90 protein-coding genes and 14 tRNA genes (2 of these 104 cut by a window edge) are annotated in these 115,343 nt (G+C 40.3%); 70 read left to right on the plus strand and 34 right to left on the minus strand.

All coding sequences use genetic code 11. From position 1 onward, the window contains the following. The 14 genes from ACN6MT_RS07350 to ACN6MT_RS07415 all read left to right on the plus strand — a co-directional run. Window positions 1-69: transfer RNA gene (locus ACN6MT_RS07350), tRNA-Lys, on the plus strand; it begins 7 nt to the left of the window's first position. A gap of 86 nt (window positions 70-155) precedes the next feature. Then, a tRNA-Leu gene (locus ACN6MT_RS07355) sits at window positions 156-237 on the plus strand. Window positions 238-273: 36 nt separating this feature from the next. Next, window positions 274-350: transfer RNA gene (locus ACN6MT_RS07360), tRNA-Arg, on the plus strand. A 7-nt stretch (window positions 351-357) separates the two neighbouring features. Continuing rightward, window positions 358-434: transfer RNA gene (locus ACN6MT_RS07365), tRNA-Pro, on the plus strand. 22 nt (window positions 435-456) lie between these two features. Continuing rightward, a tRNA-Ala gene (locus tag ACN6MT_RS07370) sits at window positions 457-529 on the plus strand. A 7-nt stretch (window positions 530-536) separates the two neighbouring features. Continuing rightward, window positions 537-629 (plus strand) — tRNA-Ser (locus ACN6MT_RS07375). A gap of 28 nt (window positions 630-657) precedes the next feature. Then, window positions 658-734 (plus strand) — tRNA-Asp (locus ACN6MT_RS07380). A 49-nt stretch (window positions 735-783) separates the two neighbouring features. After that, a tRNA-Phe gene (locus tag ACN6MT_RS07385) sits at window positions 784-856 on the plus strand. Between the two features lie 17 nt (window positions 857-873). After that, window positions 874-958 (plus strand) — tRNA-Tyr (locus tag ACN6MT_RS07390). A gap of 83 nt (window positions 959-1,041) precedes the next feature. Further along, window positions 1,042-1,117: transfer RNA gene (locus ACN6MT_RS07395), tRNA-His, on the plus strand. A gap of 34 nt (window positions 1,118-1,151) precedes the next feature. Further along, a tRNA-Cys gene (locus tag ACN6MT_RS07400) sits at window positions 1,152-1,225 on the plus strand. An 11-nt stretch (window positions 1,226-1,236) separates the two neighbouring features. Then, window positions 1,237-1,310 (plus strand) — tRNA-Gly (locus ACN6MT_RS07405). Between the two features lie 5 nt (window positions 1,311-1,315). After that, window positions 1,316-1,392: transfer RNA gene (locus ACN6MT_RS07410), tRNA-Ile, on the plus strand. 107 nt (window positions 1,393-1,499) lie between these two features. Beyond that, a tRNA-Asn gene (locus ACN6MT_RS07415) sits at window positions 1,500-1,574 on the plus strand. 483 nt (window positions 1,575-2,057) lie between these two features. Here ACN6MT_RS07415 and ACN6MT_RS07420 read toward each other — a convergent pair. The 4 genes from ACN6MT_RS07420 to ahpC all read right to left on the minus strand — a co-directional run bounded on the left by ACN6MT_RS07420 (window position 2,058) and on the right by ahpC (window position 6,667). After that, window positions 2,058-3,584, minus strand: a complete 1,527-nt coding sequence (locus ACN6MT_RS07420; protein WP_419955340.1) for a glycine betaine uptake BCCT transporter — start codon at window positions 3,582-3,584, stop codon at window positions 2,058-2,060. A 47-nt stretch (window positions 3,585-3,631) separates the two neighbouring features. Continuing rightward, window positions 3,632-4,297 (minus strand): hypothetical protein, encoded by a 666-nt coding sequence (locus tag ACN6MT_RS07425; protein ID WP_419955341.1) that lies wholly within the window; start codon window positions 4,295-4,297, stop codon window positions 3,632-3,634. Between the two features lie 264 nt (window positions 4,298-4,561). Beyond that, window positions 4,562-6,091, minus strand: coding sequence for an alkyl hydroperoxide reductase subunit F (gene ahpF, locus ACN6MT_RS07430; RefSeq protein ID WP_419955342.1), 1,530 nt, complete (start codon window positions 6,089-6,091; stop codon window positions 4,562-4,564). 12 nt (window positions 6,092-6,103) lie between these two features. Continuing rightward, window positions 6,104-6,667 carry an alkyl hydroperoxide reductase subunit C gene (ahpC, locus tag ACN6MT_RS07435; RefSeq protein ID WP_034673780.1) on the minus strand — a complete coding sequence of 188 codons (564 nt, stop codon included), beginning with the start codon at window positions 6,665-6,667 and terminating at the stop codon, window positions 6,104-6,106. 330 nt (window positions 6,668-6,997) lie between these two features. Between ahpC and ACN6MT_RS07440 the strand changes: the two genes are divergently transcribed. The 3 genes from ACN6MT_RS07440 (at window position 6,998) to ACN6MT_RS07450 (ending at window position 10,672) form a co-directional block, all read left to right on the plus strand. Then, entirely contained in the window at window positions 6,998-8,119 is a 1,122-nt protein-coding gene (locus ACN6MT_RS07440) for a sugar diacid recognition domain-containing protein (protein WP_419955343.1), read from the plus strand. A 120-nt stretch (window positions 8,120-8,239) separates the two neighbouring features. Beyond that, window positions 8,240-9,514: a GntP family permease gene (locus ACN6MT_RS07445; protein WP_419955344.1), complete on the plus strand. Its 1,275-nt coding sequence runs from the start codon at window positions 8,240-8,242 to the stop codon at window positions 9,512-9,514. A 27-nt stretch (window positions 9,515-9,541) separates the two neighbouring features. Further along, window positions 9,542-10,672, plus strand: a complete 1,131-nt coding sequence (locus tag ACN6MT_RS07450) for a glycerate kinase (protein WP_419955345.1) — start codon at window positions 9,542-9,544, stop codon at window positions 10,670-10,672. A gap of 171 nt (window positions 10,673-10,843) precedes the next feature. On the opposite strand, the gene ACN6MT_RS07455 is transcribed toward ACN6MT_RS07450, so the two are convergent. From ACN6MT_RS07455 to ACN6MT_RS07470, 4 genes are all read right to left on the minus strand, one after another. Beyond that, window positions 10,844-11,041 (minus strand): DUF2535 family protein, encoded by a 198-nt coding sequence (locus tag ACN6MT_RS07455; protein ID WP_419956404.1) that lies wholly within the window; start codon window positions 11,039-11,041, stop codon window positions 10,844-10,846. Window positions 11,042-11,507: 466 nt separating this feature from the next. Further along, window positions 11,508-12,635, minus strand: a complete 1,128-nt coding sequence (gene nspC, locus ACN6MT_RS07460; RefSeq protein WP_419955346.1) for a carboxynorspermidine decarboxylase — start codon at window positions 12,633-12,635, stop codon at window positions 11,508-11,510. A 1-nt stretch (window position 12,636) separates the two neighbouring features. Beyond that, a complete protein-coding gene (locus tag ACN6MT_RS07465) occupies window positions 12,637-13,875 on the minus strand; it encodes a saccharopine dehydrogenase C-terminal domain-containing protein (protein ID WP_419955347.1) in 1,239 nt (412 codons plus the stop codon). 659 nt (window positions 13,876-14,534) lie between these two features. Then, window positions 14,535-15,350: a LysM peptidoglycan-binding domain-containing protein gene (locus ACN6MT_RS07470; protein ID WP_419955348.1), complete on the minus strand. Its 816-nt coding sequence runs from the start codon at window positions 15,348-15,350 to the stop codon at window positions 14,535-14,537. 385 nt (window positions 15,351-15,735) lie between these two features. Between ACN6MT_RS07470 and ACN6MT_RS07475 the strand changes: the two genes are divergently transcribed. From ACN6MT_RS07475 to ACN6MT_RS07485, 3 genes are all read left to right on the plus strand, one after another. Then, entirely contained in the window at window positions 15,736-16,506 is a 771-nt protein-coding gene (locus ACN6MT_RS07475) for a transporter substrate-binding domain-containing protein (RefSeq protein ID WP_419955349.1), read from the plus strand. A 61-nt stretch (window positions 16,507-16,567) separates the two neighbouring features. Then, the gene (locus ACN6MT_RS07480; RefSeq protein ID WP_419955350.1) at window positions 16,568-17,212 is read left to right on the plus strand and encodes an amino acid ABC transporter permease; all 645 of its coding nucleotides are present in this window, start codon (window positions 16,568-16,570) and stop codon (window positions 17,210-17,212) included. After that, a complete protein-coding gene (locus ACN6MT_RS07485; protein ID WP_419955351.1) occupies window positions 17,209-17,937 on the plus strand; it encodes an amino acid ABC transporter ATP-binding protein in 729 nt (242 codons plus the stop codon). Before ACN6MT_RS07480 ends, ACN6MT_RS07485 begins: the two co-directional genes overlap by 4 nt. Before the next feature lie 304 nt (window positions 17,938-18,241). Here the strand turns inward: ACN6MT_RS07485 and ACN6MT_RS07490 are convergent, their stop codons facing one another. From ACN6MT_RS07490 to ACN6MT_RS07505, 4 genes are all read right to left on the minus strand, one after another. After that, window positions 18,242-18,664, minus strand: coding sequence for an HIT family protein (locus ACN6MT_RS07490; protein WP_419955352.1), 423 nt, complete (start codon window positions 18,662-18,664; stop codon window positions 18,242-18,244). Between the two features lie 315 nt (window positions 18,665-18,979). Next, a complete protein-coding gene (locus tag ACN6MT_RS07495; protein ID WP_419955353.1) occupies window positions 18,980-19,924 on the minus strand; it encodes an aldo/keto reductase family protein in 945 nt (314 codons plus the stop codon). A gap of 217 nt (window positions 19,925-20,141) precedes the next feature. Continuing rightward, on the minus strand, window positions 20,142-21,299 hold the full coding sequence (locus tag ACN6MT_RS07500; RefSeq protein ID WP_419955354.1) for a pyridoxal-phosphate-dependent aminotransferase family protein: 1,158 nt from the start codon (window positions 21,297-21,299) through the stop codon (window positions 20,142-20,144). Between the two features lie 175 nt (window positions 21,300-21,474). Continuing rightward, on the minus strand, window positions 21,475-23,172 hold the full coding sequence (locus tag ACN6MT_RS07505) for a DUF2207 domain-containing protein (protein WP_419955355.1): 1,698 nt from the start codon (window positions 23,170-23,172) through the stop codon (window positions 21,475-21,477). Between the two features lie 451 nt (window positions 23,173-23,623). Between ACN6MT_RS07505 and ACN6MT_RS07510 the strand changes: the two genes are divergently transcribed. Beyond that, complete coding sequence (locus tag ACN6MT_RS07510; protein WP_034673745.1) at window positions 23,624-24,190, plus strand: TIGR00730 family Rossman fold protein; 567 nt, start codon at window positions 23,624-23,626, stop codon at window positions 24,188-24,190. A 28-nt stretch (window positions 24,191-24,218) separates the two neighbouring features. Here the strand turns inward: ACN6MT_RS07510 and ACN6MT_RS07515 are convergent, their stop codons facing one another. Further along, a complete protein-coding gene (locus tag ACN6MT_RS07515) occupies window positions 24,219-24,467 on the minus strand; it encodes a hypothetical protein (protein ID WP_419955356.1) in 249 nt (82 codons plus the stop codon). Window positions 24,468-24,655: 188 nt separating this feature from the next. Here ACN6MT_RS07515 and ACN6MT_RS07520 point away from each other — a divergent pair, with 188 nt between their 5' ends. The 3 genes from ACN6MT_RS07520 to ACN6MT_RS07530 all read left to right on the plus strand — a co-directional run bounded on the left by ACN6MT_RS07520 (window position 24,656) and on the right by ACN6MT_RS07530 (window position 29,953). Continuing rightward, on the plus strand, window positions 24,656-26,995 hold the full coding sequence (locus tag ACN6MT_RS07520; RefSeq protein WP_419955357.1) for a helix-turn-helix domain-containing protein: 2,340 nt from the start codon (window positions 24,656-24,658) through the stop codon (window positions 26,993-26,995). Between the two features lie 289 nt (window positions 26,996-27,284). After that, window positions 27,285-28,724, plus strand: coding sequence for an MFS transporter (locus ACN6MT_RS07525; protein ID WP_419956405.1), 1,440 nt, complete (start codon window positions 27,285-27,287; stop codon window positions 28,722-28,724). Between the two features lie 41 nt (window positions 28,725-28,765). Further along, a complete protein-coding gene (locus ACN6MT_RS07530) occupies window positions 28,766-29,953 on the plus strand; it encodes an amidohydrolase (protein WP_419956406.1) in 1,188 nt (395 codons plus the stop codon). Between the two features lie 469 nt (window positions 29,954-30,422). On the opposite strand, the gene hxlB is transcribed toward ACN6MT_RS07530, so the two are convergent. The 7 genes from hxlB to ACN6MT_RS07565 form a co-directional block, all read right to left on the minus strand. Beyond that, the gene (gene hxlB / locus ACN6MT_RS07535; RefSeq protein ID WP_419955358.1) at window positions 30,423-30,971 is read right to left on the minus strand and encodes a 6-phospho-3-hexuloisomerase; all 549 of its coding nucleotides are present in this window, start codon (window positions 30,969-30,971) and stop codon (window positions 30,423-30,425) included. A 3-nt stretch (window positions 30,972-30,974) separates the two neighbouring features. Then, complete coding sequence (hxlA, locus tag ACN6MT_RS07540; RefSeq protein ID WP_419955359.1) at window positions 30,975-31,604, minus strand: 3-hexulose-6-phosphate synthase; 630 nt, start codon at window positions 31,602-31,604, stop codon at window positions 30,975-30,977. Between the two features lie 190 nt (window positions 31,605-31,794). Further along, a complete protein-coding gene (locus ACN6MT_RS07545; RefSeq protein WP_419955360.1) occupies window positions 31,795-32,772 on the minus strand; it encodes a LacI family DNA-binding transcriptional regulator in 978 nt (325 codons plus the stop codon). A gap of 507 nt (window positions 32,773-33,279) precedes the next feature. Next, entirely contained in the window at window positions 33,280-33,918 is a 639-nt protein-coding gene (locus ACN6MT_RS07550) for a bifunctional 4-hydroxy-2-oxoglutarate aldolase/2-dehydro-3-deoxy-phosphogluconate aldolase (RefSeq protein WP_419955361.1), read from the minus strand. 63 nt (window positions 33,919-33,981) lie between these two features. After that, window positions 33,982-35,265 (minus strand): MFS transporter, encoded by a 1,284-nt coding sequence (locus ACN6MT_RS07555; RefSeq protein ID WP_419955362.1) that lies wholly within the window; start codon window positions 35,263-35,265, stop codon window positions 33,982-33,984. A 1-nt stretch (window position 35,266) separates the two neighbouring features. Then, window positions 35,267-36,226 (minus strand): sugar kinase, encoded by a 960-nt coding sequence (locus ACN6MT_RS07560; RefSeq protein WP_419955363.1) that lies wholly within the window; start codon window positions 36,224-36,226, stop codon window positions 35,267-35,269. Beyond that, the gene (locus tag ACN6MT_RS07565) at window positions 36,223-36,981 is read right to left on the minus strand and encodes a sugar phosphate isomerase/epimerase family protein (protein WP_419955364.1); all 759 of its coding nucleotides are present in this window, start codon (window positions 36,979-36,981) and stop codon (window positions 36,223-36,225) included. Before ACN6MT_RS07565 ends, ACN6MT_RS07560 begins: the two co-directional genes overlap by 4 nt. A 221-nt stretch (window positions 36,982-37,202) precedes the next feature. On the opposite strand from ACN6MT_RS07565, the gene ACN6MT_RS07570 reads away from it, so the two are divergent. The 5 genes from ACN6MT_RS07570 (at window position 37,203) to ACN6MT_RS07590 (ending at window position 48,609) form a co-directional block, all read left to right on the plus strand. Then, window positions 37,203-38,198, plus strand: a complete 996-nt coding sequence (locus tag ACN6MT_RS07570; RefSeq protein ID WP_419955365.1) for a DUF3231 family protein — start codon at window positions 37,203-37,205, stop codon at window positions 38,196-38,198. 294 nt (window positions 38,199-38,492) lie between these two features. Beyond that, window positions 38,493-43,226, plus strand: coding sequence for a 5'-nucleotidase C-terminal domain-containing protein (locus ACN6MT_RS07575; RefSeq protein WP_419955366.1), 4,734 nt, complete (start codon window positions 38,493-38,495; stop codon window positions 43,224-43,226). Window positions 43,227-43,317: 91 nt separating this feature from the next. Beyond that, window positions 43,318-47,127, plus strand: a complete 3,810-nt coding sequence (locus ACN6MT_RS07580) for a chitobiase/beta-hexosaminidase C-terminal domain-containing protein (RefSeq protein WP_419955367.1) — start codon at window positions 43,318-43,320, stop codon at window positions 47,125-47,127. Between the two features lies 1 nt (window position 47,128). Beyond that, on the plus strand, window positions 47,129-47,818 hold the full coding sequence (locus ACN6MT_RS07585; protein WP_419955368.1) for an endonuclease I family protein: 690 nt from the start codon (window positions 47,129-47,131) through the stop codon (window positions 47,816-47,818). Window positions 47,819-47,982: 164 nt separating this feature from the next. Further along, entirely contained in the window at window positions 47,983-48,609 is a 627-nt protein-coding gene (locus tag ACN6MT_RS07590; RefSeq protein ID WP_419955369.1) for a ThuA domain-containing protein, read from the plus strand. A gap of 254 nt (window positions 48,610-48,863) precedes the next feature. Here ACN6MT_RS07590 and ACN6MT_RS07595 read toward each other — a convergent pair whose 3' ends face one another. The 4 genes from ACN6MT_RS07595 to ACN6MT_RS07610 all read right to left on the minus strand — a co-directional run bounded on the left by ACN6MT_RS07595 (window position 48,864) and on the right by ACN6MT_RS07610 (window position 49,925). Continuing rightward, on the minus strand, window positions 48,864-49,001 hold the full coding sequence (locus tag ACN6MT_RS07595; RefSeq protein ID WP_419955370.1) for a YvrJ family protein: 138 nt from the start codon (window positions 48,999-49,001) through the stop codon (window positions 48,864-48,866). 65 nt (window positions 49,002-49,066) lie between these two features. Then, entirely contained in the window at window positions 49,067-49,285 is a 219-nt protein-coding gene (locus tag ACN6MT_RS07600; RefSeq protein ID WP_419955371.1) for a DUF2922 domain-containing protein, read from the minus strand. A gap of 33 nt (window positions 49,286-49,318) precedes the next feature. After that, the gene (locus tag ACN6MT_RS07605) at window positions 49,319-49,537 is read right to left on the minus strand and encodes a DUF1659 domain-containing protein (RefSeq protein WP_419955372.1); all 219 of its coding nucleotides are present in this window, start codon (window positions 49,535-49,537) and stop codon (window positions 49,319-49,321) included. A gap of 199 nt (window positions 49,538-49,736) precedes the next feature. After that, window positions 49,737-49,925 carry a hypothetical protein gene (locus ACN6MT_RS07610; RefSeq protein WP_419955373.1) on the minus strand — a complete coding sequence of 63 codons (189 nt, stop codon included), beginning with the start codon at window positions 49,923-49,925 and terminating at the stop codon, window positions 49,737-49,739. Between the two features lie 582 nt (window positions 49,926-50,507). On the opposite strand from ACN6MT_RS07610, the gene ACN6MT_RS07615 reads away from it, so the two are divergent. Next, entirely contained in the window at window positions 50,508-51,011 is a 504-nt protein-coding gene (locus ACN6MT_RS07615; protein WP_419955374.1) for a DoxX family membrane protein, read from the plus strand. A 480-nt stretch (window positions 51,012-51,491) separates the two neighbouring features. Here ACN6MT_RS07615 and ACN6MT_RS07620 read toward each other — a convergent pair whose 3' ends face one another. Continuing rightward, complete coding sequence (locus ACN6MT_RS07620) at window positions 51,492-52,175, minus strand: response regulator (protein WP_419955375.1); 684 nt, start codon at window positions 52,173-52,175, stop codon at window positions 51,492-51,494. A 39-nt stretch (window positions 52,176-52,214) separates the two neighbouring features. Beyond that, complete coding sequence (locus tag ACN6MT_RS07625) at window positions 52,215-53,717, minus strand: sensor histidine kinase (RefSeq protein ID WP_419955376.1); 1,503 nt, start codon at window positions 53,715-53,717, stop codon at window positions 52,215-52,217. Window positions 53,718-53,830: 113 nt separating this feature from the next. Between ACN6MT_RS07625 and ACN6MT_RS07630 the strand changes: the two genes are divergently transcribed. The 10 genes from ACN6MT_RS07630 to ACN6MT_RS07675 all read left to right on the plus strand — a co-directional run bounded on the left by ACN6MT_RS07630 (window position 53,831) and on the right by ACN6MT_RS07675 (window position 72,650). After that, on the plus strand, window positions 53,831-55,132 hold the full coding sequence (locus ACN6MT_RS07630) for an ABC transporter substrate-binding protein (protein ID WP_419955377.1): 1,302 nt from the start codon (window positions 53,831-53,833) through the stop codon (window positions 55,130-55,132). 74 nt (window positions 55,133-55,206) lie between these two features. Further along, complete coding sequence (locus ACN6MT_RS07635) at window positions 55,207-56,106, plus strand: carbohydrate ABC transporter permease (RefSeq protein ID WP_063254361.1); 900 nt, start codon at window positions 55,207-55,209, stop codon at window positions 56,104-56,106. A 44-nt stretch (window positions 56,107-56,150) separates the two neighbouring features. Continuing rightward, window positions 56,151-57,032, plus strand: a complete 882-nt coding sequence (locus tag ACN6MT_RS07640; protein WP_419955378.1) for a carbohydrate ABC transporter permease — start codon at window positions 56,151-56,153, stop codon at window positions 57,030-57,032. Window positions 57,033-57,052: 20 nt separating this feature from the next. Next, a complete protein-coding gene (locus ACN6MT_RS07645) occupies window positions 57,053-60,463 on the plus strand; it encodes a polysaccharide lyase family 8 super-sandwich domain-containing protein (RefSeq protein ID WP_419955379.1) in 3,411 nt (1,136 codons plus the stop codon). Between the two features lie 15 nt (window positions 60,464-60,478). After that, window positions 60,479-61,894 (plus strand): sulfatase, encoded by a 1,416-nt coding sequence (locus ACN6MT_RS07650; RefSeq protein ID WP_419955380.1) that lies wholly within the window; start codon window positions 60,479-60,481, stop codon window positions 61,892-61,894. Between the two features lie 599 nt (window positions 61,895-62,493). Beyond that, window positions 62,494-63,693, plus strand: coding sequence for a glycoside hydrolase family 88 protein (locus tag ACN6MT_RS07655; RefSeq protein WP_419955381.1), 1,200 nt, complete (start codon window positions 62,494-62,496; stop codon window positions 63,691-63,693). A gap of 22 nt (window positions 63,694-63,715) precedes the next feature. Further along, a complete protein-coding gene (locus tag ACN6MT_RS07660) occupies window positions 63,716-64,312 on the plus strand; it encodes a YesL family protein (RefSeq protein WP_419955382.1) in 597 nt (198 codons plus the stop codon). 12 nt (window positions 64,313-64,324) lie between these two features. Continuing rightward, window positions 64,325-66,955 carry a polysaccharide lyase 8 family protein gene (locus ACN6MT_RS07665; protein ID WP_419955383.1) on the plus strand — a complete coding sequence of 877 codons (2,631 nt, stop codon included), beginning with the start codon at window positions 64,325-64,327 and terminating at the stop codon, window positions 66,953-66,955. A gap of 69 nt (window positions 66,956-67,024) precedes the next feature. Next, a complete protein-coding gene (locus tag ACN6MT_RS07670) occupies window positions 67,025-68,536 on the plus strand; it encodes a sulfatase (protein ID WP_419955384.1) in 1,512 nt (503 codons plus the stop codon). Window positions 68,537-68,780: 244 nt separating this feature from the next. Further along, window positions 68,781-72,650: an endo-alpha-N-acetylgalactosaminidase family protein gene (locus tag ACN6MT_RS07675; protein ID WP_419955385.1), complete on the plus strand. Its 3,870-nt coding sequence runs from the start codon at window positions 68,781-68,783 to the stop codon at window positions 72,648-72,650. Between the two features lie 71 nt (window positions 72,651-72,721). Here ACN6MT_RS07675 and ACN6MT_RS07680 read toward each other — a convergent pair whose 3' ends face one another. Continuing rightward, entirely contained in the window at window positions 72,722-73,588 is an 867-nt protein-coding gene (locus tag ACN6MT_RS07680) for a helix-turn-helix domain-containing protein (RefSeq protein WP_063254353.1), read from the minus strand. A gap of 170 nt (window positions 73,589-73,758) precedes the next feature. Here ACN6MT_RS07680 and ACN6MT_RS07685 point away from each other — a divergent pair, with 170 nt between their 5' ends. The 17 genes from ACN6MT_RS07685 to lacD all read left to right on the plus strand — a co-directional run bounded on the left by ACN6MT_RS07685 (window position 73,759) and on the right by lacD (window position 93,702). Further along, window positions 73,759-75,096: a carbohydrate ABC transporter substrate-binding protein gene (locus ACN6MT_RS07685; RefSeq protein ID WP_419955386.1), complete on the plus strand. Its 1,338-nt coding sequence runs from the start codon at window positions 73,759-73,761 to the stop codon at window positions 75,094-75,096. 77 nt (window positions 75,097-75,173) lie between these two features. Next, entirely contained in the window at window positions 75,174-76,064 is an 891-nt protein-coding gene (locus tag ACN6MT_RS07690) for a carbohydrate ABC transporter permease (RefSeq protein WP_419955387.1), read from the plus strand. 14 nt (window positions 76,065-76,078) lie between these two features. After that, on the plus strand, window positions 76,079-76,960 hold the full coding sequence (locus tag ACN6MT_RS07695) for a carbohydrate ABC transporter permease (RefSeq protein WP_063254350.1): 882 nt from the start codon (window positions 76,079-76,081) through the stop codon (window positions 76,958-76,960). 37 nt (window positions 76,961-76,997) lie between these two features. Beyond that, window positions 76,998-77,165 (plus strand): DUF6903 family protein, encoded by a 168-nt coding sequence (locus ACN6MT_RS07700; protein WP_169803725.1) that lies wholly within the window; start codon window positions 76,998-77,000, stop codon window positions 77,163-77,165. Window positions 77,166-77,203: 38 nt separating this feature from the next. Next, window positions 77,204-79,747, plus strand: a complete 2,544-nt coding sequence (locus ACN6MT_RS07705) for a beta-galactosidase (protein WP_419955388.1) — start codon at window positions 77,204-77,206, stop codon at window positions 79,745-79,747. A 112-nt stretch (window positions 79,748-79,859) separates the two neighbouring features. Next, window positions 79,860-80,591: a GntR family transcriptional regulator gene (locus tag ACN6MT_RS07710; protein WP_419955389.1), complete on the plus strand. Its 732-nt coding sequence runs from the start codon at window positions 79,860-79,862 to the stop codon at window positions 80,589-80,591. A gap of 315 nt (window positions 80,592-80,906) precedes the next feature. After that, a complete protein-coding gene (locus ACN6MT_RS07715) occupies window positions 80,907-81,953 on the plus strand; it encodes a LacI family DNA-binding transcriptional regulator (protein WP_419955390.1) in 1,047 nt (348 codons plus the stop codon). An 86-nt stretch (window positions 81,954-82,039) separates the two neighbouring features. Then, a complete protein-coding gene (locus ACN6MT_RS07720; RefSeq protein WP_419955391.1) occupies window positions 82,040-83,314 on the plus strand; it encodes a Gfo/Idh/MocA family protein in 1,275 nt (424 codons plus the stop codon). Between the two features lie 224 nt (window positions 83,315-83,538). Further along, window positions 83,539-84,795 carry an ABC transporter substrate-binding protein gene (locus tag ACN6MT_RS07725; RefSeq protein WP_419955392.1) on the plus strand — a complete coding sequence of 419 codons (1,257 nt, stop codon included), beginning with the start codon at window positions 83,539-83,541 and terminating at the stop codon, window positions 84,793-84,795. Between the two features lie 60 nt (window positions 84,796-84,855). After that, window positions 84,856-85,803, plus strand: coding sequence for a carbohydrate ABC transporter permease (locus ACN6MT_RS07730; RefSeq protein ID WP_063254345.1), 948 nt, complete (start codon window positions 84,856-84,858; stop codon window positions 85,801-85,803). Window positions 85,804-85,892: 89 nt separating this feature from the next. Further along, on the plus strand, window positions 85,893-86,651 hold the full coding sequence (locus ACN6MT_RS07735) for a carbohydrate ABC transporter permease (protein ID WP_235847186.1): 759 nt from the start codon (window positions 85,893-85,895) through the stop codon (window positions 86,649-86,651). 586 nt (window positions 86,652-87,237) lie between these two features. Continuing rightward, complete coding sequence (locus ACN6MT_RS07740; protein WP_419955393.1) at window positions 87,238-88,482, plus strand: anaerobic sulfatase maturase; 1,245 nt, start codon at window positions 87,238-87,240, stop codon at window positions 88,480-88,482. A 27-nt stretch (window positions 88,483-88,509) separates the two neighbouring features. Beyond that, entirely contained in the window at window positions 88,510-89,379 is an 870-nt protein-coding gene (locus ACN6MT_RS07745; RefSeq protein ID WP_419955394.1) for an ROK family protein, read from the plus strand. 16 nt (window positions 89,380-89,395) lie between these two features. Then, entirely contained in the window at window positions 89,396-90,562 is a 1,167-nt protein-coding gene (locus ACN6MT_RS07750; protein WP_419955395.1) for an SIS domain-containing protein, read from the plus strand. A gap of 19 nt (window positions 90,563-90,581) precedes the next feature. After that, window positions 90,582-91,748, plus strand: coding sequence for an N-acetylglucosamine-6-phosphate deacetylase (gene nagA, locus ACN6MT_RS07755; protein ID WP_419955396.1), 1,167 nt, complete (start codon window positions 90,582-90,584; stop codon window positions 91,746-91,748). Next, window positions 91,745-92,680, plus strand: coding sequence for a tagatose-6-phosphate kinase (lacC, locus tag ACN6MT_RS07760; protein WP_419955397.1), 936 nt, complete (start codon window positions 91,745-91,747; stop codon window positions 92,678-92,680). The genes nagA and lacC overlap by 4 nt, the downstream gene beginning before the upstream one ends. Window positions 92,681-92,694: 14 nt before the next feature. Next, window positions 92,695-93,702, plus strand: coding sequence for a tagatose-bisphosphate aldolase (gene lacD, locus ACN6MT_RS07765; RefSeq protein ID WP_419955398.1), 1,008 nt, complete (start codon window positions 92,695-92,697; stop codon window positions 93,700-93,702). Window positions 93,703-93,750: 48 nt separating this feature from the next. On the opposite strand, the gene ACN6MT_RS07770 is transcribed toward lacD, so the two are convergent. Further along, window positions 93,751-94,224, minus strand: coding sequence for a chromate transporter (locus ACN6MT_RS07770; RefSeq protein ID WP_419955399.1), 474 nt, complete (start codon window positions 94,222-94,224; stop codon window positions 93,751-93,753). Between the two features lie 87 nt (window positions 94,225-94,311). Beyond that, window positions 94,312-94,923, minus strand: coding sequence for a chromate transporter (locus ACN6MT_RS07775; RefSeq protein WP_419955400.1), 612 nt, complete (start codon window positions 94,921-94,923; stop codon window positions 94,312-94,314). 148 nt (window positions 94,924-95,071) lie between these two features. Between ACN6MT_RS07775 and ACN6MT_RS07780 the strand changes: the two genes are divergently transcribed. From ACN6MT_RS07780 to ACN6MT_RS07800, 5 genes are all read left to right on the plus strand, one after another. Then, window positions 95,072-95,965 carry a LysR family transcriptional regulator gene (locus tag ACN6MT_RS07780; RefSeq protein WP_419955401.1) on the plus strand — a complete coding sequence of 298 codons (894 nt, stop codon included), beginning with the start codon at window positions 95,072-95,074 and terminating at the stop codon, window positions 95,963-95,965. Between the two features lie 704 nt (window positions 95,966-96,669). Beyond that, window positions 96,670-97,179: a DoxX family membrane protein gene (locus ACN6MT_RS07785; RefSeq protein ID WP_419955402.1), complete on the plus strand. Its 510-nt coding sequence runs from the start codon at window positions 96,670-96,672 to the stop codon at window positions 97,177-97,179. Window positions 97,180-97,361: 182 nt separating this feature from the next. Further along, window positions 97,362-98,204: a hypothetical protein gene (locus ACN6MT_RS07790; RefSeq protein WP_419955403.1), complete on the plus strand. Its 843-nt coding sequence runs from the start codon at window positions 97,362-97,364 to the stop codon at window positions 98,202-98,204. A 40-nt stretch (window positions 98,205-98,244) separates the two neighbouring features. Next, window positions 98,245-100,320, plus strand: coding sequence for a hypothetical protein (locus ACN6MT_RS07795; RefSeq protein ID WP_419955404.1), 2,076 nt, complete (start codon window positions 98,245-98,247; stop codon window positions 100,318-100,320). Window positions 100,321-100,624: 304 nt separating this feature from the next. Further along, entirely contained in the window at window positions 100,625-100,918 is a 294-nt protein-coding gene (locus tag ACN6MT_RS07800) for a hypothetical protein (RefSeq protein ID WP_419955405.1), read from the plus strand. A gap of 38 nt (window positions 100,919-100,956) precedes the next feature. On the opposite strand, the gene ACN6MT_RS07805 is transcribed toward ACN6MT_RS07800, so the two are convergent. Then, window positions 100,957-102,159: a CynX/NimT family MFS transporter gene (locus ACN6MT_RS07805; RefSeq protein WP_419955406.1), complete on the minus strand. Its 1,203-nt coding sequence runs from the start codon at window positions 102,157-102,159 to the stop codon at window positions 100,957-100,959. Between the two features lie 184 nt (window positions 102,160-102,343). Then, window positions 102,344-102,883 (minus strand): hypothetical protein, encoded by a 540-nt coding sequence (locus ACN6MT_RS07810; protein ID WP_419955407.1) that lies wholly within the window; start codon window positions 102,881-102,883, stop codon window positions 102,344-102,346. A gap of 245 nt (window positions 102,884-103,128) precedes the next feature. On the opposite strand from ACN6MT_RS07810, the gene ACN6MT_RS07815 reads away from it, so the two are divergent. Further along, on the plus strand, window positions 103,129-103,590 hold the full coding sequence (locus ACN6MT_RS07815; RefSeq protein ID WP_419955408.1) for an NUDIX hydrolase: 462 nt from the start codon (window positions 103,129-103,131) through the stop codon (window positions 103,588-103,590). A 131-nt stretch (window positions 103,591-103,721) separates the two neighbouring features. Continuing rightward, the gene (locus ACN6MT_RS07820; RefSeq protein WP_419955409.1) at window positions 103,722-104,219 is read left to right on the plus strand and encodes a DoxX family membrane protein; all 498 of its coding nucleotides are present in this window, start codon (window positions 103,722-103,724) and stop codon (window positions 104,217-104,219) included. 55 nt (window positions 104,220-104,274) lie between these two features. On the opposite strand, the gene ACN6MT_RS07825 is transcribed toward ACN6MT_RS07820, so the two are convergent. The 3 genes from ACN6MT_RS07825 to ACN6MT_RS07835 all read right to left on the minus strand — a co-directional run bounded on the left by ACN6MT_RS07825 (window position 104,275) and on the right by ACN6MT_RS07835 (window position 108,224). Next, window positions 104,275-105,597 (minus strand): (Fe-S)-binding protein, encoded by a 1,323-nt coding sequence (locus tag ACN6MT_RS07825; RefSeq protein ID WP_419955410.1) that lies wholly within the window; start codon window positions 105,595-105,597, stop codon window positions 104,275-104,277. Next, window positions 105,594-107,006 carry a glycolate oxidase subunit GlcD gene (gene glcD, locus ACN6MT_RS07830; RefSeq protein ID WP_419955411.1) on the minus strand — a complete coding sequence of 471 codons (1,413 nt, stop codon included), beginning with the start codon at window positions 107,004-107,006 and terminating at the stop codon, window positions 105,594-105,596. The genes ACN6MT_RS07825 and glcD overlap by 4 nt, the downstream gene beginning before the upstream one ends. A 114-nt stretch (window positions 107,007-107,120) precedes the next feature. Next, window positions 107,121-108,224: a CdaR family transcriptional regulator gene (locus ACN6MT_RS07835; RefSeq protein WP_419955412.1), complete on the minus strand. Its 1,104-nt coding sequence runs from the start codon at window positions 108,222-108,224 to the stop codon at window positions 107,121-107,123. A gap of 86 nt (window positions 108,225-108,310) precedes the next feature. On the opposite strand from ACN6MT_RS07835, the gene ACN6MT_RS07840 reads away from it, so the two are divergent. The 6 genes from ACN6MT_RS07840 to ACN6MT_RS07865 form a co-directional block, all read left to right on the plus strand. Beyond that, window positions 108,311-109,174: a Cof-type HAD-IIB family hydrolase gene (locus ACN6MT_RS07840; RefSeq protein WP_419955413.1), complete on the plus strand. Its 864-nt coding sequence runs from the start codon at window positions 108,311-108,313 to the stop codon at window positions 109,172-109,174. An 837-nt stretch (window positions 109,175-110,011) separates the two neighbouring features. After that, entirely contained in the window at window positions 110,012-110,917 is a 906-nt protein-coding gene (gene murQ, locus ACN6MT_RS07845) for an N-acetylmuramic acid 6-phosphate etherase (RefSeq protein WP_063254180.1), read from the plus strand. A gap of 23 nt (window positions 110,918-110,940) precedes the next feature. Next, complete coding sequence (locus ACN6MT_RS07850; protein ID WP_419955414.1) at window positions 110,941-111,798, plus strand: MurR/RpiR family transcriptional regulator; 858 nt, start codon at window positions 110,941-110,943, stop codon at window positions 111,796-111,798. A gap of 100 nt (window positions 111,799-111,898) precedes the next feature. Next, window positions 111,899-113,260 (plus strand): PTS transporter subunit EIIC, encoded by a 1,362-nt coding sequence (locus ACN6MT_RS07855; RefSeq protein ID WP_419955415.1) that lies wholly within the window; start codon window positions 111,899-111,901, stop codon window positions 113,258-113,260. Then, window positions 113,257-114,264 (plus strand): MupG family TIM beta-alpha barrel fold protein, encoded by a 1,008-nt coding sequence (locus ACN6MT_RS07860; protein ID WP_419955416.1) that lies wholly within the window; start codon window positions 113,257-113,259, stop codon window positions 114,262-114,264. Before ACN6MT_RS07855 ends, ACN6MT_RS07860 begins: the two co-directional genes overlap by 4 nt. A 435-nt stretch (window positions 114,265-114,699) precedes the next feature. Beyond that, a protein-coding gene (locus tag ACN6MT_RS07865) for a beta-N-acetylglucosaminidase domain-containing protein (protein WP_419955417.1) crosses the window boundary here: on the plus strand, window positions 114,700-115,343 show its 5' portion. It continues 1,669 nt past the right edge of the window; the window shows 644 of its 2,313 coding nt (coding positions 1-644); it begins with the start codon at window positions 114,700-114,702; its stop codon lies off the right edge, out of view.

The raw sequence follows: 115,343 nt of genomic DNA on the forward strand, positions 1-115,343 counted from the left end.
TAGCTCAGTTGGTAGAGCATCTGACTTTTAATCAGAGGGTCGAAGGTTCGAGTCCTTCATGGCTCACCAAGTTTTTTTGCACTAGCAAAATAATCTTCCTTTTCGCGATAGGGAAAGTAACTTTCCATTTGCGCTAGCAAAATATTTTCAATAATGCGGGTGTGGCGGAATTGGCAGACGCACCAGACTTAGGATCTGGCGCCGCAAGGCGTGGGGGTTCGACTCCCTTCACCCGCACTTACTTTTTTTGAAAGCAAAATGTATTTAAATAATGCGCCCGTAGCTCAATTGGATAGAGTGTCTGACTACGGATCAGAAGGTTATGGGTTCGACTCCTTTCGGGCGCGCCATATTTTGCGGGAAGTAGCTCAGCTTGGTAGAGCACTTGGTTTGGGACCAAGGGGTCGCAGGTTCGAATCCTGTCTTCCCGACCATTCTAGGAAATTAAATAGATATGGGGCCTTAGCTCAGCTGGGAGAGCGCCTGCTTTGCACGCAGGAGGTCAGCGGTTCGATCCCGCTAGGCTCCACTTATTCGGAGGAATACCCAAGTCCGGCTGAAGGGATCGGTCTTGAAAACCGACAGGCGGGTTAAACCGCGCGGGGGTTCGAATCCCTCTTCCTCCGCCATTCATGTAAGTTATTTAGTAAAAACATTGGTCCGGTAGTTCAGTTGGTTAGAATGCCTGCCTGTCACGCAGGAGGTCGCGGGTTCGAGTCCCGTCCGGACCGCCATTTTTATATCAGTAGGTAACTCTACTGTTGATATAGATATAGATTGTATGGCTCAGTAGCTCAGTCGGTAGAGCAAAGGACTGAAAATCCTTGTGTCGGCGGTTCGATTCCGTCCTGAGCCATCGCTTTTTTTTTATATGGAGGGGTAGCGAAGTGGCTAAACGCGGCGGACTGTAAATCCGCTCCCTCAGGGTTCGGCGGTTCGAATCCGTCCCCCTCCACCAAAGATTTTTGCGAAGCAAATAACCAAGTTATTTTCGTTAGAAAGTCACCAAAGTTTTTTTGCGAAGGTAAAAATAACATCATGGCGGTTGTGGCGAAGTGGTTAACGCACCTGATTGTGGTTCAGGCATTCGTGGGTTCGATTCCCATCAGCCGCCCCATTTTTTTAGAATTAGGAAAGCTCTTTAATAGTTAGGCAGCATAGCCAAGTGGTAAGGCAGAGGTCTGCAAAACCTTTATCCCCGGTTCAAATCCGGGTGTTGCCTCCAAATTTTTATATGCGGGTGTAGTTTAGTGGTAAAACCTCAGCCTTCCAAGCTGATGTTGTGAGTTCGATTCTCATCACCCGCTCCAACTTAGGGCCTATAGCTCAGCTGGTTAGAGCGCACGCCTGATAAGCGTGAGGTCGATGGTTCGAGTCCATTTAGGCCCACCAGAATTTTTTACTAAGCAAAATGATTAAACTTTTTATAGCATAATAATTCAACTTTTGCGAAGAGTAATAATTAGAGTTGTTACAACAGAAAAATAACTTCCTATTATTCCGCAGTAGCTCAGTGGTAGAGCTATCGGCTGTTAACCGATCGGTCGTAGGTTCGAGTCCTACCTGCGGAGCCATCTTTAAAGCTAAGGACGGTTTATAGCCGGGTCCTTTTTATCTATATTTCTACATACATACAACCACCTTTAAGGAAATAACCATTTTCTTAAAGGTGGTTTTTCTATGTAGAAATACCACCTTGGTTGTAGTTTAAACAAGAGCTTAAAAAGTAAAACGACGCTCATTAGAAGCGTCGTCAGGCTGTCGAGAAAGTCTCGACAGCTCTTATTTTGATTATGAATGAACAGGGACTAGTACATTTATCTTCAAGAGCCTGTGTTGAGGACAAATCCTTACTTGGTGCTCATGCAATTTGTCCTTAAGCCCCTGTATTGAGGACAATCCTTTCCTGGTGCACAGCCGATTTGTCCTCAAAGCACATAAAAGTAAAAAATTGCCGAGAAAGATACCTTTCTCGACAATTTGAGACGACGCTCATTGGAAGCGTCTTTTTGTACTAAAAATTTTTCAAACTCAAAAATATATATTTGATAACTCCTTCAGGAATGGTGCACGCTTCTTTTATTGCCCCTTTGTACCTCGACTTCACTTTTTAAACCTTTCACTAAGGAGAAGCACATGACGATCAGGATGATCGCAAAAGGCAGGGCAGCTGCAATGGAAGCTGTTTGCAAAACATTTAAACCGCCAGCTAAAAGCAATACTGCAGCCAATGCGGATTGAATGACACCCCAAGTCATTTTTATTTTATTAGAAGGATTTAATGTTCCGCCTTCACTTAACATCCCCAAAACAAAAGTGGCTGTATCAGCGACCGTTATATAATAAATAGCTACAACTGCAAATCCCAATATACTTAACACTGAACTTAATGGCAGATAATCAAAAAAGGTAAAGATAGCTAATGAAACATTTTCAGTAATATTTTTTGCCAGGTCATGGTTTCCTGTGTTTTGGACAAGCTCAAGCGCAGCGCCTCCAAAGATCGACATCCAGAGACATGTTCCAAGAGTAGGAACAACCAGTACGCCAATAACAAATTCTCTTACTGTTCTTCCTTTTGAAACCCTGGCAATAAACATACCAACAAATGGGGCCCAGGCAATCCACCATGCCCAATAAAATAGTGTCCATGACGCGATCCATTCCCCTTCTCCAAAGGGCTTTAATCTTAAACTCATATGTATAAAGTCACTAATATAAAGACCCGTTGTATTAAAAAATACTTTAATGATAGTCACCGTTGGACCAACAATCAAAATCAGTAGCATAATCGCAAAAGATAGGATCATTGCGGCATTGGATAAGTACTGGATACCTCTTTCTAATCCTGTATTGATGGAAATTATAAAAATAACTGTCGCGACAACAATCACAATCATTTGAACATATAACTGATTGGGAACACCGAATAGGTCATGCATTCCGGCGGTTACCTGCATAGCACCAAGTCCTAAAGAGGTTGCGATTCCAAAGACTGTTGCAAAGATAGACAGAATATCAATTGTTTTTCCAATCGGTCCGTATATTCTATCTCCTAAAATCGGATGGAATGCCGAACTTATGGCAGCCGGCAGCCTTTTGTTATATTGAAAAAAGGCAAGGGCTAAACCGATCACTGTGTAAATGGCCCATGGGTCCAGACCCCAATGAAAAAAGGTATATTTCATAGCGGTATTGGCGGCGTCAATTGTATAACCTTTTCCATAGGGAGGGGAAGTGTAGTGCGTGACAGGCTCGGCGACACTCCAGTATACAATTCCGATTCCCATCCCAGCACCGAATAACATCGCAAGCCAAGAAGCGGTGTTAAAATCCGGTCGGTCTGTTTTCTTGCCCAGCCGAATATCACCATATTTAGAGAACAATAAATAGATGGAAAAGATCACAAAGAAGAGGGTAGCACCAAGATACACCCACCCTAGGTAATCAATTGAACCATTATAGATTATATCGGTAACTTTGGAGAGATTATCAGTAAAAAAGACTCCCCAAACAATAAAAATGAGTGTAAGTAATAATGAAATAATAAAAACACTGTTTCCTGCGTTCTTTTTGCTGTCCATAGAAACCTCCTAGTAAAGCTTGGTATCAGGTAGTATATTGTAGTACATCACTTATCAAGCAGGTTATATAGAAATTCCCACTTTTCTGTGTTCATCAACTCTTCTTGGGTAATCTCTAATCCTCCACCAAGGAAAACGGTTTGGTCTTTGATTCCGACTACCATTGCTTCAAATAATGAGTTCTTGTCTTTCTTTTTATAGATGTCTCCTAACGATGGCAGTAGATCACTACTGAGCACCCCTAGGGTTCCGATATCCTCTAGGCTCTCTTCCTCAGTATTTTCCTTGTCTTTATAATCGATAGGGCTGCTGTTAGCACCACGCCCAGGTACCATCAATAAATATTCATTATGCTTAACTCCGTGAGAATTACTCGTGATTACCCCTTTATTATCCGCCGTTTCAACCAATTCAATTTCATTTAATGTATAGGTATCAAGAGAATCAGGCATTGGATTGTGAATTAAAATATAATCTCCTGCTTCTGCATTTCGGTCTTTTCTGAGCGTATATGCCTTATGGTTAAAAATAAAACTGTCAGATTCCTTAGGTTTGTATCTTTCTACACTCGCCGCATTGGTTATATGTTGTGTTAAATCCCTAAGCTTAATAAGGTGCACGGACAGTTTATACATCGGTTTTACACCATAAACCTTATGCAACTCATTGTTAAAATAAACAAATTGTCCCTTTCTTACTTGATAAAGTTTCACGGACCAATCTCCCTTCACCAACAATAGTTAATCACTTGAAGAATATTTAATGCTAATATTATAGGTTGTCTTATAATGGAAATTACTATTCTGATTAGAAGGGGAGGACAGGAAGAGAATGTGGAAAGAGAAATCTGGAAGTGTCTGAATGTCAGACTTATTCTGCCTAAGCAAACAAAAAAAGCCGCTGCACTATCTAAATCAATAGTACTGCGACTTTCTATAGTTGAGGTACAGTGTAAAACTTTTATAAAGGAATGTTCATTAATTTCGAATAAGATAATCAAATGCACCTAATGCAGCAGTCGCACCTGATCCCATCGAAATGATGATTTGCTTATAAGCACTATCGGTACAGTCGCCTGCGGCAAAAACGCCAGGGATGTTTGTAGCACCATGCCTATCAACAACGATTTCGCCAAAGCGGGTGCGTTCAAGCGTATCGCCTAACCAATCAGTGTTTGGTACAAGTCCGATTTGAACAAAGATACCCTGCAATTCAATATGCTTCTCTGCTCCAGTTTCACGGTTAATGTAGGTAATACCATTTACTTTGTCAGTACCGGTAATTTCCTTTGTTTGAGCATTCGTAATAACCGTTACATTAGGCAGGCTGTTAAGACGATCTTGCAGGACAGAATCAGCCTTTAGCTCTGGAGCAAACTCAAGAACTGTGACATGATTTACAATACCTGCCAGGTCAATGGCTGCTTCAATACCGGAATTACCGCCGCCGATTACAGCTACGTCTTTTCCTGCAAACAATGGACCGTCACAGTGTGGGCAGTAGGCTACACCTTTGTTCTTGAACTCAGCTTCACCCGGGACACCAACATTACGCCAGCGGGCACCTGTTGAAAGGATGACAGCTTTGCTTTTTAGAATCGCGCCATTTTCAAGTTCGATTTCAACTAAATCTTTCTTTTCTAAACGCTTTGCACGCTGTAAATTCATCACATCAACATTGTATTCTTTGACATGTTCTTCAAGGCTAGCAGCGACTTTTGGACCTTCTGTATATTTCGTACCGATAAGGTTCTCAATTCCCATCGTGTCCATCACTTGACCGCCGAAGCGTTCAGCCACAAGACCTGTGCGAATGCCTTTTCGTGCCGCATAGATCGCTGCACTAGCACCAGCTGGTCCTCCACCGATTACAAGCACGTCGAATGGTTCCTTATCAGATAGTTCGGATGCGTCTACACCAGAACCCATCTTTGCAAGGATTTCATCCACCGTCATCCGGCCGCCGCCAAAGTTTTCTCCATTTAAGAAAACAGTTGGAACAGCCATGATGTTTTTGCCTTCAACCTCTTCTTTATAAGCTGCTCCGTCAATCATGGTATGAGTAATACCAGGGTTGAGAAGGCTCATTAAGTTAAGGGCTTGGACCACATCAGGACAGTTGTGACAAGTCAAGCTGATGTAGGATTCAAAGTGATATTCACCTTTAATCGCTTTAATTTGATCAATGACTTTTTGTTCTACTTTAGGGGCTCTTCCGCTAACTTGCAAGAGAGCCAAAACCAATGAAGTGAATTCGTGTCCTAGAGGGATACCAGCAAAAGTTATGCCAGTATCTTCGCCGATACGATTTACACTAAAGCTTGGTGTTCTTTCTAATACTGTGTTCTCAACCTTAATGTTGGTGGACATGGCAGCTAATTCGTCTACTAACAGCAACATGTCGCGCGATACATCGTCGGATCCTGCGCTGACTTTTAGAAGGACTTCGCCTTCCATCAAATTAAGATATTGGGATAACTGAGCTTTAATATCTGCATCTAGTAACATGAAATCTACTCCTTAAATTTTTCCTACTAGGTCAAGGCTTGGCTTAAGTGTTTCAGAACCTTCTTGCCATTTAGCTGGGCAAACTTCACCTGGATTGTTGCGAACATATTGTGCTGCTTTAATTTTGTTAACAAGTGTGCTTGCGTCACGGCCGATACCGTCTGCGTTGATTTCCATCGCTTGTACTACGCCGTCTGGATCGATGATGAATGTACCACGTTGTGCAAGACCTTCTTCTTCATCAAGTACATCAAATGCGCGAGTAAGTTTTTGAGATGGGTCACCAATCATAGTATATTGAATTTTGCTGATAGCAGGTGAGTGATCGTGCCATGCTTTGTGTGTGAAGTGAGTATCAGTTGATACAGAATAAACTTCAACACCAAGGTCTTTTAATGTTGCATATTCATTTTGCAGATCTTCTAATTCAGTAGGGCAAACGAATGTAAAGTCTGCTGGGTAGAAGCAAACTACACTCCATTGACCTTTAAAGTTTGCATCTGAAACAGTGATAAAATCTCCATTTTTGTACGCGTTAGCTGTGAATGCTTGTACTTCTTTACCGATTAATGACATATTGATTTCCTCCTGAAATGTTTTTTGAGAATTGTTAACATCAAATACTAATAACTAAATTAGAATAATTCTAATACAATGTTTATTATTATATAAAAGAGCCTACTTGTCAACCAATATGTTTTATTTTTTCCATGCATTGTTTCAAGGGTATTCTATGTCATGCAATCGCCTCCAATTTCATCAGCAAATTCTCAAATAAGACTGTTTTTCTCATTAAATAGATAATTAGATGATAATATGGGAGGTGAATTAGTATTACTTCTTATAAAAATGATATATTTATAGCAGCTCTTTAGTAGCATAGATAGATTGAAAAGAGGGGTCTATATGAGATTTTTAGATCAATCCTTGGCTCAGGAAATTGTGAATCGAACAATGGATATTATAAAGCGAAATATTAATGTCATGAATGAGAAGGGTGTAATTATTGGTTCAGGCGATAAAAAAAGGATTGATTCTATTCATGAAGGAGCCATTAAGGTAATAGAAAGCCAATCGGGTTTTGAAATTAATGAATTTGAAGCGCAACAACTTCACGGGGTTAAAGAGGGGATTAACCTGCCGATTAACTTTCATGATAAAGTTGTGGGAGTCATTGGGATTACAGGGAAACCCGAGGAGATTCGAAACTACGGAGAATTGGTTAAAATGGCGGCAGAAATGATTCTTCAGCAAGCTGTTCTTATCGATGAAATGCAGTGGGATGAACGCTTAAAAGAAGAATTAACCAGCCAGTTACTACAAGGAACGGAGAAATTAAATTCATTATATTTTGAAAGGATGAAACGACTCGGAATTAACTTAGATATTCCACGAGTTGCTATTATTCTAACGGTTGAAAACCAACCAAACGGGTATAAATGGATTCGCGATAAACTGGAAAAAGACGACTTATATGTCATGCACCCGGACCATATCGTTCTATTAAAAAAAGTGGGGATGACGGAAACAGAATGGGATTATTCCCAAACTGTAAATCAAATGGAAAAATGGGCTGCTGGATTAGAAAAATATCAACGGATACATTGCAAAATAGCAATAGGAAGCTGGCACCCTGCTTTAGAAGGGCTTTCTGAGTCTTATCGAGATGCAGTCTATACGTTGAATGCGGGTGAGAAACTTGACCCTCATAAAACCATTTATTTTTTTGATGAATATAAATTGCCCATTTTTCTTGCACGAGCTAATCAACTTGGGATTGGGGGAGAGATTGGTCCATATTATCAAAAATTAAAGAAACAAGATAAAAAAGGGGAATTGTTGGAAACATTGATGGTGTATGTTGAGGAAAATGGAGATGTCAATAAAGTGGCGGGAAGGCTCTTTATTCACCGGAACACCCTTAGATACCGGTTGGAACGGATATCTGAATTGACAAACAAGGACCCGCGTAATATTAAGGATTTACTTGAGCTCTATCTTTCTATTTTGCAAAACAAAATTAAATAAATTTGTGCAAATGCACAAAAAGGCTTAGTTCTTCTAAGCCTTTTTTTAATAGACTGAACAATGTAATTAAGTAGGGAAACGCTTACAATGAATGTACATCAATTAAGGAGGGACTCACACATGGATCCACAAATTCAAGTAAGCGCTTTAGGTGCAGTAATTGCACTTGTTGTTGCCATTGTACTAATTTTAAAGAAAGTATCTCCTGCCTATGGAATGATTGCCGGTGCGTTGGTCGGTGGTCTTGTCGGAGGAGTCGATATAACCAATACAGTAACATTAATGATGGAAGGTGCTAAAGGAATTATTCCAGCTGTATTACGTATTTTAGCTGCAGGTGTTTTAGCTGGAGTTCTGATTGAATCAGGTGCTGCGGCCGTAATTGCTGAAACGATTGTAAAAAAATTAGGAGAAACAAGAGCATTACTTGCTCTAGCTATCGCAACGATGATTTTAACAGCAGTTGGTGTTTTCATCGACGTTGCTGTTATTACAGTGTCACCAATTGCTCTAGCAATAGCTAAGAGAGCAGGAATTTCAAAAACGGCTATTTTACTAGCAATGATAGGCGGCGGTAAAGCGGGTAACATTATGTCACCAAACCCAAATGCCATTGCTGCTTCCGATGCTTTTCATGTTCCATTAACATCCATTATGGCCGCAGGTATTATTCCAGCCATTTTCGGACTTGTCGTAACGTATATGATTGCTAAAAAACTTGTGAAAAAAGGCTCGCCTGTTCAAATGCAAGAGATTCAAACTCATAATGGCGGGGCGCTTCCGTCCTTCTTAGCAGCCCTAATTGCCCCGATTGTAACGATTATATTGTTAGCCTTAAGACCATTGTTCGATATTAATATCGACCCATTGATTGCCTTACCTGTTGGTGGTATTTTGGGGGCAATTGTAATGGGAAGAGGAAGAAAGATAAACGACTATGCTATTTCAGGCTTAGGAAAAATGTCTGGTGTGGCGATTATGCTTCTTGGGACAGGTACACTAGCTGGAATTATTGCTAATTCTGGATTAAAAGATGTTTTAATCGAAGGATTAAATGCAATTGGACTTCCAGGTTATGTGCTTGCGCCAGTATCTGGTATTTTCATGTCTGCTGCAACGGCTTCTACAACTGCGGGTACAGCTGTAGCCAGCCAGGTATTTAGTTCAACGATTTTAGGTATGGGTGTTTCTGCTATTGCGGGTGCTGCTATGATTCATGCGGGTGCAACGGTTCTAGACCACTTGCCACACGGAAGTTTCTTCCATGCAACAGGTGGAAGTGTCAATATGGAAATTAAAGAACGTCTAAAAGTGCTTCCATACGAAACACTCGTAGGTTTAACGTTAGCAATCATTTCTACTTTAATTTATGGTGTATTTCATATATTTGGATAACATCCAATAGATAGGAGAGGGAAGAAGATGAAGATTGTCATTGCGCCAGATTCCTTTAAAGAAAGTTTATCAGCACTAGAGGTCGCGGAATCAATTGAAAAGGGCTTTAAAAGGGTAATTCCTGATGCTGAATATATAAAGGTTCCAATGGCTGATGGCGGCGAAGGTACAGTACAGTCCCTAGTCGACGCCACCAATGGTAAAATCATTTCAAAAACAGTAACAGGGCCCCTAGGCGAACCAGTCGATGCTTTCTTTGGAATTCTTGGAAATAAAACGACAGCTGTAATCGAGATGGCCGCTGCCTCAGGTTTACACCTTGTACCTAGAGAGAAGCGAAATCCCCTCATCACTACAACTAGAGGGACAGGCGAATTAATTGCTGCCGCTCTCGATTACGGTGTTAACCATATCATTATTGGTGTAGGCGGCAGTGCAACAAATGACGGCGGTGCAGGAATGGCGAAAGCACTTGGGGCACTTTTACTTGATGAGAATGGAATAGAAATCGGTGAAGGAGGCGGCTCTCTTTGTGATTTAGCCTCTATCGACCTCTCAGGATTTGACCCGCGGTTAGCAACTATTAAAATCGAAGTTGCATGTGATGTTGATAATCCGCTGACGGGGGATAAAGGAGCAGCTGCTATCTTTGGACCTCAAAAAGGGGCTACTGCTGAAATGGTAGCACTATTGGATCTGAATCTTGGTCATTATGCATCGATTATTGAGCGAGATCTTGGTGAAAAAATAAAAGATGTACCTGGGGCCGGTGCTGCAGGTGGTCTTGGGGGAGGTTTACTAGCCTTTTTGCCCTCCGAATTGAAGCGAGGAGTCGAAATTGTCATTGAAGCTACTGGCCTATCTCAAATCGTAGAGGAAGCAGATTTAGTCATAACTGGAGAAGGTAAGATTGACGGCCAAACCATCTTTGGCAAAACTCCAATTGGTGTTGCTAGAACGGCTAAAAAATATGGAGTCCCTGTTATTGGAATTGCTGGAAACGTATCAAAGGATAGTGAAGTTGTTCATGAACATGGCATTGATGCCATCTTCAGTATCGTCCCTGGTGTCATTTTATTAGAAGATGCGTTTAAACATGCAGAAGAATACGTAGAGAGAACTTCTGCTAATATAGCTGCTGTTTGGAAAATGAAATAAACAGGTTAAGGAGTCTCGTAACTAAATTTAAAAGGCGGCCTTTTACTGAAACTATAAAAAAGACCCAATCAAAAGTGTTTCATTACTTTTGATTGGGTCTTTTTTACTTTTAATTATTCGCTGACTACTTCAAAAACGCCAGTTTAAAGCTATACTGCAGCCAAAGCGAGGTTACGCGTTATTTTTAAAATCTTGTATACTATATACTTCCTTAAATTCCATCCAGTTCATTTTTCGTTTCAAATGTTCACGAAAAGAATGGGTGCACCTATCTTGAGAATGATAATAGAGCAATGAAATATAACTTTGCAGTCGAACGTCTACCTTAAAATAGTATTGATGGTTTTTTGTTAATACAGGGATATCCATGACTTTGATTTTCTGTCCAAAACTATTTTTGAACTCAAGGCTTTTACATAACAAACTATCATCTTCTTTTTCCAATTTCTTTCTATTATACCTTATTAACGGGATAAAGCGTCAAAAGATTGTTGCTATTTAATGGAGATATTTTTTAGGTAAGCTCTGTTATGATGCTTGTTTATGGTAGGAGGATTCATAGGCGGAGAATTTCCGCTTAATATATATAGAGGCAGTTTAGAAGAAGATATAAGCGGAGATATTTCGGTTAACTGCTCTAAATAAGACAAAATCCAAAGATTTGGATCAAATAACCGGAAAAGCTTCCCTTATTTTAACGAAATATGGGTATTTCTCAATTTAAACGGAAATTCTCCGCTTATTTTCCAAATATAGTGAAATCAACATCAGACGTTCAACAAAGCTTTTATATAAAAAACCAGATTCATTTTCAGAATCTGGTTTCACTAACGATTTATGCTAGTCTCATTTTAAAATCTTGATAGCCGAATTCCCGAACGATACGACAGTCGCCGTCTTTATCTTGAACCGCTATTGCTGGTAAAGGCATACCATTAAAGGTTGTGTTTTTTACCATTGTATAGATGGCCATATCACCGAAAACTAAACGATCGCCGCTTTTTAAGGGCTGGTCAAAAGAATAATCGCCGATAACATCGCCTGTCAAACAGGTTTGTCCGCCAAGACGATATGTATATGGCTTTTCGCCTGCTTCTCCTGATCCAAACAATGGAGGACGATAAGGCATTTCTAATACGTCAGGCATATGACAAGTTGCTGAAGTGTCAAGAATCGCAATATCGATTCCGTTACGATGTAAATCAAGGACAGAAGTGATTAAATATCCTGCATTAAGCGCAATGGCTTCACCTGGCTCAAGATATACCTCTAATCCGTATTTCTCCTGCATTCTTCTGATACAGTTTTCCAGTCTAGGAATATCGTAATCTTCTCTAGTGATATGGTGTCCGCCGCCAAAGTTAATCCATTCCATTTGCGGAAGCCATTGTCCAAATCTTTCTTCGACTGCATTTAAAGTTGTCTCTAAATCATCAGAGTTTTGCTGACAAAGGGTATGGAAGTGCAATCCAGAAACACCTTCTAGCAAATCAGGACGGAAATCTTCTTGTTTTACACCGAATCTAGAACCGGTTGAACATGGATCATAGATTTCATGTCCCACTTGCGTAGAACATTCAGGATTGATACGCAGCCCTACTTTTCTGCCAGCTGCAAGTGCTTTATCTTTAAACTTTTCCAGCTGTGAAAAGGAATTAAAAATAATATGATCACAAATGGAGATAATTTCATCTATTTCATCCGCACGGTAGGCAGGGGCAAAGACATGATTCTCTTTGCCCATTTCTTCGTAACCAAGACGTGCCTCATATAATCCGCTTGCTGTCGTTCCGCTTAAATACTTTCCAATGAGGGGATACATTGTTGTCATAGAAAATGCTTTTTGTGCTAAAACAATTTTAGCTCCTGTACGTTCCATGACGCCGTTCAGGATTTTTAGGTTCTTCTCTAGAAGACCCTCATCCACTACATAACATGGTGTTGGTAATTCTTCGAACCGCATCTTATCGAGATAACTCCAACTCTTTTTCTTTCACTGGCTCATCAACTAGAACCGGATTGAAGTCCTCTACCCATGGAAGTCCCCATTTGTTTAACTCTTCCATGAATGGATCTGGATCAAACTCTTCGATGTTAAATACGCCTGGTTTATTCCACTTGCCAGTCATTACCATTGCAGCACCGATCATCGCTGGTACACCTGTTGTATAAGAGATCGCTTGAGAACCTACTTCTCTGTAGCACTCTTGGTGGTCACATACGTTGTAAACATAATATGTTACAGGCTTTCCGTCTTTTTTACCTTGGAAGATACAGCCAATATTTGTTTTACCAACTGTACGTGGTCCAAGAGAAGCTGGATCTGGTAAAACAGCTTTCAAGAACTGAAGCGGAATAATTTGCTTTCCTTCGAATTCGATTGGCTCGATTGAAGTCATTCCTACATTTTCAAGCGCTTTAAGGTGTGTAATATAGCTTTGGCCAAATGTCATGAAGAAACGGATACGCTTAAGGCCAGGCATGTTTTTTGCAAGAGATTCAAGTTCTTCATGGTAAAGCAGGTACATATCTTTTTGGCCAACTTCAGCGAAGTTATATTCGCGTTTGATTTCCATTGGCTCCGTTTCAACCCATTCACCGTTTTCCCAGTAACGGCCGTTAGCAGATACTTCACGGATATTGATTTCAGGGTTGAAGTTTGTTGCGAACGGATAGCCATGGTCGCCGCCGTTGCAGTCAAGAATATCGATATATTCGATTTCATCGAAATAATGTTTTAATGCATATGCAGAGAATACTCCCGTTACACCTGGGTCAAAGCCGCTGCCTAAAAGAGCTGTAATTCCAGCTTTTTCAAAGCGCTCTTTGTAATCCCATTGCCATTTGTATTCAAATTTTGCTGTATCTTCTGGCTCGTAGTTAGCTGTATCCATGTAGTGAGTCTTTGTTGCAAGACAAGCATCCATGATTGTTAAGTCTTGATATGGTAATGCTAAGTTCATCACGATATCTGGTTTTACTTCGTTGATTAACGCAATTAACTCTTCAACATTATCTGCATCTACTTGAGCAGTAGTAATTTTCGTCTTAGTTGTGCCATCTAATTTTGCTTTTAATTCATCGCATTTTGATTTTGTACGACTTGCAATACAAATCTCTTCAAATACGTCACTGTTTTGAACACATTTATGAACTGCAACTGAAGCCACGCCGCCGGCGCCAATAATAAGTGCTTTTCCCATTCTCCTATCTCCCAACTAAATAGATTTTTTCCAAACAAAAAAACAAGTGCAAAAAACGCGTATGAGGCGCACAACACTTGTTTCGATAATCTAATCAATATTAATAAGCACAGTAATCCGCAACACACGGATACCCTCGCATAAAAGTCATAGGACATTATGAAAGAAAGCTCCTTAATATTCAAGATATATCTATAGGATCAGAGTCTATATAGCAAATAATTACTTTTACTACTCTTATTGACCGTTTCACAAGTTGTGTGCATCGCGCACTGGTTGTAAAGTAACCAACTTATAAAATTTGAGCTTTTAACTCAATCAATAAGGCAACTAAAGTTGCCAATCGGCATTTGACCCGGCTGTCCGTATGGCCTTAACTTTCAGAGAAAGTGGTCAAAAATTATCTGCTGGAAAGACTCAAGATATATTGAATAATAGCTTTCCAATAACGCTATTTCATATTAGCAGAATATAAATAGCGCCGCAATAGAGAATTTAAATTTTTTTTTAGGATATTTCTTCCTCATTTTGCTAGTATTATTTTATCCTCAGTCTACAGATACTTTAATAAGAGCTTAAGCCTTATTCAGCAAGGCATCCTTGAGTTCAAAAAACACTACAACTCCTTCGGCGAGGAAGGTTTTGCAGTGTTTATATGGTTAGTTTATTATCGTTACCTTTACTTGTTTTCTTCCAAAATCAATTGCTTCTTGTTTCGAAGGGATAAAGATATCGATTTTATTTCCTTTAATCGCGCCGCCCGTATCTCCGGCGATTGCTTCACCGTAGCCTTCCACATAAACTTTACTGCCGAGCGGTATAACACTAGGGTCAACGGAGATGACCTTTTGATTCGGGTTAGCTAAAAGGTTAATTCCAGTAGCCGTAATACCGGAACAGCCTTCACAAGTGGCTGTATAGGCGGTCGCTTCTACTGTAATTTCCTTCCCGCTTGGTGCAGCAGCTTCTGTTGCAGGTACACTTTCAACCGGTGCTGGCGCTGGTGTTTCTACCTCAGGTGCGCTTTCAGTGGAAACTTCCACAGCTGGTGCAGTTTCCGGTTGCGGTTGTGCTTCGGTCTGTTGTGGTTGTTCTGTTAAAACGATATTCGTAGTTTTTATACCTTCAAAGATTACTAGATTTAAACCAGGATGAATTAAATCCGTATGTAATTGGTTCCATTCTTTAATTTGCGAAACGCTTACCTGGTGATCGATGGCTATATCCCATAATGTGTCGCCTTTTATAACCGTATAGTGTTTTTCCGGTGCGACAGTTAGTACATCCCCTGGATGAATAAGGTCTGTGGTAAGTTTATTTAACTTTTGGAGATTTTCTAGTGACATGTTATTTGTACGTGATAGAGCCCAAAGCGTATCTCCCTTTTGTACGGTGATACTCTCAGCATGTACATTAGCACTTACAGTTACTGAGAGTACAGCAACTGCTAAAATTGATACAAATTTCTTAAGCATTCTTTTACCCTCCATGTTCTTTGGTTGCTAATTTTTTACCATCGTAACATAGAATTTTCTGAGAAAAAGAACAGGGAGGTGTTAGTTCGGTTACATCTGTCTCAATTCTATTGCAATAATATTTCTGTCATTTTGTAATTAGAATGTAACGGTGTGAAGTCATTTAAGAAACGAGTTCTTTAGGTTAAAATTCAAATTGTTTATTTTTAACTATATAGCTTTTAATTTTTCGATTGATTCATTTAATAGGAAGAGTGTTGTCTATTTTTCTCTTAATTCGTTATATTCCAATAATTAGTACTATCCAATCTTTCTGAATTTATGATATATTAGAAAAGTCATTTTATAAACTAGAGCAATCAACTTAATATGGGGAGTGTAGAAAATGAAAAAATTGAGCTTATTTGCGTTGTTTTTGGTTCTAACTCTTTTTATCGCGGCATGCGGGACCGATAAAACGGCGAGTGAAAGTGGTAAAAGTGAAAAAGTATATAAAGTTGGTGTAGATACAACCTATCCTCCGTTTGAATTTAAAGAAGGAGACGAGTATAAGGGTATCGATATCGAATTGATTAATGCGATAGCAGAAAACCAAGGGTTTGAAATCGAACTTTCGCCAATGGACTTTGGTGGAATTATTCCAGCTATGCAAGCTAACCAGCTTGACGTGGCGATTGCTGGAATGAGTATTACAGAAGATAGAAAAAAGATCGTAGATTTCTCTTCACCGTATTTTGACGCAGGATTAATCGTCGTTGTTAAAGATGATAATTCAACGATTAAATCCGTTGATGACCTTAAAGGGAAAAAAGTCGCTGTTAAAAAAGGTACGTCAGGTGCGAAATATGCAGTTGATAATGCTTCAAAATTAGGAATTGAAATTGTTCAATTTAACGATAGTCCTGCGATGTTCCAAGAAGTATCGAATGGAAATGCAGACGCCCTAATTGAAGATTACCCTGTTATCTCTTATGCCATTGCCCAGAAGGATCTAGGATTAAAACTTGTGGGAGATCGTTTAAATGGAGATCAATACGGAATTGCTGTATTGAAAGGTGAAAATAAGGATTTATTAGAGAAAATTAACAACGGACTTGAAGAGCTTAAAAAAGATGGAACGTATGATAAAATTTTAAAAACGTATCTTGGTGAATAAAATTATAGGATAAGGCGTGCTTAAAGCAAGCGCGTCTTCTTTTTGAAAGGGGATGATTGGAATGGATATTATTTCTGCAGCTTTGCCGATGTTACTAAAAGGACTTCAAGTAACACTATATATATTTGTGATCGCTATTATCATAGGTTTTTTAGTTGGTTTAGTAATCGCCTTATTCCGATTGGCACCAATTAAGATCCTGAATTGGATTGCAAAAATCTATGTGGATGCCATTCGAGGAACGCCATTTATTGTGCAATTGTTTTTTATCTACTTTGGTTTAAATTCACTCCAGATTATTTCCTTAAACAGTACGACAGCCGGTATTATAACAGTTGCCATTAATGCAGGGGCCTATTTTGCTGAAATTATAAGGGCTGGTATCCAATCGATTGATAAGGGACAAACGGAAGCGGCAAGATCGATTGGCTTTACTGGTGCCCAAACCATGCGTTTTATCATTCTTCCACAGGCTTTTAGAAGAATGCTCCCAACCATCACGAATCAATCCATCATCAGTTTAAAAGATACTTCGCTTTTATCGGTCATTGGTATTGCCGATTTAACACAGCAGGGTCAAATTCAAGCCTCGGCTACATTTGAAGCTTTTAAGATTTGGCTGGCTGTAGGTGTCATTTACTTCATCATCATTTACTTGTTAACACTTCTTGCTAATTTTGTTGAGAGGAGGTTCCAACTTCGATGAGTATGATCACGGTAAAAAACTTGAGAAAATCATTTGGTAAGCTAGAGGTTTTAAAGGACATTAATGCCGAAGTGAAGGAAAAAGAAGTTATTTGTGTTATCGGACCTTCTGGTTCAGGTAAGAGTACTTTCCTACGCTGCTTAAATCGCTTGGAGGAGATAACTGGCGGTCAGGTAGTGATTAATGGACATGATATAACGGACAAAAAGGTCGATCTTAACAAGGTTAGACAAGAGGTTGGAATGGTATTTCAACAATTTAATCTATTCCCACATAAAACCGTTTTAGAAAACATCACATTGGGACCTATTAAGATTCATGGTTCAGAGAAAACAGCAGCGGAAAAATTAGCACTTGAGTTACTAGATAAAGTAGGTCTTAGAGAAAAAGCCAATAGCTACCCGGGCGAGCTATCTGGGGGACAAAAGCAGCGTGTTGCGATTGCTAGGGCTCTAGCTATGAATCCGAAGATTATGCTTTTTGACGAGCCGACTTCTGCACTTGATCCGGAAATGGTCGGTGATGTATTAGAAGTTATGAAACAGCTTGCGAAAGAGGGGATGACAATGGTGGTTGTTACCCATGAAATGGGCTTTGCACGAGAAGTGGGAGACCGTGTTATTTTCATGGATGGCGGCTATATTGTCGAAGAAAATGAACCGAATGCTTTATTCGGCAACCCTCAGCATGAACGAACGAAAGCATTCTTGAGTAAGGTGCTATAGTTTCTATATGAAAAGGATGGTGCAGTTTTGCACCATCCTTTTTATGTTGTGGTACAGTAGTGAAAAATGTCGATCAAGGACAAATCAGGATAGTTTACGTTAAGATTAGTCCTTCATAAGCGTGATGAAAGACAAAACAGGAGAGTTCCTAGTAAGATTAGTCCTTCATAAGCGCGATGAAAGACAAAACAGGAGAGTTCCTAGTAAAATTAGTCTTTCATAAGGTCGATGAAGGACAAAGCAGGATAGTTCCCGAAAAAATTAGTCCTTCATAAAGATTTTCGAGTAAAAAGCGAAGGAAACATTAGAGAGATTCTTTAATTTTCTCAATCATTTCCTTATATTCTTCGTCTGTTAAATATATTTTCTCCGGATTCATTACAAAAGTTGAACCCCAATCTGCTTTACCCTCGTATTTCGGCACAATGTGCATATGTAGGTGATGCATTTTATCGCCATAAGCCCCATAATTTATTTTTCCAGGTTGGAAAGCTTTGTCCACAGCGGCTGCAACTTTCTTCACATCGTTCATATAAGCAGCTAACTCTTGGCTATCTAGTTCATATAGTTCTTTTACATGATCTTTATATACGACATTACATCTGCCTGTATACGTTTGTTCTTTAAAAAGAAAAACTGTAGAAACCTCGAGCTCGCAGATTTCAATCATAATGTCGTCCCGTCTTTCATCCTTCATGCAATACATGCAATCTTTGTTTAACTCCATCTTTTTCATCCTTATCTGTTTATGAATTTGATTCTACCTTTATTCTACCCCTAACAAGATTAAAAGTAATTGTCTCAAAGTGTCGACTTTCATGAGCAAGGGGAAATGATTGCAGAAAATTAGGGGAAATCACAGCCTTTTCTCGACAAAAATTTCCTAGGAAACAATCCAAGGTTTGTTTTCCAAAAGGGCTGGCATTCATTTTAATCAATCGTTTGTTTAGCGGAAGAGGAAAGCGGATGGAGGAGAAAGATGTCTAATCGTTGTTTTCTAATAACAAATGGATACCGCCTTATGACGGTATCCATGGTGAGATTAATTCGTTAAGATTCCATTGATTTTTTCTAACGTATCACTTGATAGTTTGACTCCAGACGCTTTTATCGTTTCTTGCAGCTGTTCTGGCCGGCTTGCACCTACTAGGGCACTAGCTACATTAGGTTGACGCAGAATCCATGCGATAGCAAGCTGAGCTAATGTTAGGTCTTCCTCATAGGCTACAGTTCTTAATTGTTCCACTTTATCTAGATTTTGCTCTGTGAGAATATGGGACATGTTTGTGTTCACTTGCGCGGCACGGCTTCCTTCTGGGACGTTTTCGCCCTTTTTGTATTTTCCTGTCAGCACACCTTGTGCAAGCGGGGAGAAGACAACTTGACCAATCCCGTGTTTTTCGCTGACAGGGATAATTTCTTTTTCAATATAGCGCTGCAGCATGCTGTAATTTGGTTGATTCACGACAATACGGTCTAGTAGTTTCTTATCCGCAAGGTGAACGGCTTCGGTGATTTGTTCTGCTGTCCACTCGCTAACGCCAACATATAGAACCTTTCCTTGCCGGACCAAATCATCCAATGCCCTTAGCGTTTCGTGTAAGGGTGTTTCTGGGTGGTAACGGTGGCAGTAGTATATGTCGATATAATCCATTCCAAGACGCTTAAGACTCGCATCACATTGCTCGATTATATGTTTACGTGATAAGCCCTGATCATTTGGACCGTCACCCATTTGGCCAAAAACCTTTGTTGCTAGTACATAGGAGCTCCTTGGATATTTGCTTAATGCCTTGCCGACGACCTTTTCCGCTTCGCCGCGTATATAAACATTGGCAGTATCAAAAAAGTTTATCCCTGATTCGTATGCAAGATCAATAGAGGATACGGCATTTTGTTCTTCAACATACCCGCCATATGTAAGCCAGCTTCCTAAACTAATTTCACTAACCTTTAAACCGGTATTGCCTAGACGACGATATTGCATGTACTAATTCCCCCCGTCAATTTGATTACTTAATATTGGTACTATACCATAAAATGGGTTTTTATGGGTGGCCGAGTACTTATTTAAAATGGATAGAGGCTGAAGTGACCGAAAGGCATATAGAAAAAGCATTTGGGTCAAAGCAGGAAGTCTGGAGTGACCGAAAGAAAAAGAGGCACAGTCCATTAAGACCATGCCTCTACATCTACACTAAATATTACTTCCGCAGCGAAGACAAGAAAACGTTTTGTGCTGCAACAACACCCGCCCCGGGCTCAAATACATAGGAGAAGTCCTGTAAAGCTGCTTCGATCAGAGAAACGGCTTGAAGGATGTCACTTGGGAAGCAGTAGCCCATATGCCCGAACCGGAATATTTTGCCTTGGAGGTGACCAAGTCCGCCGGCAAAATCAAGGTGATATTTCTCCTTTAAATGACTAATAAACGAGGGCAAATCGATTCCTTCAGGACCGTATATCGCGGTAATGGTTGGAGACGCATACTCATCAGATGTTAATAGTCCGATAGAAAGGGCCTTCATCGCCTCACGAACCATATTCTTCATGAGTTCATGCCTTGCAACAGTTTGTGAAAATCCACCTTCCTCATCAATCAAGTCACAAACAGCCGACAGTCCCATAATCAATGAGATGGCAGGAGTGTTAGGCGTCATTCCTTTTGCAGCCCACTCGCGATAACTGAGTAAATCTAAGTAATAGGCAGGTTTAATCGTTTCCTCTATCACTTTCCATGCCCTTTCACTTACGCTTAAAAGTGCAAGACCAGGAGGAAGCATCATCGCTTTTTGTGAACCGGTTACAAGAATATCGATTCCCCATTGGTCCATTTCTGCAGGAGCTCCGCCAATGCAGCTGACTCCATCAACAATAAATAGAGCGTCGGTATGCGTACGAACAACCTCTGCTAATTTTTCAACGGGGTTAAGGATTCCTGTTGAGGTTTCGTTATAGGTGGCAAAAACCGCCTTTATATTCGATAAAGGTTTAAGAAACTTAGTAAGATCCTCCGCGGTACAAGCTTCACCCCAACTTTTTTCGAGTTTATGTACTTTAAACCCGTATTTCTCACAAATAGATACGAAATAATTGCCAAAGGCACCAACGGTGATCACCACGACTTCTTCCCCAGGGGAAACGGTATTTACGGCTGCTGCTTCTAAGGCTGCTGTACCGCCCGATGGGAGAAGTAGGATATCTTGTTGTGTTCCGAAAATCGGTTTCACACGGTTGGTTGTTTCTTGATATAACTGTACAAACTCTCCTGTGCGATGGCTAATCATGTCCTGGTTCATAGCAAGCTGCACCTTTTTAGGTATTGGAGTCGGTCCTGGATGTCTTAAAATATTTGGATACATACTTTTCCCTCCATTTTATCGGTAGTTTGTAAAACTTGAGGACTGTATTTTGTGTAATCCATTTAACGTATGGAATTTCATGGATATCTCTCACTCTATGATAGTATAAGTTCAACCTTAACCGCAACGATTGGAAGAAACAGAAAAAAGCTTGAGGAAAGGCCTCAAGCTTTTATTAGAAAGCACCAGAACCGCCTCCGCCTCCGCTTGTTCCCCCTCCATTACCTCCTCCAGAATCGGATCCCCCGCTGCTTCTGGTTGAAGACTGATAAGCGGAGTGGAAACTTGAAGAAGTATATGGACCGATATAGAGGATGGAGTAAAAGCTGCTATCGTCAACATAATCGCTGCCTGTTGGAATGAGAGCCTCAATGAGTGCATCATTTTTACGATCGATTTCTTTGCTGCTGATTCCAAGACCGTAAATATAGGCTCTCATGCGATCATCTTCGGACCACTTTTCCCACTCGGTTTGTGGTAAATCTTTAAAGCGCGCTTTAAATTGCTTCCACTCGTAGGCAATTCGAGCACCTTCTCGTGTTTTTGACCGATAGACACTCGCGTAGATGATGACAGTTATCACTAATAGTAGTGTCACCATAAAGGAAACAATAAGACCATAGAGTAGGAAGAAGAAAAGAAACGGCAGTAAAAGGATACTTGAAAAACCAATGAGTAATCGATAGGTTGTTTTGTTTTCGAAAAGGGAGTGATTGTCTACCTCTTGTTTAACTGCTTGCTTCCACTCCTGTTGGTAAGAGTTGTATTTTACTTGGTTTTTCGTGTTTTTTGTATAAGTTGTTAAGTCATCAAGACTAAAAATCTGGTTTGCCCCAATTTTATCAAAAAGCAGCTCCATCAAAATATTTTCATGTTTGAATGGGCTTTTTGAACGGATTCTTTGAAACTGATCATCTGCTGTTTTGATTACATACCCTTGGCGGACCAAATCCAGTAACGCGGCCGCCATGGCCTGAGGCTGAAGATAGTTGTTGTTCGTAAAATAGATGGTAGCCGGTAAACTCATGATTTGCTTGGGTACAGAAGTAAATGTTATTCCTTCACGCATGAAATCATTTCGCAGTGTGCGTGTTCTTAACCAATCTCGCATCATGAAAAGTAGTAGAATAATCGTAAAGGAAGGGAGACCGATCATACTGATAGTTGAGAGTGTTTCCTTTGTTTTTGCGTCGGCAGCTGCCTGCTCGATGAGTTTTTGCTTTGCTTGAAGGATTTCCTCTTTCATTGGTTTGTCTGCCGTTTTGGTGGCCGTTGGAAAAAGTGCAGCAGGGTAGGCTACACGGATATCTCCGTTCATGCCGCTAGGAACATAACCCATTTGATAAAGGATGGTCCCGTCCTCCTGAATCGTTTCGGTGTTAGAAGCCTCTCCATATCCGAAAGCAATTACATCATCTGTTGCTGCAGGTGGATGAATGGTAATCGTCAAATTTTCGTAAGAAGATTCGTTTCTTTCATCAAAGAAGGGCCAATAAAATTGAGCCGCATCCCGATAGATTTCCATCCCGTTTTCAATCGTATAGTTGAGAGTTATGGTAATGGTTTCATCCATCCCTTTACGGTGCACTTTGTAAAGATCATCTTCTTTTTCGATTCGTAAGGCATGCCCGTTTTCCGCCGCCGTAAATTGACTGATGGCAGCTCCCTCTTTCGGAACCACCTCACGGGTAATTCCGTTAAATTCACCTTCAAATTCATATGTATGGGTTTCTTCTACTTTCACATCTCCGCTAGTTTGCAAGTATGCGTCCATTTTTACATTGGTAATAGAAAACTCCACAGCCAAACCTTGGTGTGGGAAAATGAATAATAAAGCCAGTACTAGTAAGCTAGTAAACCACCTTTTCAACATGTGTGTCACCTTCTTTCCTGATGATAATCATACGAATGAAATGGCAGTTAAGTTTCATAATATTTTCCAATTATTAAAAAGTGTGGCTGCTGTTTTGCTGTGTTAAAGGTATTAAGAATGGAAATAGACGGAGTAATTTCGTTTAATTAGAAATTACTATTAAAAAAAGCCCAAATAGACGGAGAGATTCCTCCTATTGGCTTGAAAATTTTTAAAATGAGGGGTTTTGCTTTGCATAACCGGAATCCCTCCTCTTATATATCCCAAAACAGGTTCCATTCTGCATTTATCCGGAAATTCTCCGCTTATCCTTAGGCTGGGTACTGAAGCTCAAATCATATCTTAAAAAAGATTTTGATTAAAAATCAGTCGAAGTTTATTTTTGTTTTTTGTTTTCTTTTCTGTCATTCACTATAATTATGGTAAAACGTATACATTGGGAGGCGACAGCGTGAAACGAGTGGCAGTGTATTGCGGTTCAAGTTTGGGTGCTTCAGAGGCTTATAAAATTGGAGCCATTCAATTGGGGAAAGAGCTAGCAAAACGGAATATTACCTTGGTTTACGGGGGTTCAAGTATCGGGTTAATGGGTGCTGTTGCGGATACAGTGTTAAGTGAAGGCGGTCACGCAATTGGGGTAATCCCTAAGGTTCTGGAAGAACGTGAAATCTCCCATAAAGGGTTAACAGAGTTAATTAAGGTTGGAACCATGCACGAACGAAAAGCAAAGATGGCCGATTTGGCAGATGGGTTTGTTGTTTTGCCTGGCGGGGCAGGGACACTTGAAGAGTTTTTCGAAGTCTTTACCTGGGGTCAGATTGGCTTGCATAAAAAGCCGTGCGGTCTTCTTAATATTAATCACTATTACGACCCATTAATCAGCCTGTTTGACCATATGATTGACCAAAAGTTTTTGCAGGAAAAGTTCCGTTCGATGGCGATTATTGAAGAACAACCCGGTGTCTTACTCGATCGGTTTGCAACCTACGAGGCTCCGCCGATTAAATCCTTTGAATAGGAAAGGCAGTGAAAGATCTCACTGCCTTTTAATTAAATGCAAGATAGATACATATCAGTGCTGCCGTAAAAAAGACCATTGAGACAAGTCGGTTATATCTGTATTTAATCCCATAGGTGGTAAAAAAGATAGAAGCGGCTAATTTTGAAAGGCTTCGGAACACCGTATTTTCCATACCACTGAAAATAACCGAAATAAGAAAGGTTAGGGAGATTAGCAATTTAAACCATAGAGGCTCTTTTAGGAAAAGGTTGATCATTACTTTTATCCGCTGCATGCTGGTAACACTCCCTTCATGAAAGCATATGGTCTTTTTTCTAAAAAAGTATCCCTTTTTGTTTATATGCGTTTTATACATTGTAGCATCACTTTTTCTTATCCGTATCATAAACTTGTTTAGTGCGATATCCTTCTGGATTGTCAGGGGCACTCGCTTATTGGAATTAGGAGTTAGGGGTGACTGGATTGGACAATCCATTGTCAGATTTTCAATTGTCATTTCAACAAATTGATGTACTTGTTCCAAGGGTCAATAAAGGGATTCAATTTATCCTTGTCATAAGTGGAGAATTAAAAATAGAAACAGCCAGCCGTTTTTATCATTTAGAAGAAAAGGATTTGCTGGTGATTAATCGGAATCAGCTTTACCAGGTTCAGGGCAGTGAAAATAATAGGGTCATGATGGTCACCATTTCAGATGCCTTCATGGATCATCATTACGCAGATTACCGAAACCGGCGATTTGAATGCTATTCGCGGGAAATAGATTTAGGAAGAGAAGAGATGATTTCTTCGATTCGGAAGCTCTTGGCCAATGTCATGATTAGTTATTATCGCCAAGATGAAAGCTATCGGATTGAGGTTAAAAGCTATATCTGTCAAATGTTACTGATCTTGATTCGGGGGTTTAAAGAAGAAGGCAGTGTCACTGAGAAAATGGATATTGGCGATCTTCGTCTATCGCAAATCATTGACTATATGGAAAAAAACTATGACCAAATGATTACCTTAGAGGGAATCGCAAAGGAATTTTACCTGTCAACCGGCTATCTTTCCCGCTATTTTAAAAACAAAACGGGAATGGGGTTTAGTCGTTTTTTAATGAATATTAGACTTAAGCATAGTATGAAGGATTTGCTTTATACGACCGACTCGATTTCACAAATCGCCATGAATAATGGCTTTCCTAATACCAAGTCTTTTTCAACCCTTTTTAAAGAAGTGTACGGAATGACCCCGCATGTCTATCGAGATAACCATTATGTACAAAAAGAGGATTCTGTAAAAAGTTATAGCAATGAAGATGTATCCCATTTCATCCACTCACCAGAAATGGTAGCAAAATTAAGCAGCCTAATGTTAGATGATCAAAAAACATATTCCCATACAGAAACTAGGTATGAAAAGTTGCCGTTAGACCTCTCGAAACCAGCAACCATGAAAGTAAATGCTCCAAGTCACATTCTTGAAATTGGAGAGATTATCAATTTACTAAATGAAGATATACGCTCGCAGGTACTCGATGTGAATAGAGATTTGCATTTACGTTTTATCGGCGTTCGTAATCTTTTTAGCAACACGGCCATCCCTCAGGAAGTGGAAACAGATGAAGAGATTCCAACGACTTCTCCATATTTTACAATAGATCGTGCTTTAGAATTCTTAAAACAGCAAAATTTATCTTTGTTTATCCGATCCGATTATATGAATATCTCGCGAAATGAAGAATTCTATTTTACCAAACTCACTCAGTTCATCAAACATTGCTTACAGGTGTACGGAGAATTGTTTGTGCAGCAGTGGCATGTAATGTTTTACGAGCCTTATTACACGGGAGTAGAACCAAAAGAACTTCAGCGGGTTTATTTAAAACTGCACAACGTATGGAAGACAATGATTCCTCAGGTACAGGTTGGAGTGTATATGCCGTTTTCGTTCGGCAAAGAAAAGACAAGTGATCATCATGCATGGCAGCTAGAACATGGAGCGTCGATTGATTTTATCGGATATAACGCTAACCAAAATGAGGTCATTGATTTTAAAGAAACAGCGGATACCAAATTCGATTTAGCTAGAGAGTATATAAAGGATAAAACGGACAAGCTGAAGCGTTATTTAAAAAGAAACCAGTTAGATAAACCGCTTCATCTTGTTTCATGGAACACGTTGTCAGGCAACACTCGGTATACGAACGGTACTTTTTTTCGAGGAGCCTTAGTCTTGAAAAATGTTTTGGATATTTCTAATGACGTGGAAACTGTTGCTCTCTGGGTCAATACCATCGTGCATGAAGAAGTGGGGAAAGATAAGCGTTATCGGATGGATGGTGTTGAATTATTCCATTATTTACATGGAAAACGGCCTGCCTATTTTGCGCTGATGTTTTTAAAACGGCTGCATGGCGAAATTGTTGCACATGGCAAGGATTATGTGATGACACAGAATGAGCGGGGCTATCAATTGATTTTGATGAATAGCACCATCATCAATCCTTACTTTTCCCTTGAAGAGACATTTCTTCAAAAACTCAATAAGGAAATTCACGTAATGATTTCGGGAATGCCGAAAGGGGAATATCAAATACGCAAGCATGTGTTTGATAAAAATCATGGAGCATTGTATACGAAATGGTGGAGTTTGAACAGTAAGCATGGGATGGATGCGGAAATCATTGATTATATTATCCATTCCAGTCGACCTTCTTTAGAGATTTTTGATGAATCGATTGAAGAGGATTGGTCATTTTATACCTATTTAAGTAGTAATGCCATTCACTTTTTTGATATTCGGAAAACCTATAGCTAATACGAAAAGGATCTAACCCCTATTTCTCCTAAACTTTGGAGATAGAGGGTTGGATTTTTTTTATTAGGAAGGTAAAAATGTACCGTATTTTTTTGACCTCATCAGCCAGCAGGTTAATAAATAGACACTTTGTCAGAATGATTTGCATTAAAATTGACTCTCTTATCTATCGGTAAATTTTTATAATTAACGTATAGAAACACAAGGTTCCTGAGTTTTAATTTGACTAATTCTATTTATGAAAGAGCACTCTAATCCTAACAGGGACCTAATAAAATATAGGAGGCAAATCATGGAGACAAGTTATAAAGGTACAGATAAAATGATCACAGGGATTGTGTTCGGCGTCATCACATTTTGGCTTTTTGCACAAGCAATGGTCAATGTGGTCCCGGCCGTTCAAAAGGATTTGGGGATTTCATCCGGGACGCTGAATATTGCCATCAGCTTAACTGCGTTATTCTCTGGAATGTTTATCGTAGCCGCTGGTGGAGTTGCAGATAAAATTGGACGGAAAAAAATTACCTATCTCGGGCTAATTTTGAGTGTGATTGGATCCCTTTGCCTCGTGTTAGCGCAAGGATCAACATTGTTAATTATCGGTCGTATTATTCAAGGGATTTCTGCAGCTTGTATTATGCCAGCAACGATTGCCTTAATGAAAGCGTACTTTGAGGGAAAAGACAGACAACGTGCCCTTAGTTTCTGGTCCATTGGATCTTGGGGCGGTTCAGGGGTTTGTTCGTTTGCAGGTGGTGCGATTGCAACATATATGGGTTGGAGATGGATCTTTATTTTCTCTATTGTATTTGCCCTTCTCGCCATGTGGTTGATTAAAGACACACCTGAAAGCAAAGCAGAAGAAACTGGTAAATTTAAATTCGATTATAGTGGATTAGCCATCTTTATCGTGACCATGATTGCATTAAACGTTTTTATTACTTTTGGTGGTGACTTAGGCTGGACAAGCCCAACTTCCATCATCTCAGCCATTGTTACGATTATTGGAGCTTTTGTCTTCTTTAAAGTTGAAAAGAAGAAAGAAATTGCATTAATTGATTTCTCTTTATTTAAAAATAAACCTTATGCAGGTGCCACATATTCAAACTTCTTGTTAAATGCTGTAGCCGGAACACTTGTTGTAGCCAATACGTATGTTCAAGTCGGCCGAGGATTCACTGCGTTTCAATCAGGGATGCTATCGATTGGATACTTAGTGGCAGTGCTTGCCATGATTCGTGTCGGAGAGAAAATCCTGCAAAGAGTGGGTGCGAAATTACCAATGATTTGGGGCGCTATCATCACGACGGTTGGTGTAGCCGTAATGGGTTTGACGTTCTTGCCTGATCTTGTTTATACCGTTGTCGTATTCATTGGGTTTGCTTTATTCGGTCTAGGACTTGGGATATATGCGACGCCGTCTACCGATACATCTGTATCCAATGCGCCATCCAACAAAGTGGGTGAAGCTGCAGGGGTTTATAAAATGGCTAGCTCACTTGGAGGTGCATTTGGTGTTGCCATTTCCGCAACCATTTATTCTTCCATTGCGGCTAATGGAAGTGTTGCAACTGCCGCATCGGTTGGAATCATTGTAAACGTGATTTTTGGGGTTCTTTCCATTCTTTCGATTATCATGATGGTTCCTAGCAGTGCAGGTAAGCCTTCAGAGGCTCCTACGAAAAAACCTAGACGCACACCAACACCAACACCAACTGGAAGCCATTAATTGAACGTTTATTCTTTGCTAATAAAGGGGAGACGAAAATGATTAAAAGCGATTTAATGGGCATGTTAGAATCCCGTAAAGAAGAAATCATTGAAATCCGCCGCTATTTACATGAACATCCTGAGCTCTCTTTTAAAGAAGAGAAAACCGCTCAGTACATTGCGGATTTTTATAAAGGGAAAGATATTGACATTCAAACGAATGTTGGAAATGGGTACGGCATTATCGTTACGATCAAAGGTGGAAAACCTGGAAAAACGATTGGTCTTCGTGCTGATTTTGATGCACTGCCAATTGTAGAAGAAGCAGATGTGCCGTTTAAGTCAAAGAATGAAGGTGTCATGCATGCATGCGGACATGACGGGCATACGGCTTACTTGTTAGTTTTAGCAGATTGCTTAATCCAATTAAAAGACCATATTCCTGGTACTATTAAAATCATTCATCAGCATGCGGAAGAAGTCCCGCCGGGCGGAGCAAAAAGTATAGTCGAGTCTGGCTTGATTGATGACCTAGATGCGGTTTATGGCATTCATTTATTACCGATGGGACCTGCGGGAACAGTAGGTTATCATGCAGGGTATTCCTTCAATGGACGTGCATACATGAAATTGAAGGTTCAAGGAAGAGGCGGACATGGTTCCTCTCCTCATCTTGCGAATGATGCCATTGTGGCTGCTGCGCATTTTGTTACAGCTGCTCAAACTATTATTAGCCGGAGATTAAGCCCCTTTGATGTGGGTGTGATTACGATTGGATCTTTTGATGGAAAAGGTACATTCAACGTTATCAAGGACAGCGTTGAACTTGAAGGCGATATTCGCTATATGACGGTACAAACAAAAGAGACCATTGAAAAAGAAGTGAAACGGATCGTACGAGGGATTGAAGAAGAATTTGGCGTAACCTGTGAGCTAACGTACACTCCAGATTATCCGCCTTTATACAACGACCCTGAGCTTACGGCAAAGGTTGCGGATAGTCTGCGAAGCATGAATGACCCGGATATTAAAGAAGTGAAAGAGTTTCCGGCCATGTCTCCATCTGAAGACTTTGCGTATTATGCTGAAAAGTTTCCAGCCTGCTTCTTTTATATTGCCTGTACACCAAAAGGGGTAGAAGACCCATACTTCAATCATCATCCGAAATTTGACATTGATGAAGATGCATTGCTGGTAGCGGCAAAAGCGGTTGGTCAAGTTGTTTGCAGTTATTATGAATTAGACTAAAGGTAATCAAAAAAGACGGTGTCCCTTAAGTAACTTTTAGGGGCACCTCTTTATTTAGGCTCCATTATAACAGAATGTTGATGCCACTGTGTTTGAAAAATAAACGGAAGAATTCCGGCTAAATTAGGAAATGCTATCGTTTTCTTAAAAATAAAGGAAGACTTTCCGTTTATATTATCCATATCTTTGGTATTTGGCTTATTTAGAGCAGTTAAACGAAATATCTCCGCTTATATCTGTTTGTTAAGCCTCCTCCTATACAATAGCCGGAATCTCTCCGCCTATGAATTCTCATCCTACGCGAAAATCAAGAATGAATAACATAAGAACATATCTTAAAAAATCCGGTAGTCCGTTTAGGTGTAATACTGCTTATTTACCTTAGGTCTTACGTTTTAATTGATTAACTGCTTTTGTTTATGATGAAAACACTGTAATCTGTCGAAAAAAAGACCCATTGAAATTGGGTCTACTCTAAATTACTATGGCGTTCAAATGCAGCGTTGTGGTCCACTTTGTTAAGGGAGCTGTATTGCAGACATAAAGTATCAAATAGGATATGAGCACATTGATCAAATAAGGAACCAAGCGGCTGAATCGTTTTTAACTCATTCTCACGGCGATATTTCGTGGCAGCTGGAACGTGAAGAATAGTTGATGCCGAATTAGCTAAAGAAGATTCTGGGTTTGTAGTAACCGCTACCACGGCACAGCCAAGAGAATGTGTTTTTTCAGCAGTCCAAACCACATTCTTTGTTGTGCCTGAACCAGAAATCGCTACTAGCAGGTCTCCATCTTCAATAGAAGGGGTGATGGTTTCACCTACAACATAGACGGAAGCTCCTAAATGCATTAAGCGCATCGCAAACGATTTGGCCATCAACCCGGAACGTCCTTCACCAATAACAAATATTCGCTTTGCTTTTTGCAATTGTCCGGCGATTTCTTCAAGCTTGTTTTCTTCAACCTGACTTAGTACTGTTTCGATTTCTTTAATAATAGTAGGAATGAATAACATGATTTATTTTGCCTCCACTTGTTTGAATTTTGCTGCAGCTTCTGCTGGATTCTCTGCCTTGGTGATGGCGGAACCAATAATTAGGATTTCAGGATTAAGGGTTTTACGTAAAAGATCCAATGAATCCAACTTTATTCCACCTGCCGCCGCAACCTTCATGTCAGGGGAATAGAGGCTATCTGTGATGTTCCCATAATTGGCTTCTCCGAGCTCTTCCTGTTGATCCTTGCTGACGTGCTCACAAAAGACTGCTTCCTTATATTTCATTAAATCTCTTTTTTGCTGCTCTGTTGTATTTAATAAATCAATCATGACAAGTTTGTTGTATCGTTTGGCCACTTCCATACACGCCTCAATCGTTACAAGGGGGGACAGGCCCATGACTGTGGCAACATCCGCTCCAGCTTCAAAACACATTTCAAATTCATAACGGGCATTATCAATCGTTTTGATATCGGCAACAATCGTTTTGAATGGAAAAGCTTGTTTCATCTCTCTAACACTAGTCATCCCGAACTCTTTGATTAATGAGGTCCCGACCTCAATCCAATCAATGGAATCCTCTACTTTTCTTGTAAGTTCAATCGCTTCGTTTATTTCCATCCGATCCAAAGCAAGTTGTATTTTCATCATTCAAACTCCTTTTTCAGCAGTTAGATAAATCGATTTACTAAACCGGTTTATTAAATGATTATACTCCACTTGTAAGCGTTATTCAATAGTAAAGATAAGCAGTATGGAAGGGAGGAGGGGGCTGGTGCCTGCGACTAACTGTCCACGAGCGGTGCCTGTCACCATTTCATGGTGACAGGCACCAAACTACTTACATCATTTCGCTCGGAAACACGAAGACTTCTGGTTCGTGACTTTCTTTGCGTATTTGTTCGTAAAGGAGTTCGGCTGCTTTTGTTCCCATTTTTGCAGCTGGCTGAATGATAAAGGATAGGGTGGTCTCGAGCATTTGGGAAAAGGGGATGTTGTCAAATACTACTACATCAAGGTCTTTTCCAAACTTCATTCCTTTTTCTTTTAAGAATTCTCCAAGTGCGATAAAAACGCGGTCATTCGCTGCAAACAGAGCAGTCGGTTTTACCTCTAATGAAAAAAGCTGTTCCAATTTCTTTTTCATTTCAGGGATCCCTGCTTCGATAATGTAATTTGGATTTACCTCTAAACCCGCCTCAGTCAAAGCTTTTTTGTAACCATCTAACCTTTCCATCCGCGTGCTGACTGTAAGCGGCTGGACAGCAAAGGCAATATTTTTATGTCCGTTTTCGATGAAATGCTGAATGGCCTTGAAGGTGGATTCAGTGTTGTCTGTAATCACGGAAAACACATCAAGGTTTTCTACTTTTCTATCGACAAACACGACAGGATAGCCTTGCTTTATCATGCTCTCATATAAATCATTATTTTTTCCAGTTGGAAAAATAATCAGCCCATCCACCTGTTTTGCACGCAGCATTTCAATATACTTCTTTTCCTTTTCAGGATTATCATCTGCATTACACACGATGGTCTGCAAATCATATTGATGAAAGAAATCTTCGATCGCGCGGCTAACTTCTGTTGAAAAGTAATGTGTGATATTTGCAACAATGATTCCAATAAGAGAGGTCCTCTTTTGTTTGAGGCTTCTGGCTAAAAAATTGGGCTGATACCCTAGGGTCTCTATAGCTTCTTCAATTTTTTGCTTTGTTTTTTCACTCATATATTCATATCGTTTATTTAAGTATTGAGAAACGGTACTTTTAGATACACCTGCTTCACGGGCCACATCGGCCATCGTTATTTTTTCCATGCCTATCTTCCTCTTTCCTAGGTTCACTGCTTTCATTTTAGCGGCTAATCAGCTAATTATCCAGTATAGTCATTGTTTAAGGCTTTTTTCGTGGAAGGATTAGTCTTTAATCAAGGGTCTTGAGGACAAATCGCAGGAGTGTCATGAAAGATTAGTCTCCAATCAAGGGTCTTGAGGACAAATCGCAGGAGTGTCATGAAAGATTAGTCTCCAATCAATGGTCTTGAGGACAAATCACAGGAGTGTCACGAAAGATTAGTTCTCAATCAAGGGTCTTGAGGACAAATCGGAGGAGTGAAAAGAAAGATTTGTCTTCAATCAGGGGTCTTGAGGACAAATTGGAGGAGTGAAAAGAAAGATTTGTCTCTAATCAAGGATCTTGACGACAAATCGTATAAGTCATCCAAAAGATTAGTCTCCAATCAAGGATCTTAATAACCAATTGCCCACAACCCTGATTCGAATATAAAAAAGAGGATGACATATCTACACTGTCATCCTCAACAATTAAACCAACCTTGCTGCGCGCACTTCGTCCGTCAACTTCTTAGCATTCTCCGTTATCAAAGCTAAATAATCATCGGTTAACTCTCTTTTAGGGTCGACAAGTGAACTGCCGACGCCAACCGCAACAGCACCGGCAAGAATATAGTCCTTTGCGTTATCCATATCAATCCCGCCTGTTGGTATTAAAGGAATGTGGGGGAGTGGCCCGGCAATATTTTTAAAATAACCTGGTCCGACACTTCCGGCCGGAAACACTTTAATCACATCAGCACCATACTCATAGGCAGTTAGGATTTCTGTAGGAGTGAATGCACCCGGGACACTAATAACCCCGTAGCGTTTCGTAATCTCAATCGTTTCCTTCCGGACCGTTGGAGAAAAAACAAACTTCGCTCCAGACAAAATCGCGGCGCGAGCAGTCTCTGCATCCAAAACCGTTCCAGCACCAACAAACATTTCATTCCCAAACACATCAGCAGCTTTTTCAATAACTGCCAATGCTTTTGGCGTTTCCATCGTAATTTCAAGGGCGGTGACTCCACCGTCTTTTAAAGCTTTCGCCATTGGAATAATCGTTTCCACTGAAGCACCACGAATCACGGCAACCACTGATCTTTTTTTGATTTCTTCAACACCCATGTTAAAAATCTCCCTTCCTAATAGGTAACAGCCTTAGAGGGAATCTAAGGCTGTGTAACCTTTTTACGCACTGATTTTGATATCTGCGTGCTTGCTGCTATCCTTTTTTGCTGCATTTACCGCCCAAATCGTTAAGATGGCGGAAAGAAATAGAGATCCTGCCATGAAGATATAAGAAGCACCAAATCCACCTGTTGAACCGTTCAAATATCCTACAATATAGGCACCAACGAAAGAACCTAACGCACCCATCGAGTTGATTAGAGCCATCGCGCCGCCAGCAACATTACGAGGGAGGATTTCAGGAATAATCGCAAAGAATGGACCGTATGGAGCATACATTGCACCACCGGCAATGATTAACAGGACAAAGGAAATCCAGAAATGCTCTGTTCCAATCGCATAGGAAGCATAGAATGCAATTGCACCAATTAATAGGAACGGCCAAACAAAGGCGCTTCTGTTCATTATTTTATCAGAGAAGTAGGAAGCGGTTAACATAAGAATAATGGCTAAAATATAAGGGACAGATGATAACCAGCCTGTTGTAACCATATCCATATTTGGAGCTGCCTTAATTATAGAAGGGAGCCACATAACAAATCCATATACGCCGATACTCCATAGGAAGTACTGAGCGCTTAATAAGATTACTGGTTTCGACCTAAAGGCTTCGCCGTAATTTTTAACCGGCTTGATTCCTTCTTGCTCTTTGGCTAATTGTAGTTCAAGATCTGACTTTTCTTTGTCGGTTAACCATTTTGCATCACGCGGTTTATCATTGACAAGTTTCCACCAAATAAATGCCCAAACAACTGCAGGGAGACCTTCTATAATAAACATCCATCTCCAGCCAACAGATTCAACTAAGTAACCAGAAACAATGGACATCCATAAAACGGTTGCAGGATTTCCAAGAATCAAGAATGTATTGGCACGAGAACGTTCCTTTTTCGTAAACCAGTTACTTAAGAGTACAAGCATGGATGGCATAACAGCGCTTTCTACCACTCCAAGGGCGAAACGAATGACGAATAGCAACTTTACATTTGTTACCATACCCGTAAAAGTAGCAAGTAGGCCCCATGCAATTAAAGACCAGAAAATCAGTAGTTTTGCACTCTTTTTCTCCGCAAAAGCTGCACCAGGAACTTGGAAAAAGAAATATCCTAAGAAGAATAGTGCACCGAGCAGGGAGGAGGTAGCTGCTGTAATATCAAGGTCTTTCGCTAAACCGGAAGCAGCTCCGAATCCATAGTTGGCACGGTCAAGATAGGCCAGACTGTAAGTAATAAAAGCAATTGGAATCAGATAGAACCATCTTTTTTTTGCAATCGTTTGTTCCATTTTATTTCACTCCTTGTATGTTTTTTTCTATATATCTTTCTAATTGAACCTTTGTTGGGTAGCCATCATTGTCACCTGGTGACTGGACAGCTAGGGAACCAATTGCATTACCTCGAACAACTGCCTCATGAATCGAAAGCCCCTCAAGTAGTCCGCTGATCACACCGACAGCAAACCCATCACCGGCCCCGACCGTATCAACCACTTTTTCTACCGGAAAGCCGAGTACCGTTCCTTCTTCCGTTGCTGTTTTATAAAAAGCCCCCGCCGGTCCAAGCTTAATGACCACAAGTTCGACACCTTTATCTAAGTAAAAAGAAGCGATATCACGAGGGTTTGAAAAACCTGTTAAAATTTCACCCTCTGCCAGCCCTGGTAAAACGTAATCCACTTTGAAAGCCGCCTCATTGATTTCTTTTACCATTTCTTCTTGTGATGCCCAAAGGGTTGGGCGTAAATTCGGATCTAAGGAAATCTTACGGCCATTTGTTTTCATAAAGGCTAGTGCATGTTTTGCGAATGCCCGGGCACTGTCTGAAATGGCTAACGGTATCCCTGTCATATGAAGGTGTTTAGCACCTAGAAAATACTCTTCATTGAAATCAGTTGGTTTAAGATGGCTGGCAGCAGATCCTTTCCGGAAGTATTGCACCTCTGGATCTCCTTCTACTACCATCGACTTTAATTGGAACCCAGTTGGGTACTTGTTGTCTAACAAAACATGATTGATGTTGACGTTTTCATTTTGGAGCCGGGTTGTAATGAATTTTCCAAACGCGTCATTTCCTACTTTACTCGCCCAGCCGGAGCCAAAACCAAGACGGGCGAGGCCGATTGCCACATTGGTTTCTGCACCTGCCAACTCACGGGTGAATTGGCTTACTTCATGTAAGGAGCCAGGTTCATTGGCCATGAACATTGTCATCGCTTCGCCAAATGTAACGACATCTAACTGTTTCATGTTAACGCCTCACTTTCTGTCATCATTTGAACATACTCTCTTACCTTTTCTTTTGGTTCAATCGGGAACTCAAGCGCTTTCACTAAGTGTGAAGGAAGAGTATTCAAGACCTTTTCCCAGCTGTGGCCAATGTTTTTTTGCAATGGAACGGTAACGAGCTTCCCGTTTTCCACATCTACTTGCTTCAAATGCAGGTAATGAACATAGGGTGCCAGCTGGCTTAAAGCTAGGTCTACATCCTGTTTGGAATAGTACCAGTTTCCAGCATCAAACGTCATTTTGACTGGAACGTTCTGTGCGGTTGCGCTTTCAAAAAACAATTTTAAATTGGCGATATTTCCGCCATAAATCGTTTGGTCATTCTCCACAAACAATTGCATTTCTTGATATTGGTGCAAAAAGGAAAGGAGTTGACTTAAATCAGATTGGACTTGATCAAAATGTCCGAGTGAAACTTTGATCCATTTAGCTCCAAGTTTTTTACCTTCTTGAAAAATCGTTTTTAATTCTTGTTGATTTAACTGATGATTCTTTTTCCAACATTCGACTGGAGCTGAATATACTGTAAAAAGCTGATAGGAATCAATTGTTTGTTTGATCCGATCGAAGGGTGGATCTTGTTCCAAAAATAATTCGCGGCGAATCTCAATCCCATAAGCACCTGACTCAGAAATAAGTTTTATAAAGGAAGTTTGTCCTTTCTCTAAAACTTCTACTCTATCAAATGAATTTAGAGGAACAATCACATTTTGCATGGCAATGACACCTTCTTTGAAGTAATAAAAATAAATCGTTTTAGTAAATCGATTTAGTAAACCGGTTTATGGATATTATATACCCATTAAAAGCGCTTACGCAAGTATATATTTTTTATTTTATTGGTTAAAAGAAAAAAGTTCATGAATGATAAATCTCAGGATGATTAAACTAATTATGCAGATGTATAAGTAAAATACATAATTATGGAGGAAAAAATATGCCTGAGTACCCATCCATATCGTCTTCCGAAATCGGGGGTTTGTGGAACACATACCAACAGAAGACGATGATTATACATATGTTAGAATATTTAATTGAGAAAGCAGACGATCTGCAAGCGAAAGAAATTATGACGAATTTATATAATGAAGTTAAACCATATCCAGAAAAGATAAAGGTAATATTTGAAAAAGAGGGTGTGGCCATTCCTATTGGATTTACGGATGAAGATGTTCGTAAAGATGTGCCGCCTTTTTATGATAATGGTTTTGATATTATGTTTGTCCGTTTGGTAAAGGAGATTAGCATGGGTATGCATACGTTGAATTTAACCATGGCCTATCGTAAAGACATTACCCTTCTTTTTAGAGAGCTTACGGCCATTACACAAAAATATTATGATATTTGTACCCAATATTTACTTGAAAAAGGGCTGATTCCTCGTTCACCCTATGTTTCCACCCCGGACTCTGTAGCTTTTGTAAAAGGGACAGGATATTTTGGAGGCTTTAATCCTTTAAGTGAAAAAAGAAATTTAAATACTGTAGAGATTGCAAATATCTATCATGCGATTGAATCCAATATTATGGGAATGCAAATGATATTTGGATTTGCACAATGTGCAGAGGATAAAGAAGTGAGTAAGTACTTTTCTAAAGGGGGAGAGCTTGCTAAAGGGATCGTGAAGGAATTGAGCGAATTGATGATTGAAAATGATATTCCAGTACCGTCAACTCATGGAGGAAATATTACGAACTCAACGCTCGCTCCATTCTCTGATAAAATCATGATGTATTGTGTCAGCCTTTTTTGCAGTTTTTCATTAGGTGGCAATTCACTTGGAACAGCCTTTAGTTTACGTAATGACTTACCAGCAAAATTATCAATTTTTATGAAAGATATCTTTGAATATGCTCATGAAGGGGCAAAATTGATGATAAAGAATGGCTGGCTAGAAGAGCCGCCACAGACGGTTTCACATAAGAAAAAATAAAAATCGACAAGGCATGCGTGGAGACTTCCACCGTGCTTTTTTTTGTGCAAGCGCAGCTAGTTACGTAAACGAAAAATATAAGAATTATGTCGAATTTCTTGACGTAAATTATATGATTTTAGCGTAAACTTTATTAATAATTTGTTAATTTTAGAGAATTTAAAAGAATATGTAGAATTATGTTGGAATCCGATATAAACTAGTTTTAGTGATAAGTACCCATTGAAAAAGCTATGCTTGATTTCAATGGGTATTTATCTCTATGTACTAAAGAGATTAGGAGGGGTTTAATCAGTGAGAAAAGCGCTAATCAGGTCAAAAAAGTGGTTCAGCATGGCTTTAACGGCAATTTTGCTGTTAACTTTGGTAGTACCACAAAACGCTCAAGCTTTGGCACGAGACGTTAGCAATGGTAATTTACTAGCAACATCAGGGACATCGACATTGTCTGTTGTTCCAGGACGGGGGAAACTTGTTTTAGGTGATAAACCGTTGGCAAACCTTCCCTTTGCTCTAAAGAATACTACTACCAATCAATGGTATAATTTTACATCAGATGCAGATGGGTACTTTACTCATAATCTAGCAGATGGTACGTATAAGGTGGAAGGCCTTTGGGTTTCACCGACTTGGTACCCAATCAATGTAACAGTAAACATTCTTAATGGTTTAGTAGATGGAAAGAATGAATTATTGCTTGATGGATTAAATCTACCAGATAGTGCCTGGAATGTAACAGGAAGTGTTAAGAATGGCGATAAAGTGTTTGCTAATCTTACATTTAGCCTCCATGATTCCTATGGCAATTGGTTTAACGCAACAACAGATAAAGACGGTAATTTTAAATTTATCTTACCTGACGGCAGCTACCAAATTGAAGGTATTTGGGATGGTACAGCAGGAAAATGGTATCCATTGAAACAAACATTCACTGTAACAGGTGGAAAACTTTCAGGTTCAGATACACTGCAAATTAATGTAGCAGACAATGTAACGGGAACAGTGAAAATTCGTACAGCTCCATTAAAGAATACTGTATTTAGTCTTCGCACAGCTTCAGGAGCATTACAATGGTTTGATACAAAAACAGATTCGGATGGTAACTTTGGTCTTAGATTGCCAAACGGTTCATACACAATCGAAGGTATTTGGGATGCTGGAACAGGTACATGGTATCCATTAAATAAAACATTTACAGTAGCAGATGGAAAACTTTCAGGTTCAGCTTCCTTAAAAATTGATATCGTTTACAATGTGACTGGAACGGTAAAAGCGGGTACAGCTCCATTAAAAGATACTGTATTCAGTCTTCGTACAGCTGCAGGAGCAGTAAAATGGTTTGACGCAAAAACAGACGCAAACGGTAACTTTGGTCTGAAATTGCCAAATGGTTCTTATACTATTGAAGGTATTTGGGATGAGAAAATTGGCAAATGGTATGAAATGCAAAAGACGTTCAAGGTGGATGGTTCAACTGAGCTGAACATCGATGTGTTAACAGATGTTTATACACCAAATGTAACCGGGGTATTGAAAAAAGGATCAGAAGTACTTCCTAATATTGTATTCAGTGTACGCACTACTACTGGTGCATTAAAATGGTATGACTTAACTAGTGATGCGAACGGTGCTTTTAGAGCACAGCTGCCTAACGGAAGCTATATGTTAGAGGGTATTTGGGTAGGAAAAGAAAATCACTGGTATGTTCTGCAAAAGGAATTTACTGTGAATGGTACGTTCGTGCTGGATATCAATGTGTTAGATCAACCGGTTAAGGATTACACATTGAATATCATGCATACAAATGATACGCATGCAAACCTTGATAATGTGGCTAAGAAAGCAACTGCGATTAAGTCCGTTCGTGCAGCAAAGCCGAATGCTTTATTACTTGACGCAGGAGATGTTCTAACTGGAACCTTGTATTTTAATGAGTATAAAGGTTTAGCAGATTTAGAGTTTATGAATCTTGCTGGCTATGATGCTATGACATTTGGTAACCATGAATTTGATTTGGGTACTGGTGTGTTAGCGAACTTTGTTAAAGATGCTGCATTCCCACTATTAAGTGCGAACGTAAACTTTGCAAAAGATTCAAATTTACAATCTCGTTTTAATGACTCTATTACAGATAAGGCTGTTGGCGGTCAGATTTACAACGGTATGATTAAAGTTGTAAATGGCGAGAAGATCGGTATTTTTGGTTTAACTACTGCAGAAACTCCAACGATATCAAGCCCTGGAGCAGATGTGGTATTTGAAAATTATATCGAGGAAGCTCAAAAATCAGTTGATTCCTTTAAGGCTCAAGGTGTTAACAAGATTATCGCGTTATCACACCTTGGCTATAATGATTCACTAACTTGGGACAATGACCTTGAATTAGCAGCGAAGGTTGAAGGTATCGACGTCATTGTTGGCGGTCATACACATGTAAAGCTTGATGCTCCTGTTATTGAAAAAACTGGGGAAGAACCAACGGTTATCGTTCAAGCAAACGAATACAACAAGTTCCTAGGAATGGTTGATGTAACGTTTGACGCAGCTGGTAAAGTTATCACAGAAAAAACAACTGGCACGCTGCTTGACATCGCTACATTTCCTGAAGATGCAGCTGTTGCTCAAATCTTAAACACAAAATACAAGCCTGCTATTGATGCAAAGAAAGCACAAGTAGTTGGTACTGCGGCCGTTGAATTAGTAGGTGGAAACCCAGCAGCTCGTGTTGGAGAAACAAACCTAGGTAACTTCATTGCTGATGGTATGCTTGCAAAAGCAAAAACAATTAATCCTAACACTGTTATCGCGCTCCAAAATGGCGGCGGAGTTCGTGTTTCACTTCCAGCGGATGAGATTACTTTAGAGGAAGTGCTCAAGGTTCTTCCTTTTGGTAACACATTAGCAATCATGGATTTAAAAGGTTCCGAAATTAAAGAAGCATTAGAGCATAGTGTTAAAACAGCTCCTGCAACAGCTAACGGAGCATTCTTACAAGTAGCTGGCATGAAATTCTCTTATGACAGTGCACAGCCTGTGGGACAAAAGGTTCACTCCATCCAAGTTAAAGGTCAAGATGGAAATTATTCTGCATTAGACGTTACTAAAAACTATGCAGTGGCAACCAACATCTTTACTGCTAAGGGCGGAGACGGATACACCATGTTTGGAAAAGCTTACGAAGAAGGCCGTGTAAGTGAGCCTGGATTTGTGGACTGGGAAATGTTCGTAGACCACATTAATGCTCAACCAAACAAAACGGTTAATCCGAAAGTTGAAGGACGTATTACACAAGCAGAAAAATCATTCACATTAAATGTCATGCACACAAATGATACACACGCAAACCTTGATAATGTTGCGAAGAAAATGACGGCTATTAAGTCAGTACGTGCAGAAAAGCCAAATGCACTATTGCTTGATGCAGGGGATGTTCTAACTGGTACTTTATATTTCAATGAATATAAAGGTTTGGCAGATTTAGAGTTTATGAATCTTGCTGGTTATGATGCAATGACTTTTGGTAATCATGAATTTGATTTGGGTACTGGCGTATTAGCAAACTTTGTTAAAGACGCTGACTTCCCACTTTTAAGTGCGAACGTAAACTTTGCCCAAGACACTAATTTAAAAACCCGTTTCAATGACTCTATTACAGATAGTGCTGTTGACGGTCAGATTTACAACGGTATGATCAAAGTTGTAAATGGCGAGAAAATTGGTATTTTTGGTTTAACAACTGCGGAAACTCCAACGATTTCAAGTCCTGGAAACGGTGTAGTTTTTGAAAATTATATTGAAGAAGCACAAAAGTCCGTTGATTCCTTTAAGGCACAAGGTGTAAATAAAATCATCGCTTTATCACACCTTGGTTATAATGACTCACTAACTTGGGATAATGATCTTGAATTAGCAGCGAAAGTTGAAGGTATTGACGTCATCGTTGGCGGTCATACACATGTAAAGCTTGACGCTCCTGTTATTGAAAAAACTGGGGTAGAACCAACTGTTATCGTTCAAGCAAATGAATACAACAAGTTCCTTGGAACGGTTGATGTAACGTTTGACGCAGCTGGTAAAGTTATTACAGAAAAAACAACTGGCAAGCTGCTAGATATTGCTACCTTTGCTGAAGATGCAGCTACTGCTCAAATCTTAAACACGAAGTATAAGCCTGCCATCGATGCAAAGAAAGCACAAGTAGTGGGTACTGCGGCAGTTGAATTAGTAGGTGGGAATCCAGCAGCGCGTACAGGTGAAACAAACCTAGGTAACTTTATTGCTGACGGTATGCTTGCAAAAGCAAAAACAATCAATCCAAACACTGTTATTGCACTTCAAAATGGCGGCGGAGTTCGTGTGACGCTTCCAGCAGATGAGATTACATTAGAGGAAGTGCTCAAAGTTCTTCCTTTCGGAAACGCGTTAGCGATTATGGACTTAAAAGGTTCCGAAATTAAGGAAGCTCTAGAGCTTAGTGTCAAATCAGCACCTGCAACAGCTAATGGAGGATTCCTTCAAGTAGCTGGTCTGAAATTTACTTATGACAGCACGAAGCCGGTAGGAGAAAAGGTTCAATCCATTCAAGTGAAAGCTGAAGATGGAAGCTATACTGCCTTAGATTTAACTAAAAACTATGCAGTAGCAACCAACATCTTTACGGCTAAAGGCGGAGACGGATATGCCGTGTTTGGCAAAGCTTATGAAGAAGGTCGTGTAAGTGAGCCAGGATTTGTGGATTGGGAAATGTTTGTAGAATATATTGAAGCACAACCAAACAAAGTAGTTAGCCCGCAAGTTGAAGGCCGTATCGTTAACATCGCTCCACAAGTTGTTCCAGCTGGTTCTTTTAGCGGAACAGAAGCTAGCCCTAAGGTATATCCAGGGGATGTAACCATTGACTTAACTGGTGTAACAGGCGTAACTAAGCTTCAGTATGCTACAGTTAAAGGCAATCTTACGATAAAAGGCAGTACAGAAGTTGACCTTTCAAATGTAACGGTTGAAGGCGAAACATTATTTGAAGACTAAAAGAAACGATGTAGGTTCTCTCAGCATACTGCTGAGGGAACTTACTCCCTATGAAAAATAATTTGGATTAATGCTCCCTGGAGGTGCAGTTTTGAAAAAGAATCGTAAAAGGGTTATGAATATTTTATTAGTGGCAATTATGGTCATTAGTATGGGGTTACCGAGTTTTCAACCGAAACCAGCTATTGCTGCTACAGTAGCTAGCGATTTATTTATATCGGAATACATTGAAGGCTCCAGTAATAACAAGGCAATTGAGATTTATAATGGCACAGGTAAAAGCGTCGACTTAAAGAATTATGTAGTTGAATTGTATGCAAACGGTGGTACTACACCAAGCAATAAATTTGATTTTTCTACAGTATCAAACTCAATTCTTGAAAATGGAGCTACATTTGTAATCGCTAATAGCTCAGCAGTTGCAGGAATATTGGAAAAGTCAAATACAACTAGCACAGTTACTTTTTTTAATGGGGACGATGCCCTTGTATTAAAGAAGGGTACAGAAGTAATTGATTCGATTGGTGTAGTTGGTACAGATCCAGGTACTACCTGGGGAACGGCTGTACAAACACTTGATCAAACGCTGGTTCGTAAGAGTTCTGTAATATCAGGAGACAAGAATCCAACTGATGCATTTGACCCAGCAACTGAATGGGATAACATGGGTAAGGATGTATTTACCTATCTTGGATCCCACACCATGGATGGCGGTACAACACCAGTAGAAACAAAAGTTGAAAATGTAACAGCTTCACCAGCAGCTGGTTCAGTTGCTGCAGGAACAAAGGTTACCCTTACTACTGCTACAGCAGATGCAAAAATTTATTACACAACAGATGGCACAGAGCCAACAGCTTCAAGTACAGAATATACTGCTCCAATCACAATCAATGAAAATACAACGATCAAAGCAGTAGCTGTTAAAGCTGGCTTAGACAATAGTGATATCGTTACACTTGCATATACCATCATTTCAGAAAGCACAATTGCTGAAGTTAGAGCAATGGCTTTGCAATCAAATGTTCAAACGAGTGGTGTCGTTACAGCTGTTTTAGGAAGAGCTATTTACTTCCAAGATGCTACTAGCTCAATTGTTGCCTATACACCAACGGACAGCTCTACGATCCAACCGGGGCATAAAATTAAGGTTTCGGGTAAATTGGTTGAATATTCAACATTACTTGAAATTGAAGCAAATCATGAAAATATTGAAATTATCGGTACAGAAGCAGTACCTGCAGCAGAAGTTCTACCTGCAGCTGACTTACAAGAAAACAAAGAAGCAAAATTAGTAAAGGTTGAAAATGTTACTGTTGGGGCATTCTCGGGAGGTAACTATACAGCAACTGATTCTGCCGGAACAAGCTTCCAAATCCGACCGGCAAGCTCTACGATGTTAAAAACAGGTACAACCTATGAAGCGATTACCGGAGTTCTTAGTGCGTTTAATGGCGTGTACCAATTAATTCCGCGTAATGAAGGTGACATTTTACTAGATTCAAGTATTGTTCAATCTGTCATCGCTGCTCCAGGAGCAGGATTAGTACCAACAGGAACTGCAGTAACATTAACTACTGGTACAGCAGAAGCTGCTATTCATTACACTCTTGATGGCAGTGAACCAACAACTGAAAGTCCAGTATTTGCAGAACCAATCGTAATTAATAAAGCTACAACCATAAAAGCTGTAGCCGTTAAAGCTGGAATGAAAAATAGTGCGGTTGCAACGTTCGATTATCTTATCCAAGATGGTGCGATTCGCATTTATGACATCCAAGGTAAATCACATAATTCAATTTTAAATGGTAAGAACGTAACAGATGTTGAAGGTGTTGTTACCTATATCGATGGAACTAGCCGTTTCTTCCTTCAAGATTTAGAAGGTGACGGAGACAATAGTACATCAGACGGTATCCTCGTATTTAAATCTGCTCACGGTGTAGCCATCGGAGACAAGGTTAAAGTATCAGGTAAAGTTAATGAATACTACGGCGAAGGTTATGCTGAGAAAACATCAACAGATTTATCTATTACACAAATTGAAGCTTCAACAATTACAAAAAATGGAACAGCATCACTTCCTGCACCAATTAAACTTGGCGTTGATCGTATTGCTCCGCCAGAAATCATTGATAACGACCAATTTACTAAGTTTGATCCAGAAGAAGACGCGATTGACTTCTGGGAAAGTATTGAAGGTATGTATGTACAGGTTGACAATCCAAAAGTAATCGCTCTTCAAAAAGACGCATTAGTATGGGTTGTACCTGGTAATTATGAAACAAACGTAGCCCCAGGCGGTTTACGGATTACAGCGACTGATTCAAACCCAGATCGTATTGGGGTTGATATAAGAAATGGCGGTACAGCGAATAAATCTTACCGTGCAAAAATGGGTGACTATTATACTGGTGCGATTAAAGGGGTTGTTAACTACGGTTACAGCAACTTTAAGGTAATGGCGCAAGAAACAACTCTTCCACCATTAACTGAAACGCCAATCATTCGTGCAGCAACAAGTATTATTCCGGCAAATGAAAAGTTAACGATTGCAACTTATAACGTTGAGAACTTCTCAACGAAGACTCCAGATGAAAAAGTGACTAAAATTGCTGATGCAATTGTTGAAAAAATGAAAAATCCTGACATCATTGGTTTAAATGAAGTACAGGATAACGATGGTGAAACAGACAGTGGTACTGTTGATGGGACACAAAGTGCGCAAAAGATTATTGATAAAATCAAAGCATTAGGCGGACCAACATATGCCTATACTGAAGTAACTCCAATCAATAATAAAGATGGCGGAGCGCCGGGTGGTAACATTCGTGTTGGATTCCTTTACAAAGTAGATCGTGTATCTTTAACTGCTGGAGCACCGGCAGGTAAAGCGGAGGAATCAGTAAGCTATACTGATGGTAAATTGACATTAAATCCAGGTCGTATTGATCCAACAAACACTGCGTTTAATGGAAGCCGTAAGCCGCTTGCAGCACAATTTGATTTCCAAGGGGAAAGTATTATTGTGGTTGCAAACCATTTCAACTCTAAAGGCGGCGACCAGCCATTAATGGGTAAAAACCAGCCGCCAGTATTAAGCAGTGAAATTCAACGTCATAAAATTGCGGCGATTGTAAATAACTTCGTTAAAGATGTTAAAGCAAAAAATGCAGACGCGAACGTTGTGCTGCTTGGAGATTTCAACGATTTCGAATTCACCAAGACAGTGGAAATCGCTAAAGGTAACGAATTAACAAACATGGTTGACAAGGTACCTGCTAATGAGCGCTATAATTACTCATACCAAGGTAATGCACAAGTATTAGACCAAGTTTTGGTAACGAACAATATGGCAGATAATACAACAGTTGATATTTTAAATATTAACTCAGGCTTTATGGAAGAGCATGGACGTGCAAGTGACCATGATCCGATTATTATTCAAACTCTTCTAAAAACAACAGGTGAAGTGTTACCACCAGTAACAGCTCCAGCTGGAACAAAGATTTACAACCTAAATAACTTCAAAACGAAGAAGCTTACAGTAGGTAATCCAAATGCTGACATTACAATGAATGCTACTTCTGTTATTACAGAAGGGATTGTCTTAAAAGGGTCTTACGCGAAGCTGCAGGGTGAAGGCTTAAAGAATACTACAGTGATTATCAGCCCCGCAAACGCTGATGCAGTAATTGACCTTAGTGGTGTAGTGGTGAAAGAAGTAGTGATCGATAATGCTAACATTAGCCAGATAAGAGGTATTGAAGGTGTTCAAAAATGGACCGTTAAAGATGGCGTAGATACATCTGCCATCAAGTTCACAGATGTCAGCGGGAAGGTACTTCCTTCTCCTGTCGCTGTACCTGAGGTGTCTCCCCGGCGAACCACCGGTAACTGAATTGGAACCCTATTACCAAGCAGCTGCTGGTAAAACGGGTGAAGCTTTAAAGGACGCGTTAAACAATATTATTAGTGTTCAAAAGAAATTAACGTATTCTCAAGTATGGGACGCGTTAAAGCAAACAGATGAAGATCCTAATAACCCTAATAACGTAATCTTGCTTTACACAGGCCGTTCACAAGCAAAATCAACAAACGGTGGGAATGTAAATGACTGGAACCGTGAGCATGTTTGGGCAAAATCTCATGGTGACTTTGGAACAAGTGTTGGTCCAGGAACCGATATTCATCATTTACGACCAACAGATGTATCTGTTAACGGCTCTCGAGGCCATTTGGATTTTGATAATGGCGGGCAATCCCAAGGTGAGTGCGCGGACTGTTATCTTGATGGCGATTCATTTGAACCGCCCAATCGCGTAAAAGGCGATATTGCTAGAATGCTGATGTACATGGATGTTCGTTACGAAGGTGAGGGAGGCGAGCTTGATCTTGAGCTGGCTGATAAGGTAAATACCTATCCAACACCTACACACGGAAAGAAATCAGTTCTTCTTCAATGGCATAAGCAGGATCCAGTAGATGCTTTTGAAATGAACAGAAACAATGTCATTCAATCCATTCAAGGCAATCGCAATCCGTTTATCGATCACCCAGAATGGGCAGATCTAATCTGGCCAGCCAGCTAAAAATGGGACAAGCTAAACAAGAAAAGGGTGTTCCCCCTTTTCTTGTTTTTTTTTGCTTAATAGGGATTGCTAAATTAGGTAGATACGGTCTGTTAAGCGGTAAGCCACGGAAGAGTTTTCGTGTTAATGTATATGTATATTTAAACTAGGGAGGATGGAAAAGGATGATAAGAGTTGCAGCGTTAGTAGGAGATTATTGGCATTCTGGTGATGACGCCAAAGCGGGCTTAGAAGCAGCCATAAAGAGATTACCGGATAAAGAAATTTACGTGCAGTACATTACACATGAGGAGGTTTCACAAGTCCTTGATGAACAACCCGACCTTTTTATCAATGCAAAAATGAACGTGCTCAATCCAAAAGATGAACAGAAGATCACTTGGTTAAGTGATGAAGTGGACAGGAAGATTGAAAGATATGTCAATGAGGGAGGCAGCGTCCTAGCATGGCATGCTGGTATGGCTGGTTATCCAAGTCAAAGCAAATACACCAAAATGTTGAGAGGAGCCTTTGACTATCATCCACCAGGACTTCAAGATGTTACATACATACAAAATGACAAAACATTTTCCCTGTCAGATGAACACTATTTTGTTCATTGTGATGTGGAAAATACAGAAGTATACTTACGAAGTTCAGGAGAAGCTGGAGATTCCATAGCGGGCTGGCAGCATTCCTATGGAAAAGGAAAGGTATGCTGTTTCACACCAGCTCATACGAAGGAAGGGCTGTTGAATGAAAACATCTCATGTTTACTAGCGGATAAAATTGATTGGATGTTTACTAGATAAGCAGATCCCCCGAAGGCAATTACATGACTAAGTGATTGCCTTTTTTTAAATTTACCGGGGTGCAGATTTTTCATAAAAAAAGGGATCCGGCCGGTTGCCGAATCCAAAAAAAGAAATCTTATAAAAGGGGGTTATGGAAGAGAGAGAAAAAAGTTTGTCCTCTTCATATATCTATCTTACCCCGAAAGTATGAACAAACTATGAACAAAGGTTTAAGGTTCTATTAATTTGAACGTGATATCTTTGGTTAGCTTCTACGCCTTCATGCGGTCGGGAAGATTTTGAATCGATTGGACTACCATATCTAGCTTCGACTCAATCCGATATAGCAAATAGAGAGTCACAACGATTGGAAATCCTACCTCACTAATTAGAGGTATCATTTGCTCCACGAGATTTCACTCCTTTCTTTTAATAGAGGCCGGTTTCCCGCGGAACCCAGCCTCCTTCTACTCTATTAAATGATTTCAAATTCCGTTACATTGCGATCAATCACGCGAGCTCCTTTAACAGAAGCAAAATTACCGTTTGTAGAAGTGAAAACTCCCGATCCGATCATTTCCTCCATCGCCGCCTTTACCACAGATTCTTCAATCGGTTCCTTCGGATTTTCAATTGATAAACGTGCCGATTTACCAAACTCTGTAGTAAACTCTAATTCTAATGTTTTAGCCATTTCTTTCATCTCCTATCATTATTTATTTTTTGATTAAGCTAGTAAATCTGCATTGTCGACTCTCTCAATATTGCTGAGAGTATCGTTGGATAAACCGATCAATGCTTGTGCTGCCTGGTAGAGTTGATCAGCTGTTGCGGATTTCTGGATATTACTAAGTGTCTTCGATTTTAAAACCGGTTTCCCATCGTCATCCATGCCTACTTGAAATACCAAACGTAACTTAGAGGAAGTTACAACTGCCTGTGCCATGGTAATCACCTCCTTTCACCCTTTATATATAGAAAAGCAGGTGAAAGGGACATGGTCAGAAAAAATAAAATCTAAGATGGAGTATTATAGAGTGACGGTTATGGTAATAGAAGAGAATATAGCTCGTACTTAAATACAAGAAAATCTAGTCAGTCAGAAAAAAAAAGAGACCAGCAAATTTATGCTGGTCTTTAACTTATTAAACTAATTGTTCTATTTTCTCGTTAAAGTATTCATTCATCAGGAAATCAAGTTTGAGTGATAGACTTATATATTCGGAAGTATTTGGACCAGTTTGGTTAAATAATTCACTTCGTTTAATTTTAAGCTCGACAATGTCCATTAAAAGTTTTTTGTTTTCCTGAATTGATTTGTTTGTTTTCATCATACACCTCGTATGGATTTTTAGTGGTATGGTTTGGAAGGTGCGATGACTTGATTTTCAAGTGCTTCGATAATATGATGGATAGCATTTTTCCAAAGCCTTCCCGATATTAACACAGAAAAACTATGCTGTGAACACTGATTTAAAAAGTAAAAAAATTGAGAAAAGGAGAAATGATATCGGTATATCTTGTTGCAGCCAAATTCCTATAATTAGACATGATTCGACTTATAATTAAGTTATTCTGTAATAACATCTAAATTTCGACAATTTTTGTAATAGGTATTAACCATATTTCACATAAAATAAAAAAGTGAAAGAAGTATTAGAATTCGCCAGAGATGGGCTGAACTATTAATCGAAAAAGGCTGGCTATAACAACCGCCATTGGCTGAGGATAGAAGAAAATTAGCCAATAAAAAGTGAAGAGACTTATAAGGATAACCATTTCTATCAGCTGTTCAACATTCCGTCATAACATTTCAAACAAACTGTGAACTTAACACTATACCCATGTTATTAACTGCTGAAATCCAATATAGTGTAAGTATAAAGAACAAGTTAATTTGAAAGGCGGAATGACTTATGTTTAACAACTTTTTAAGAGAAAATAAAATCTCAGCAGCTATCTTAACTATAATTCGTTTATATCTTGGCTACTCTTGGTTCACAGCAGGTTTTCATAAAATAACAGGCGGATTTGACGCTTCTGGATTCTTAAAAGGAGCAATTGCTAATCCCGTTAAAGGTCCAGACGGTAACATGGTTTACAGCTGGTATGTTCACTTCTTAGAAAGCTTTGCACTTCCAAACATTGATGTGTTCAACTTTATCGTTCCTTGGGGCGAAACATTAATTGGTTTAGGACTTATGCTTGGATGTTTAACAACTGCAGCGATGTTCTTTGGTCTAGTGATGAATTTCTCTTTCTTCCTAGCCGGAACTGTATCTCATAACCCAACTGATATTTTCTTAGGCTTCATCATCTTAACAGCGGGCTACAACGCTGGTAAATATGGTTTAGACTACTGGGTAGTACCATTCATCAACAAAACTGTTAGAAAAAATAAAGCAAAAGCAACAGCCTAAATAGGTAAGCAAAAAGACGATTCGAATCCCCCTCGGATCGTCTTTTGTTTGTGCTGATGATCTTGAGGACAAAACGCATGAGCTGAAAAGAGGAAATGTCCTCAATGAGGGTTCTTGAGGACAAAACTCATGAGCTGGCAAGAAGAAATGTCCTCAATCCGAGGTCTTGAGGACAAAACGCATGAGCTGGCAAGAAGATATGTCCTCAATCGAAGGTCTTGAGGACAAAACTCATGAGCTGGCAAGAGGAAATGTCCTCAATCCGAGGTCTTGAGGACAAAACGCATGAGCCGACTAAGGGAAATGTCCTCAATCCAGGGTCTTGAGAACAAATCGCGTAAGCCAGCAAGAGGATATGTCCTCTATCAGCGTTATTGAGGACATCTTACCCGGGGTACCTATAGGATTCGTCCTCAACCCACTAACAGATAAAACCGCCATATAAAAAAAGAAGCAACACACTGAAATCAGCAGTTACCTCTACGAAATATCTTTAATCATATCAAATAGTTTCAACTCGGTGACATCGATGACGATTTCCTTGGTCGAATTCTTATCAAATTTTTTCAACAAACTGCTGATTTGCTTTTTTATCGTTTCTACCTCTACGGCACGTGCTTCCGCGATTTCTTTCCGTTTTAAACCACTGCAGAGAAGTTTCAATACCTCTAGCTCGGAGGGAGTTAGATTGGCAATGATTTTAAAAAAATGCGTTAAATGATCTTCTGATTTTTTAATCCGAGCGAACTCTTGTCTGATTTTCTCAGCGATAATCGGACGAATCGGCGATTGGTTATTGGCGGCTGAATAAATCGCTTCGATAATTTCTTCTTTTGGTGCAGATTTCATTAAATAATCAACAATGCCTGTTTGAAAGGCAGCAAAGACAATATTATTATCCTGATGGACAGTGAGCATTACAATTTTGGTATTCGGTAATATTTTATTAATTTCTGAAGCGGCCTTCACGCCTGCCATTTGACTTTCCATTTCGATATCCATTAAGACAATGTCCGGTTTTTTAATCGCAGCATAGGCAACGGCTTCATATCCACTTTTGGCAGAGGCGACTAGTGAAAGGTTTCCGACACTATTGATAATTCTCTCAAGCCGCCTGCGGTGGGCTTCCATATCATCGGCAATTAATATTTGAATGGTCTCCATTTACATCACACTCCACGAAAATTTAATAAGGGGTATTTTTTATACCCTTTTTACAAGCGGCAATAAAATATCAAATTGAGTGAAATTCCCTTTCTCACTCGTCACTTCAATTTTACCTCCATGACCTGTAATCACTTTATGGCAAAAAGAAAGCCCAATGCCCCAATTGGTAATCGATGGTTTGGTTGAAAAAAACGGAGTAAAAATTTCATTCACATTTTCGGAATCAATCCCCGGACCATTGTCCCTAATCGTAACCGTGCCCCATTGATCGACTTCGTTCATCTGAATCCAAATATCGCCATTGCTGCTCTCAATTGCTTCGATGGAATTTTTAAGGATATTATAGATGGCTTCTTGAATTTGATCTTCATCAATATAAACGTAAATATTAGAAGCGGGCTTTTCGTAATGAATGTTCACTTTTAACTTGTTTGTATGGAAACGATCGATTGCTCTTTCAATGGGATTGTTCAAGGAGACTGACTTCATACTTAACGTAATCTGTTTAAGCATATTATTTGCTTCATTAATACTTTGAAACGATTGTTCACAAGAGTCCATAATGAGCTTCAAGCTATATAACGCATCTTCATCATCCGCAAACTTTTCTTGTAAATACTCCGATTCTGAACGAATGGCAAGCAAATGGTTCTTGATAGCATGTGTGAAAGCCCGAATCCCGAGGGAAGCCGTATCGATTTTTTTCTTGGTAATGATATTGATACTGGAATACCTTGCCTCATTCGACTTGTACTTATATACATTGAAAATCATAATTGCGATGGCCAAGAAGGCAATCAGTGGAAAGAAACGATACTCCAATAAATACAGATTGATTGCAGGCTGTTGATAGTTTATATAGCTCTGGCTATAGGTTGTTCTGACAAAGTTGGATGGCGCCCAGTAAAAAATAAATAGGTGTACAATGGTCAGCGGCAGTAAGCTGATTAAATTAAATAAAGTATGATCACGGATATATCTTAGACTGTAGTAGAGGATGTAATGGTAGATAAATAATCCAATACTTATTAGTAAATATGCGATATTTACAACCTGAAATACCAAATCTACAGTGTGGTTGAAGTTTTTGTATTGCGGAAAGATACCAGCGTCTACAGCATAATTTTGAAACCACAGATTGAAGCTTGGATCATAGAAAAAATATTGGAATAAACCGATTACACCAAGGCTTGCGTAAAAATACCACTGTCTTTTATTTACCTTTAGACTGCTGACAAACGAAATGGAATAGCTTAAAAAGGAAAAATAAAAAAGGATAATTCCAATATTAAATAACCGAATCAATGTATTCGTATCAAAGTTTTTAAGGACAAGACTGTTCCATGTACCCGGACTAAAATCAATAAATTGATTCACAATACTATAGTAATTAAATTTTGATAGGTAGAGGGTAAACGATATGTAAGCTAAGATCCAGCCTATCGTTAACGTACATAAAAAGAAGATCGAACGGCTATTTAAATTTTTATAGATAAAAGAGATTAAAAAAACAATACAAATTAAGAAGAGAAAAATCACAGAAGTCACTCCTAATGAAATAAAAAAGGGGAAAGAAACTTTCTACTTATTCAAAAAACTGAAAACCCTTACACTCAGTATATAGCAAAATACCAAAAAGGGGGAGAAACAAAATGAAAAGAGTATTCAGTTTAATAGCAATCTTGCTAGTGTGTTTCAGCCTGCTGGTGGCATGTTCCAGCGGCGGTACCGAAAAGGGAAGTTCCGAGGCAGAAAAACCAAAGGACTCCAATGAAAAGGTAAGTTTGAAAATGGCAGTATTTCCTGCAGATGAGGCAGTGTTTAAAACAGGTTACGAAAACTTTAAAAAAGATCACCCAAATATTGAAATCACTTTTGAAACTTTTCCACAGCAGCAATATTATGAAAAAATCCGGATGCAGCTTTCCGGCGGCGAAGGATATGACCTATTCACCGGACAGATGGACAATATGATCGATACTGGAATCCTGGCACCACTTGATAGCTATATTAAAGAAGGCGAAGTGGATGTTGCCGGCTACGGAACGATGTATGACAGCTTTAAAGCAGATGGAAAAGTGCTGAGCCTGCCTTATCGTAAATCCAACTGGATGCTCTATTATAATAAGACGTTATTTGATGAAAAGGGTATAGAATACCCGAGCGATGATATGACTTGGGATGATTTCCGTGAATTAGCGAAGAAAATGACTAGTGGAAGCGGAGAAAGTAAAGTATACGGTGCTTATCTGCAGCAATGGCCGCAAACATGGTATATGAGTGCTGTTCAAAACGGTGCCTCCATCATTGATAAAGATTTAACACCATTTAAGGATGCCTTACAAATAAGGATTGACCTTGAGAAAGACGGATCCATCATGAAGTGGTCAGAGCAAGTAACAACCGGAGCTCATTATAATGCAGCCTTCCAAAAAGGAAATATTGCCATGAATCTGATTGGCGACTGGCATGTTGCTCAGCTTCGTCAGGCAGAGGCAGAAGGTAAATTAAATTTTGATTGGGACGTTGTGCCGATTCCACATCCAGAGGGTGTTGCGAAGAATACGTCACTCGCATTGCCTGTTTCTATTATGATGAACAAAAACACGAAGCACCCAGAAGAAGCCTTTAAGTTCCTGCAATACATGACTGGTAAAGACGGTGCAGAGCTGCTAGCTTCACAGGGTTATTTAACGGGTTATATGGATGAGGACGTAGAAAAGGCGTACCTTGGCGATGGAACACAAAAGCCAGAAAACCTTCACTATTTCTTAGAAACAAAAGAATACCCTGAATACCCAATGCTCCCAGGAGTGAAAAATATTGTAGCAGAACAAATTTTTAAGCAAGAAGGAGAGCTTGCTTTACTTGGTCAGAAATCTGTTGATGAAGCGCTTAAAGAGATTACAAAGCGTGTGAAAGATGAATGGGCAAGTAAGTACGGAGATAAATAAAAATGAAACACGAGGCACTGCTGCTAGATTGAAACTCAGCAGTGCCGAGTTTTTTCATAGAAAGGACTGACATTATGAAGCAAAAAAGAAGGTCATCATCTACAACGATTCGACGAAACCGTTTGGTCGCTTATACATTTCTTTTACCTAATATCATCGGTTTTCTCTTATTTATCCTTATTCCGGTTATTGCCTCTTTTTTCATGAGTTTTACATCATGGAATGGCTTTGGCGTGATTGAATTTGTAGGAATAGAAAACTACAAGAATCTATTACATGATGCGAATTTCCGGATTTCATTTATTAATAGTATTCTTTTTACCTTAATCTCTGTTCCCGTTACCTTGTTTCTATCCATCCTAATTGCTATTGCCTTAAATCGAGGAATCCGCTTTGTAAAGGTATTCAGGACTGCTGTTTTTTTACCGTATGTTACAGCAACGATTGCCGTTGCGGCAGTCTGGCAGTTGATTTTCAACCCAACAATGGGTCCGATTAATGGAACATTGATGAAGCTGGGCATCGACGCTCCCCCTGGCTGGCTGTCTTCGCCAAGCTGGGCATTAGTATCCGTCTCTGTGGTCTATATTTGGCATTCAGTTGGCTATTATATGATTCTCTTTTTGGCAGGACTGCAAAATATTCCTGATCACCTTTATGAAGCGGCTGAGCTGGACGGTGCGGGACCAATCGCGAAGTTTTTCAATGTCACTTTACCAAGCCTGTCACCCGTTATCTTCTTCACCATGATTATCGGGGTCATTAATTCCTTTAAAGTCTTCGATTTAATCTACGTGCTGACCGGCGGCGGACCTGGAAGATCGACGCATGTGCTTGTGTACGATATTTACAACACCGCCTTTAAGCAATTCGAGTACGGATACGCATCGGCCATGGCGTATGTGCTATTCCTGCTGATTCTCATCTTCTCCTTTATTCAATTTAAAGGACAGAAAAAATGGGTGAATTATTAATTTGCCTGGACTACCTATGAAAATGAAAGGAGCTGAAGTGGTAAATGAATATTGCAACCGGAACGAAAACAGAAGCTGCCATTTATACACCTGCACCCAAAGCACGTAAACTATCAATCAAGCAAATTTTAAAATATCTTGCGATTATCATCGTCTCATTGATGATGGTTCTGCCATTTGTTTGGATGCTCTCTGCATCCTTGAAAGCAGAATCGGAAATCTTCGGTTTTCCGATTAAATGGATACCGGAAACCTTACATTGGAGTAATTACAAAGATGTTTGGACAAAAGTACCCTTTCACATTTATTACTTAAATACATTGAAAATTGCTGTCATCACAACCATTTTAGTGATTATCAACAGTTCACTTGCCGGTTATGCGTTTGCCAAAATTAAATTTCCGGAAAGCAACCGTTTGTTTTTCATCTATATTGCTACGATGATGATCCCGTACCAGGTTATGATGATTCCACAATTTATGCTGATGAAGGAGCTAGGATTGGTCAATTCGCACTGGTCTCTCATTTTACTAGGAGCCTTCAATCCCTTTGGCGTTTTCTTGTTCCGCCAATTTTTCATAAGCATTCCAGATGAGCTGCTTGAGGCGGCAAGAATTGATGGTCTGAATGAATTCGGCATTTATTGGAGAATTATTTTACCTTTGTCAAAACCAGCGATTGCGACGTTAGTTATTTTTTCTTTCATGCATTCCTGGAATGATTTCTTAGGGCCTTTGATTTATCTTACTTCCGATCATTTATACACGCTGCAGCTTGGAATTCAGCATTTTATTACGGAATACAACACAGAATATGCGCTGCTAATGGCTGCTGCTGTTTCAGCCATCGTGCCAACCATCATTGTTTACTTCTTAGCTCAAGACCACTTTATCAAGGGAGTTGCCAATACCGGAATTAAAGGATAAAAGGAGCGAATCGAATAAACATGAAAAAGACGCGAAAAAAAGGATTGTCACTCTTTATCATTTTTTCATTACTAGTAGCCATGACCGCCAATGTGCCGTTTACCTTTGCCAATGAATCTACTTTACTATTGAATACCGGTTTTGAAGAAACGGAGGCGCCAAAATCAGGCTGGGATCAATTAGGTGCAGCTAAATGGGGTGTCTGGAAACCTACCGGGAGCCCCATCGTTTCCATTGCTAAGGATGCAAGCCGGTCGGGAGAGTACGGTTTAAAAATCGCTGCGGATCAATCTGCTAGAGCTGCCGTGTCACAGGATGTACCTGTTCAAGGCGGGCAGACGTATCAGTTAAGCACCTGGCTAAAGACAGAGAATATCGTGAGCGGTCAAGGAGCACGGATGAGGGTTGCTTTATATGAAGAAGGCGTGCAGCTTGGTTTACTTTACTCCTCAAGACTAACCGGGACCCATGATTGGTCGCAAATTAAAATGGAGGTTAAGACTCCTGTTAATGCCGATAGCATCAGGGTACAGCTTTTCTTTGAAACAGGAACGGGTACTGCCCTGTTTGATGATGTTTCTCTTGAGCTCATCCAGCCGGCCACGTCCATTTCTATCGAAGAAAGTGAACTAACCATCAAGGCTCAGGAAACGGGTTTATTGCATGCAAAGATGGTTCCTGCTAATGCCAGCTCCAAATTATCCTGGGTTTCGGCAGATCCATCGATTGCCACAGTTGATAACGGTACTGTAACGGGTGTAAATCCTGGTGAGACAACGATTATGGCTTTCACCGATAACGGCCTTTCTGCCGCTAGTACCGTAAAGGTTATCAAAAATGATGGTATTGAACGGCCGGCGGTGACCGATCTGGACCTAGAGCCAAAGGAACTCGAGTTTGAATCAGGTCAAGTCCGATTGCTTCAGGCAACCATTGCACCAGCGAATGCTGATACAGAAAAGCTGGTATGGAGCTCTTCTAATGAAACTGTTGCTACTGTTCAAAATGGTCTTATTGAAGCGAAAGCCCCGGGAACAGCTGTGATTACCGTAGAAACGGAAGATGGCAGATTAAAGAGGGAAAGCCAGATTACTGTCACCGAGGCGGTCCAAGATGAATATGTTCAACTTCGGGAAAAGTGGAAAAGCCTGATGACTGGACTTGATTCGTATGACCCGTCGAATGAGCGGATGAACGAAATGATTAAGAATCAGACAAAGTCAGCGGAAAACCTTTGGAGAACGATGTTTAAAAATAACGATCGTTCATTCTTATGGATTAACTTTGCAAGCACTGACAATTCGGCTGATATTCGAGATAGCTACCGGAATTTAACAACCATGGCCAAAGCGTTTACCAATGAACAATCCACCCTTTATCGGAATCCGCAATTGTTAAAGGATATCACGGAGGCGCTTGAATGGCTGTACCAACATCGCTATAACGAAACTATTGCTCAATATAGCAATTGGTGGCATTGGGAAATCGGTGTCCCAAATGAATTAAACAGTTTAATGGTTCTTCTTTACGATTATCTGGATCAAGATAGTATTCATCGTTACTTGAAAGTAGTCGACCACTTTCAGCCAGATCCAACGAAGTCCGGAGCCTCTACTCCTGAGAAATACCGGGAAGCTCTTGGCGCCAATCGAATTGATGTCAGCAAGGTAGTCGGTGTGCGGGGAGTGATTGTAAAGGATGCCGCAAAAATTGCTGCTGCAAGGGATGCCTTAAGCCAAACCTTTGAAAACGTGACAGAAGGAGACGGTTTTTATGAAGATGGCTCCTTCGTCCAGCATGAAAATATCGCCTATAACGGCTCATATGGCATTGTTTTAATTGAAGGTCTGACTGACATGCTTGAACTCTTAAGTCATTCTACTTGGCAAGTGACGGACCCTAAGGTTACCAATGTTTATGACTGGATTGAAAATGCCTATGAACCATTTATGTATAAAGGTGCTTTGATGGACATGGTGAGAGGAAGAGCCATTTCACGTAATTTCCTTCAGGATCATCAGGCTGGTCATACCATTATCAAAAGTGTCATTCGAATGGCGCAATTTGCTCCAGAGCCTTATGCCCAAAAGTATAATTCCATGGCAAAATACTGGCTAAAAGAAGATACGTACCTGGATTATTTTAAAAACGCGGGCAACTTCCGCGATATGACTCTTGCAAAGCAGCTTTTGGAAAAACAAGAGGTAACCCCTCGCGGAGATCTGGATTTTCATAAGACCTTTGCCTCCATGGACCGGGTTGTTCACAGAAAACCGGGCTATGCATTTGGTATCAGTATGTATTCAAATAGGATTCAAAATTATGAAGACATGAATGATGAAAACCGAAAGGGCTGGTATACCGGAGAAGGGATGACCTACTTGTATAATGGCGACCTCGCTCAGTATAGTGATGATTTCTGGCCGACGGTGGACCCTTACCGGATGCCAGGAACAACGGTTGATACGATGAGACGAGCGGATGGAAGTGGCGAGCACAGGTCGCCGGAGTCATGGACTGGCGGTTCAACGCTCAAGAACTTCGGCACTGCAGGAATGTCTTATGACGCTTGGAATAGTTCATTGGTTGCTAAAAAGTCATGGTTTATGTTCAATAACGAAATCGTTGCCCTTGGTGCCGGGATTAGCAGCAGTGAAGACCGGAATGTTGAAAGTATTGTCGAAAACCGAAAGATTCGAAATGATGGTTCGAATCAATTGTTCATCAATGGCGAAATGCTGGATTTAAGCAGCGGTAGTCAAAACCATACGATGGATGCTAAATGGGCTTTTCTTGAAGGAAATGTCCCAGGAGCAGATATAGGTTACTTTTTCCCAGAAGGTAAAACGCTCACAATAAAAAAAGAAGAACGCACTGGTGCATGGAAAGATATTAATTATGGCGGTCCAGCTGAAGCGATCAAGCGAACCTACACAACGATGTGGTTTGACCATGGTGTCCGTCCTAATCAGGATACGTACTCCTATGTTCTATTGCCAGGTTTAAATAAGGAACAAACACACCATTATTCCCAAAACCCTGATATTACGATTTTACGAAATGATTCCGCAGTTCAAGCGGTACAGGACGTAAAAGAGAATATCATTGGCGCTAATTTCTGGAAGGATGAGAAGCAAAGTGTTGGTCCGTTAACGGTTTATCAAAAAGCCTCTGTGACCATGCAGGAGAAGGATGGAGTCCTTGAGATTGCTGTAAGTGATCCGACGATGGAGAACAAAGGTTATATCGAAATCGAAATTGATGGTAAGGCGTTTAATGTTTTAGAAGCCGATGAAAGTATCACGGTAGAAAATACAAAGCCGTCAATCAAGTTGAAGGTCAATGTGAATAAGGCAAGAGGGAAAACGTTCACAGCGAAATTGAAAATGATACCGAGCCAAAAGGGCAACAGCCCGAATTCAATCAGGTAATAAGGAGAGGGAATAATGGAGAGTAAACAGCAGCCGAATCTTATTTATATTTTTGCAGATCAATGGCGGCGGCAGGCGGTCGGTTATGAAGGCGAAGATCAAGTTATCACCCCTGCGATTGATGCTTTTGCCGAGGAGAGTGTTGTTTTTTCAAATGCTGTCACCTGCTCTCCATTATGCTCGCCTCACCGGGCATCGCTACTTACGGGGCGGTATCCGATGAGCACCGGGGTGTATACCAATTGTAAAATTGGTGCCGATGTTATGCTGCGTCCTGAGGAAACTTGTATAAGTGATGTGCTCCTAGACTCTGGCTATCAGACGGGGTATATCGGGAAGTGGCATCTTGATTTACCAGAACTAAATGTCACAGATGAACCCGAATCAGGTGCAAGGGATTGGGATGCGTATACTCCTCCCGGACCAAAGAGACATGGTTTCCAATACTGGTATTCCTACGGGGCATGGGATGAGCACCTTGCCCCTCATTACTGGAAGGATAGCCCGGAGAAGATTCAAGTGAACCAATGGTCTGTGGAACATGAAACGGACCAAGCGTTAAATTTTATAAAAAATCGCAGCAGTAAGCAGCCATTTGCACTCTTTCTATCATGGAATCCGCCGCACAGCCCGTTTGATCAGGTTCCTGAAAAATATAAGCAGTTATACAAGCGGGAACAAATCGTGCTGAGAGAAAATGTGAACCAAGAAACATTTGGTGTTCATACAGGTGAACCAGTTGATGGCGGTTTGGAGGAATTAAAAGAGAAGCAGCTGAATTATTTTGCCGCGATATCCGGAATCGATGATCAATTCAGCAGGATTCTGCGCTTGTTAAAGGATGAGGAGCTCGATGAGAATACGATTGTTGTTTTAACCTCGGATCATGGAGAAATGATGGGCTCCCATGGCTTAATGGCGAAGCATGTCTGGTATGAGGAATCGATTGGAGTCCCTTTTTGTATTCGCTGGCCCAAGGTTTTACCGCAAACCAGAACGGATGTATTGCTTAATAGTGTTGATATTATGCCGACACTGCTAAGTTTGCTTCAGCTTGATATTCCCCAATCTGTAGAAGGAAACGATTTATCTAGTTTTATGATTGAGCAAGGAAACGGGGGACCTGAAGCCGCTTATCTTTGTGGATACCCTGGCCGTAAAGAAGCGATTGAAGCGTTCCGCGAGGCAGGTTTGGATAACACTGCTTATGGATGGAGAGCGGTTCGAACAAAGCAATATACGTATGTTATTCATCATGGCTATGCCCCTGGTGAGAAGAGTATTCGATTACTATACAATCTAGAAAAGGATAAATTCCAGCTGCAGCCTGAAAAAATAGAAGACTCCCTTAAACATCCTATTGCAAGAGGGTTAGAACAGAAGCTTCGTACCTGGCTTAAAGATTTGAAAGATCCTTTTTTATTAGAGTAGGTTAATTCCAGGTTTATGGAGTCCGAAAAGTGGTGAAGTTCGGGTGAAATGGTCGTCATGAAGGATTTATGAAGCCCAAAATGAGGTGGAATTTGGGGGAATGGTCGTCATGATGGGTTTATGAAGCCCGAAATGAAGTGGAATTTGGGAAAATGGTCGTCATAAAGGGTTTATGAAGCCCGGAAAGTAGTGGAATTTGGAAAAATGGTATTCATGGGGTTTATGAGGCTCGGAAAAGTGTTCTCATGGAATCATGAAGCCCGAAGTATGGTGGAATTCGAGAAAAGGTCCTCATGATGGGTGTATGAAGCCCGAAAAATGGCAGAATTCGAGAAAACGGTCGTCATGATGGTTTTATGAAGCCCAAAAAATGGTGAAATTCGAGAAAACGGTCGTCATGATGGGTTTATGAAGCCCAAAAAATGGTGAAATTCGAGAAAACGGTCGTCATGAAGCGTTTATGAAGCCAAAAAAATGGTGGAATTCGAGAAAACGGTCTTCATGGAGGTTTCATGAACCCCAAAAGAGCAGAAAACCGACTTCATGAATAATCATGAAGCCCGAAAATAGTTAAATCATAGATTATGAGGTGAATGAACATGACGGTATTTGTTGATGAAATAAAGAAAGAACAAATCCAGAATATAGAACGGTTTGAGGCTGCTCCTGCTGTTGACCGAGCTTTTGTTGAAAAAGCGATTCAGCATGTTTTAGCGAAAATTGATCAAAGTTTAGAAGTTTTCACAGACAAGTTTCCTGATTCCAATAGTGAAAACCTTGTCTATAAACCGATTAAAAACGTAGAATGGACAACAAGCTTTTGGACAGGAATGCTTTGGCTTGCTTATGAATACACAGGCGGTGAAAAGTACCGAAAAGTGGCAGAAATACAGATTGATAGTTTTAAAGAACGATTGGAAAAGCGGATTGAAGTAGATCATCATGACCTAGGATTTTTATACACGTTGTCTTGTGTCAGCGCTTATAAGCTAACAGGAAATGAAGAGGCAAAAAATATCGCCATTCAAGCAGCTGATTTATTGATTACTCGATACCATGATAAAGCTGGAATTATCCAGGCATGGGGAGATTTAAACGATCCAGCTCAGCGCGGGAGAATGATTATTGATTGTAATATGAATCTTCCATTACTTTATTGGGCTTCAGAAGTGACTGGAAAAACAATTTATCGAGAAATAGCCGAGAGCCATATTGAGCAGGCAGCGAAATACATTGTCAGACAAGATGCTTCTACTTTCCATACGTATTATATGGATCCTGAGACTGGAAAACCATTGTATGGTAACACCCACCAGGGATATGCGGATGACTCCTGCTGGGCCCGCGGTCAGGCTTGGGGAATCTACGGATTTCCGCTCAGCTACCACTATACGCAAGACTGGAGTTTAATCGAGCTATCCAAGAAGCTTACCAATTATTATTTGAATCGACTCCCGGAAGATCAAATTTGTTACTGGGATTTAATTTTTACAGATGGGGACGAAGAGCGTGATAGTTCTGCCGCTGCGATTACTGTATGCGGACTGCTGGAGATGACAAAGCATATGCCTTTAACGGATCCAGAAAAGAAAGTTTATGAGAATGCGGCGCTCGTGATGATGCAGTCCCTCTATGAAAACTATACAACGGACATTCAAAGTGAAGCCAACGGTATTCTGAAGCACGCAGTCTATTATAAAGCCGGCGGCCGCGGAGTTGATGAAAGCTGTATTTGGGGAGACTACTATTATTTTGAAGCCTTAATCAGGCTGGTGAAGGATTGGAAAATGTATTGGTAAAACTTTTGGAAAAGGGATGAGAATGATGGATGGGAAACTTTATAAATCTATGGAATTTATCATGAATGCTTTTTTGTTAAATCTCCTCTGGCTGGTTCTGTGTCTTCCCATTTTGACGATATTCCCTGCAACGACAGCAATGTTCGGGGTTGTCCGAGAATGGAAAAAGCAAAACGATATTCGAATTTTCACTGCCTTTTTTCGCCTGTTTAAGGAGAATTTTAAACAAAGCTTTTTCATTGGTATTCTCTGGCTCGTTTTTACAGGCTTGCTTTTGGGAGATTTAATCATTATCAATCAGTTGAATTCGAGTGTAAAGTACGTCCTGTTTTCATTCTTTTTCCTAATGGGAATCTTGTATTTGTTTGTTTCTATTTATATATTTCCTGTCCTTGTCCATTATCAAGTAACGTGGAAAAATGCGATTAAGAATGCACTGCTCTTATCAATCAGCCGTTTGCATTATACAATTTTATCTATCCTCATCATTGCCGCTTGTCTCGTTCTATGTTTCTATCTTCCAGCGGCCATGATGCTTGGATTCAGCATTAGTGCATATCTTATCTACTCTTTAGTGAGTGGCGGGTTTCACCATGAAAATGAGGAAAAAATTTCATAGGGTGGTGTTTTTATGGAAAAAAGTCTAAAGATGATCTTAGCTTCTTCACTCACATTCACAACATTCTTAACGATTCCGATGATTGATTCTAACAACCTTGTCAAAGCTTCTGAAAATCAAATAGTAAGTCAAATGACTACTGTTGATGTTTTAAATGAAATGGAGAAATTAAAAGTAAACTATTCAATGTATCTTGTGGGTAATGAGAGTATCAATCAAAATCCTTTACTAGACAGTAAAATTAATTCTGTCCATAACACAGCAAATACAAGACTTTCTGCATTCCTTGCGCCGGAAGACAGAGAAACTTCCTTATTTAAAAATCTTCCTCTTGGAGAGAATGATACGAATTTAAGTAATTCCTACTTATACTTATATCAAATGGCGGTGGCTGCAAAAACCTATAAGCGGCCGGATTTAAGCGGTGTCAATTTTTATGAAAATCAGGAAACGATTCATAAAGTCATCGAGGGCTTAGATTGGCTTTACAGAAACTATTTTGAAAATCAGGAAAAGGGATATTACGGAAATTGGTACTCGTGGGAAATAGGGATGCCAATGAATATCACGAAAACTTTACTTCTTTTAGAAGATGAGATTCGCAATGTTAAGCCGGAATTAATCGATACTTATGTGAAGTCCATGGATCTGTATTTAAGAAATGGAAAAGATGGTGATATTGATTTAAATTCCCGCTTTTATACCGGTGCCAATCTTGCTGATATTGCCACCAACCGAATCATTCAAGGGGCACTGATTGGTAACGAGGAAAGGGTATCAAAGGCAGTAGACAATATTCTAACTGTTTTTAAGACCATTGATCCTAACCAACTTATTAATGGGAATACAGATGGATTTTATGAGGATGGGTCGTTTATTCAGCACCACAGAGTTGCCTACACTGGTTCCTATGGGAAAGTGCTGTTAAACCGAATTATCCAAACAATGAAGATTTTAGATGATAGTCAGTATAATCCAAAAGAAGTCTTGGTTCCAACGGTAAAAGAATGGGTATACAAAGGGTTCTCACCGGTTATTTTTGAAGGCTATATGATGGAAATCGTAAAGGGCAGAGCATTATCAAGGACTGGCACAGGGTACCAAGATGTCACTAGTATCGTTGAGGCAATGGTGGATTTGAGTAACTATCTGGGTGCTGAAGAGAGTAAAGCGCTAAAATCACATATTAAATATATCGCTGATTCTTCTAAAGGGAAGCTGTCCAGCGGTTCCTTTATCTCATACGATACGATTATTCGTTTTAATCAAATCATGGAGGATTCCGGCCTTGAAGCTAAAAATGGGCTGGAGGAATCTTCCCACTTTGCCTTTAACCTTATGGATAAAACTGTACATTTAAGAGATTCGTATGCTTTTGCTTTTTCGAGAAGCTCTGACCGAATCAGTAAGTATGAATATATGAGTGGAGAAAATTTAAGGCCTTGGTTCCTTGGTGACGGTGCTTACTATTTGTATCTGTCTGGGCGAGATCAAACGAAACAATTCGGGGCAAATTATTTTGCCACGATCAATCCTTATAAGCTCCCTGGGACAACGGTTCCTGTTGAAGAGAGAAAAACGATTCCAGAACTTTATGGTGGAAAGTTATTCTATGAAAATACCACTCATCCTTTAAACTTTTATGCCTCATCAACCTCACAAAATGATTATGTGTATTTTCCAGTAGGAACCAATATTTTTTCTGGCGGAGTAAAGCTTGGTAATTATGGTGTTTCAGGTATCCAGCTTGGGGACGAAATCGGCTATAAGGACAAACAGGATGGGCTGTTACCTGAGAATTTTGTGGTCTATAAAAATACAGAAGCCAATAAGTCAGCGTTTATGTTTGACGATGAAATCGTATTATTGGGATCTGGTATCCAAGATCAGCTGGGCAGAGAGGTTATTTCTACGATTGATAATCGAATGTTTGAGGCCAATGAAACTAGCACAATAGTTGGAGGAACTTATGATGGTCAATCCTTAACTGATCCGGTTAATGGTGAATATAACTTAAAATGGATGAATTTTAATACAAATGCTGAGGGAACACAGGTAGGCTATTATTTTCCTGAGACTGCTAGTATTACTGTCTCTAAAGAGACTGTTACGGAAAGTCTAAGAAAAATTCGCACCTCAAACCCCGATACAAAAGTAACGAAGAATTTCTTTACATTGGGACTGGATCATGGAAAGAATCCACAAAATGCATCTTATGCTTATGTGATACTACCTAATTTTAACGTGAACCAAACAGAAGAATATGCGAAGAGCCCGAGCATTCAAGTACTATCCAATACGGAAGATGTTCATGCCGTTGAAAATACGAAGCTTGGAATGAAGGGATTTAATTTCTTTGGTGATAAAAAGAAGACGGTTAGTAATGTCACATCCTATAATCAAGCTTCTATTCTTGTGAAATATGAAGGTGACATCATCACAATTGCAGTATCTGACCCGACTTTTAAACTGGATAAAATGAAGCTCGAAATAGAAGTTCCTAACCCTACCGTTATAGCGGCTAGTGAAGGTGTAAAAACCTCAGTATCTAGCAAAAAAGCGTTGATTCATATTGATTCTATCCATTCAAATGGTAAGAGTTTTGAAATAAAGCTTAAAATGATGGAAAAACATGGACAATAAAGGGGATTTTTTCGAATCGCGTTTATGATCGTCCAAAATGATTTTCCAAGTTTAAGAGGAGTATTCTCTATGAAAAAACCAAACATTTTATTAATCACAAGTGACCAGCAGCATTTTGATACCATTGGTGCCTTTAATCCAGAAATTTCAACACCTAATCTTGATCGATTAGTAAGAGAAGGAACGACGTTTCAGCGCGCGTATTGTCCGAATCCTACCTGTACCCCTTCAAGATCTTCTATCATTACGGGGATGTATCCAAGTCAGCATGGAGCGTGGACGTTGGGCACAAAGTTAAGTGAAGATAAACAACAGACAGTCGGTCAAGTTTTGAGGGATAATGGCTATCGGACGGCTCTCGTTGGGAAAGCCCACTTTCAACCAACTCGCTCAACGGAAGAGTATCCGTCGCTTGAATCCTTGCCGCTGCTTCAGGATATTGATTTTTGGAAAAATTACAATCAACCATTCTATGGATTTGAAAGAATAGAGTTACTGCGAAACCATACCAATGAATATTTAGTGGGGCAGCATTATGTTGCCTGGCTGGAGGAAAAAAGCTTTTCTGATTGGAAGCAATATTATATGGCGCCAACAGGAACAATGGATCCATCTATTCAATATACATGGGGAATTCCAGAGGAATATCACTACAATTCATTCATCGCTGAAAAGACGAATGAACTGCTGGAAACCTATCACAAGCAGGAAGAAAATTTCTTCCTCTGGGCAAGCTTCCCGGATCCACATCCGCCTTATTTAGTTCCTGAGCCATGGGCATCGATGTATGATCCTGATCAGTTAACTATTCCGGAATTGGTTCCAGGTGAGCATGACCGAAATCCGCCGCATTTTAAAAAGACACAAGAACCTGAACCTGATTTTACGGACCTTGCGGAAACAGGCTTCGGTATTCACGGTTATCACACCCATATAATTCCGGAGGAAGACAGAAAAAAATTAGTCGCTAATTATTATGGAATGGTTAGTTTTATGGATAAGTATATTGGCAGCATTCTCGATAAGCTCGATGAATTGGGTATGGCGGATGATACGCTGATTGTGTTTACAACCGATCATGGTCATTTCTTTGGACAGCATGGCTTACAGTATAAAGGCGGATTCCATTATGAGGATTTAATCAAGCTGCCTTTTATTGTCCGCTATCCAGGTCAAATTCCGGCACAGAGAGAATCCCAAGCCTTACAATCTCTTGTTGATTTGGCACCTACCTTTTTATCATTTGCGAATGTTTCCATTCCTGCTTTGATGTCAGGTGAGGACCAAAAACAAGTTTGGCTGAATCATCAAGAGAAAAAACGGGATCATGTCCTTTGTGAATTTCGCCATGAACCGACGACGATTCATCAAAAGACCTACGTGGATGAACGTTACAAAATAACCATCTATTATCGGCAGACGTATGGAGAAATTTTTGATTTACGAGAGGATCCAAAGGAACTCAATAACTTGTGGGATCATCCTGATTATCAAGTTCTGCAAAAAGAGCTTCTTTTAAAATATGCCTGGGCAGAGCTCCACAAAGAGCAGATGCCGATGCCGAGAATTTCACATGCATAAGGATTTTATCTGTTGGATAATTTACTTTAAAGCGAACAGCAGCTATGCTGTTTGCTTTTTTTCACCCAATAAAAAACAATATTTCTAAAAATTTGGACAATATGTTTATTGTGGAAGACTTTCAATAAAAGTAAGCTAGAGTACGAACAGGTGGTGGTACTTGCTGCTAATTTTTTGATTGCCTTTTGCGGGTATCACCATCTTTTTAAAATTTTAAACTAGGAGATTTAAAGGAGGAGAGGAATTGAGCAGTAAGCAATTTAAGAGATTTTCCCATTCTATGCTAGCACTTGGGTTGTTTTTGCCAACGTTTTTAACAGGTTACATTCAGCCAGTACGTGCAGAAGCACCAGTAACAAATTCAGAGAATCCCATTTCATCTGGAGGAAATGACGTAAATGTTGGCGGGCAAGTCCAGCAGGAGGAAGAACTTGTCGACATTACTGATAGCCAACTTGAAGAAGGAGATTTTAAAATCCTATCAGGTGATGGAAGGGTTACCTACAATGAAAATGGTTCAGCAACCTTCCATGTAACCTCTACCCAAAAGAATCGAATTGTCTACAATAATATGAAACCCATTAAAAATGGTACGTTTGAAGCAGATATTACTCCAGGGACGAATGCAATGAACCGGTTTGGCTTCATTTATCGTGTTCAAAATCCATCTGCCTATACGTATGTAGGAACAGGGGATCAGAACAATCAATATTTCGGTGAAATTTTTGGTCCAGCCAACACCTGGACGGCAATGACTTCGGATGTGGCATTAGAAGCAAACAAAACCTATCATTTACTCCTGAAGTTCATGGATGATGTAGCCACCCTTTACATTAATAATAAAAAGGTTACGAGCTGGACATTAACTGGCGGTGTCGACCAAGCAGGATTACTTGGTTTTGAAAAGAGCCGCGGAGCTGCTGACATCACGATTTCAAACATCAAAATAAAAGAATATATTCCCCCTCAACCACCAAATACTCAACCAGTAGAAGATACATTGCGCTCAGATTATATGGATGTCAAGATTGACCAGGTATACCCTCGCGTCATCGAATACCGGGTCGGCGATAAGGTCATGAACGGACAACAATCGCCAGTATACGGATTGAAAGTGAATGGAAATCTCTACTATCCTGAAGTAAGCTTTGAGAAGCTACGCGAAGGAGAAGCACTTTATACATTAAAAGTGAAGGATGAATGGGAAAAACTTGATGCTGTTTTTAAAGTGTCATTAAAGGTTAAACAAAATCAAGTCATTTATACCTATGAAGAAATCAATAATGCCGATAGTGCAAAAATTGAAAGTGTTGAATTGGCTGATTTGAACTTTATCTCGGTCGATTCGTCCCAAACCAATGCGAAAGCCAAATTAACGAATCTTAGCAGCGATGTTACCAAACCAGGAGATGTCGATGTTTCTGTCGATGCATCCATGGGAGGCATTGGAACTTCAGAAAGATATTATACTGCGTTCCTATCAACCGACACATTGAGTGCAGGTGTATGGTCTAATTCAGAGGTCAATGGCTATCGTAACTTAGTTGCGAATCGTTATCAGAATGAAGATGGCACGAAAGCCGTTGGTATCGGTTCTAGTTTGCTCTATTACCAGAGAGAGTTTATGCCGAAGCCGCAGTCTGAAAAACCGACTGTGAAAATTGCCATCGCAGAAGATGCCAATCATGATCAGGAAGTTGACTGGCAGGACGGTGCGATTGTTTACCGTGATATCATGCAGGATATTCCTGGGTCGAACAATGTAAACAATATTGTCGGCACACGGATTGCAATGAACTTTGGATCACAAGCACAACAGCCATTCTTAAAAACATTAGATAATGTAAAAAAGGTAGCACTTGCTACAGATGGATTAGGTCAGGCTGTACTGTTGAAAGGCTATGGAAATGAAGGTCATGACAGCGCGCATCCGGATTACGGTGATGTTGGTGAACGAATCGGCGGTGCGGCTGATTTAAAAACGTTAATTGAAGAAGGTCACAAGTACAATTCTGAATTTGGGGTCCATATTAATGCTCAAGAAACATATCCTGAAGCGAAGGCTTTCAGCGATGATTTTATTGACGGTCCCAATTCAAGAGGCTGGGGCTGGTTAGATCAATCTTATACCATCAATAAATTAAGAGATTTGTACTCAGGAACACGTGCAAAAAGACTAGACGAATTAAAAGCTGCGGCACCGGGTCTTGATTTCGTCTATTTAGATGTATGGTATCAAGACCAGTGGGAATCCAATCGAATCTCAGAGCAATTCATTGACCGTGGCTGGAGGGTAACAACAGAGTTTGGAACGTCAGTAGCTAATTATTCAACTTGGCAGCACTGGGCTACAGATAAGAACTATGGCGGACCTGCCAGCAAAGGGATCAACTCAGAGGTACTTCGTTTTATTAGTAACCATCAAAAAGATTCGTGGGTGTTGAATTGGCCTGAAGCAGGCGGTACGGCAGATCATCCATTACTTGGCGGATTTGAATTAGCCGGTTTCGAGGGATGGCAGTCAGATAAAAACTTTGATCAATTTATCCGAATGACGTTTGACACCAATGTACCAACTAAATTTCTACAAAAATATTATGTTACGGATTGGACAAATGCAGAAGGTGACAAGCAAAAAACGAACTTGGAAAAAGAGATTAAATTAACAGATCCAAATAACGGTGATGTCGTGGTTGTCACCAGGAAAGACAATTCTAGAGAACGTATCATTACCCTTAATGGAAATGTTGTTCTTGATGAGCATGCTTATCTGATTCCATGGGTAGAACAAGATTTTGAAAAAACAACTCCGGATTCTAAAAAACTCTATCACTGGAATTTGGAAGGCGGAACAACGACTTGGACACTTCCAAACGAATATGCCGGTACATCTAAAGTATATGTCTATAAACTAACCGATCAAGGTCGAACAGATGTACAGAAAGTCAAGGTCGAAAATAATCAGGTGACATTGACTGCTGAAGCAGCCACTCCATATATTATTGTTCCGGATCAAAAGGGCAAGGGCATACAAGTTGACGACTGGAGCAAGGGTGCTCAAGTCTATGACACAGGATTTAATTCAGGAACCGTAAAAGATGAATATACAAAAGTGGCTGGAAACAAAGAAGCTGTTAGTGTGATAAGAACGAATCAAACAGGAAATGCACGTAATTTAAGCAGCGGCGACTATTACTTGAATATGGAAAGTCCATCAGACTTTACAACTGTTAGCCGTACGATTACAGACCTTGAACCTGGCAAGGATTATGTGGCAGAGGTGTATATTGAGAATAATAGTGATGTTAAGGCTGGAATCCAAGTAACAGGCGGGGAGAAGGATGTCAGTAATTACACACTGCGCAGCCTGCAAAAGAACTACGTTAAAGCAGACTCACACGCTTCCAATGATGGATACACTAGCAAAATGCAAAGGATTCAAGTAAGCTTTACGGCTGTATCTAAAACAGCAAAATTAACGCTCAGCCGGGAGGCAGGAGAAGGAAATACAAGGTTTGATGACATCCGAGTGGTTCAAAAAACGTTGAAAAACGAGGTATCATCAACAGTCTTTGAACAAGATTTTGAATCGGTCGTACAAGGAATCTACCCATTCGTGATTGGTAATACAGAAGGGGTAGAAGACAACAGAATTCATTTGTCTGAATTACACGCTCCATATACACAAAAGGGATGGGCAGGCAAAAAATTAGTAGATGATGTTATAAAAGGTAAATGGTCGGTTAAAGTGAACACAGGAAACAAAGGGTTAGTGTATCGCACCATTCCGCAGCACTTCCGCTTTGAACCAGGAGTGACCTATAAAGTTACCTTTGACTATCAAACAACGGCTAACTCTTATCGTATCATCTCTGGCGATGAGGAAATTGATGTGCGGGATATTACTGCAGCGAAAGGTTTGACTACAAATACTACTTTGCCGGCTTCAACTGAGACCAAAACGGCTGAATTTACTGTCACTGGCTCTTTGAATGGGCAAACATATATTGGAATTTTCAGTGATGGAACTGGTTTGAATGGAGATACTGGAGCAGGAACATTTATTTTAGATAATCTTCGGATTGAACAGGTGCCTGTCACCGCAGGAAATTAGGAAAAAATTCTGATTTACAAAAAAGACGATTCGGAAGGAAACACCGAATCGTCTTTTTGAATAGTAAGTTTTCATTTACTCGATTTGGATTTTCTAGTTTTACCTTTTTTAGAATTCTGGGCATTGCGGTATTGTGAAGGAGAAAGATTCGTTACCCGTTTAAAGGATTGTGCAAAAAAAGACTGGGAGGAAAACCCAATAAAGGCCGATATATTAGAAATTGGGTAGTTGGTAGTTTCTAATAATATTTTACTCTCCCGGATACGGATTTGAATTAAGTATTCAATTGGTGAAACGCCGAATGCTTTTTTAAAGGAATGGGCAAGGTAGTATTTATTGATATGACCAACCTCTGCTAAAGTATCCAAATTAATTTCTTCTCGAAAGTGCTGCTTAATATAATTTTTGACAAAGGCGACATCTTTACTGATTTTTTCAGAAGAGGTTTTCTCCATGTTAAACGCCTTTTTCCTCATCATCTTCAGCAGTAATATTTCTACTATGTTTTGAATAATCAACTCATAATCTTCTTTTTGGCTTTCCACTTCCTCTATTAATTCGTATAGGTAAGAGAGATAGACTTTATGTTCCTGTTTATAATTGAAAAATGTAACTTGTAAACATGGATCATCAGGGGATGAAAAGGCAAGACCCTGGATTCCAAGTGCAATATATTCGAGCGGGTAATCGGAACCGGACTTTTCTGTGTGTTCGATATTTGGGTTAATGACAATCAAATCATGTTCCTTAATAGGAACTTCTTTATTGGAATAAACAAAAGTCCCTCTGCCCTTGGTAATATACAAGAGTTCGGTAAAGTGATGAGTATGATTGGTACTGTGCCAATCTTTATCATATTTAGATTTTGTTACATAGAGGAGTTTTACAGGAAGATGACCTCGTTTCGATTGCGGAACCTCATAAATATCATTAGACAAATGTTTCCCTCCTTTATCAAGCAAGCTTCTCTCTTAAAGTATAGAATTTTTAGTGAATTATTACAATGGAAAGCAAGATATCTAAAAAACTGAACAAGATGTTTATTGTGGAAGCGCTTTTTCATCACTATACTTTAGCTATGAAATCAAAACCGAGGGGGACGAGCAAGATGAAAAAGAAAGTATTGTTAGCAGGGATGTCGGCATTGTTATCTGTTAGTTTAATAGCTTGTCAAAGTAGTAAGGTTGATAATTCAAGTGGCGGAGAAACATCTGGTGAAAAGCAAACCCTCCATGTAGCGGCTCTGGAATCTGCGTATGGCAGTGATATGTGGACCAAAGTGATCGACGCCTATGAAGCGGCCAATCCGGAAATCGATGTGGAATTAACCGTGGATAAAAATCTCGAGGATGTTATCAGCCCAAATATGAAAGCGGGAAATTATCCTGACGTGGTATTATTGGCAACCGGAAGAAAGTTGGCACTAACCGAAAATCTAATCAAAGATAAAGCATTAGAAGATATCACTGGTGTTTTGGATATGAACGTTTATGGTGAGGATGTCAAAGTTAAGGATAAGTTGGTACCAGGTTTTACGGATACGCTGGCAACCAGTCCGTATAATGACGGCAAAACTTATATGGCACCCATGTTCTACAGTCCAACTGGGTTGTTCTATAATGCCAATTTGTTAAAGGAAAAAGGCTGGGAAGTACCGAAGACCTGGGATGAGATGTGGGCACTGGGTGAAAAGGCGAAGGCAGAAGGAATTGCTTTATTCACGTATCCTACAACCGGTTATTTTGACGCATTTTTCTTCTCCTTACTATTAGAAGCGGGAGGACCTGAATTATACAATAAAGCGATGAATTATGAGGATGGTGTCTGGGAATCTTCAGAAGCAACAAAAGCCTTTGAAATTGTCGGTAAATTAGCAAAGTACACAGAACCAACTACGGTTGCTAACGCCAACGACAAAGACTATACGAAAAACCAACAATTAATTCTAGATAACAAAGCACTATTCATGCCAAATGGAACATGGGTCGTTGGTGAAATGGCTGAAGCACCTAGAGCGGATGGCTTTGAGTGGGGGATGACGGCTTTACCAGCTATTGAGGAGAACGGAGACCGTTACGCTTTCACCTTCTTCGAACAAATGTGGGTCCCATCAGCAGCTAAAAACAAAGAGGCAGCGAAGGAGTTCATGACGTATGTTTATTCGGATGAAGCAGCCGACATTTTTGCTAAGGCTGGAGCGATTCAGCCAATTGAAGGAATCTCTGAAAAGTTAACAGGAGACAATAAACTTTTCTATAGTATTTATGATTCAGGTGCAAAAGCTGGTATGGGCGGATTTGCCACAACAGAAGCCGTAGAGGGTGTCAGCATGGCAGATACATTATTTAGAACGATTGACAGTATTGTTTCCGGTGATAAAAACGTAAAAGACTGGCAAAAAGCAGTTGAAAAAGTGAGTGATCAATTGCGGTCAGCGTTAAAATAAACTAGTTTTATAGTTTTCACTTATATAACGGTGAGTAAACTGCCTCACCGTTATATTAATTAGCTGAGGTGATAGTGATGAATAAAACAACAGAAAAAAGGATATTTATCTTTACTTGTACGGCACCCGCACTGCTTTTGTTATCGATATTTATGATTTTCCCTACCATTGAGGTATTTAGAATGTCCTTGTATAAGTGGGGCGGGTTTTCTAACAATAAGGTGTTTGTTGGGTTCGATAACTTCAAAATCTTATGGAATGATATGAATTTCATTCGCTCTCTTCAAAACAGTATTGTATTGATTGTTATTGTCACAATCATCACGATGATGGTGGCAATCCTGTTTGCTGCATTGCTTACAAGAGAAAAAATGAAAGGCAACAGCTTTTTTCGGATTATTTTCTATATCCCTAATATCTTATCCATTGTGGTCATAGCCGGAATTTTTTCTGCTGTTTATGATCCAACCTCAGGTTTGTTAAATAATTTTCTTGCTTTATTTAACCTTGAGAAGCTTCAGGAAATGTGGCTAGGCAATCAAAAAATTGCCATCTACAGCATCGGTGGAGCCCTTGTATGGCAGGCGATTGGCTATTATATGGTGATGTACATGTCGAGTATGGCAAGTATCCCGGAAAGTTTTTATGAGGCATCTGCATTGGAAGGTGCTGGACGGATTAGGCAATTTTTTAGTATTACGTTACCGTTGATTTGGAATAACATTCGTACAACGTTAACCTTCTTCATTATTAGCACGATTAATTTGAGCTTTCTTCTTGTCCAAGCCATGACCGGAGGCGGACCTGACGGATCGACGGAAGTCTTTTTAAGCTATATGTATAAACAGGCTTACACCAATTCATCTTATGGCTATGGTATGGCCATTGGCGTGGTCATTTTCTTATTTTCTTTTGCATTATCTGCCATTATCAGCTTTGTTACAAAACGTGAAGTACTGGAGTATTAGGGGGTCTATGAACGATGAAAACACAAAAAGGAATGAGTGCTGAAACAGCTTATCGCTTGTTTATCTATGTCGCTCTAATTACATTAGCCATCTCTATCATTATCCCTGTAGCTTGGGTTTTCTTAGCCTCTGTGAAGCAAAACTCTGAATTTTACGGAAGCCCTTGGGCATTGCCAAAAGGTTTCTATTTCCAGAACTTCATCGATGCGTTTCAAAAGGCCAACATGGGTACCTATATGTTAAACTCTGTTATCGTGACGGCTTTGGCGCTTCTCATTTTATTGGTCATCGCTTTGCCAGCAGCCTATGTGCTTGCGAGATACACCTTTAGAGGCAGTCACTTCATGAACGGTTTGTTTAAAGCGGGATTATTTATCAATGTGAATTATATTGTCGTTCCCATTTTCTTACTGTTGTTGGACGGAGATAACTTCTTACGGGGGCAATTTGGTGATGGATTTTTGCTGGATAATATATTTATTTTAGCTGTGGTTTATGCCTCGACTGCTCTCCCTTTTACCATTTATTTGTTGTCGAGTTATTTTCAAACACTGCCTTCTACCTATGAGGAAGCGGCGCTTGTCGATGGTGCAGGCTATTTTAAAACTATGTTTAAAATTATGATTCCAATGGCACGACCAAGTATTATTGCCGTTATTTTATTTAATTTTCTTGCTTTCTGGAATGAATATATTATTGCTCTAACCTTAATTCCAGGTCCAAATAAAACATTGCCGGTTGGACTCATGAACTTAATGGCAGCCCAAAAATCTGCCGCTAATTACGGACAAATGTATGCGGGTATGGTGCTTGTTATGCTGCCAACCTTAATTTTATATATAATCGTTCAAAAAAAATTAACACAAGGAATGACCCTTGGCGGATTAAAGGACTAATACCGCCCTATTGAAAACAGATTGGAGGGCTTATCCAATGAAAACTGCTATTTTCATTATCTTAAGAATCATTGTTCTGATCATTTGTCTTTCATTGATTTTCATTGGTCAAAAGACGGTCGGTAAGTCTGAATTGGGCATAATGTTGCTCGGATTAGCTGGTCTCTTAGGGCTGCTATATGATTACAATCGAAAATATGTGTAGATAGCGACTGAAAATCAACTCATTGTGGAGGCGTTTAGATGATTACCTATGATCATAAGAGCTGGAAGATACAGAATGAAAGAATCTTTATACTGTCTGCTGCCATCCATTATTTCCGTCTTCCAAGAGCGGAGTGGAGCGAAGTCTTAGAAAAGGCGAAAGCAGGAGGATGCAATACAATCGAAACTTACATACCGTGGAATTTTCATGAGTTTTATGAAGGAGAATGGGATTTCTCTGGAAACAAGGATTTAGCGTATTTTCTACAGTTATGTACTGACAAAGGACTTTATGTGATTGCAAGACCGGGGCCGTATATTTGTGCAGAATGGGATTTTGGAGGATTACCTTGGTGGCTCTCTACGAAAAAGGGAATTCACTATCGTTCTGCTGACCCACTTTTTCTATACTATGTAGATAAATATTTTGATCAAGTTATGCCAATCATTGATGAATTTCAGTTAACAAAAAGCGGGACCGTCATCATGGTCCAAATAGAAAATGAGTTTCAGGCCTATGGTAAACCAGATAAAAAATATATGGAATACTTGCGGGATGACATGAAAGAAAGAGGTATCGAGGTCCCGCTTGTAACCTGCTACGGAGCGGTTGAAGGTGCTGTGGAGTTCCGCAATTTCTGGTCCGGTGCGAAGCACGCCGCTGAAATTTTAGATGAACGGTTTGCTGATCAGCCGAAAGGGGTTATGGAGTTTTGGATTGGCTGGTTTGAACAATGGGGTGGAAACAAAGCGGATCAAAAAACACCGGAGCAGCTTGAATATGAGTGTTACCAGCTGCTGAGTAATGGATTTACGGCTATCAATTATTATATGTATTTTGGCGGTACCAATTTTGATCATTGGGGCGGCCGGACAGTTGGAGAACAGACATTTTCTACAACATCGTATGATTATGACGTTGCCATTGATGAATATTTACAGCCAACAAGAAAATATGAAGTATTAAAAAGGTTTCATTCCTTTACAAAATGGCTTGAACCGGTCTTCACAGATGCCGAGCAAGAGGGTACAAATTTAAAGCTTCCTAGTTATTTAAAATCCCAGCGTCTCATCAGTCCTTATGGCGAAGTGCTATTTATTGAGAATCATAGACAGGAAAGAGTTCAATCGCAGGTTTTACTTGAAGGGGAAATGATTCCGTTTACGATTGAGGCCAATGCGATTTTACCGATTGTTCGTCATGTGAACGTAGGAAATCAGTTTACGATTCAGACGCTCACTGGGCAAACTACTGGGTTCGAGTCCAATCAGGCGGTCATCTATCATGAGGAGGGACAGCGTTCACTCTTAAAATTACAGCTTACTAGAAAGGCTGAAATTCATTGTCCAATGCCAAACCGCTTTGAAACCGAAGAAGACGGCAGCATTACGTTTCACTTGTTTCATGGAAGTCAGCCCCAAAACGTACAGCTATCCTTCGAGGATGGTACCAGCTATTCAATTGAAATCGTATCAAGAGTATCGCTCGAAAATGCGGTTACAGTGTTGGAAAAAAGCACTGCCTATCAAACATTACCGTGGCAAGCGGCAGATGAAAAGCTTTGTTTTCTAAGCGGAAATATAAAAGAGGCTGAAAAACCACTTGATTTCAGCACCTTCGGCCAGTTTAGCGGCTATTTAGGATATGAAAGTGAATTTTATGCAGAGGAAGCAAAGCATTCGACGATTGTCTTTCCAAGAATTGAGGATCCCGTCATGGTTTTCTGTAATGGTCAATATATAGGAAAGCTTAGCAAAATCGGGGCTGCAGCGATTGATATTCCGGCTGAGAAGGGGAAGAATACGCTAACCTGCCTAGTTCAGAATATGGGACGGTTCAACTTTACTGAAGCAATTGGCGAACCAAAAGGAATGAGTGAGGCACCTGCTCTTCATGGAAGGTATGTATCATTACGGGAAGGATGGCAGGTGGAAGGCAGTGGCGTTCGGCACTCGTTATCCAACATTCCAGAAATTGAAGGCAGAATTGGATTTTTAAACTCTTTCCTTAATGACGGCTATGACCGGGCTATTCTTGTTGGTGAGGGTGTTTCACGGGTACAGATTAATGGAAGGTCTGTAAAGATGTTGATGGAGAGTCAAACGGCTTGGTCTAGGGACAGTGCTGTCTATGGGATAGCTGACATTAGTGCTGCCTTACAATATGGAGAAAATGAAATCGATCTAGACGCCCAGCATCTTTCTAGTATTCGAAGGTTTGATCTTTATCTATTTAAGGAAGTGGAACAAATTAAAAATTGGAAAACAAAATCTTTTGCTCAGCTTCATGAGGAAAAGGAATGGAAAGTCGAGAATCCACAAACAATTTCTCCACGCTGGTATCGAAGTCGTTTTGACTGGAAGCCTGAAGACGGTCCGATTGTAAAGATTCGGTTTGATCATATGAGTAAAGGTTGTTTTTGGGTCAATGGCCACTGTTTAGGACGGTACTGGAACATTGGACCGCAGGAGGAATATAAGATTCCGGCCTCGTTGTTAACAGCACAAAATGAAATGGTTATCTTTGATGAAGAAGGATTAACCCCTGATCATGTGGTGGTTCAGTCTTACCTTCCCAAGTGAAAAGTATTAAAGATTAACAAAAATGGACACAAAAGTTGTTGGGTTGACTCTACAAGCAATGGTGATATAATTTACATGGAGTATGTATATTTTGGAAGGCAGGCATATAAACATGGAACCATTGCAACACGAAAGTTTAATTCCACTTTATCACCAATTGATGGAAAGATTAAAGAAATCGATTGAACAGGGACAATGGACACCTGGTGATAAAATCCCATCGGAAAATCAGTTAATGGATCAATTTGGGGTTAGCCGCAATACGGCAAAAAAAGCGATTGAGGAGCTTGTCCAAGTGGGAATCCTTTACCGAATCCAAGGAAAAGGGACATTCGTGGCCAAACCGAAGCTGCAGCAGTCATTGATGGGTTTCTACAGCTTTAGCAAAGTATTAAAAGAAAAAGGTTTGAATCCTAAGGATATCATTTTAAAAATAGAAGAAATTAAGCCGGATGCCAAAATCAAAGAAGCATTACAGCTGAGTGAAGATGAGAATGTCATTGAAATGAAACGCCTTCGCTGTGCCAATAATGAACCATATATTTTGGAATCATCTTTTATTCCGAAAAGGGTGGTTTCAGATATGGAACAGCTTAAGAAAGTGGGCGACATTTCCTTATATGATTTATTCTCACAACAGTTTAATACCGTTGTAACGAGAGCAAAAGAGGCATTTGAGCCCGTCCTCATTCGCAAGGATGAAAGTAAGCATCTTCAAACGGAGGCAGGCCGGCCAGCACTGTTGCTGGAACGAACAGCCTTTGATCTAGGTGGGATTCCAGTTGAATTTTGTATATCCATTGTGCGGGGCGATCGCTGCCGATTTTACACTGAACTAACATAAACATTGAATCACTTATGGTATTTAAACCATAAGTGATTCATTCATCTAAGCATTGAAAATAATTTCAACTTGATGGGTTGACAGGTTAATGCTGAAAAGTTATATTCTTAGTAGTTGCAATTTTCAGTTAGTGGTTTTAATTTTTAAAAATAATTGTACCTATAACCCGTCAATTTCGTGAGTAGATGGATTTGTTCTATAAAACTTCTCTTACAATACAGATAAAAATTTAACAAGTATTTTCCGGAATAGGGTGAAAATTTGTTATCCTATGAAAGAAAGCGCTTAATTGCATAACTAAGAGGTGTTTTAATAGTGATAAGATTAAAGGATATTGCCGAGCACGTTGGTGTATCAATTTCTACTGTTTCGAGAGTCATTCAAAATGACCAGACCAGAAATGTTAACTCGGAAACAAAAGCAAAAATTTGGGAGGCTGTTAAGGAGTTAGGATATATACCCAATCAGCATGCCAGGAATTTAGTTACCAACAAGCAAGAGAAAAATAACACAAGAACAATGAAAATTGGCTGGGTTGCCAATCCAAAACAAGCAGAAACGAATCCTTACTTTGCAACTATTTATACTGGTATTCGTGATTCATTATCGGACCATGATTACACCCTGATTAGTATTACGAAGGATGAGATTGAAAACGAGGTACTGCTTCTTAAGACCATTCATGACCTAGGGATTGAAGGACTGCTTCTTATCGATAAGATTGAGGATAGCATTATCGAGTATATTCAACAAAATATACCTGTAGTAGGGCTGGACTTTTATTATACTGATAAAAATATGGCGATCATCGACTACGATCGCGAGGCTTCAATCAAAATGGTGGTTCGGCATTTAGTTAAACAAGGACATCACGACATAGGGTTTATTGGTGGCGGTCATGAAAACTTTGAAGATTTACATACTGAGCATCGTTTTAAAGGTTTCCAATTAGCGATGAAAGAAGCAGGGCTGGCTATCCAATCTGATTGGGTAATCAATACACAGTGGAAAATGGAAAATAGCTATGAAAAAATGAAAAGTTTGATTAAACGAGACCCATTGCATTTACCGACAGCCATGGTATGTGCCAGTGACTTAATGGCTATCGCTGCTATGAGGGCTGTAAGAGAAAATAATCTTCGAATTCCAGAGGACATCGCTTTCTTCGGGGTTGATAATCTTGAGATGGGAAAATACTCATCCCCACAGCTTTCAACGATAGATATTCCTAAATATGAAATGGGAAGAATGGCGGCTAAAACCATTATGGAAATGGTAGAAGGAAAAATTAAGCTTCCATTAAAAATAACATTGCCTTTTGAATTAGTCTTTCGGGAATCATCTAATATAAAACGAACCTAAGTGGTTCCTTTTTTTATAAGTTATCGGAAAACGTTTGGATAATATAAGGAAAACGGTTGGAAAATAAAAATTTGGGAGTGTTTAACATGAAACCAATGACGGCAATCCTTATTGGGGCAGGGGACAGAGGGGCAAGAGCATACGCGCCTTATGCTTTAGGTCATCCTAATGAATTAACTATTATCGGTGTGGCAGATCCGAATAAGGAAAGAAGGACGAAAATTCAGCTAGAACATCAGATTTCCGAAGAGCATTGTTATGAATCATGGGAAGAGATATTAAATCAAGAATCAAAAATAGCGGATATCGCGATAATTTGTACACTTGACCGTAACCACTATAAACCGACCATGAAGGCATTGGAGCTAGGTTATCATGTTCTTTTGGAAAAACCCATGTCCCCTGATCCAGTGGAGTGCATTGCGATGGAACAAGGTGCTAAAAAATACAATCGGCAGCTAACGATTGGTCATGTTTTGAGGTATACAGAATTCTGGTCTACGATTAAAAACATTATTTCCAAAGGGGAAATCGGCGAGGTAGTTTCCCTGCAATTAAATGAAAATGTAGAAGTCATGCATATGTCTCACAGCTTTGTACGTGGCAATTGGAATAATAAGGATAAGTCAAGCCCGATGATTCTTCAAAAATCTTGTCATGATATGGATATTATTTCTTTTGTAATGGGGAAGGATTGTAAGCGGATTAGTTCCTATGGCTCTCTTATGCATTTTAAGGAAGAAAATGCTCCTCTTGGGGCACCGAAGAGATGTTTAGAGGGCTGTCCTGCCGAACTTGAATGTCCTTTTCATGCTGGAAGGTATTATCTTGGTGAAGGCAAAGGATGGGCGAAGAAATTTACGGAAGACGATTCGAATGAAGGGATCATAAAAGCCTTAAATGAAACCCCTTATGGAATTTGCGTATACCACTCCGATAATGATGTAGTGGATCATCAAGTAGTGAATATGGAATTCGAGGGTGGGGCTACAGCAACCTTTAGTATGTGTGGTTTCACGAGGGAACAAACACGGATTGTTCAAATTATGGGAACAAAAGGCGAGATACGTGGAAACATGGAGGAAAATAGTATTTCAATATTTGATTTCCTCTCAAAACAGGAAACGGTCATAAAGTTTGACAATCCTATTGGGGGACACGGTGGAGGAGACACTGGAATAATGAGAACTTTCCTGCGAGAAATTCAATATGGAAATAACGAAGACAGTGTTTCTAATGCGTCTGCGTCAGTAAGAAGTCACCTAATGGCATTTGCTGCGGAAGAATCTAGGATTAATCATGGTCAATCGATTAATATTGACGATTTTTATACTAGTTTACTAGAAAATATAAAATCTTAATTTGTTCACCTCCTGTTTTACAGAATGTCTCAATAAAAACAGCTATTTAAGATTGTTACCTAGGGAGGTGGTTATCGTTATCCAAACCAGATTTCGTATGTCTTTCTAATTTAATTTAGCTAGAGTAAAAATGAAAAAATGTAAGGGTTATCAAAGGGGAATTTTAGTACTAGAAGTATTTCGCTAGTAATCTACTAAACATGATATGAAAGAAGGGAAATAAGATGAAAAAGTGGCTACTACTATTGCTTTTAACTGTCATTTTTGGATTAATTGGGTTAGCTGGATGCAGTGATAGTGATACAACTTCAGGTAATACAAAAGATGAAAAAGTGGAAATCACATATGGTTTTTGGGATAAGAAGCAAGTTCCTGCCATAGAAGAAATCGTTAAGTTATTTAACGAAGAAAATCCAAACATTAAAGTGAAAACAGAGCTAACTCCGTATGGGCAGTATTTCCAAAAGCTTGAAACAGCAGCCACTGGGGGTGCCTTGCCAGATGTTATGTGGATGAATGGTGCACATGTTGAGCAATATGCTGAAGGGAAGGTTATTCTTCCGCTTAGTGAGCTTGCAAAGCAAGATAACTTTAGCTTAGATAATTATCCGGAATCATTAATTGATCTTTATACAGTCGATGGAAAAGTATATGGTATTCCAAAAGATTTTGATACAACAGGCTTATGGTATAACAAAAAAATCTTCGATGAAGCAGGTGTGCCATATCCAGATGAAACTTGGGATTGGGACAAGTTAAAGGAAGCTGCTGAAAAACTGACAAATAAGGATAAGGGTATTTGGGGTTATGCAGCTTTAATGGGCAACCAAGGCGGTTATTATGATTTCATTTGGCAAAATGGCGGTTATATTATTTCCGAAGATGGCAAATCTGTAGGTTTTGATAAACCTGAGGCAATTGAGGCACTTAAATACAATATCAGTTTTATTAAAGAAGGCTTATCTCCAACCCAAGCGCAAATGACGGAAACAGCTGCTTCTGAACTCTTCGCTTCAGGGAAAATCGCGATGATGTTTGATGGACCTTGGATGGTTCCAGAGTATAAGCAAAATCCTGATTTGGACGTTGCTGTTGTGCCAAAAGGCAAACAGCGCGCGGTAGCTATTCATGGGTTATCCAATGTTATTGCAGCGAATACAAAGCATAAGGGTGCGGCTTGGAAGTTTGTCCAGTTCCTGGGCTCCAAAGAAGCAGCAGAAGTGTTTGCAAAAACAGGTACCGTTATTCCTGCTTATAATGGTACACAGGAAGCTTGGATTCAAGCCGTTCCAACTTTAAACCTTCAAGCCTATATTGATGGTGTTGAATACTCTGTTCCACTGCCGAGTGTGAAAAGCACAGGGGAAATCTGGCAGTATGAAACGGATGTTCTTAAGAAGGCATGGAGTGAGGAAGAAAGTGTCGAAGATGCTGTAAAAGAGTTAACGAAAAAGGCAAATGAGGCTTTATCAAAGAAATAGAAAAAATTGAAGAGGAGAATTAAATTCTTCTCTTCTTTTTTCTAAAAAGGAGGGAATATAGTGAAGGAACTTCCTTTAGAGGTTGAAGTAAAAGCAAATCAAAAATTTAAGGTTTCTAATTTAGCAAAGACAAGGAAACGATCGGATTACTTCTGGGCGTATCTCATGATTACTCCTCTCATGTTAGGCCTGGTTATTTTTTACCTGTGGCCCATCATTCAGACCTTTTACTTTAGTTTCACCGAATGGGGAGCATTTGGGCAGTATGAGTGGACGGGGTTAGATAATTATAAGCGTATGCTTGAGGATACGAATCTATTAAAATCGTTTAAGAATACAGCAATATATATTATTTTTACTGTACCAATTGGAATTTTCCTTTCTATTTTAATAGCTGTTCTCCTGAACCAGAATATTAAGGGGAAATCGGTTTATCGGACATTGTATTTCTTACCGGTCATTACCATGCCGGCTGCGATCGCAATGGTTTGGAAATGGCTTTATAATTCCGATTACGGACTGCTAAACTATCTTTTATCATTAATCGGAATTAAGGGGCCACAGTGGGTGAGTGATCCGAAAATTGCCTTATATTCGATTATTGTGGTAGCCATCTGGAGTGGAATCGGTTATAACATGGTCATTTTCCTCTCTGGGCTTCAAGGAATTCCGAAGACCTATTACGAAGCAGCGGAAATGGATGGGGCAGGTCCCATCAGGGTGTTCTTTAAAATCACACTGCCACTGCTTTCTCCTGTTATTTTCTTTGTAAGCATTATGTCGCTCATTGGGGCATTTCAAGTATTTGATTTAATTTTCATGATGATTGGAAAAAGCAGTACAGCATTGGAAAATACACAATCGATTGTGTATTTATTCTATCAGCATGCGTTTGTATTAAATGATAAGGGATACGCTGCAGCTATCGCTGTTCTCTTATTAGCTGTTATCCTGATCATCACAGCGATTCAGATGGTCTTACAGAAAAAGTGGGTTCATTATGACTAAAGGAGGGATAATCATTGGAAAGATCGAAACAGCTTTTGAATAATAAAACATTCCTTATCCATTTTGTCCTTATAGTAGGATCGGTGGCAATGGTCTTACCTTTTTTATGGATGATCTTAACCTCATTAAAAACCTATGCTGAGTCTATTCATGTCCCGCCTGTGATTATTCCGGAGGATTTCCAATGGGGGAATTACAAAGAGGTCTTTGGGCTGCTGCCCTTTTTTGAATTTATGTATAATACCTTTATTGTGACCATTTTACGAACCGCAGGGCAGTTGTTTCTCTGTTCGTTGGCTGCCTATGCTTTTGCCCGGATTGAATTTCCAGGCAGGAATATTTTGTTTATGCTCGCCTTATCTGTGCTAATGGTTCCTGGGCAAGTGTTTTTATTGCCGCAATATATGATTATGGTGAAGTTAGGGTGGTTGAATACATTGCAAGCGGTCATAGTCCCTGGATTGTTTAGCGCTTTCGGTACGTTCCTGCTGCGTCAATTTTTTATGGGACTTCCAAAAGAACTGGAGGAAGCAGCTAGACTCGATGGCTGTAACCACTTCCAAATTTACTGGAAGATTATGCTTCCTCTCGCCAAACCTGGATTGGTTGCATTGGGTATTTTCACTACTCTTTGGAGCTGGAATGAATTAATGTGGCCGATGATTGTGAATAGTTCACCTGAATCCATGACTCTTTCTGTCGGGTTGTCATCGCTGCAAGGTCAATATTTAACGAATTATCCGATTCTAATGGCGGGTTCCTTCTTAGCTATCCTGCCGATGTTGATTTTATTTATCATCTTGCAAAAACAATTTATTGAAGGAATTGCCGTCACGGGCGGAAAATAAATAGACAGTATATAAAAGTAGGCTGTGTTAAACTAGGCTGTTGATTTACGCTCCACTAAGGAAAGCTTCTTGGAATTATCAGCGCAGGGACAGGCGGTCTTTCCTGTCACGAGGCGCTACGCTTTCCGCGGGCTCGCCCGTGAGCCTCCTCGGTCGTCCCGACCTGCGGGGTCTCACTCAGCTCGTGCATCCCGCAGGACATTGAATTACATCCTCGAATTTGCCCACGCACGAAGAAAATGCGATAGCATTTTCGAGGAGTCGAGCGCCTTCCGCTCCAATCAACAGGTTCTTAAATCAACAGTATTCTTTAACACAGCCTAAAAGTAAAAAAGTTCTTTTTCGTTGGGTTGACCCAACAAGTTTTGTGATGTAAAATTAACCTTAATAAGATTGAAAGTTTCGGTTTGAAGGTCAGGATGTTTGCTGCCATTTCAATTCTGAATAAATGATATTCTAAAAAACTCATAGTCTGGTGTCTATGAGTTTTTTAAAAGTACAACTTGTACCAACAACCCATCCCCGCTAGGGTGGGCGGATATGATGAGAATAGTAATCTTCATTTTCTGTAAGGAGAGGACCAAAAATGGCGCAAGCATGTTTAACTTCCAAGAATCATGGCCAAATCGGTGTCATGTGGAAAACTGTTTCAGAGGCTTGTAATCTCGCATGCGATTATTGCTACTATAGTAGCTGCGGCGGACAGCCAGGGAAAATAGATAAAATCGATCCGGTCGTCCTTGAAAAGTTTATAAAAGAATACATGTCCCTTTCCAATGGCGTTGCTTCCTTTGCTTGGCAAGGGGGGGAGCCGCTTCTTGCCGGGCTGGATTTTTTCCAACAGGTTGTTTTCTTACAAGCTAAGTACGCACCTAAAAATACCATCATTAGTAATGTGCTTCAAACCAATGCAACCCTTATTACTGAGGAATGGGCGAAGTTCTTTAAACAGTACAATTTTTTAATTGGTGTCAGCCTCGATGGGCCGAAGGAAATCAATGACGCCCGAAGAGTCACTGGTCATGGAATGGGCAGCTATGACCGAGTGATGCGCGGGATCGATTTCTTACGAAAATATCAGGTAGAGTTTAATATTCTCACTGTCGTTCAAGAGAATAATGTTGGACGGGCAAAAGAACTGATGGAGTTTTATCAGAGTGAGGATTTTTCACATGTTCAGTTTATTCCTTGCATGGATTTCCGCGCCCAAGAACCAAATAAGCCAGGGCGATATTTGATTTCCCAAGAGCAATATGGCCAGTTTTTATGTGAGGCCTTTGACCTTTGGTATAACGACGGAAATCCGACAACTTCTGTTCGATTTTTTGATAATATGCTGAGTGTTTATTTACATCAGGAGGCTGAATTGTGTGTACACCGCCAATCATGTCCGAAAACGCTTATCCTTGAACAAAACGGAGATGCCTATCCTTGTGATTTTTATATCAATGACGATTATAAGCTCGGGAATGTTGGGAAAGATGACCTTTCGGATTTGTTAACTAGTCCGATATATTCTGAGTTTTTAAGCTTGAAACCAAATTTACCGGATAAATGTAAGAGCTGTAAGTATCTGAAGTTATGCCATGGAGGCTGCCCGAGAAATCGGCAAATGGATGAAGCCATCCACCCGGATTATTTTTGCGATAGTTATCTCCAAATTTATGATTATGCACATGAAAGAATGGAAAGGCTTGCAGAAAATATAAAACGACAATGGCTGAGCAATCATCTTCAATCAGGTCGTAGGAAGCCCGAAAGGAACGATTATTGCCTTTGTGGCAGCGGGAAAAAGTTTAAGAAGTGCTGTGAAGCGCTGTTAATAAATTAGACAAATTGGATTGTTGAGGTGAGAGAGATGAAAAAGGCCATCGGGCTTGATATCGGCGGGACAAAGATTGCGGCGGGAATTATTTCGGAAGCGGGAGAATTGCTTTACCGTCAGGAAGTGAAAAGCGATCCTTCCGACCGAGAAAGTATGTTTAAACAAGTCGTAACAGCGGTAGAACAAGTTCTTCGTGGAACTTCATTTTCAGAGATTGAAGGTATCGGTGTTGGGGTACCAGGAAAGGTTGATCGCGAGAACGGTATCGCTATTTTTCAAAACAATTTACCTTGGCAGCAGTTTCCGATTGCTGCTCGCCTGCAGGAGCAATTTGGCTCCATACCAACCACCGTGGACAATGATGTCTATATGGCAGCATTTGCGGAGTGGAAAGCGGCACAAGGAAAAAGTAATGAAACCTTTGTCTATGTGACGCTCAGTACAGGAATCTCTTGTTCTATCATCCATAATGGTTCCTTTTTGAGAGGAGCTGGATTCGCCGGTGAACTAGGGTTGATTCCGGTTCTTTCGAAAGAGGGAAATGAACGGCTGGAGAAAATTGCTGCCGGTCCAGGGATTCAAAATATAGCAGGGGTTCCGACTAAGGATGTCTTTACTGGATTTGTAAACGGGTCAAAGGAATTTCAGTCCATCATCGATGAGGCGGCCAATCATTTAGCACAAGGGCTCTATTCCATTTCTAGTTTAATAGACCCGCATAAAATGGTATTTGGCGGCAGTGTCATCGTGAATAATCCTTTTCTGCTTGAGTTAATCAAAGAAAAGCTAAAAACCTATCAAATTTCTGAACAGCAGCATCTATTAGACCAAATGAGCATCAGTACACTGGCGCAAAATAATGGGGTTATTGGTGCAGGATTGCGCGTATTCGAAAGAATCTAATAAGGAGTGAGTCATTATGTTTACATTAAGCAGTGAAAAATTAGTGCCATTAGGTGCCTCGATCACAACGGCAGAGATAAAACAACAGCCGGAGTTATGGGATGAAGCCTATGCCTTGTATACAGAAAAAAGCAGAGAGATAGAAGAGTTTTTCCTGAAATTATCGATGAAGCATGCCAGGGTTCGAGTCATTTTTACAGGCGCTGGAACATCTGCTTATGTCGGTGAAACGGTCACACCTTATCTAAAAGGCAAAATTGATGAAAACCAGTGGGAAATTCTCAGTATTCCGACGACCGATTTAGTGTCAAATCCTTACCAGTATTTAAAAGCAGAGTTTCCGACATTACTGGTTTCGTTTGCTAGAAGCGGCAACAGCCCGGAAAGTGTCGCTGCCGTAAAATTAGCTGAGCAAATCGTAACCACCTTGTATCAATTGACCATTACCTGTGCAAAGGATGGTAAATTAGCACAACTGGCTAAAGGTGATGAGAATAATTTATTGCTCTTGATGCCTGAAAGATCGAATGATCAGGGATTTGCCATGACCGGAAGTTATACTTGCATGGCGTTAACGGCCTTACTTGTTTTTGATCCTTTGTCGATGGAAGAGAAAGGGTCTATTGTGAAAACCATTCGTCAAATGGGTGAAAGTGTTATACGAAGAGAAGAAGCTATTCAAGAAATAATCGATTGTGATTTTGACAGAATCATTTACCTAGGCTCTGGCAGTTTAGAGGGATTAGCAAGAGAATCGCAGCTGAAAATACTAGAGTTAACCGCGGGAAAAATTGTTACGGCCTATGATTCACCATTGGGATTCCGCCATGGACCTAAATCATTTGTGAATGACAAATCATTAGTGTTTGTATTTGTTTCCAACCACCCTTATACACGTAAATATGATTTAGATATTTTAAAAGAAATGCAGCAGGATAACATGGCCAGTTACATTTGTGCCATCGGTGTGGATGGAGACATCAATTATGATGGGCACACATTCTCATTCGGCAGCGAGGCCGGGTCGATACCAGATGCCTACTTGGCATTACCTTTTGTCATGATTGGGCAAACCGTTTCATTGCTTGCTTCGATCAAGGTAGGGAATACACCGGATACCCCTTCCCCGACAGGAACGGTAAACAGGGTGGTTAAAGGCGTAACGATTTACGAATATCAGTAACATGATAGGGGAAATAGGCATGGAACGTTTTATCTACGCAGATAAGTTTTTTCTTGAGGGAATGGTTACAGGTCCTGGTTTTTTAAAAATAAAAGACGGAAGATTCGGTGATTTTTCGGAAGTTTTGCCAGATAAGGCAGCAGAAATCATTGATTACGCAGGTCACTGGATTGCTCCTGGTTTAGTGGACACACATATCCATGGATTTCTGAATCACGATATTATGGACGGTGATTTTGAAGGGCTGAATCAGATTTCTGAAGGGCTTCTTTCCTGCGGAGTAACATCTTTTTTACCGACCACCTTAACCTCCTCAACAGAAAGCTTGAATACTGTGGTTGAAATGATTGGTACCCACTACACAGAAGTTCGTGGAGCAAAAATTAAAGGGATATTTTTAGAAGGACCGTTTTTTACCGAAAAACATAAAGGCGCGCAAAATACGAACTATTTTTGTGACCCTTCGATTGAAAAATTAAAAACATGGCAGAAACAATCCAAACAATTGGTTAGAAAAATTGCGATTGCTCCCGAAAGAAAGGGTGCAGCAGAATTTATTGAATATGCCGTTCGCGAAGAGATTGCGGTGGCGTTAGCGCATAGCGATGCCACGTATAAACAAGCAAAACATGCAGTTGAAAAAGGCGCTTCTATTTTTGTTCATACCTTCAATGGAATGAGTCCTCTGCACCATCGTGAGCCGGGGATGGCTGGTGCAGCGATGAATCTTAAAGATGTTTTTGCCGAAATCATTTGTGATGGACACCATGTCCATCCCGCTGCCGCTAACATCTTAATGAATGCACGCGGAAGAGACCAAACACTACTGGTAACTGATTGTATGATGGCTGGAGGCATGCCGGAAGGAAACTATCAGCTGGGGGAATTCCCTGTAGAGGTGAAGGACGGAGCTGCCCGAATACCAGGAGGCAGCTTAGCAGGCAGTATTTTGCAATTAAAGGATGCCGTTAAAAATGTCGTCGAATGGGGAATTGCGACACCCGAGGAAGCCATCTATATGGCGAGTACAGCTCCCGCTAAAAGCATTGGGATGGATGGGGAATGCGGGAAGATTGCCGCTGGCTATAGTGCCGACTTTATTGTGTTGAATCCTAATCTCGAATTACTTGCAACGTACCTTGATGGAGTATGCCGTTATCAAGTACAGAAAGAGGGAGTGCGATGATTTTAGCGGTCACCATGAATCCATCTGTTGATATTTCCTATCACCTCCAAGCGTTCAAGCTAGATGGTGTGAATCGTGTGGAAAATGTGCGGAAAACGGCGGGAGGCAAGGGCTTAAATGTTGCCCGCGTGATCACACAAATGGAAGAAGATGTCCTGGCAACGGGGGTACTCGGCGGAACAATCGGCGACTACATCGTTCAAGAATTAAATAAAAGCGATATTCCCAGTGAATTTTTAAAAATTGAAAAAGAATCGAGAAATTGTATCGCCATTCTTCATGAAGGCATGCAAACGGAAATCTTAGAATCTGGGCCAACCTTAACGAAAGAAGAAGGGGCAGCTTTTCTAGGGAAATTTAATGACCTGTTGTCTAAGGTTTCATTTGTGACGATTTCAGGCAGTTTACCAAAGGGGCTGGAGGCTGACTTTTATCAACAAATGCTAACGTTGAGTCAGAAAAAGGGAGTTCCCGTTCTACTAGACACCTCTGGTGAATCATTAAGAAAAGCCTTGTTACATAAAGAAAAACCATTGGCGATCAAGCCCAATACGGAGGAATTGTCTCAACTTCTTGGCTTTGAGGTAGATGGCAGTATCAGCAGTTTGAAACATGCTTTGGATCAGGAGTTATTTAAAGGAATTGACTGGATTGTCGTTTCGATGGGTAAGGATGGTGCATTTGTAAGGCATGCTGGTGATGAATACCGGATTACCATCCCAAAAATAGATGTGGTGAATCCAGTCGGCTCTGGAGACGCTACTGTTGCAGGGTTAGCGGTGGCACTGATTCGGAATCTGCCTGTCGAGGAAGTTCTTAAAACCGCTATGACGACAGGAATGCTTAATACGATGGAAGCAGGAACCGGTTCAATAAACATGAACAAGTTTGACCAATATTATGATTTGGTAATGGTTGAAAGAATAGATTGATAGGAGGAATACCAATGATAGAAGTAACCCAAAACAAACTAGCAGCTTTAAAACGTTTATCCGATGAAAATGGTGTGATAGGAGCTTTAGCAATTGACCAGCGCGGGTCATTAAAAAAAATGATTGCAGCGGGAAGTACGAATGATGTCGGAGATGAAGGCATTATCACCTTTAAAGAATTGGTTTCGGAAGAATTAACACCCTACTCTACTGCGATTCTATTAGATCCAGAATATGGACTTCCGGCGGCAAAAGTCCGCAGCAAGGACGCTGGATTATTAGTTGCCTATGAAAAGACAGGATATGACGCTACAGCCGTGGGCCGTCTTCCTGATTTATTACCAGAATGGTCTGTGAAACGATTAAAAGAGGCAGGGGCCGATGCCGTTAAATTTTTATTGTATTATGATGTGGATGAAAATGAGAAAATCAATGATTATAAACATGTTTATATGGAACGAGTCGGAGCGGAGTGTGTGGCTGAAGATATTCCGTTTTTCTTAGAAATCGTATCGTATGACGCCGAGAATGAGGATGTAAAAAGTAAAGAGTATGCCAAAGTGAAGCCGCATAAGGTGATTGAGGCGATGAGGGAATTTTCCAAACCGCAGTACCATGTGGATGTCTTGAAAGTAGAAGTTCCTGTCAACATGAACTTTGTTGAAGGTTACACGGAAGGTGAAACCGTCTATAGTCAAGAAGAAGCTGCAGCGTATTTTAAAGAGCAAAGTGAAGCAACAGACCTGCCATTTATCTTTTTAAGTGCGGGAGTAAGTGCTGAGTTATTCCAAGAGACCTTGAAATTTGCTAAGAAATCAGGTTCCAGCTTTAATGGCGTATTATGCGGCCGTGCAACCTGGAAAGACGGTGTGGCTCCTTTTGCTTCCGGCGGAGAACAAGCAGGTCGTGAATGGTTACAAGTCGTGGGCAAAAAGAATATTGAAGAACTTAATGTTGTTTTGAAAGAATCAGCGAGCTCCTGGTTTGATAAGGTTCAAAATAGTAATCTTGTATCTTCTTAAGCTAGTAATAAGGCCGGTTCATCAAGAACCGGCCTTTCGTTGTTTGTCTTATGAATAGAGCGTTATTCCTATCAGCCCAGAAAGAACAATTACATAGATAGGATTCCAACGAAGTTTTAATAAGGCGAATAAGGATAGGACAAAGATGATCAATAAGCTTATGGAACGAAAAGAGCCATTGATGGCAACAAGGTGATTAGATTGGGCAAAACTTATTGCGGCGAAGATAATTAAACTAGTAACAAGCGGCTTTAACCCATAAAACATCGCTTCTACCAAGGGATTGTGGTGCATTTTCACAAAAAAGGCAGCTGCAATGAGGACTAAAATCAATGAGGGAAGTAAGATGGCTACAGCAGCTATTATGGCACCGCTGATTCCTGCTGTTGAATAACCTATTAGAATCGCACTATTGGCAGCGATTGGACCCGGGGACATACCAGCAATCGCAATCATATTGGTTAACTGTTCGGAGGACATCCAGCCGTATTTTGTAACCGCTGCTTCGATAAAGGGCATCATGGCGTATCCTCCTCCAAAGGAGAAAAACCCCATGTAAAAAAATGTGTGGAATAGTTCCCATAACACCATGCTTAGTCCTCCTCGTTTTTAGATTCCAGCCCCCATAAAATAATCAGGGTTCGTGGCAGGATCCTTTTTCTTCTTATGTTTGTAGCCCATTCTTTTCTTTGAAAAAACCACTACAACACCGGTTAAGGCTCCGAGCAGAATGGCGGCGGTTGGATGAACAAAAAACAATACCGGAACCCCTGCAAGCGTAATAAAGAAGGTGGTTTTGTCAACAATCGCTGTTTTGGCGATTTTAATGGCTGCATAGATAATAATGGCTACAATGCTGATTCTTATCGATACAAATGCCGCTTCTAGTTTTGGATGATTATGAATGAAAAGGTAGGACGCTCCTAAAGCGAGAACGATTAAAAAAGTGGGAAGCGAAACCCCGATCATTGCGGCTATTGCTCCTTTTACTCCGCCAACTCTATAGCCAACAAAAGTGGCACAGTTAATGGCCACCGATCCGGGTATCGTTTGCGATAGAGCAAACACATCTGCTACTTCCTCGCTGTCCAGCCATTTTCGTTTTTCTACTATTTCTCTTTCGATGAGAGGGACCATGGCAAAGCCCCCTCCAAATGTAACAGGGCTTATTTTAAAAAAGGTCCAAAAGATTTCAATCAGTGTTTTCCAACGTTCTTTCATGTTTATCCCTCCTGTGCGGGAATAAGAATCTATATACTAAGGTTATCAGACTGGGCTTGAAGGGTAAATTGCAATAAATTTATAGGCTATAACCAAAACGTATAGCCTGTGGAATATAATACTAGAAAAGATAGTTGTGTTGTGGAGGATGAGTTTTTTGAATATAGAGAGTCTCCAAATGTTTTGTTTAGTCGTAGATGAAGGAAGTATTAGTCAGGCTGCAAGATTAAGCTATGTCTCTCAGCCTGCTGTAACAAGACAAATTCACCAGCTGGAAAATTTTTATGGTGCATTGTTATTTGATCGAACCGATGGAAAGCTGAAGGTAACAGGTGCTGGAAAAATGTTATATCCATTTGCCAAATCCATTGTTCATGATTTTCATCGTTCCAAGGAAAGCATCAAACAGGCAATGGGTGAGTATCATACAAACCTCCATGTCGGTGCATCCTTTACAATCGGTGAGTATCTATTACCGAGCTTATTAGGGCGTTATAAAAAACAAACACCCGATATTAAAGTGACGTTAACTATAAAAAACACGCCAGGAGTTTTGGAAGACTTATCGAATGATGTCATCGATATGGCCCTGGTAGAAGGACTGGTTGAGAATAAGGAATTTATCGTTGAGAAATTCGCTGACGATGAACTCATTGTGGTTTGTTCACCGGAACATGTATGGGAAGAACAAATCCAGATTGAAGAGCTGATTCATGAACGGATGATTTGGCGGGAATCTGGATCTGGAACACGACTAATTGTGGAGAACTCCTTAAGAGAACATGGGATAGTAGAAAAGATGGAAAGCTATATGGAATTAGGCAGTACGCAGGCCATCAAAAGTGCTGTTGAAGCAGGATTAGGAATCAGTATTCTGCCAAGACTAACGGTTGCTAGAGAACTGAAGCTTGGACTATTACGAGAAGTAGGGATTGAAGGTGTCGTCATATCTAGGAACCTATGGCTTGTTAAAAAACAGCAACGCTTTAATAAAATCGGCGTTTCTCAGTTCTTAGAGTTCATCCAAAATGGTGTGCTTTAAATACTTTTGGTTGAATGAATGGTGATAGTAAGGTAGAAAAATAGGGCTAAGACTACTGGCAAAAGGGGTTTTGAGGACAAATCGGGAGAGCAGGCCAAGGGATTTGTCCTCAATGCGGGTTCTTGAGGACAAAACGAACCCGCAGGCCAAGGGATTTGTCCTCAATCTAGGGTCTTGAGGACAAAACGAACGCGCGGGCCAAGGGATTTGTCCTCAATCTAGGGTCTTGAGGACAAAACGAACCCGCGGGCCAAGGGATTTGTCCTCAATCTAGGTTCTTAGGGACAAAACGAACACGCGAGCCAAGGGATTCGTCCTTCAATCCAGGTTCTTGAGGACAAAACGAACGCGCGAGCCAAGGGATTTGTCCTCAATCTAGGGTCTTGAGGACAAAACGAACCCGCGGGCCAAGGGATTTGTCCTCAATCTAGGTTCTTAGGGACAAAACGAACACGCGAGCCAAGGGATTCGTCCTTCAATCCAAGGTCATGAGGACAAGTCAAGCGATCTGGCATTCGGCCATTAACAAGCTCTTGATTTCTAGTCTAGGTTATCGTTTAAGTCGTGAATCTTTTGCTGTTCAACATTCCGTCATAACATTTCAAACAAACTGTGAACTTAATACTATACCTATGTTATTAACCAACAATATCCAATATAGTGTAAGTATAAAGAACAGCCAATTTTGAAAGGCGGAATGACTTATGTTTAACAAATTTTTAAGAGAAAATAAAATCTCAGCAGCTATTTTAACTGTTATTCGTTTATATCTTGGTTACTCTTGGTTCACAGCTGGTTTTCATAAAATTACAGGCGGATTTGACGCAGCTGGATTCCTAAAAGGAGCGATTGCTAATCCAGTAAAAGGTCCAGATGGCAACATGGTTTATAGCTGGTACGTACACTTCCTAGAAAGCTTTGCTTTACCGAACATTGACGTCTTCAACTTCATCGTTCCTTGGGGCGAAACATTAATCGGTTTAGGACTTCTATTAGGCTGTTTAACAACAGCAGCTATGTTCTTCGGTCTAGTAATGAACTTCTCTTTCTTCTTAGCAGGAACAGTATCTCATAACCCAACAGATATTTTCTTAGGCTTCATCATCTTAGCAGCAGGCTTCAACGCTGGTAAATATGGTTTAGACCGCTGGGTAGTACCATTCATCCGTAAAACAGCAAAGACTTATACTAGTAAAAATAATGCAGCAGCCTAACCAATAGGTACAAAGAGACGATTCGTTCCCCCCGGATCGTCTTTTTTTTGCGTTAAAAATTACCCATAATGGCAGGCGGAATTGGGTGAAAAGAATGGTTTTTTAGAAAAGACGACAAAAAATGAAGATTTTGCACGAATTTTGTCCGTGAACGCAACGATTTATTGAAAGGGGGTGAAAACGTGCACTTCCGCCAATTTGTTCTATCAGCACTACTCGTTAGTGCGGCGCTATGTTTTCCAGACAATGCGTTTGCTGAGAAGAATGAACTTCGTCCTGAAAAGGGACAAGCTCCTGCTTCCGTACCGGAACATGCTTCCATACCAGAATCTGTATCAAAACCAGAACCGGTAACAATAGCAGTACCAGTACCAGCAAAGGCTATTGAGGCACAAACGCTGAACAACGTAATCCCTGAGCATGCTCGTGAGAACCAAGCACAAGCAAAACAGCGCCCAGCCCCAAATACTCCAAATCAACCTGCATTGGAAAAAAGTTTGCCAGAGCAGGCAAATGAAAACGCGAAGTCGGTGGTAAAGAAGGCTGAGAAGGTTGTTCAGGTCACCGTTTCTGAACAAGCAGAGGCTGTCCAGGCGATTCCTACAGTAGAAAAATTGAATCCTAAACATTCTATGCAAGATACTAATCGTGAAATGAAAGTCGAAAAAGTTGATCAAAGTGTCTACATAGAAGAGGAAGACATTGTCATTACAACATCAGAATCCGTTGTGCAAGAGCCTCAGAAAGCTCCTGTCAGCAAGGAAGAGATTCCTCAGATGAACCAAGCGCTGAATCAAACACAGAGAAGCAACAGTTCAGGGGGTCAATCAAATGATCGGGTCAATCATGGCGTAACGTATAATAGCTTGTTGGATAAATGGATGGAATGGAATCCTTATTTTGAAATCAAACTTGTTCAGCCATATCTTTCCAGGCAGGCCTTAATGAATACTCAATGGGTGAATGCTCCACCTGCACCACCACCACAAAAAGCTCCTTTATTAACCAATGTTACCCGCAGCTAAAAGCCACGGATCATGATAATAAAAGGAGCGAATTTAAAAAATGAAACATTACTTAAACCCTAATACAGTTGCTAAATCTTTTATACTTGCAGGAGCCTTATCGTTTGGACTTTTTGCAGGAGGTCAATTTACAGAAGCGGCAGGCCCAGATCACGCTAAAGCTGAAAATCCAGTTCAAGTGAAGCCATCGAATAACGCAAAGGTTAATGTAAATGTTAAGCCAGTTGTTCCGGCAGCACCAGCTGTACAAGCAAAGAATGAAGTGAGCGTACAAGTAAAGCCTAACGAAGAAAAGGCTAGTAAGTCACAGGCGAGCGTACATGCAAGCGAAAATGCAAAATTGCATGCAGCCCCAAATTCAGCTGTACATGGAACTGGAGAAATCCCTGAAAATGTGGTCGTGGAAGAGGAAGTAAAGGAAGAAGTACAAGTTGAGGAAACAACCCCTGTCATTGAAATTGAACCTGAGGTTGTAACTGATGAAACGGAAGCAGTTACCAATGCAGAATCTGAAACTGAAGAAGCAGTTGACGTTGAAAAAGCTGCAGCTGTAAAAACGGAAGTTGAGGATGACGCGGCAAAAGATGAAGAAAAAACTGTAGATGCTGACTCTGACTCAGTTGTTAGAATTGAAGATGAAGAAGATGAGGATGAAGATTCCGATTCCGAAAACATCAAGTTTGAAAAAGACGCAATCGTAAAAACTAAAGATGATGAAGAAGCTGAAGCAGATGAAGAAGAGGAAAAAGTAAACCCATCTGCAGCAAACAAAGCAAAGTCACAAGCTAGTGTAAACGCAAGCGAAACTGCAAAAGCACATGCGGCGGCTAATTCAGCTGTACTTGCAGTAGCAGAAGAAGTTACTGAAGATGTACCCGTTGAAGAAGCTGTTGAAACTGAAACTACTGAAGAAGTTGTTCAAGTAGAAACTGAAGTTGAAGCTGAAGAGGTTACAGAAGAAGTAGTGACTGATGAAGAAGCTGTTGAAACTGAAATAGAGGAAGCAGTAGAAGTTGATACTGAAACAGAAGAAACTGAAGTAGTTGAAGAAGATGCAGAAGTTACTGAGGTTGAAAAAGTAAACCCATCAGCAGCAAACAAAGCAAAGTCACAAGCTAGTGTAAAAGCAAGCGAAACTGCAAAAGCACATGCTGCAGCTAATTCAGCAGTACTTGCAGTAGCAGAAGAAGTTACTGAAGATGTACCCGTTGAAGAAGCTGTTGAAACTGAAATAGAGGAAGCAGTAGAAGTTGATACTGAAACAGAAGAAACTGAAGTAGTTGAAGAAGAAGCAGAAGTAACTGAAGTTGAAAAAGTAAACCCATCTGCAGCAAACAAAGCAAAGTCACAAGCTAGTGTAAACGCAAGCGAAACTGCAAAAGCACATGCGGCGGCTAATTCAGCAGTACTTGCAGTAGCAGAAGAAGTTACTGTAGATGTATCTGGTGAAGAAGCTGTTCAAGTAGATACTGAAGTTGAATCTGAAACAGAAGGAACTGAAGTAGTTGAAGAAGAAGCAGAAGTAACTGAGGTTGAAAAAGTAAACCCATCTGCAGCAAACAAAGCAAAGTCACAAGCTAGTGTAAACGCAAGCGAAACTGCAAAAGCACATGCGGCGGCTAATTCAGCTGTACTTGTAGTAGCAGAAGAAGTTACCGAAGATTTACCCGCTGAAGAAGCTGTTGAAACTGAAACTTCTGAAGAAGCTGTTCAAGTAGAAACTGAAGTTGAAGCTGAAGAGGTTACAGAAGAAGTAGTGACTGAAGAAGAAACAGTAGTAGTTGAAGAAGAAGCAGAAGTAACTGAAGAGGAAAAAGTAAACCCATCTGCAACAAACAAAGCAAGGTCACAGGCTAGTGTAAACGCAAGCGAAACTGCAAAAGCACATGCGGCGGCTAATTCAGCTGTTCTTGCAGTAGCAGAAGAAGTTACTGAAGATGTATCTGTTGAAGAAGCTGTTGAAACTGAAACTACTGAAGAAGTTGTACAAGTAGAAACTGAAGTTGACTCTGAAGAGGTTGCAGAAGAAGTAGTGACTGATGAAGAAGCAGCAGTAGTTGAAACTGAAGAATCATCTAAAGAAGGCACTGAAGCTGTTATTGACTTAAAAAATTAATCTATAATCAAAAGGACCGAAGGATTTTTCCTTCGGTTTTTTGTATTCTCTTCATTTTATCTAATCCTGTCACAAGTTAATATTATAGGTGTTTGGTAGGGTATCTATATCCTTCTCAATGACTATTAGATAAATTATACCTAATAGTCTATGGTTATAAAATACTATTATTTCAATAAATTGGAAAACGTGTATATTTTTTGATGCCCATATGATAATTTTTTTGAAAAGGAGTTAAATTATTCCATGAGGATTATTTAAAAAATAGTAGAATCAGAGACAATAAAGAAAGAGAGGGGAACGAATGGACTTCCTTTTTAAGTTAGGTGCAATCGTACTAATCGCTATTCCTATTTTTTTTGTTAGTCGAATCATATTGATAGCCTTTCACAAAAAACTATCTTGGATGGAAAAGTTACATGAGAAGTTGGCTAATACCAAAAAGGAAAAGGTCATATCCTTTGCTGTTATTCTACTAAGTGGAGGTTTATGCTATTATTTTTCAGAGTTTTTTGCATTTACCAATGTACAATTAGGTTTGGTATTAGGGCTATTTCTAGGAATATCTAATATATTTGATCCAAAGATGTTAAAATAACAAAAAAACGATTCGCCTCTATGCGAATCGTTTTTTTGTTATACATACCTATTTCGGCCGGACAACATTCCAAATACAATAACCACCACAGAAACTCCTATAAGGGTAATAATCGGAATGGTCCATGAATGCGCCATATCATATAAATAGCCAATAAATAAAGGACCTACTGCCGCAAGGATGTAACCTGTAGATTGCGTCATTCCAGATAACTCTGCTGCTTGATTGGCATTCCGCGCTCGAAGTCCGATATAGCTTAGAGCTAAAGGAAAAGCTCCTCCTAAAGCAAATCCGATTAAGGCAATACTTACGATTAACATCGGATAAGACGAACCTAACAGTAATCCACTATAGCCAACAATCGAGCACATCCCTAACATGAATGCAAGCTTTACTTGTGATTGAGCACGTCCAGCGAGGACCGGAATAAAGAAACTCGCGGGTAACCCTACTAGCTGGGTAAAGGAAAGCAGCCAACCTGCTGTTTCCAAGCTTATTCCATGACTATGTAAGATTTCAGGCAGCCATGAAATGGTTACATAAAATAAAAAGGATTGAAATCCCATAAAAATAGCAATTTGCCAAGCAAGAGGCGTACGCCACATTCCTTTAGCAGCAGAAGCTTTTTTCGGTTGTAATGCTCTAGAATCTTTTAGGTTATATTTTCGAAGAAAGATCCACACTAAGATTGCCACTACAACCGGTATCGTCCAAACGATTTGGGCACCCTGCCACCCAAGGTTTGCATTCACAGCTAAAGGTACACTGATTCCTGACGCTAATGAAGCAACTAACCCCATAGAGGTTGAATAAACACTTGTCATTAACCCAAATTTTTCTGGGAACTTATCTTTAACTACCGCAGGCAGCAGAACATTTCCAATCGCTATGCCCAATCCAGCCAATAAAGTTCCTGTGAAAAGGAAAAAGGTCATAGGGATTGACCGAATCGCAATTCCAATTAAAAGAGATGTCAACCCAATAATTAAGGTCAATTCATTTGTAAGCCGATTGGCTATTTTGGGAACGAGCGGAGACATGAACGCGAAAACCAGTAAAGGTAGACTCATTAATAAACCTGCACTCCAATGGGCAAGTCCCACATCTTCCTGAATCATGCCCACTAACGGCCCAAGCGATGTAATGGCTGGGCGTAAATTAAATGCAATGAGGACAATCCCGGCAATAAAGAAATATATATAAGTTGATTTTGTATTTGCCTTTGATTCTAAAAACTCCAAAAGGGCAACTCCTCTCTAAAAAACAAACCATTAAAAGTATAGCATAATCAAGGAGTCCCCGTTAATTACAAGAATAAGGTAACTTTTCCTCCAACGCTTCAAATAGGTGAATTGCTTTGAAGGGGGTGATTATAACAATAGAATGGTATCAAGAATACTTAAAAGACCATGTTGGGAACATGGTCTATTTCGTTCTTAGTCTTTTTATTGCTTTCACAAGCAGCAAGATATACACCAATAGGATTCCGTACCCCACAAAGATAATGAGGATGGGGACATAATCCGGAGTACTTGGTGAATCCGTTGAGAACGCTGCCAAGAGAAGCGGCATTACTGGCAGCATAAGAGCGGCAGGACCTGTACTAATAACAAGAACAGCACCTGCTCCAATGATAATCCATGGCCAAACTGGCTTTTTGACAGCAGGTTGCTCCTGAATGATGAGGTCTGGTGAAGCCTCAACCTGGGGTGGAACATGGTTGTTTTTTACCTGTTGATATGCCTTTATGGCTGTATAAGCCTTTTTCATCCCCCAAATCGTCACAGTGAGAATACCAAGCGCGAAAATAATATAAAAAATGGAAAAAATGCTAAACTCGTCTGGTTTCCACAAAGGGATGGTGAGAGTTAACAGCATTCCAGGAGCAGCTTTTAGTAAAAATATCCCGCCGCCAATGAGGACAAACCATGCCCATAAAGGGTTTTCTATTTTTGATTGTTTCATTTAGTAGTCTCCTATAGTGTTTTACTATTATTATATAAGTAAATGTAAAAAAAGGAAATTATTAGGTAAATATATTAAGTTATTCCCTGTCAAAAAATTTTAAGATAAATGGTTATAAGTAGTTCGACAATATTTCTATTATAATTAAGTGAAAAGTTCTTATATACAGAGGTTTATTTTATTCTTAATCAATCGATTATTTAAAATGTATCTAGTAGAAAAATGACAGAAAAGGTGTGTCTGTGTTGAACTATACGCTTTGTTTTCTTATAAAAGGTAGTGATGTTTTAATGCTGTTTAGGGAGAAGAATCCAAATCGTGGTAAATGGAATGGTGTTGGCGGCAAGATTGAGCCATCGGAAACTCCTGAAGAAGGTTGCAGAAGAGAAGTGCTTGAGGAAACGGGATTACACGTCGGGAGTTTGCTATTTAGGGGAATGATTGCTCTTAATGGGGTGGAGTGCATTTATGTTTTTATCAGTGATGATTTCACGGGAGAACTCATTCATTCTGATGAAGGGGCACTGGATTGGAAAAGTGTCAATTGGATTCTAGAGTCTACAGATGTTGTAGAGAATATCCCTTTATTTATAAACGAGGTTTTGGATCGATATTCTGAGCCAAAAGTGTACGACTGTAGTTATGGAGAAAACGGGGAAATGAATCATTTTCAAAGCAAGCCTTGCTCAAAATTACTGCGATTTTAGTGTGTTCAACATTCCGCCATATCATTTCAAACAAACTGTGAACTTGTTACTATACCTATGTTAGTAACTATCGATTTCTAATATAGTATAAGTATCAAGAACAAGTTAAATTTTGAAAGGCGGAATGCTTTATGTTTAACAATTTTTTAAGAGAAAATAAGATTTCAGCCGCTATTTTAACCGTTATTCGTTTATACCTAGGTTACTCTTGGTTCACAGCTGGTTTTCATAAAATTACAGGCGGATTTGACGCAGCTGGATTCCTAAAAGGTGCTATTGCAAATCCGGTAAAAGGTCCAGATGGCAACATGGTTTATAGCTGGTATGTACACTTCCTAGAAAGCTTTGCTTTACCGAACATTGACGTCTTCAACTTCATCGTTCCTTGGGGCGAAACATTGATCGGTTTAGGACTTCTACTTGGTTGCTTAACAACAGCAGCAATGTTCTTTGGTCTAGTGATGAACTTCTCTTTCTTCTTAGCCGGAACTGTATCTCACAACCCAACAGACATTTTCTTAGGCTTCATCATCTTAGCAGCAGGCTTCAACGCTGGTAAATATGGTTTAGACCGCTGGGTGGTACCATTCATCCGCAAAACAGTTGGTAAATCAAAAGTAACCGCGTAGCGGGCAGCAGCAAAAAAGACGATTCGTCCCCCTCGAATCGTCTTTTTTTGTATTATTATTTCACTGCTTCCGCTAGTAAATCCACGATATGAACAGCACGCATTTTACCAGACAAACCTTCACGCTCAATCCCGAGCTGCATTTGGAGCAAACAACCGGGGTTGGCGGTTACGATGGTCGTTGCATGTGTCGCTTTCGCTTGGACCATTTTATAGTCGAGCATGACCATCGACATTTCGGACTCAACGATATTATAGATACCAGCAGATCCACAACAGCGGTCCGCTTCTTTCATTTCTACAAACCGTACTCCTTTGATGGACTGCAACAGTGTTCGTGGTGCTGAAGCGGTTTTCATCACATTTCGTAAATGGCAGGAATCCTGATAGGTGATCACCTGTGCGGGAAGCTCTAATTTCACTTTTTTATGAAACGAGACTGCTACAAGAATTTCAGAAATATCCTTTATCCTCGACTTGAACGCCACCGCACGTTCGCACCAAACCGGATCGTCCTTCAAAAGGTGATCATAATCAACAAGGAAGGCGCCGCAGCCGCCAGCATTGGTAATGATGAAGTCTGCACCCAAGTCCTCGAAGGCTGCAATATTTTTCTTCGCAAGCTCTTTCGCTGCATCCTTTTCACCGCTATGCCCGTGCAAGGCGCCGCAGCAGGTTTGCAGTGATGGTATCACAATCTCACAACCTGCTAATTGCAACAATTTCATGGTCGCGTCGTTTGTTTTCATGAACATGGTATCCATTAAACAGCCGCTGAAAAAAGCAACCTTATGCACTTTCGCAGCTATCGCTGGCAGATGCTCAGGCCGGTTTTTCATTTCCTTCAAGGTTGGAACCTTAGGCAGCACTTTTTCCATCGTGGCTAAATTGTCAGGCAGCAACCCTAAATAGCCTGTTTTCCGTGCAAGGGTTTGAATCCCAGACCGCTGGTAGAAACCTAGAAGTCCAACCATTGTGCGCATACGGTTTTGGTGAGGGAACAGCCCTTCAAATACTGTTTTTCTAACTGCTCTAACAGGTAAAGAGTGTTTTTTATTTTGGTTAATAATATCTCTTGCTTCCTCTAGTAAATGGCCGTAATTAACGCCAGAAGGACAGACCGGTTCACAGGCACGACAGCCTAGGCAGAGATCAAGTGAACGTTCAAAATCCTCATCCGGTTCAACGATTCCATCGACGACGGCTTTCATCATTGCAATCCGACCGCGGGGAGAATGAGACTCCTTATAACCTGACTCGATATACGTTGGGCAGGTTGGCAGACAGAATCCACAGCGCATACAGTTTAAGAGTTCATCCTCATTCATCCGCTCTTTAAATTGCTGTTGAATTTTTTCTTGTTCGAGCAAGGTTGTCATCTTGTAATCACCACGCGTTTCTTGCTGTCTTTCGCAAACACTTTCCCAGGATTCATGATGTTGTTTGGGTCAAATGCCTGCTTAATTCCCATCATGGCAGCAATTCCTTCTTTTTTCAGCTTCCACTCGAGATAGGGTGCCTTCATCGCCCCGACTCCGTGTTCGCCGGTAATCGTTCCGCCTAATTCAATCGCTTTTTCAAAAATCTCTGCGAAGGCCTTTTCGACGCGTTCCATTTCCTCATGATTTCTCGCATCTGTTGCACAGGTAGGGTGGAGATTTCCGTCGCCGGCGTGACCGAATGTACAAATCGTCAGCTGATATTTTTCAGTAATTTCATTAATGGCTTTAACCATATTGGCAATTTCTGAGCGAGGAACGGTTGCGTCCTCTAGTATGGTCGTCGGTGCTAAACGAGCTACAGCTGAAAGTGCCGCACGTCTTGCCGTTCTAAGAGCCAAAGCTTCCTCTTCTGTTGCAGCAATTTGAATCGATACCGCATTATCCAACTTACAGACTTCTGCCATTTTTATAATATCGCGCTCGACGACTTCAGGCGGCCCATCCTGCTCTATTAAAAGAACCGCTTGCACATCTGTTGGGAGCCCGATTTGAGCATAATCTTCGACTACTTTTAAAGTCGCTTGATCCAAAAACTCAAGCGTGGTTGGAATGATTTTATTGGCAATGATTTTTGAAACAGAACGTGCAGCTGCGGAAAGATCCTGATAAAGCGCGAGCATCGTTTTACGTGTTTCTGGCATTGGAATCAATTTCAAGGTTGCTTCGGTAATGACACCAAGCGTTCCTTCAGAACCGACAAATAGACGAGTTAAATCGTAGCCAGCCACATCTTTTGCCAGCTTACCGCCTGTACGGATGATATCGCCATTTGGCAGAACGGCTTCAAGCCCAATCACATAATCTCTAGTTACACCATATTTGAGACCGCGCAAACCGCCTGAATTCTCATTGATATTGCCGCCAATGGTGGAGATTTTCATTGAACTTGGATCAGGCGGATAGAAAAGGCCTTTTTCTTCAATGGCCTGAATCATATCTAGCGTAATGATTCCAGGCTGCACGGTGATCGTTAGATTCTCCTCATCAATCTCAAGGATTTTGTTCATATGTTTAAAGAGAAGGACAATCCCGCCTTCGGTTGGGCAAGTTCCTGCACAAAGGTTCGTTCCCGAACCGCGTGGGACAATCGGAACTCCATATTGGTTACATATCTTCAATATTTGTGAAACTTCCTCTGCATTGCGCGGACTGACAACTGCATCCGGCATCGACTGGAAGTTGGGTGTGGCATCGTAGGAATATACTAGACGTTCTATTTTCGAATCATCGTAGTTTTTTTCAGATACAATCGAGATTAATTTTTGTTTCACTTCATTTGAGAGCATGCTATTTCCCCCATCTTCGTACTATTTTCATACTATTTAAAGTATAAAAAAACAGGCATAAGCCTGCTATGGAGAAACATCCAAAAAATTAATATTTTTTAGTTCGATTTCTGGTTATTCATCCAAAAATAATACAGCAAGATACAAACAGAACAAATCATGAATACGGTTTGGATTTAGATGTGTTAGATCCTCGATTTTCTTCAAACGATAATGAAGGGTGTTGATATGAATATGTAGGACCTGAGCTGTGTTTTTCAATGAATGATTTTGTTTAAATAGTTCCACTAAAGTTTCCAGGAGTTCTTTTTCTGTTAACAGTGGTGCAATGCTTCGTTGAATGTATTCAGCTTTAATTTCTGACGTAAGTTCGCCTGTTACCATTTCAAGGATTAATTCCTCATCAAAAATAATGCCTCTATTCCGTCTAGCCAGTTTCAACGCTCGTTCTGCCTGAGCGTAGGAATGGTGCAGGTTGGACGAAGCTGCACATTGACCAACGCCCGCATAGGCGGATATCTCAAAGCTATTTTTCATCAATCGAAGAAATTTTTCCAGCCGATGTTTAATGGACGGAGGTTGGACAGGGGCGGAACAGTCAATTAACACAATGATTCGTTCATTTCCTGACCTTGTTACGACATCGTTTTTATTTTGAGAAAAGGAATTCAAAATAGAAGACCACATATCTCTTGATAGTGGTTGCGCTCTTTGTTCCAACTCGATAATCACTGCGGTACGGCTAAGTTCAAGATTGACGGTCAGCGCTCGAGCCCGCTCAAGCAAGTGTGAACTTGGTTCTTTTGCCTGGAGCCATTCGAGGACAAAGGTTTCCATCGCACGTGAATGATAGTCAAACTGCTCACCATAATAGTTTTCGCTGATTAACAGCTCGGTCATTTTACGGATGATTTCGCCAAAGGGGGTAACCTTTTCAGGGTCACCGGTAATGCCAATCACGCCAATGACATCATGCTGAAAGAAGATTGGGAGATTGATTCCGGACTTTACCCCTTTTAATTGTGGGGTGTCTTTTTCTGTGATAATCAGCTTTTTCTTCTGCTGTGAAGTAAGTAATGCTCCTTCATGGAAGGTACCAATTCGGTCTTGGTTTGTGCTGGCCATGATCAAGCCATCCGTGTTCACAACAATAATCTCTTCAGATATTAGTCTCTGGACTTCCCTGACAATTTTTTCTGCAAGTTCTGGTTGAAGCATGTTCAGCACCACCTGCCATTGATTAAAATGATATTTTAATAAATACTATAAGCGTAATGAAAAAATAGTGCAAAGGGGAGAGCAAGTTGGCATATAAATTATTAGCAACAGATTTGGACGGAACATTATTAAATGATTATAGAGAAATTGATAGAGAAAACATTCAAGCGATCCATGAGTTTCGTGAAAAAGGAGGAAGAGTGGTAATTTGCAGCGGCCGTTCACCCCTTTCAACAAGGTGGATTGCTAACACCATTGGTCTAAAAGGAGAACCGATTATTGCTTATAATGGGGCGATCATTCTTGATGAAAATGGCGGGATCAGTGAGCAAGCAGTTTTCGAGCATGATCACTTGCTGCATTTCTGGGAGTTATGTGAGGGGGAAGGCTTTTATGCTCATTTTTATGAAGGAGATACATTGCTCGTTCCAAAAGAAACGAAATGGAATAAGAACTGGATTGAAAATAATATTCCTACGCTTGAAAAAACGGGTGGAAAAGCAGCGGACCTAGAAAATTTTCGCGGGCAATGCCAGGTGAAAATCGTGGATGATTTTTATCGATACATGAAGTCTAATCAACCAGATATCACGAAAATTGCCGTTTTTGATGAAGAGGGAAGACTTGCTGATTTTTCAAAGGTAATCGGTGAAAAGGTCGGTGGTATGGAAGTTAGCAGCAGTCTCAATTTTTTAAATTTAGAGATTTCACCTTCAGGAGTCAGTAAAGCCTCCTCACTGTTAAAGTTAAGTGAGAAATACGACATCCCCCTCTCCCAGATGGCTGCGATTGGAGATAATTATAATGATTCTCTGATGCTAAAAGCTGCGGGACTGGGAATCGCGATGGGAAATGCACCAGATAAAGTGAAGGCACTGGCAGATCAAGTGACCGGAAGTAATCAGGAAGCCGGGGTTGCACAGGCAATTCGACGTTATTTATTAGAATAGTTTTGGAAAATTTCATTGTTGATTATACGTACAACGGTATAAAGGATGATGAAAGACAAATCAGGAGAGCCCCCAGTAAGATTAGTCCTTCATATTGCTGATGATAGACAAATCAGGAGAGAACTTTGTGAGATTAGTCCTTCATGTGCGTGATGAAAGACAAATCAGGAAAGTTCTCAGTGGGATTCGTCCTTCATAAGCGTGATGAAGGACAAATCAGGAGAGTTCTAAGTGAGATTAGTCCTTCATAAGCGTGATGAAAGACAAATCAGGAGAGATAACAGTGAGATTCGTCCTTCATGAGTATGATGAAAGACATATCAGGACAGTTCCCAGTGAGATTCGTCCTTCATAAGCGTGATGAAGGACAAATCAGGAAAGTTCCCAGTGAGATTCGTCCTTCATAAGCGTGATGAAAGACAAATCAGGACAGTTCCCAGTGAGATTCGTCCTTCATAAGCATGATGAAAGACAAATCAGGAGAGTACCCAGTGAGATTCGTCCTTCATAAGCATGATGAAAGACAAATCAGGAGAGTACCCAGTGAGATTCGTCCTTCATAAGCATGATGAAAGACAAATCAGGAAAGTTCACAGTGAGATTCGTCCTTCATAAGCGTGATGAAGGACAAATCAGGAGAGATCTCATTGTGGTTCGTCCTTAATAAGGATTTCCTTATGACAAAATTCAACATCTGTCTTTAACAGGGCCTTTAAAATAGATTTTGAAATGGCATTTTAAAATTTTAATAAAATTATTGAATTAATATTTCAGCGGAGTTATAATAAGGGTACGGAAATCGCTTACACCTAGAAAAACAAACAGGAGGATAAGGAAATGATCGAAGAAAATCTCGAATTATTAACGACCGAGTCCCGAAATCAAGAAACCATGCAGATTGATACGGCCGAGGCCATCGATATATTACGAATCATGAACGAACAAGATCAATTGGTCGCACTGGCTGTTAAAGAAGTTTTACCTGAAGTAGAAGCAGCGGTTCAGTTTGTATTTGAATCCTTTAAAAACGGCGGCCGCCTGATTTATTTAGGTGCCGGTACGAGTGGAAGATTAGGTGTACTGGACGCTGTTGAATGTCCGCCAACCTTTAGCACCGAACCTGAAATGGTTGTTGGTTTGATGGCCGGAGGAGAAGGCGCCTTTTTGAAAGCCGTGGAAGGAGCCGAGGATGACCTTGAACTTGGTGTTCATGACTTAAAGCAGTTGGAACTGACTGAAAACGACACAGTAATCGGGATTGCTGCAAGCGGACGTACACCATATGTCATTGGCGCCCTTCGCTATGCACGCAGCATTGGAGCAAAGACTGTCGCACTTTCGTGTAATAAAAATGCTGCAATTAGTAAAGAAGCCGACCAAGCGATTGAAGTTATTGTCGGTCCAGAAGTTTTAACTGGTTCAACCCGTTTGAAATCAGGCACAGCCCATAAAATGATTCTGAATATGATTTCTACATCAGCGATGATTCTTTTAGGAAAAGCCTATGAAAATTTAATGGTTGATGTAAAAGTGAGCAACTTAAAGTTAAAAGAACGCGCGATTGGAATTATCCGCAAAGTGACGGGTGTTTCCTATGATGTGGCGCTGGAGACGTTAGAAACATCAGGTCTCCAAGTTAAAACAGCCATTGTCATGATTATGACGGAATCAACAAAACAGGAAGCAGAAGAATTATTAAAAGCAGCGAATGGATATGTAAAAATCGCAATCCAGAAAAAATGATGGGTTGAAAAGGTGGTATGAGTGTGGCAGCAGGCGGATTAAAAATGCTTCAAAATATGCTGGATCAGCTTCCGGCTTCCGAGCGAAAAATTGCACAATACATTCTTGAAAATCCAAGAAGTATCTTAAACAGTACCGTTAATGATATCGGAACCCAGGCAAAAACCAGTGGTGCTGCAGTCATTCGCTTATGCAAGTCACTTGGATTAAATGGTTTTCAAGATTTAAAGGTAAGAATTGCGGGAGATTTAGTGAAGCCTGTAGCAGAACAAGGGTATCGTGACATTGAACCAGGTGAATCGTATTATTCTATCGTTCAAAAGACAACCAGCAATAGTATTCAAAGCATCCGCGATTCTGAGGAAATTATCAATTATGAGGAATTGGAGCGGGCGGTTCAAACGCTCCTCCCTGCTCAGAATGTCCATTTTTTCGGAATTGGCGCTTCTAATATTATTGCCAAGGACGCGCAGCAGAAGTTCTTGAGGATTCAAAAAAATGCAACCGCTTTTACGGATACGCATCTTGTTGCGACATTGATTGCGAATGCGAGTATGGATGATGTGGTGTTTGCTATTTCTCATTCTGGTGAAACCGCTGAGGTGGTGAAAGTGATGGCGCTGGCGAAAGAGCGCGGTGTGAAGACGATTAGTCTAACAAAATATGGACAGTCTTCGGTTGCATCTTTAGCAGATATTAAACTGTTTACCTCTTATTCTGGAGAAGCAGCTTTCCGAAGTGCCGCAACATCGTCACGTCTTGCTCAGCTATACATGATGGATATTTTGTTTTTATCCATGGCAACGGTTCAGTATGAGCAAACGATTCAAGCCATTGACCAAACAAGAGAAGCAATTCGTTTTATCAAAGAAGGGAACTAACCTTACGGGGGGTGATGTGAACACTATTTACACCTTGAACGAATGGGGAAATAGATTCACGTTTCAAAGATAAAAATACAACAGAGAGTAGGGGAAATTCATGGCTGGAGAAAACAAAATATTAGCTGAAAAGATCCTTGAACAATTAGGCGGCTCTTCGAACATTGGCAACTATACACATTGTATGACAAGACTTCGCGTTACACCGAAGGATGAGTCTATTGTCAATAAGGCAGCGCTTAAGAAGATAGACGGAGTTATGGGAGTAGTAGAGGAAGAAACCCTTCAAATCATTCTTGGACCTGGAAAAGTAAATAAAGTAACAGAAGAGTTTGGTAAGTTGATAGACGCGGATGGCGGTATCAATTTAAAGGAGAAGGCAGCGAGCACAAAAGCTGAAATTAACAAGAAGAATGCAACACCGTTTAAAATGTTTCTACGTAAAATCGCAGGAATTTTCATTCCATTAATCCCAGCACTTGTTGCGTCAGGATTAATTACAGGGATCACAAAAGCGATTATCCAAGCTGGATGGTTAGCAGGCGATTCTCAGCTTGCAACGATTCTTTCAGTCATTGGCGGCGGATTATTTGGTTATCTCGGAATTTTAGTTGGTACCAATGCAGCAAAAGAATTTGGCGGTTCACCAGCACTTGGTGCGATTGCAGGTATCTTAATTATCAACCCAGCTGTAGCAGGTATTCATTTGTTTGGCGAAGATTTACTTCCTGGACGCGGTGGTTTAATAGGAGTTCTGTTTGCTGCTATCTTTATCGCTTTAGTCGAAAAACGAGTGCGTAAGTTTGTTCCAACAAGTCTTGATCTATTCGTTACACCAACTGTGGCTTTATTGGTTACTGGTATTGTTACTTATCTTGTTTTTATGCCGCTTGGTGGATTTGTTTCAGATATTATCACAAAAGGGTTAACATCCTTGCTTGATATGGGCGGTGTGGTTGCCGGCTTCGTTCTAGGTGCAACGTTCCTTCCACTGGTTGTAACTGGTTTACACCAAGGTTTAACACCGATCCACTTAGAGTTAATTAACACAATCGGTGATGACCCGCTTCTTCCAATCTTAGCTATGGGTGGAGCAGGGCAAGTAGGTGCTGCTTTTGCCATCTACGTAAAAACAAAGAAAACTCGCTTAAAAAGAGCGATTGGCGGCGGTCTGCCAGCAGGTATTCTTGGTATCGGCGAGCCATTAATTTTCGGTGTAACCCTTCCTTTAGGTCGTCCGTTCTTAACAGCATGTTTAGGTGCTGGTGTCGGCGGGGCGTTCCAAGCAGCGTTTGGTATCGCAACGGTTGCAATTGGGGTATCTGGTTTACCACTTGCGTTCCTAGTTGTTACTGGCCAAGTTCTCCTTTATTTAGTAGGGGTATTAATTGCCTATGCAGCAGGATTCTTGTTCACGTATTTATTCGGTTTCAAAGATGAGATGGCTGGTGAATTTGATTGATCGGCATTTCCTTCTATTTAAATGATCCTTTAGCAGAAGAACGTATTGCAATGGCTGGAAAAATGAATGTGAAGCGGGCGTTTACCTCGCTTCACATTCCGGAAGAATCTGGTGATTTAGCAGGTCGTGCTATGACACTACTTCAGTGTGCCAAGGACGCGGGGATAGAAGTGTATGCAGATGTATCATTAAAAACACCTGGACACTTAGGTTTAGATAGCTTGTTTGCGTTAAAATCACTTGGGGTCAGCGGACTTAGATTGGATGACTTTTTTGAGAACAAGTTGATTTTGAAGCTGGCTGCTGAATTTAAGTTAGCTCTGAATGCCAGCATTTTATTTGAGGATGATATTCGTGCACTGCTTGATGGAGGTCTAAAAGCGGATCAGCTTTTGGCATGGCATAATTTCTATCCGAGGATTGAGACAGGATTATCCGACTGGTTTTTTCAGAAGCAAAATGAACTTTTTGGGAAGTATGGAATTCCGGTAAGTGCCTATATTCCAGGTGATGGGGAAAAACGCGCTCCGTTATTTGAAGGACTTCCTACACTAGAAGAGCATCGCGAAATGGATCCGTTTTTGGCGGCACTAGAATTAGCTCACTTTGGAGTAGAAGATATCTATATCGGTGATCCAGAGGTTAGCGCGTCTCTTCTTAAAAGGCTAATAGACTTTCATGAAAATAATCATGTAGCTGTACGAATTGAAGGTTTTCAAGAAGGAGAGTTTAAGCTCCGTCCAGATTTTGCCCGTGATGTTTTACGGTTGATGGATACAAGAAGTGTAGATCCTATCGCGCCCGAAAATACTTCTGAACGTATTGTTGGAAGTATAACAAGAGATAACGACCTCTATGGACGATACCGCGGTGAGGTTCAAATTACACTTTGTGACCTGCCTGCTGATGATCGGGTGAATGTGGTGGGAAGAGTTGTTGAGGAAGATATCGTGCTTCTGTCCTACCTCAAACCTGGACAAAAGATAAAATTCATCCATGTATAAAGGGAACTGCTTCATTTTGAACTGACCCAATAAAGTTAGATAAATACTTTTATTCAACTTAAAAGACCTGAGTTCGGTATTCCACCGGACTCAGGTTTTTTGACTTCGCCCTCATTCTTTACCATTTCGAACAATATGAAAAATGTCCTACCTTAATTTTTGAAAACGATTTCAAAGATAGGTTTTTAGACTCTATGAACCAATTGACGTATTGGATATAATATCCATTATAGGAACGAATATCTAAATCGCATGTTACTGACTTGATCAGGCAGGGCGGCACATGGTAATGGGGTTTTCCCGTTGCTGCGTGGTGTCCTGCCTTTTTCTGTGTCAAGGCTATGGGTAGGCTTCTGAATCCTTGAGAGCCTGATCATCTTGGAACCTGAGGTTCGTCCCTGATTGTTTAAAATGATAATAGAAGAGGTGGTTACGTTGGCAAAAAGTAAAGCGATAAAGGCCGTTGTTTCAGCTTGTATAGTATCTGGGTTATTGGTTCCGTTTGATAGTCAACATATCGGGAAAGCGCAGGGTAGTAAAAGCTATGAATTGACGGTATCGCCCATCCCGAAATCGTTAGAACAAACAAATAATGGATTTCCTTTGAACCCAAAAGTCGCATTGGTGACAGAAGAAGGAACCGATTCTGCTGCGATTAATGAATTGAAGCAAGCCCTAAAAGAAGCGGGTGTAACTAACATTGTGGAAAGTGGTATGAAAGACTTTAAACTCCAGGCACCTGTCATCATTTGGCTAGGGGAGTTCACTAAGCCTGATGAACAAAAAATCATCCAGGAGCACACGGGTCTCGAGGACTTAGAGATGACGAAAAAGGAAGGGTATATTGTTGCTTCCAAGTACGGGACTGAGGATAAGAAACATATTGTTATCTCCGGTCATGATGAGGAAGGTACCTATTATGGTACACAAACGTTCAAACAAATTATTGTCGAGCGGAAAGGAAATGACTGGATTCCTGAGGTGGAAATTAAGGACTGGCCAACAATGCCGATCAGAGGCTCGATTGAAGGTTTTTATGGTGCGCCGTGGTCCCATGAAGACCGCTTGCGTCAGTTAGA

This window comes from Neobacillus niacini (genome assembly GCF_048572935.1).
Taxonomy (GTDB): domain Bacteria; phylum Bacillota; class Bacilli; order Bacillales; family Cytobacillaceae; genus Neobacillus; species Neobacillus niacini.

What these genes read in the sequence shown, in the direction of transcription:
- ACN6MT_RS07495 (WP_419955353.1), bottom strand. Translation starts at nt 19,924, where the DNA reads ATGCAATATCGTCGTCTAGGCAATACCGGTTTAAAGGTTAGTGAAATT.
- ACN6MT_RS07645 (WP_419955379.1), top strand. Translation starts at nt 57,053, where the DNA reads ATGAAAAAGACGCGAAAAAAAGGATTGTCACTCTTTATCATTTTTTCA.
- ACN6MT_RS07480 (WP_419955350.1), top strand. Translation starts at nt 16,568, where the DNA reads ATGGATATTATTTCTGCAGCTTTGCCGATGTTACTAAAAGGACTTCAA.
- ACN6MT_RS07605 (WP_419955372.1), bottom strand. Translation starts at nt 49,537, where the DNA reads ATGGCACAGGCAGTTGTAACTTCCTCTAAGTTACGTTTGGTATTTCAA.
- murQ (WP_063254180.1), top strand. Translation starts at nt 110,012, where the DNA reads ATGATCGAAGAAAATCTCGAATTATTAACGACCGAGTCCCGAAATCAA.
- ACN6MT_RS07695 (WP_063254350.1), top strand. Translation starts at nt 76,079, where the DNA reads ATGAAAACACAAAAAGGAATGAGTGCTGAAACAGCTTATCGCTTGTTT.
- ACN6MT_RS07660 (WP_419955382.1), top strand. Translation starts at nt 63,716, where the DNA reads ATGATGGATGGGAAACTTTATAAATCTATGGAATTTATCATGAATGCT.
- ACN6MT_RS07855 (WP_419955415.1), top strand. Translation starts at nt 111,899, where the DNA reads ATGGCTGGAGAAAACAAAATATTAGCTGAAAAGATCCTTGAACAATTA.
- ACN6MT_RS07825 (WP_419955410.1), bottom strand. Translation starts at nt 105,597, where the DNA reads ATGACAACCTTGCTCGAACAAGAAAAAATTCAACAGCAATTTAAAGAG.
- ACN6MT_RS07490 (WP_419955352.1), bottom strand. Translation starts at nt 18,664, where the DNA reads ATGGAGTTAAACAAAGATTGCATGTATTGCATGAAGGATGAAAGACGG.
- ACN6MT_RS07635 (WP_063254361.1), top strand. Translation starts at nt 55,207, where the DNA reads ATGAAGCAAAAAAGAAGGTCATCATCTACAACGATTCGACGAAACCGT.
- ACN6MT_RS07685 (WP_419955386.1), top strand. Translation starts at nt 73,759, where the DNA reads ATGAAAAAGAAAGTATTGTTAGCAGGGATGTCGGCATTGTTATCTGTT.
- ACN6MT_RS07445 (WP_419955344.1), top strand. Translation starts at nt 8,240, where the DNA reads ATGGATCCACAAATTCAAGTAAGCGCTTTAGGTGCAGTAATTGCACTT.
- ACN6MT_RS07570 (WP_419955365.1), top strand. Translation starts at nt 37,203, where the DNA reads ATGCCTGAGTACCCATCCATATCGTCTTCCGAAATCGGGGGTTTGTGG.
- ACN6MT_RS07565 (WP_419955364.1), bottom strand. Translation starts at nt 36,981, where the DNA reads ATGCAAAATGTGATTGTTCCTCTAAATTCATTTGATAGAGTAGAAGTT.
- ACN6MT_RS07545 (WP_419955360.1), bottom strand. Translation starts at nt 32,772, where the DNA reads ATGGAAAAAATAACGATGGCCGATGTGGCCCGTGAAGCAGGTGTATCT.
- ACN6MT_RS07455 (WP_419956404.1), bottom strand. Translation starts at nt 11,041, where the DNA reads ATGGATATCCCTGTATTAACAAAAAACCATCAATACTATTTTAAGGTA.
- ACN6MT_RS07620 (WP_419955375.1), bottom strand. Translation starts at nt 52,175, where the DNA reads ATGGAGACCATTCAAATATTAATTGCCGATGATATGGAAGCCCACCGC.
- ACN6MT_RS07725 (WP_419955392.1), top strand. Translation starts at nt 83,539, where the DNA reads ATGAAAAAGTGGCTACTACTATTGCTTTTAACTGTCATTTTTGGATTA.
- ACN6MT_RS07600 (WP_419955371.1), bottom strand. Translation starts at nt 49,285, where the DNA reads ATGGCTAAAACATTAGAATTAGAGTTTACTACAGAGTTTGGTAAATCG.
- ACN6MT_RS07470 (WP_419955348.1), bottom strand. Translation starts at nt 15,350, where the DNA reads ATGCTTAAGAAATTTGTATCAATTTTAGCAGTTGCTGTACTCTCAGTA.
- ACN6MT_RS07640 (WP_419955378.1), top strand. Translation starts at nt 56,151, where the DNA reads ATGAATATTGCAACCGGAACGAAAACAGAAGCTGCCATTTATACACCT.
- ACN6MT_RS07465 (WP_419955347.1), bottom strand. Translation starts at nt 13,875, where the DNA reads ATGGGAAAAGCACTTATTATTGGCGCCGGCGGCGTGGCTTCAGTTGCA.
- ACN6MT_RS07775 (WP_419955400.1), bottom strand. Translation starts at nt 94,923, where the DNA reads ATGAAAGAACGTTGGAAAACACTGATTGAAATCTTTTGGACCTTTTTT.
- ACN6MT_RS07735 (WP_235847186.1), top strand. Translation starts at nt 85,893, where the DNA reads ATGGTCTTACCTTTTTTATGGATGATCTTAACCTCATTAAAAACCTAT.
- ACN6MT_RS07835 (WP_419955412.1), bottom strand. Translation starts at nt 108,224, where the DNA reads ATGCTTCAACCAGAACTTGCAGAAAAAATTGTCAGGGAAGTCCAGAGA.
- ACN6MT_RS07505 (WP_419955355.1), bottom strand. Translation starts at nt 23,172, where the DNA reads ATGTTGAAAAGGTGGTTTACTAGCTTACTAGTACTGGCTTTATTATTC.
- ACN6MT_RS07630 (WP_419955377.1), top strand. Translation starts at nt 53,831, where the DNA reads ATGAAAAGAGTATTCAGTTTAATAGCAATCTTGCTAGTGTGTTTCAGC.
- ACN6MT_RS07615 (WP_419955374.1), top strand. Translation starts at nt 50,508, where the DNA reads ATGTTTAACAACTTTTTAAGAGAAAATAAAATCTCAGCAGCTATCTTA.
- ACN6MT_RS07440 (WP_419955343.1), top strand. Translation starts at nt 6,998, where the DNA reads ATGAGATTTTTAGATCAATCCTTGGCTCAGGAAATTGTGAATCGAACA.
- ACN6MT_RS07590 (WP_419955369.1), top strand. Translation starts at nt 47,983, where the DNA reads ATGATAAGAGTTGCAGCGTTAGTAGGAGATTATTGGCATTCTGGTGAT.
- ACN6MT_RS07770 (WP_419955399.1), bottom strand. Translation starts at nt 94,224, where the DNA reads ATGATGCCCTTTATCGAAGCAGCGGTTACAAAATACGGCTGGATGTCC.
- lacD (WP_419955398.1), top strand. Translation starts at nt 92,695, where the DNA reads ATGATAGAAGTAACCCAAAACAAACTAGCAGCTTTAAAACGTTTATCC.
- ACN6MT_RS07710 (WP_419955389.1), top strand. Translation starts at nt 79,860, where the DNA reads ATGGAACCATTGCAACACGAAAGTTTAATTCCACTTTATCACCAATTG.
- ahpC (WP_034673780.1), bottom strand. Translation starts at nt 6,667, where the DNA reads ATGTCATTAATCGGTAAAGAAGTACAAGCATTCACAGCTAACGCGTAC.
- hxlB (WP_419955358.1), bottom strand. Translation starts at nt 30,971, where the DNA reads ATGTTATTCATTCCTACTATTATTAAAGAAATCGAAACAGTACTAAGT.
- ACN6MT_RS07450 (WP_419955345.1), top strand. Translation starts at nt 9,542, where the DNA reads ATGAAGATTGTCATTGCGCCAGATTCCTTTAAAGAAAGTTTATCAGCA.
- ACN6MT_RS07820 (WP_419955409.1), top strand. Translation starts at nt 103,722, where the DNA reads ATGTTTAACAATTTTTTAAGAGAAAATAAGATTTCAGCCGCTATTTTA.
- ACN6MT_RS07745 (WP_419955394.1), top strand. Translation starts at nt 88,510, where the DNA reads ATGAAAAAGGCCATCGGGCTTGATATCGGCGGGACAAAGATTGCGGCG.
- ACN6MT_RS07705 (WP_419955388.1), top strand. Translation starts at nt 77,204, where the DNA reads ATGATTACCTATGATCATAAGAGCTGGAAGATACAGAATGAAAGAATC.
- ACN6MT_RS07670 (WP_419955384.1), top strand. Translation starts at nt 67,025, where the DNA reads ATGAAAAAACCAAACATTTTATTAATCACAAGTGACCAGCAGCATTTT.
- ACN6MT_RS07780 (WP_419955401.1), top strand. Translation starts at nt 95,072, where the DNA reads ATGAGTTTTTTGAATATAGAGAGTCTCCAAATGTTTTGTTTAGTCGTA.
- ACN6MT_RS07795 (WP_419955404.1), top strand. Translation starts at nt 98,245, where the DNA reads ATGAAACATTACTTAAACCCTAATACAGTTGCTAAATCTTTTATACTT.
- ACN6MT_RS07500 (WP_419955354.1), bottom strand. Translation starts at nt 21,299, where the DNA reads ATGTATCCAAATATTTTAAGACATCCAGGACCGACTCCAATACCTAAA.
- ACN6MT_RS07475 (WP_419955349.1), top strand. Translation starts at nt 15,736, where the DNA reads ATGAAAAAATTGAGCTTATTTGCGTTGTTTTTGGTTCTAACTCTTTTT.
- nspC (WP_419955346.1), bottom strand. Translation starts at nt 12,635, where the DNA reads ATGCGGTTCGAAGAATTACCAACACCATGTTATGTAGTGGATGAGGGT.
- ACN6MT_RS07515 (WP_419955356.1), bottom strand. Translation starts at nt 24,467, where the DNA reads ATGCAGCGGATAAAAGTAATGATCAACCTTTTCCTAAAAGAGCCTCTA.
- ACN6MT_RS07740 (WP_419955393.1), top strand. Translation starts at nt 87,238, where the DNA reads ATGGCGCAAGCATGTTTAACTTCCAAGAATCATGGCCAAATCGGTGTC.
- ACN6MT_RS07700 (WP_169803725.1), top strand. Translation starts at nt 76,998, where the DNA reads ATGAAAACTGCTATTTTCATTATCTTAAGAATCATTGTTCTGATCATT.
- ACN6MT_RS07560 (WP_419955363.1), bottom strand. Translation starts at nt 36,226, where the DNA reads ATGAAACAGTTAGATGTCGTTACATTTGGCGAAGCGATGACAATGTTC.
- nagA (WP_419955396.1), top strand. Translation starts at nt 90,582, where the DNA reads ATGGAACGTTTTATCTACGCAGATAAGTTTTTTCTTGAGGGAATGGTT.
- ACN6MT_RS07555 (WP_419955362.1), bottom strand. Translation starts at nt 35,265, where the DNA reads ATGGAACAAACGATTGCAAAAAAAAGATGGTTCTATCTGATTCCAATT.
- ACN6MT_RS07810 (WP_419955407.1), bottom strand. Translation starts at nt 102,883, where the DNA reads ATGAAACAATCAAAAATAGAAAACCCTTTATGGGCATGGTTTGTCCTC.
- ACN6MT_RS07800 (WP_419955405.1), top strand. Translation starts at nt 100,625, where the DNA reads ATGGACTTCCTTTTTAAGTTAGGTGCAATCGTACTAATCGCTATTCCT.
- lacC (WP_419955397.1), top strand. Translation starts at nt 91,745, where the DNA reads ATGATTTTAGCGGTCACCATGAATCCATCTGTTGATATTTCCTATCAC.
- ACN6MT_RS07655 (WP_419955381.1), top strand. Translation starts at nt 62,494, where the DNA reads ATGACGGTATTTGTTGATGAAATAAAGAAAGAACAAATCCAGAATATA.
- ACN6MT_RS07650 (WP_419955380.1), top strand. Translation starts at nt 60,479, where the DNA reads ATGGAGAGTAAACAGCAGCCGAATCTTATTTATATTTTTGCAGATCAA.
- ACN6MT_RS07550 (WP_419955361.1), bottom strand. Translation starts at nt 33,918, where the DNA reads ATGGGTGTTGAAGAAATCAAAAAAAGATCAGTGGTTGCCGTGATTCGT.
- glcD (WP_419955411.1), bottom strand. Translation starts at nt 107,006, where the DNA reads ATGCTCTCAAATGAAGTGAAACAAAAATTAATCTCGATTGTATCTGAA.
- ahpF (WP_419955342.1), bottom strand. Translation starts at nt 6,091, where the DNA reads ATGTTACTAGATGCAGATATTAAAGCTCAGTTATCCCAATATCTTAAT.
- ACN6MT_RS07665 (WP_419955383.1), top strand. Translation starts at nt 64,325, where the DNA reads ATGGAAAAAAGTCTAAAGATGATCTTAGCTTCTTCACTCACATTCACA.
- ACN6MT_RS07690 (WP_419955387.1), top strand. Translation starts at nt 75,174, where the DNA reads ATGAATAAAACAACAGAAAAAAGGATATTTATCTTTACTTGTACGGCA.
- ACN6MT_RS07485 (WP_419955351.1), top strand. Translation starts at nt 17,209, where the DNA reads ATGAGTATGATCACGGTAAAAAACTTGAGAAAATCATTTGGTAAGCTA.
- hxlA (WP_419955359.1), bottom strand. Translation starts at nt 31,604, where the DNA reads ATGATGAAAATACAACTTGCTTTGGATCGGATGGAAATAAACGAAGCG.
- ACN6MT_RS07720 (WP_419955391.1), top strand. Translation starts at nt 82,040, where the DNA reads ATGAAACCAATGACGGCAATCCTTATTGGGGCAGGGGACAGAGGGGCA.
- ACN6MT_RS07785 (WP_419955402.1), top strand. Translation starts at nt 96,670, where the DNA reads ATGTTTAACAAATTTTTAAGAGAAAATAAAATCTCAGCAGCTATTTTA.
- ACN6MT_RS07610 (WP_419955373.1), bottom strand. Translation starts at nt 49,925, where the DNA reads ATGATGAAAACAAACAAATCAATTCAGGAAAACAAAAAACTTTTAATG.
- ACN6MT_RS07420 (WP_419955340.1), bottom strand. Translation starts at nt 3,584, where the DNA reads ATGGACAGCAAAAAGAACGCAGGAAACAGTGTTTTTATTATTTCATTA.
- ACN6MT_RS07750 (WP_419955395.1), top strand. Translation starts at nt 89,396, where the DNA reads ATGTTTACATTAAGCAGTGAAAAATTAGTGCCATTAGGTGCCTCGATC.